Annotated in this window: 104 protein-coding genes and 1 pseudogene (2 of these 105 cut by a window edge); 70 read left to right on the top strand and 35 right to left on the bottom strand. The window is 50.4% G+C overall.

Annotated features, from left to right (window positions below):
* On the bottom strand, nt 1-416 hold the 5' portion of the coding sequence (locus RBH92_RS04660; protein ID WP_307933477.1) for a TRAP transporter TatT component family protein. Its footprint begins 409 nt before the window's first position; 416 of the gene's 825 nt are visible here — the first part of the coding sequence; its start codon is at nt 414-416; its stop codon lies off the left edge, out of view.
* A gap of 278 nt (nt 417-694) precedes the next feature.
* Between RBH92_RS04660 and mfd the strand changes: the two genes are divergently transcribed.
* The 7 genes from mfd to RBH92_RS04625 all read left to right on the top strand — a co-directional run bounded on the left by mfd (nt 695) and on the right by RBH92_RS04625 (nt 13,770).
* Nucleotides 695-4,153 (top strand): transcription-repair coupling factor, encoded by a 3,459-nt coding sequence (mfd, locus tag RBH92_RS04655; RefSeq protein WP_307933476.1) that lies wholly within the window; start codon nt 695-697, stop codon nt 4,151-4,153.
* Between the two features lie 134 nt (nt 4,154-4,287).
* Nucleotides 4,288-4,677 carry a hypothetical protein gene (locus RBH92_RS04650; protein WP_307933475.1) on the top strand — a complete coding sequence of 130 codons (390 nt, stop codon included), beginning with the start codon at nt 4,288-4,290 and terminating at the stop codon, nt 4,675-4,677.
* 114 nt (nt 4,678-4,791) lie between these two features.
* A complete protein-coding gene (locus RBH92_RS04645) occupies nt 4,792-5,037 on the top strand; it encodes a hypothetical protein (protein WP_307933474.1) in 246 nt (81 codons plus the stop codon).
* 71 nt (nt 5,038-5,108) lie between these two features.
* A complete protein-coding gene (locus RBH92_RS04640; RefSeq protein WP_307933473.1) occupies nt 5,109-5,378 on the top strand; it encodes a hypothetical protein in 270 nt (89 codons plus the stop codon).
* Nucleotides 5,365-7,326: an autotransporter assembly complex protein TamA gene (locus RBH92_RS04635; protein ID WP_307933472.1), complete on the top strand. Its 1,962-nt coding sequence runs from the start codon at nt 5,365-5,367 to the stop codon at nt 7,324-7,326. Before RBH92_RS04640 ends, RBH92_RS04635 begins: the two co-directional genes overlap by 14 nt.
* Nucleotides 7,327-7,342: 16 nt before the next feature.
* Nucleotides 7,343-11,185, top strand: a complete 3,843-nt coding sequence (locus RBH92_RS04630; protein ID WP_307933471.1) for a translocation/assembly module TamB domain-containing protein — start codon at nt 7,343-7,345, stop codon at nt 11,183-11,185.
* Between the two features lie 359 nt (nt 11,186-11,544).
* Nucleotides 11,545-13,770, top strand: coding sequence for a Tex family protein (locus tag RBH92_RS04625; protein ID WP_307933470.1), 2,226 nt, complete (start codon nt 11,545-11,547; stop codon nt 13,768-13,770).
* A 195-nt stretch (nt 13,771-13,965) separates the two neighbouring features.
* Here RBH92_RS04625 and RBH92_RS04620 read toward each other — a convergent pair whose 3' ends face one another.
* Entirely contained in the window at nt 13,966-16,872 is a 2,907-nt protein-coding gene (locus RBH92_RS04620; RefSeq protein ID WP_307933469.1) for a toll/interleukin-1 receptor domain-containing protein, read from the bottom strand.
* Between the two features lie 311 nt (nt 16,873-17,183).
* Between RBH92_RS04620 and RBH92_RS04615 the strand changes: the two genes are divergently transcribed.
* From RBH92_RS04615 to RBH92_RS04605, 3 genes are all read left to right on the top strand, one after another.
* Complete coding sequence (locus RBH92_RS04615) at nt 17,184-17,813, top strand: PEP-CTERM sorting domain-containing protein (RefSeq protein ID WP_307933468.1); 630 nt, start codon at nt 17,184-17,186, stop codon at nt 17,811-17,813.
* Between the two features lie 143 nt (nt 17,814-17,956).
* Entirely contained in the window at nt 17,957-18,535 is a 579-nt protein-coding gene (locus RBH92_RS04610) for a YiiX/YebB-like N1pC/P60 family cysteine hydrolase (protein WP_307933467.1), read from the top strand.
* A 252-nt stretch (nt 18,536-18,787) separates the two neighbouring features.
* Nucleotides 18,788-19,513, top strand: a complete 726-nt coding sequence (locus RBH92_RS04605; protein WP_307933466.1) for an FxDxF family PEP-CTERM protein — start codon at nt 18,788-18,790, stop codon at nt 19,511-19,513.
* Nucleotides 19,514-19,606: 93 nt separating this feature from the next.
* Here the strand turns inward: RBH92_RS04605 and RBH92_RS04600 are convergent, their stop codons facing one another.
* The 5 genes from RBH92_RS04600 to RBH92_RS04580 form a co-directional block, all read right to left on the bottom strand.
* Nucleotides 19,607-22,801: an efflux RND transporter permease subunit gene (locus RBH92_RS04600; protein WP_307933465.1), complete on the bottom strand. Its 3,195-nt coding sequence runs from the start codon at nt 22,799-22,801 to the stop codon at nt 19,607-19,609.
* A gap of 56 nt (nt 22,802-22,857) precedes the next feature.
* Nucleotides 22,858-24,360, bottom strand: a complete 1,503-nt coding sequence (locus RBH92_RS04595; protein ID WP_307933464.1) for an efflux RND transporter periplasmic adaptor subunit — start codon at nt 24,358-24,360, stop codon at nt 22,858-22,860.
* 14 nt (nt 24,361-24,374) lie between these two features.
* Entirely contained in the window at nt 24,375-25,802 is a 1,428-nt protein-coding gene (locus RBH92_RS04590) for a TolC family protein (protein WP_292924050.1), read from the bottom strand.
* Nucleotides 25,803-25,918: 116 nt separating this feature from the next.
* Entirely contained in the window at nt 25,919-26,293 is a 375-nt protein-coding gene (locus RBH92_RS04585) for a hypothetical protein (protein ID WP_307933463.1), read from the bottom strand.
* Between the two features lie 112 nt (nt 26,294-26,405).
* Nucleotides 26,406-27,002 (bottom strand): Maf family protein, encoded by a 597-nt coding sequence (locus tag RBH92_RS04580; RefSeq protein WP_307933462.1) that lies wholly within the window; start codon nt 27,000-27,002, stop codon nt 26,406-26,408.
* 56 nt (nt 27,003-27,058) lie between these two features.
* Between RBH92_RS04580 and RBH92_RS04575 the strand changes: the two genes are divergently transcribed.
* From RBH92_RS04575 to RBH92_RS04530, 10 genes are all read left to right on the top strand, one after another.
* Nucleotides 27,059-27,583: a YceD family protein gene (locus RBH92_RS04575; protein ID WP_307933461.1), complete on the top strand. Its 525-nt coding sequence runs from the start codon at nt 27,059-27,061 to the stop codon at nt 27,581-27,583.
* An 18-nt stretch (nt 27,584-27,601) separates the two neighbouring features.
* The gene (gene rpmF, locus RBH92_RS04570; RefSeq protein WP_292924044.1) at nt 27,602-27,781 is read left to right on the top strand and encodes a 50S ribosomal protein L32; all 180 of its coding nucleotides are present in this window, start codon (nt 27,602-27,604) and stop codon (nt 27,779-27,781) included.
* Between the two features lie 64 nt (nt 27,782-27,845).
* The gene (gene plsX / locus RBH92_RS04565) at nt 27,846-28,874 is read left to right on the top strand and encodes a phosphate acyltransferase PlsX (RefSeq protein ID WP_292924042.1); all 1,029 of its coding nucleotides are present in this window, start codon (nt 27,846-27,848) and stop codon (nt 28,872-28,874) included.
* A gap of 13 nt (nt 28,875-28,887) precedes the next feature.
* Complete coding sequence (locus RBH92_RS04560) at nt 28,888-29,844, top strand: beta-ketoacyl-ACP synthase III (RefSeq protein ID WP_292924040.1); 957 nt, start codon at nt 28,888-28,890, stop codon at nt 29,842-29,844.
* Between the two features lie 3 nt (nt 29,845-29,847).
* Nucleotides 29,848-30,792, top strand: coding sequence for an ACP S-malonyltransferase (gene fabD / locus RBH92_RS04555; RefSeq protein ID WP_307933460.1), 945 nt, complete (start codon nt 29,848-29,850; stop codon nt 30,790-30,792).
* A 55-nt stretch (nt 30,793-30,847) separates the two neighbouring features.
* Nucleotides 30,848-31,585, top strand: a complete 738-nt coding sequence (gene fabG, locus RBH92_RS04550) for a 3-oxoacyl-ACP reductase FabG (RefSeq protein WP_307933459.1) — start codon at nt 30,848-30,850, stop codon at nt 31,583-31,585.
* 111 nt (nt 31,586-31,696) lie between these two features.
* Entirely contained in the window at nt 31,697-31,936 is a 240-nt protein-coding gene (gene acpP / locus RBH92_RS04545) for an acyl carrier protein (protein ID WP_292917131.1), read from the top strand.
* Nucleotides 31,937-31,979: 43 nt separating this feature from the next.
* The gene (gene fabF, locus RBH92_RS04540; RefSeq protein WP_307933458.1) at nt 31,980-33,221 is read left to right on the top strand and encodes a beta-ketoacyl-ACP synthase II; all 1,242 of its coding nucleotides are present in this window, start codon (nt 31,980-31,982) and stop codon (nt 33,219-33,221) included.
* Between the two features lie 17 nt (nt 33,222-33,238).
* Nucleotides 33,239-34,234, top strand: a complete 996-nt coding sequence (mltG, locus tag RBH92_RS04535; protein WP_374049950.1) for an endolytic transglycosylase MltG — start codon at nt 33,239-33,241, stop codon at nt 34,232-34,234.
* 39 nt (nt 34,235-34,273) lie between these two features.
* Nucleotides 34,274-36,865: a glycosyltransferase family 39 protein gene (locus RBH92_RS04530; protein ID WP_307933456.1), complete on the top strand. Its 2,592-nt coding sequence runs from the start codon at nt 34,274-34,276 to the stop codon at nt 36,863-36,865.
* A gap of 6 nt (nt 36,866-36,871) precedes the next feature.
* Here the strand turns inward: RBH92_RS04530 and RBH92_RS04525 are convergent, their stop codons facing one another.
* The 3 genes from RBH92_RS04525 to pgeF all read right to left on the bottom strand — a co-directional run bounded on the left by RBH92_RS04525 (nt 36,872) and on the right by pgeF (nt 38,973).
* Nucleotides 36,872-37,285, bottom strand: a complete 414-nt coding sequence (locus tag RBH92_RS04525; protein WP_307933455.1) for a DUF4019 domain-containing protein — start codon at nt 37,283-37,285, stop codon at nt 36,872-36,874.
* Between the two features lie 54 nt (nt 37,286-37,339).
* Nucleotides 37,340-38,149, bottom strand: coding sequence for a ZIP family metal transporter (locus RBH92_RS04520; protein WP_307933454.1), 810 nt, complete (start codon nt 38,147-38,149; stop codon nt 37,340-37,342).
* Between the two features lie 71 nt (nt 38,150-38,220).
* The gene (gene pgeF / locus RBH92_RS04515; protein WP_374049962.1) at nt 38,221-38,973 is read right to left on the bottom strand and encodes a peptidoglycan editing factor PgeF; all 753 of its coding nucleotides are present in this window, start codon (nt 38,971-38,973) and stop codon (nt 38,221-38,223) included.
* Between the two features lie 223 nt (nt 38,974-39,196).
* Between pgeF and RBH92_RS04510 the strand changes: the two genes are divergently transcribed.
* From RBH92_RS04510 to RBH92_RS04475, 8 genes are all read left to right on the top strand, one after another.
* Nucleotides 39,197-40,357, top strand: coding sequence for an ankyrin repeat domain-containing protein (locus RBH92_RS04510; protein ID WP_307933452.1), 1,161 nt, complete (start codon nt 39,197-39,199; stop codon nt 40,355-40,357).
* 14 nt (nt 40,358-40,371) lie between these two features.
* The gene (locus RBH92_RS04505; protein ID WP_307933451.1) at nt 40,372-41,127 is read left to right on the top strand and encodes a glycerophosphodiester phosphodiesterase; all 756 of its coding nucleotides are present in this window, start codon (nt 40,372-40,374) and stop codon (nt 41,125-41,127) included.
* Entirely contained in the window at nt 41,124-42,713 is a 1,590-nt protein-coding gene (locus RBH92_RS04500; RefSeq protein WP_307933450.1) for a glycerol-3-phosphate dehydrogenase/oxidase, read from the top strand. The genes RBH92_RS04505 and RBH92_RS04500 overlap by 4 nt, the downstream gene beginning before the upstream one ends.
* On the top strand, nt 42,710-44,101 hold the full coding sequence (locus tag RBH92_RS04495; RefSeq protein ID WP_307933449.1) for an FGGY family carbohydrate kinase: 1,392 nt from the start codon (nt 42,710-42,712) through the stop codon (nt 44,099-44,101). The genes RBH92_RS04500 and RBH92_RS04495 overlap by 4 nt, the downstream gene beginning before the upstream one ends.
* A 182-nt stretch (nt 44,102-44,283) precedes the next feature.
* Nucleotides 44,284-44,871, top strand: a complete 588-nt coding sequence (locus RBH92_RS04490; protein WP_292924014.1) for a protoglobin domain-containing protein — start codon at nt 44,284-44,286, stop codon at nt 44,869-44,871.
* Nucleotides 44,872-44,946: 75 nt separating this feature from the next.
* Nucleotides 44,947-45,672 carry a glycosyltransferase gene (locus RBH92_RS04485; RefSeq protein ID WP_307933448.1) on the top strand — a complete coding sequence of 242 codons (726 nt, stop codon included), beginning with the start codon at nt 44,947-44,949 and terminating at the stop codon, nt 45,670-45,672.
* Nucleotides 45,673-45,698: 26 nt separating this feature from the next.
* Entirely contained in the window at nt 45,699-46,919 is a 1,221-nt protein-coding gene (locus RBH92_RS04480; protein ID WP_307933447.1) for a D-alanine--D-alanine ligase, read from the top strand.
* Nucleotides 46,916-48,073 carry a D-alanine--D-alanine ligase family protein gene (locus RBH92_RS04475; RefSeq protein ID WP_307933446.1) on the top strand — a complete coding sequence of 386 codons (1,158 nt, stop codon included), beginning with the start codon at nt 46,916-46,918 and terminating at the stop codon, nt 48,071-48,073. Before RBH92_RS04480 ends, RBH92_RS04475 begins: the two co-directional genes overlap by 4 nt.
* Here RBH92_RS04475 and RBH92_RS04470 read toward each other — a convergent pair.
* The gene (locus RBH92_RS04470) at nt 48,050-49,045 is read right to left on the bottom strand and encodes an IS30 family transposase (RefSeq protein WP_307931565.1); all 996 of its coding nucleotides are present in this window, start codon (nt 49,043-49,045) and stop codon (nt 48,050-48,052) included. The genes RBH92_RS04475 and RBH92_RS04470 overlap by 24 nt on opposite strands.
* Before the next feature lie 307 nt (nt 49,046-49,352).
* Between RBH92_RS04470 and RBH92_RS04465 the strand changes: the two genes are divergently transcribed.
* Genes RBH92_RS04465 through RBH92_RS04455 form a run of 3 tightly spaced genes read left to right on the top strand, consistent with a single transcriptional unit; the run spans nt 49,353 to nt 50,897 of the window.
* Nucleotides 49,353-49,727 (top strand): PAS domain-containing protein, encoded by a 375-nt coding sequence (locus tag RBH92_RS04465; RefSeq protein WP_307933445.1) that lies wholly within the window; start codon nt 49,353-49,355, stop codon nt 49,725-49,727.
* Nucleotides 49,703-50,479: a sensor histidine kinase gene (locus tag RBH92_RS04460; protein WP_307933444.1), complete on the top strand. Its 777-nt coding sequence runs from the start codon at nt 49,703-49,705 to the stop codon at nt 50,477-50,479. The genes RBH92_RS04465 and RBH92_RS04460 overlap by 25 nt, the downstream gene beginning before the upstream one ends.
* Before the next feature lie 52 nt (nt 50,480-50,531).
* Complete coding sequence (locus tag RBH92_RS04455) at nt 50,532-50,897, top strand: response regulator (RefSeq protein WP_307933443.1); 366 nt, start codon at nt 50,532-50,534, stop codon at nt 50,895-50,897.
* A 22-nt stretch (nt 50,898-50,919) separates the two neighbouring features.
* Here the strand turns inward: RBH92_RS04455 and RBH92_RS04450 are convergent, their stop codons facing one another.
* The 8 genes from RBH92_RS04450 to arfB all read right to left on the bottom strand — a co-directional run bounded on the left by RBH92_RS04450 (nt 50,920) and on the right by arfB (nt 56,707).
* Complete coding sequence (locus tag RBH92_RS04450; RefSeq protein WP_374049949.1) at nt 50,920-52,137, bottom strand: hypothetical protein; 1,218 nt, start codon at nt 52,135-52,137, stop codon at nt 50,920-50,922.
* A gap of 16 nt (nt 52,138-52,153) precedes the next feature.
* The gene (locus tag RBH92_RS04445) at nt 52,154-52,798 is read right to left on the bottom strand and encodes a CPBP family intramembrane glutamic endopeptidase (protein ID WP_307933442.1); all 645 of its coding nucleotides are present in this window, start codon (nt 52,796-52,798) and stop codon (nt 52,154-52,156) included.
* 328 nt (nt 52,799-53,126) lie between these two features.
* Nucleotides 53,127-54,515 (bottom strand): replicative DNA helicase, encoded by a 1,389-nt coding sequence (gene dnaB / locus RBH92_RS04440; protein ID WP_307933441.1) that lies wholly within the window; start codon nt 54,513-54,515, stop codon nt 53,127-53,129.
* A 114-nt stretch (nt 54,516-54,629) separates the two neighbouring features.
* Nucleotides 54,630-55,085, bottom strand: coding sequence for a 50S ribosomal protein L9 (gene rplI / locus RBH92_RS04435; protein WP_307933440.1), 456 nt, complete (start codon nt 55,083-55,085; stop codon nt 54,630-54,632).
* Nucleotides 55,086-55,097: 12 nt separating this feature from the next.
* A complete protein-coding gene (gene rpsR, locus RBH92_RS04430) occupies nt 55,098-55,379 on the bottom strand; it encodes a 30S ribosomal protein S18 (protein WP_292923998.1) in 282 nt (93 codons plus the stop codon).
* Nucleotides 55,380-55,402: 23 nt separating this feature from the next.
* The gene (priB, locus tag RBH92_RS04425) at nt 55,403-55,648 is read right to left on the bottom strand and encodes a primosomal replication protein N (protein WP_307933439.1); all 246 of its coding nucleotides are present in this window, start codon (nt 55,646-55,648) and stop codon (nt 55,403-55,405) included.
* A gap of 63 nt (nt 55,649-55,711) precedes the next feature.
* Nucleotides 55,712-56,125 (bottom strand): 30S ribosomal protein S6, encoded by a 414-nt coding sequence (gene rpsF / locus RBH92_RS04420; protein WP_307933438.1) that lies wholly within the window; start codon nt 56,123-56,125, stop codon nt 55,712-55,714.
* A 198-nt stretch (nt 56,126-56,323) separates the two neighbouring features.
* Nucleotides 56,324-56,707 (bottom strand): alternative ribosome rescue aminoacyl-tRNA hydrolase ArfB, encoded by a 384-nt coding sequence (arfB, locus tag RBH92_RS04415; RefSeq protein ID WP_307933437.1) that lies wholly within the window; start codon nt 56,705-56,707, stop codon nt 56,324-56,326.
* A 173-nt stretch (nt 56,708-56,880) separates the two neighbouring features.
* Between arfB and RBH92_RS04410 the strand changes: the two genes are divergently transcribed.
* The 3 genes from RBH92_RS04410 to RBH92_RS04400 all read left to right on the top strand — a co-directional run bounded on the left by RBH92_RS04410 (nt 56,881) and on the right by RBH92_RS04400 (nt 60,654).
* Entirely contained in the window at nt 56,881-58,152 is a 1,272-nt protein-coding gene (locus tag RBH92_RS04410) for a flavin-containing monooxygenase (RefSeq protein WP_307933436.1), read from the top strand.
* Nucleotides 58,153-58,355: 203 nt separating this feature from the next.
* On the top strand, nt 58,356-59,735 hold the full coding sequence (locus tag RBH92_RS04405) for an L-serine ammonia-lyase (RefSeq protein ID WP_307933435.1): 1,380 nt from the start codon (nt 58,356-58,358) through the stop codon (nt 59,733-59,735).
* Between the two features lie 460 nt (nt 59,736-60,195).
* Nucleotides 60,196-60,654, top strand: a complete 459-nt coding sequence (locus RBH92_RS04400; RefSeq protein ID WP_307933434.1) for a hypothetical protein — start codon at nt 60,196-60,198, stop codon at nt 60,652-60,654.
* 78 nt (nt 60,655-60,732) lie between these two features.
* Here the strand turns inward: RBH92_RS04400 and RBH92_RS04395 are convergent, their stop codons facing one another.
* Nucleotides 60,733-61,215 carry a hotdog fold thioesterase gene (locus tag RBH92_RS04395; RefSeq protein ID WP_292923984.1) on the bottom strand — a complete coding sequence of 161 codons (483 nt, stop codon included), beginning with the start codon at nt 61,213-61,215 and terminating at the stop codon, nt 60,733-60,735.
* A gap of 386 nt (nt 61,216-61,601) precedes the next feature.
* Here RBH92_RS04395 and cheY point away from each other — a divergent pair, with 386 nt between their 5' ends.
* Both cheY and cheZ read left to right on the top strand, forming a co-directional pair.
* Nucleotides 61,602-62,009: a chemotaxis response regulator CheY gene (gene cheY / locus RBH92_RS04390; protein WP_307933433.1), complete on the top strand. Its 408-nt coding sequence runs from the start codon at nt 61,602-61,604 to the stop codon at nt 62,007-62,009.
* A 33-nt stretch (nt 62,010-62,042) separates the two neighbouring features.
* Nucleotides 62,043-62,798: a protein phosphatase CheZ gene (gene cheZ, locus RBH92_RS04385; protein WP_307933432.1), complete on the top strand. Its 756-nt coding sequence runs from the start codon at nt 62,043-62,045 to the stop codon at nt 62,796-62,798.
* 176 nt (nt 62,799-62,974) lie between these two features.
* Here cheZ and RBH92_RS04380 read toward each other — a convergent pair.
* A pseudogene (locus tag RBH92_RS04380) lies at nt 62,975-63,106 on the bottom strand (IS3 family transposase); the annotation flags it as partial.
* Between the two features lie 176 nt (nt 63,107-63,282).
* Here RBH92_RS04380 and RBH92_RS04375 point away from each other — a divergent pair.
* From RBH92_RS04375 to RBH92_RS04335, 9 genes are all read left to right on the top strand, one after another.
* Nucleotides 63,283-64,593 carry an OprO/OprP family phosphate-selective porin gene (locus RBH92_RS04375; protein WP_307933431.1) on the top strand — a complete coding sequence of 437 codons (1,311 nt, stop codon included), beginning with the start codon at nt 63,283-63,285 and terminating at the stop codon, nt 64,591-64,593.
* A 110-nt stretch (nt 64,594-64,703) separates the two neighbouring features.
* The gene (locus tag RBH92_RS04370) at nt 64,704-65,903 is read left to right on the top strand and encodes an ABC transporter permease (RefSeq protein WP_307933430.1); all 1,200 of its coding nucleotides are present in this window, start codon (nt 64,704-64,706) and stop codon (nt 65,901-65,903) included.
* Between the two features lie 238 nt (nt 65,904-66,141).
* Nucleotides 66,142-67,389, top strand: coding sequence for a hypothetical protein (locus RBH92_RS04365; protein WP_307933429.1), 1,248 nt, complete (start codon nt 66,142-66,144; stop codon nt 67,387-67,389).
* Nucleotides 67,386-67,820 (top strand): type 2 periplasmic-binding domain-containing protein, encoded by a 435-nt coding sequence (locus tag RBH92_RS04360; protein WP_307933428.1) that lies wholly within the window; start codon nt 67,386-67,388, stop codon nt 67,818-67,820. Before RBH92_RS04365 ends, RBH92_RS04360 begins: the two co-directional genes overlap by 4 nt.
* Nucleotides 67,810-69,387, top strand: coding sequence for a sensor domain-containing diguanylate cyclase (locus RBH92_RS04355; protein ID WP_307933427.1), 1,578 nt, complete (start codon nt 67,810-67,812; stop codon nt 69,385-69,387). Before RBH92_RS04360 ends, RBH92_RS04355 begins: the two co-directional genes overlap by 11 nt.
* Before the next feature lie 117 nt (nt 69,388-69,504).
* The gene (locus RBH92_RS04350; RefSeq protein WP_307933426.1) at nt 69,505-69,714 is read left to right on the top strand and encodes a hypothetical protein; all 210 of its coding nucleotides are present in this window, start codon (nt 69,505-69,507) and stop codon (nt 69,712-69,714) included.
* Nucleotides 69,715-70,174: 460 nt separating this feature from the next.
* Entirely contained in the window at nt 70,175-71,521 is a 1,347-nt protein-coding gene (locus RBH92_RS04345) for a SulP family inorganic anion transporter (protein WP_307933425.1), read from the top strand.
* A 91-nt stretch (nt 71,522-71,612) separates the two neighbouring features.
* Entirely contained in the window at nt 71,613-72,017 is a 405-nt protein-coding gene (locus RBH92_RS04340) for a universal stress protein (RefSeq protein WP_307933424.1), read from the top strand.
* A 28-nt stretch (nt 72,018-72,045) separates the two neighbouring features.
* Nucleotides 72,046-72,270 (top strand): hypothetical protein, encoded by a 225-nt coding sequence (locus tag RBH92_RS04335; RefSeq protein ID WP_307933423.1) that lies wholly within the window; start codon nt 72,046-72,048, stop codon nt 72,268-72,270.
* A gap of 180 nt (nt 72,271-72,450) precedes the next feature.
* Here RBH92_RS04335 and RBH92_RS04330 read toward each other — a convergent pair whose 3' ends face one another.
* Together RBH92_RS04330 and RBH92_RS04325 are read right to left on the bottom strand one after the other, a co-directional pair.
* The gene (locus RBH92_RS04330) at nt 72,451-73,101 is read right to left on the bottom strand and encodes a response regulator (RefSeq protein WP_307933422.1); all 651 of its coding nucleotides are present in this window, start codon (nt 73,099-73,101) and stop codon (nt 72,451-72,453) included.
* Complete coding sequence (locus tag RBH92_RS04325; protein WP_307933421.1) at nt 73,094-75,205, bottom strand: sensor histidine kinase; 2,112 nt, start codon at nt 75,203-75,205, stop codon at nt 73,094-73,096. The genes RBH92_RS04330 and RBH92_RS04325 overlap by 8 nt, the downstream gene beginning before the upstream one ends.
* A 548-nt stretch (nt 75,206-75,753) precedes the next feature.
* Between RBH92_RS04325 and RBH92_RS04320 the strand changes: the two genes are divergently transcribed.
* From RBH92_RS04320 to RBH92_RS04300, 5 genes are all read left to right on the top strand, one after another.
* Nucleotides 75,754-76,296, top strand: a complete 543-nt coding sequence (locus tag RBH92_RS04320; protein ID WP_307933420.1) for a glutathione peroxidase — start codon at nt 75,754-75,756, stop codon at nt 76,294-76,296.
* Between the two features lie 4 nt (nt 76,297-76,300).
* Nucleotides 76,301-76,927: a hypothetical protein gene (locus RBH92_RS04315; protein ID WP_307933419.1), complete on the top strand. Its 627-nt coding sequence runs from the start codon at nt 76,301-76,303 to the stop codon at nt 76,925-76,927.
* 124 nt (nt 76,928-77,051) lie between these two features.
* On the top strand, nt 77,052-77,540 hold the full coding sequence (locus tag RBH92_RS04310) for a macro domain-containing protein (protein WP_307933418.1): 489 nt from the start codon (nt 77,052-77,054) through the stop codon (nt 77,538-77,540).
* A gap of 18 nt (nt 77,541-77,558) precedes the next feature.
* Entirely contained in the window at nt 77,559-78,983 is a 1,425-nt protein-coding gene (locus tag RBH92_RS04305; protein WP_307933417.1) for a glutamate-cysteine ligase family protein, read from the top strand.
* A gap of 2 nt (nt 78,984-78,985) precedes the next feature.
* Nucleotides 78,986-79,999 (top strand): M14 family metallopeptidase, encoded by a 1,014-nt coding sequence (locus tag RBH92_RS04300; protein WP_307933416.1) that lies wholly within the window; start codon nt 78,986-78,988, stop codon nt 79,997-79,999.
* A 179-nt stretch (nt 80,000-80,178) separates the two neighbouring features.
* Here the strand turns inward: RBH92_RS04300 and tnpA are convergent, their stop codons facing one another.
* On the bottom strand, nt 80,179-80,610 hold the full coding sequence (gene tnpA / locus RBH92_RS04295) for an IS200/IS605 family transposase (RefSeq protein WP_307931618.1): 432 nt from the start codon (nt 80,608-80,610) through the stop codon (nt 80,179-80,181).
* A 201-nt stretch (nt 80,611-80,811) separates the two neighbouring features.
* Between tnpA and hemP the strand changes: the two genes are divergently transcribed.
* The 3 genes from hemP to RBH92_RS04280 all read left to right on the top strand — a co-directional run bounded on the left by hemP (nt 80,812) and on the right by RBH92_RS04280 (nt 82,468).
* Complete coding sequence (hemP, locus tag RBH92_RS04290; protein WP_307933415.1) at nt 80,812-80,997, top strand: hemin uptake protein HemP; 186 nt, start codon at nt 80,812-80,814, stop codon at nt 80,995-80,997.
* A gap of 232 nt (nt 80,998-81,229) precedes the next feature.
* Entirely contained in the window at nt 81,230-81,694 is a 465-nt protein-coding gene (gene bfr, locus RBH92_RS04285) for a bacterioferritin (protein WP_307933414.1), read from the top strand.
* A gap of 123 nt (nt 81,695-81,817) precedes the next feature.
* Nucleotides 81,818-82,468, top strand: a complete 651-nt coding sequence (locus tag RBH92_RS04280; protein WP_307933413.1) for a DUF2325 domain-containing protein — start codon at nt 81,818-81,820, stop codon at nt 82,466-82,468.
* Between the two features lie 84 nt (nt 82,469-82,552).
* Here RBH92_RS04280 and RBH92_RS04275 read toward each other — a convergent pair whose 3' ends face one another.
* Nucleotides 82,553-83,722: a PEP-CTERM sorting domain-containing protein gene (locus RBH92_RS04275; RefSeq protein WP_307933412.1), complete on the bottom strand. Its 1,170-nt coding sequence runs from the start codon at nt 83,720-83,722 to the stop codon at nt 82,553-82,555.
* Between the two features lie 496 nt (nt 83,723-84,218).
* Between RBH92_RS04275 and RBH92_RS04270 the strand changes: the two genes are divergently transcribed.
* The 6 genes from RBH92_RS04270 (at nt 84,219) to RBH92_RS04245 (ending at nt 91,124) form a co-directional block, all read left to right on the top strand.
* The gene (locus tag RBH92_RS04270) at nt 84,219-85,484 is read left to right on the top strand and encodes a glutamate-5-semialdehyde dehydrogenase (protein WP_307933411.1); all 1,266 of its coding nucleotides are present in this window, start codon (nt 84,219-84,221) and stop codon (nt 85,482-85,484) included.
* Nucleotides 85,485-85,504: 20 nt separating this feature from the next.
* Nucleotides 85,505-87,259 (top strand): dihydrolipoyl dehydrogenase, encoded by a 1,755-nt coding sequence (lpdA, locus tag RBH92_RS04265; protein ID WP_307933410.1) that lies wholly within the window; start codon nt 85,505-85,507, stop codon nt 87,257-87,259.
* Between the two features lie 68 nt (nt 87,260-87,327).
* The gene (locus tag RBH92_RS04260) at nt 87,328-87,735 is read left to right on the top strand and encodes a hypothetical protein (protein ID WP_307933409.1); all 408 of its coding nucleotides are present in this window, start codon (nt 87,328-87,330) and stop codon (nt 87,733-87,735) included.
* A gap of 98 nt (nt 87,736-87,833) precedes the next feature.
* Nucleotides 87,834-88,595, top strand: coding sequence for an ATP-dependent zinc protease family protein (locus tag RBH92_RS04255; protein WP_307933408.1), 762 nt, complete (start codon nt 87,834-87,836; stop codon nt 88,593-88,595).
* Nucleotides 88,595-90,142 (top strand): inactive transglutaminase family protein, encoded by a 1,548-nt coding sequence (locus RBH92_RS04250; RefSeq protein ID WP_307933407.1) that lies wholly within the window; start codon nt 88,595-88,597, stop codon nt 90,140-90,142. Before RBH92_RS04255 ends, RBH92_RS04250 begins: the two co-directional genes overlap by 1 nt.
* Nucleotides 90,123-91,124 (top strand): alpha-L-glutamate ligase-like protein, encoded by a 1,002-nt coding sequence (locus RBH92_RS04245; RefSeq protein WP_307933406.1) that lies wholly within the window; start codon nt 90,123-90,125, stop codon nt 91,122-91,124. The genes RBH92_RS04250 and RBH92_RS04245 overlap by 20 nt, the downstream gene beginning before the upstream one ends.
* An 83-nt stretch (nt 91,125-91,207) precedes the next feature.
* Here the strand turns inward: RBH92_RS04245 and RBH92_RS04240 are convergent, their stop codons facing one another.
* The gene (locus tag RBH92_RS04240; RefSeq protein WP_307933405.1) at nt 91,208-92,869 is read right to left on the bottom strand and encodes a diguanylate cyclase; all 1,662 of its coding nucleotides are present in this window, start codon (nt 92,867-92,869) and stop codon (nt 91,208-91,210) included.
* 478 nt (nt 92,870-93,347) lie between these two features.
* Here RBH92_RS04240 and RBH92_RS04235 point away from each other — a divergent pair, with 478 nt between their 5' ends.
* Together RBH92_RS04235 and RBH92_RS04230 are read left to right on the top strand one after the other, a co-directional pair.
* Complete coding sequence (locus RBH92_RS04235; protein ID WP_307933404.1) at nt 93,348-94,253, top strand: alpha/beta hydrolase; 906 nt, start codon at nt 93,348-93,350, stop codon at nt 94,251-94,253.
* Between the two features lie 232 nt (nt 94,254-94,485).
* Nucleotides 94,486-94,932, top strand: a complete 447-nt coding sequence (locus RBH92_RS04230; RefSeq protein ID WP_307933403.1) for a universal stress protein — start codon at nt 94,486-94,488, stop codon at nt 94,930-94,932.
* Between the two features lie 9 nt (nt 94,933-94,941).
* Here the strand turns inward: RBH92_RS04230 and RBH92_RS04225 are convergent, their stop codons facing one another.
* Nucleotides 94,942-95,748: an outer membrane protein assembly factor BamD gene (locus RBH92_RS04225; protein WP_292925154.1), complete on the bottom strand. Its 807-nt coding sequence runs from the start codon at nt 95,746-95,748 to the stop codon at nt 94,942-94,944.
* Here RBH92_RS04225 and rluD point away from each other — a divergent pair.
* The gene (rluD, locus tag RBH92_RS04220; protein WP_307933402.1) at nt 95,747-96,769 is read left to right on the top strand and encodes a 23S rRNA pseudouridine(1911/1915/1917) synthase RluD; all 1,023 of its coding nucleotides are present in this window, start codon (nt 95,747-95,749) and stop codon (nt 96,767-96,769) included. The two genes, RBH92_RS04225 and rluD, sit on opposite strands and share 2 nt — an antisense overlap.
* A 68-nt stretch (nt 96,770-96,837) precedes the next feature.
* On the opposite strand, the gene RBH92_RS04215 is transcribed toward rluD, so the two are convergent.
* On the bottom strand, nt 96,838-98,235 hold the full coding sequence (locus tag RBH92_RS04215) for a porin (protein ID WP_307933401.1): 1,398 nt from the start codon (nt 98,233-98,235) through the stop codon (nt 96,838-96,840).
* 390 nt (nt 98,236-98,625) lie between these two features.
* Here RBH92_RS04215 and RBH92_RS04210 point away from each other — a divergent pair, with 390 nt between their 5' ends.
* Nucleotides 98,626-99,510, top strand: coding sequence for a flagellar brake protein (locus RBH92_RS04210; RefSeq protein ID WP_307933400.1), 885 nt, complete (start codon nt 98,626-98,628; stop codon nt 99,508-99,510).
* Nucleotides 99,511-99,541: 31 nt separating this feature from the next.
* Here RBH92_RS04210 and RBH92_RS04205 read toward each other — a convergent pair whose 3' ends face one another.
* Together RBH92_RS04205 and RBH92_RS04200 are read right to left on the bottom strand one after the other, a co-directional pair.
* Nucleotides 99,542-100,207 carry a CAAX prenyl protease-related protein gene (locus RBH92_RS04205; protein WP_307933399.1) on the bottom strand — a complete coding sequence of 222 codons (666 nt, stop codon included), beginning with the start codon at nt 100,205-100,207 and terminating at the stop codon, nt 99,542-99,544.
* A gap of 182 nt (nt 100,208-100,389) precedes the next feature.
* Entirely contained in the window at nt 100,390-101,571 is a 1,182-nt protein-coding gene (locus RBH92_RS04200) for a Y-family DNA polymerase (RefSeq protein WP_307933398.1), read from the bottom strand.
* 43 nt (nt 101,572-101,614) lie between these two features.
* Between RBH92_RS04200 and RBH92_RS04195 the strand changes: the two genes are divergently transcribed.
* On the top strand, nt 101,615-102,019 hold the full coding sequence (locus tag RBH92_RS04195) for a YchJ family protein (protein ID WP_307933924.1): 405 nt from the start codon (nt 101,615-101,617) through the stop codon (nt 102,017-102,019).
* 33 nt (nt 102,020-102,052) lie between these two features.
* Nucleotides 102,053-106,618 (top strand): AAA family ATPase, encoded by a 4,566-nt coding sequence (locus RBH92_RS04190; protein WP_307933397.1) that lies wholly within the window; start codon nt 102,053-102,055, stop codon nt 106,616-106,618.
* A gap of 30 nt (nt 106,619-106,648) precedes the next feature.
* Here RBH92_RS04190 and greB read toward each other — a convergent pair whose 3' ends face one another.
* Nucleotides 106,649-107,197 (bottom strand): transcription elongation factor GreB, encoded by a 549-nt coding sequence (greB, locus tag RBH92_RS04185; protein ID WP_307933396.1) that lies wholly within the window; start codon nt 107,195-107,197, stop codon nt 106,649-106,651.
* Complete coding sequence (locus RBH92_RS04180) at nt 107,194-107,319, bottom strand: hypothetical protein (RefSeq protein WP_307933395.1); 126 nt, start codon at nt 107,317-107,319, stop codon at nt 107,194-107,196. Before RBH92_RS04180 ends, greB begins: the two co-directional genes overlap by 4 nt.
* A 21-nt stretch (nt 107,320-107,340) precedes the next feature.
* Here RBH92_RS04180 and RBH92_RS04175 point away from each other — a divergent pair, with 21 nt between their 5' ends.
* Nucleotides 107,341-108,660: a pyridoxal-dependent decarboxylase gene (locus tag RBH92_RS04175; protein WP_307933394.1), complete on the top strand. Its 1,320-nt coding sequence runs from the start codon at nt 107,341-107,343 to the stop codon at nt 108,658-108,660.
* Between the two features lie 26 nt (nt 108,661-108,686).
* On the opposite strand, the gene RBH92_RS04170 is transcribed toward RBH92_RS04175, so the two are convergent.
* From RBH92_RS04170 to RBH92_RS04160, 3 genes are all read right to left on the bottom strand, one after another.
* Nucleotides 108,687-109,022 carry a DMT family transporter gene (locus RBH92_RS04170; protein WP_307933393.1) on the bottom strand — a complete coding sequence of 112 codons (336 nt, stop codon included), beginning with the start codon at nt 109,020-109,022 and terminating at the stop codon, nt 108,687-108,689.
* 233 nt (nt 109,023-109,255) lie between these two features.
* Nucleotides 109,256-109,894: a PEP-CTERM sorting domain-containing protein gene (locus tag RBH92_RS04165; protein WP_307933392.1), complete on the bottom strand. Its 639-nt coding sequence runs from the start codon at nt 109,892-109,894 to the stop codon at nt 109,256-109,258.
* A 230-nt stretch (nt 109,895-110,124) separates the two neighbouring features.
* Nucleotides 110,125-111,102, bottom strand: coding sequence for a 2-hydroxyacid dehydrogenase (locus RBH92_RS04160; RefSeq protein WP_307933391.1), 978 nt, complete (start codon nt 111,100-111,102; stop codon nt 110,125-110,127).
* A gap of 135 nt (nt 111,103-111,237) precedes the next feature.
* On the opposite strand from RBH92_RS04160, the gene RBH92_RS04155 reads away from it, so the two are divergent.
* The 4 genes in view from RBH92_RS04155 to RBH92_RS04140 are tightly spaced (at most 57 nt apart) and all read left to right on the top strand, a layout consistent with a single transcriptional unit that may run on beyond the window.
* Complete coding sequence (locus RBH92_RS04155) at nt 111,238-111,732, top strand: YbhB/YbcL family Raf kinase inhibitor-like protein (RefSeq protein WP_307933390.1); 495 nt, start codon at nt 111,238-111,240, stop codon at nt 111,730-111,732.
* A 34-nt stretch (nt 111,733-111,766) separates the two neighbouring features.
* Complete coding sequence (locus RBH92_RS04150; protein ID WP_307933389.1) at nt 111,767-114,568, top strand: DNA methyltransferase; 2,802 nt, start codon at nt 111,767-111,769, stop codon at nt 114,566-114,568.
* Nucleotides 114,552-115,187: a hypothetical protein gene (locus RBH92_RS04145; protein WP_307933388.1), complete on the top strand. Its 636-nt coding sequence runs from the start codon at nt 114,552-114,554 to the stop codon at nt 115,185-115,187. Before RBH92_RS04150 ends, RBH92_RS04145 begins: the two co-directional genes overlap by 17 nt.
* 57 nt (nt 115,188-115,244) lie before the next feature.
* Nucleotides 115,245-115,343 carry the 5' end (the start) of a nucleotidyltransferase domain-containing protein gene (locus RBH92_RS04140; RefSeq protein ID WP_307933387.1) on the top strand. The gene runs 717 nt beyond the window's last position, so the window shows 99 of its 816 coding nt (coding positions 1-99); the start codon lies at nt 115,245-115,247; its stop codon lies beyond the right edge, outside the window.

Here is a 115,343-nt window from a genome sequence, read left to right as displayed (position 1 = left end):
TCCGCCATTTTCCCCATGGCGGCGGCTTTCCAGAAAAGACCGCGGACATCATTGGGATTGATCGTCAATGCCCGGTCTGCCGTTATGATGCAGCGCTCAAACAATTGCATCCGGTGATCTTTATCGAGTTCCAGTTGCGCACGCATGAATTTCAGGCGTGAAAGCTCGGCGATCGCAGCCGATTCGCGGGTATTCCTCGTCAAATCGCGGAACCAGTCGATGGTTTGCACCAGCAAGGGCGTATCAACGGCGTATCGCCACACCGCCCATTCAATTTTTTGCTGATTCTGCTCGGTTAATACCGCAGCAGCCGCAAAGTTTTGTGCAAAAGCAGCCATCGTCATACAAACAACCGCAATCATCTTGTATGAAGAGAGCATCATCTTTTGTTCCAATTGCGATAGATTCATATCCATAAAAGCGCTCACGTCTATTTAGCCAGCACTGCGGTTTACATATTCTAAGTCAAATACAAGGATTTAAGCTACATACGATAAGAATAGCGCTATTTTGGGCAGTTTAAAACCATAAATAACACGGAAATTTACGCATTGTTTCTAGGGAAACGCTAATTAATTGACTACACGAGCGAATCACTTCGCTGCGCGGTACTCGCATATAATAGGCGGATTTTGATGATTACCCCATCTACCCGGCTATGACTTTTAGCACAACAAAAAGACAATTTTATTAAATGCAACAAAAACCGATTTTACCCGCGCCGGGAGCTGTTCTCCGCTATGCCGATTTTGACGGTTCCAGTGACGCTTTGTTTCTGGCGCAACTCGCGCAACCAGCAAAACCCGTGACGATCATCACCGCCAATGCACTCGATGCGCAGCGGCTGCTGGAAGAAATTCCTTTCTTCTCGCCCGGCTTACGGACGCATTTGCTGCCGGACTGGGAAACGCTGCCGTACGACACCTTCTCGCCGCATCATGATCTGGTGTCCGAACGGCTGGCAACGTTGTATCAAGTAATGACCGGCGCTTGCGACATATTGATCGCGCCGCTCACCACCGCGTTGTATCGCATGCTGCCGCGAGAATACCTGGCCGCGCATACGTTTTTCCTCAAGCAAGGCGAAACCCTGGACGTCGCCGCGTTGCGCAGCCAATTGACCTTGGCCGGTTATTCGCACGTCACGCAGGTATTCTCTCCGGGCGAGTACAGCGTGCGCGGCGGTTTGATCGACTTGTTCCCGATGGGTAGCCCGCTGCCGTACCGCATCGACCTGATGGACAACGACATCGACACCATCCGCACCTTCGATGTCGATACGCAGCGCAGTATTTATCCGGTCAAGGAAATCCGGCTGCTGCCGGCGCGCGAATTTCCGCTCGACGAAACCGGACGCACGTTTTTCCGCGGCAAGTTCCGCGAACAATTCGAAGGCGATCCGTCGAAAAAACAGATTTACAAAGACATCAGCAAAGGCGGCACGCCCGCCGGTATCGAATACTATTTGCCGCTGTTTTTCGAGCAAACCGCCACATTATTTGATTATTTGCCGGATAACACGCTGCTCTGCTTGCACCACGATGTCCGCCCGGTGATCGACGAATTCTGGCGCGACACCCAATCGCGTTATCAACTACTGCGCGGCGACACCGACCGGCCGCTATTGCCACCCACCGAACTGTTCCTGTCCGGCGACAGCTTTTTTGCTCAGATCAAACCGTACGCGCGTGTCGAACTGCTGGTCAAGCCCGAAGATGTCAAAGTCACCGGCGAAAAAACCAGCGCACCGCTGCCAGCGGTGCAAGTCAACCGGCATGTGGAAAACCCGCTGGAAAAACTGGCCGTGTTCACCGCGCAATTCAAGATGGGCGGCGGGCGCGTGCTGCTGTTGGCGGAAAGTTTAGGGCGGCGCGAACTGATCGCCGAGTATTTGCAGCAATACGATTTGCATCCGGTCGTTTGCCAGGATTTCACCGCATTTCTGGGCAGCAAGGAGCCTTTCATGCTCGGCGTCGCGCCGCTGTACACCGGCTTTATCGAGCAAGCTGCAAAAATCGCTTTTATCACCGAAAGCGAATTGTACGCCACGCACGTGCACGGCCGCCGCGAGCGCGAATCGCGCAAATCGTCGACATCGACCGACAACATCCTGCGCGACCTGTCCGAAATCAAACCGGGCGATCCGGTGGTGCACGAGCAGCACGGCATCGGCCGTTATCTTGGGCTGGTCAGCATGGACGTCGGCGAAGGCGAACCCGGCGAAATGAGTGAATTCCTGGCATTGGAATACGACGGTGGCGACAAACTGTACGTGCCGGTGTCGCAACTGTACCTGATCGGACGCTACAGCGGCGGCGCGCCGGAATCGGCGCCATTGCACAAGCTCGGCAGCAGCCAGTGGGACAAAGCCAAGCGCAAGGCGATGCAGCAAGTGCGCGACACCGCGGCGGAATTACTGAATCTGTACGCACAGCGCGCTGCGCGAGAAGGCCATAAATTCTCGCTGCAGCAGCACGATTACGATGCCTTTGCCGAAGGTTTCGGTTTCGAGGAAACGCCCGATCAAGCGGCGGCGATCAAAGCCGTAATCGAGGATTTGACTTCCGGCAAGCCGATGGACCGCCTGATTTGCGGCGACGTCGGTTTCGGCAAAACCGAAGTGGCGTTGCGCGCTGCTTTTATTGCAGTCGCCGACGGCAAGCAAGTCGCCGTGCTGGTTCCGACCACGCTGCTCGCTGAGCAACACTTCCAGAATTTCTCCGATCGTTTCGGTCTGATCGCCGATCAATGGCCGGTCAGAATCGCCGAGCTGTCGCGTTTCCGTTCCGCGAAGGAGCAAACGCAAGCGCTGGCCGGTCTCGGGAAAGGCGAAATCGACATCATCATCGGCACGCACAAACTGATTCAGAAAGACGTGCACTTCAAGAATCTAGGGCTGGTGATTATCGACGAGGAACACCGTTTCGGCGTGCGGCAAAAGGAACAGCTGAAAAAAATGCGCGCCGAAGTGGATGTGCTAACGCTGACCGCCACGCCGATCCCGCGCACGTTAGCGATGTCGCTGGAAGGGCTGCGCGATTTCTCCATCATCGCCACCGCGCCGCAACGCCGCTTGGCCATCCGCACTTTTGTCAGCAGTTTCTCGATGGGCATCATCCGCGAAGCCTGCCTGCGCGAACTGAAACGCGGCGGGCAGATTTATTTCCTGCACAACGAAGTCAGCAGCATCCAATTGATGTACGAGAAACTGTCCGGCCTGCTGCCGGAAGCGCGCATCAACGTCGCCCACGGACAAATGCCGGAACGCGAACTGGAACACGTGATGCGCGACTTTTACCAGCAGCGCTTCAACATTCTGCTGTGCACCACGATTATCGAAACCGGCATCGACATCCCCAGCGCCAACACCATCATCATCAACAACGCACACAAATTCGGCCTGGCGCAACTGCATCAATTGCGCGGCCGGGTCGGGCGCTCGCATCATCAGGCTTACGCGTATTTGCTCACGCCGCCGGAAGAAGCGCTCGGTGGACAAGCCAAGAAACGCCTGGAAGCGATCCAGGCGATGGAAGAACTCGGTTCCGGCTTTTATCTGGCGATGCACGACCTGGAAATCCGCGGCGCTGGGGCGGTGCTCTCCGAATCGCAAAGCGGGGAAATGCAGGAAATCGGTTTTAGCCTGTACAGCTCAATGCTGGATACCGCGATCCAGTCGCTCAAGCAAGGCAAGGAACCCGACATGCAGCACCCGCTGGGCGTCGCCACCGAAATCAACCTGCACGTGCCCGCGCTATTGCCGGAAGATTACTGCCACGACATCCACGAACGCCTGGTGCTGTACAAACGCATGGCCAATTGTACCGACAACGACCAGCTCGACGACATGCAACGCGAACTGATCGACCGCTTCGGCCTGCTGCCCAACCCGGCGCGCGCCTTGCTCGACTGCCACCGCGTGCGCATCATCGCCAAACCGCTCGGCATCACCCGCATCGACGCCAGCGCCGACAGCATCCAAGTGCAATTCATCCCCAACCCGCCGATCGACTCGCTCAAAATCATTCAACTGATCCAAAGCAGCCGCGAATACTCACTCTCCGGCCAGGATCGGTTGAAAATTCTGGTGAAGATCGAGGATGTGAATAAGCGGGTAATGCGGATTAAGGAGTTGATACAGAAGTTGGGGTGAATAGTTGAAGATATTTTTCCCACGGGTTTATGAATTTAGAAATGTTTGTTATATTAAAAACCGAAATGATGCATTCAATTGCATCATTTCGATACATCTAATTCTAGCTAGCTGTTTTACTTTGGAGGATCAACATGAAAAAAATCGCAGTTTCCTTACTGTTATCTGGCTTTCTTGCTCAAACTGCCATTGCTGATGTCTGTGACTATCGTCCAAGCCAATTGATCGGTGGTACTACTACTAGTGCTGTGGCGGGTAGTGCCGGTACAGTCGCTGCAACCGGAGTAGGAATGAAGGCGGCTGGAATATATACCCTTACGCACGCAACCACAGGCGCCGCTATGCTGGGTTCAACCGCAGCAGGTGCATCGGCAGCCGGAACAACCGGCATCATTGCCGGCAGTGCTGGTTTTCTCGGCACTGCCGGTGCTGTACTTATGTCACCCTTTGTGATTATCCCTACAGCCGTCGCAGCAGTTGGAATTGGTGCTTACGAAGGTGGTTGCTACCTCTCTGGCAAGTGATTTGCGCAACAGCCACACATAACGTTAGGCGTCAAGCGCAACTAGTTGAAGTAGTTTGCTGAGCATACGCCCTCAAGAGGATTGGAAAATCAATCAACACCTTGGAACCTGAGAATGAAGCACAAAATCTCTTTGACAGTCGGCGCTGTTCTATTCGGCGTTCTTATCTACTACGGAGAGCCATGGATCGCATTGGTTGCAATCGCAGGACCAATTATGGCTTTGGTCCTTACGGTCACGGGCGTTTCCGGTGCGGCCATATTCACTTGGCTTTCTGCCGGAAAGCAACTACCTATTGTGACTGTCGTTGGATTTTTGATCACGGCGGCTTTGGCGGCCTACTCTTTTCTAATCAAGTAACCTAAGCCCGGTAGGTTGGGGTGAGCCTGCGAACCCCAACATCAAATATTGGCATGAGGAAATGAACAACCATGCGATACCGGCGTGCTGATGTAAAAGGCGGAACCTACTTCTTCACGGTCAATCTTGCCCAACGTCACCTGCGCTTGTTATTGGATCATGTGGAAATTTTGCGCGAAGCTGTCAAAACGGTTAAGCCCGGTAGGATGCGCCGGCTGCAAGGAGGCGCATCAATCAGAAAAACGGTGCGATGCGCTGCGGTTATCGCACCTTACTCATTGGCAGCGACCGGCGCGTTGACGTCATTTCCGGTCGCGTTAGCGCGAATTGACTTCCGGTGACCGGTTCGGATTGCGGCAATCGAGCAATTTACAGATTACCAGGCAATTCGCTGAGTCATTCGCTTGCGTGATGGAACCCTTCGGCTGCTATCAACCTCAATACATACATCCATTTGCAAAACAGCGGCAGGTTTTCTCATCACCGGAAAGTCATCGCTCTAATTCTCAATTGCTGACTACTTTTCTGAAATACCGGTTTCATTGGATTGCGCTGCTAATGCTGGCCAGCGTTTTTCCCCTTCCTGCGATGGCCCAGGAAACATCGGGATCATCCGGCAATCCGGCGATCGTCACGTTGTCGGCGTCGGCTGCGGTCAAGGAAATGCTGCAAAAATACATTCAACTCCCCACGGAACCGTTTGCCAGCGACTATGATGAATTATTTTTTCTGCACCGCATGCAAAAGGAAATTCGCGACATCCTGGCGACCGAAGGTTACTTCGATCCTGTAGTGTCCATCGCGCAGCCCGCAACACAAACCTTAACCAAGACCGCTGAAATCACCGTCGATCCCGGAGAATTGACGCGCGTCGGTTCGGTCACGATTGAATTTTCCGGTGACATTGCCAATGGCGATGAAAACCACCGCAAGCGCATCGAACGGCTGCGCGCCGCTTGGCCGCTTACTACCGGACAGCCGTTCCGCTCCGCCATCTGGGAGCAAGCAAAATCGGCGTTGATCGATGACCTGACGCAACAGGCATTCGCCGCGGCGGCGATCACCGCCAGCCAGGCCAGCGTCGACCCCGGCGAGGCGCGCGCGGATCTGGTGATTACCGTCGATTCCGGGCCGGTGTTCTACTTCGGCGATATCCAGATCACCGGCTTGCAACGCTACGATGCAACACTGGTCACCCGGCTCGCGCCGTTCAAAGCGGGTGATGAGTATCAGCGCGATTTGCTGCATCAATATCAAATCCTGCTGCAGAAAGCGCCACAATTCAGTACTGTATCGGTCAGCATCTCGCCGGACATCGCGTTGCATCAAGCAGCGCCGGTTCAAGTCGTGCTGACGGAAGCGCAATCGCAGCGTTTCGCCTTCGGCGCCGGTTACAGCTCGAACAATGGCGCGCGCGGCGAAGTCAATTACCGTCATCATAATTTTCTCGATCAAGCCTGGAATCTCACCAGTTTGCTGCGCCTCGAGCAAAAGCGGCAAACGTTTCTAGCGGGAATCGACACTTTGCCCGATCAAAACAACGTCAATCATTCGCTCGGCGCCAGCCTGCAAATGACCGACATCGAGGGCCTGAAAACCGTCGAACAGAAAATCGGTGTTTCGCGCAATTACCAGACACCGTCGCTATTCATGCAACTCGGTCTGAATTGGCAGCGCGAGCATAAAAAACCCGACGGCGCAATCAATCAAATCAACGAAGCGTTGGTGCTGGATTGGCGCTGGCGGCGGCAAGTGGCCGACGATCCGGTCAATATCCGGCGCGGCGATATCACCGAGATGCGCATCGGCGGCGGCAGTCAGCAATTACTATCGGATCAGGATTTTATCCGCACCTATGCCCGGCATCAAAGCTGGTGGCCGGTGGGATCGCGCGATACATTTTTCCTGCGTGCTGAGGCCGGTTATACATTGGCCTCGTCACGCTTCGGCATTCCGCAAGAATATCTGTTCCGCGCCGGTGGTATTCAATCACTGCGCGGTTATGATTTCAAAGGCATCGGTGTCCACGAAGGCAATGCCGTCGTCGGTGGCCGGGTGATGGCGACCGGTACCGCCGAGTATACCCATTGGTTGACCCAGCAATGGGGCGCAGCGGCATTTGCCGACATCGGCAGCGCGGCCGACCGCTGGCAAGACATGCAAATGTTTCTCGCCTACGGCGCCGGTCTCCGCTGGCGCAGCCCGGTTGGGCCGCTCGCGCTCGATCTGGCGCGCGGGCACGAAACCGGTTCACTGCGCGTGCATTTCTCAATGGCTGTCGCTTTTTGATAAGGTAAAGCCGTTCATGATCGATCAACACACTAAAAACCCGCTTCCCCCTAAAACCGCGCGGCGCTATCGCAAGCTGGCGATCGGCTTATTGCTTTTGCTGGCACTGCCGTCCGTTGCCGGTTATTGGTTGCTGTACAGCGCATCCGGATTGCAATCGGCCGCCGCCGCTGCTAATCGTTGGAGCGGCGGCGCGATCCGGTTGACCGGCGTGCACGGCACGCTGCAAGACCTGCACGTTGAAACTATTCATTTCAGCAACGCTGAGCTGGCGCTGACACTGCAGAGTCTCCACATGCGCTGGAATCCGGTGCAATTGTTTCACCGGCAGATCAACATCCAGCGGCTGGCGCTGGCGGCGATCCGCATCGATCAGCACGCGGTTGATACCGCGCCTGCCACCCCGCAACCGCCGGATAGCTTACTGCTGCCGTTCGGATTATCGATTGCAATCATGACTGCCGATGCCATTCATCTCAATGCGGCATCCCAGAAAAATGCCACGCCGGTAATCACCGGTCTGACACTGGCACTGGAAAGCGACGGCCAGTATCACCGGCTCAAACAACTGAACTTCACCACACCGTGGGCAACCGTCGAATCGCAAGCGGAACTTGACGGCAACGCGCCGTTTGCACTGAATGCGCGTATCGGCGCCATCGCCGCCGGTTCATGGGGCGGCATCGACACCACCGTCACCGGCAATTTGGAGCAGCTCACGATTCAATCCGCCAGCCGCCCGCCCGCAGCCAATATGACACTGCAAGCGCAGTTACAACCGTTTGCCGCGAATCCGGTTACGCAACTGCACGCCATCCTGCAACAGTGGAATCCGGGTGATTTTGCGGCAACCGCGCCGCAAGCGAAGCTGTCGGTGTCGGCACAGTTGACGCAAAATGAGGCCGGGCAATTGACAGGTAATATCGACATCGAAAATTATGCACCCGCACCGCTCGATCAAGGCGGCATCCCGCTGTCGGCCATCCATGCCCGCGCACTGATCTCCTCACAATTGCTGGCGCTGCCGGAGATTCGCGCGTTATCCGGAAAGGGTGGCGTTGTGCGCGGACAACTGACTTGGGACTGGAATAAGCACGTCCTCACAGCGGATTTGGCGGTCGAGCGGATCGATCCGCAGCAATTGGACAGCCGCCTGCAAAGCGCTGCCATCTCGGGCAAGATCGAACTCACCGGCGATGCGGACAAGCAATCCGCCCGTGCCGATCTGCGCGACCGGTCGCTGCGCTTGACCGCCGGAATTACTCATACCGCCGGTGAACTCATACTCGAACAGTTCAATTTACAACGCAACCGCTCGCGCTTGACCGGTCAAGGCAAGCTACAACTGACCGGAGAACAAATGTTTGACGTGTCGGGAGCGTTGATCAACTTCAACAACGCGGATTTTATTCAGACCGCCGATTCCAACCTGAACGCCACCCTACAGGCATCCGGTCAATTGCTTCCGGCAGCTAGTGGCACTTTAACCTATGCCATCCACAACAGCCGCCTGGGGAAATCGCCGGTCAACGGTTCGGGTGAGATCGCATTCACCGGTACCGGCCGCTTCAGTGGCAAGGCTGAGTTGCTGGCAGGCTCAAACCGTTTGCTCGCGCACGGCCGCATGGACGGCGAACAGCACGATGCCCAACTGACAGTGAATGCCCCAGCGTTGGCGCAACTGGGTTTGGGTATATCCGGCGACTTGCAGACGCAGCTTATTTTCCGCGGCACGATGCAAGCGCCCGATCTCGATTGGAAACTGACCAGCAAACAGCTGGAATTACCCGGCAAACAAAAACTCTCGGGCATTTCCGCCAGCGCACGATGGCATCAAAAAGACACCATTGCGCTGAACCTTGCCGTGGAGACTTACCGCGCGCACGAACAAGCAACGCTCAAGCAGTTATCCGCCATCCTCGACGGTAAAACCGCCGGTCACCATCTAGCGATCAACGCCACTATCAATAAAGATACCGCCGTTCAATTGGCGGCAAGCGGCAGCTTGAGTCCTGCAAAGCCGGGGCTGCCGCTGCGCTGGCAGGGTCAGTTGACCGAGCTTTCCGCCACCGGGGACATGCCGGTTCGCCTGCTGGCACCGGCGGCACTCGCGGCCAGCGCCACGTTGTTTTCGCTGAACGATGCAGCGCTGTCGATTTCCAGCGGATCGGTCCGTATCGAGCAATTGCACTGGACACCCAGCAGCTGGAAAACCCGCGGCGATTTCACCGGCATTGCACTGTTGTTGCCCGACACACCGGCGCACGCAAAAGACGCTCCGCTGCAATTGGGCGGCCACTGGCAGTTCGATGCCGCCGCGCAACTGACAGGCGAATTGCATATTCAACGCGAACGCGGCGACTGGCATTTGCCCGGCGATGTGCCGCAGCCGCTGGGATTGCAACAATTGCAACTGCAAGCAACCGCACGGCACGGAAGCTTGTCCGGACAATTCGCGCTGAACAGCGAAGCGCTGGGGAGCGTTCGAGCGGAGGTGACGCTGCCGCTGCAGCCAAAGAAAACACAGTGGTCCATTGCCAAGGAATCGCCGCTACAGGGTAATATCCACGCCACCCTCGCCAGCTTGAAATGGCTCAACGCAGCCGGTAATAATCTGCGCGCCGATGGCGAATTGCGGATCCAGGCCGGTATCCACGGCACCTTGCAGCAACCCGATATCCACGGCACGGTTGCCGGTACGAATTTAAGCCTGGCTTTACTGGAACAAGGAATCCGCTTGCAGCAAGGTACTCTGGCCGCACGTTTTCAGCAAACGGATTTGCACATCGACCGGTTGCATTTTGCCAGTCCCCATGCAGCGCCGCCGGACAACCGCCTGTTCCGCGACCTGGCGCTGGAAGGTACGGCTGGTTCGTTGACTGTCAGCGGCAAAATCGGATTAACCGGCGCTTCTGGCCAGCTCGATTTCTCCCTCGACCGGTTGCCGCTTGCGCATAAAACCGATTACTGGATTGTCACTTCCGGTCAAGGCGCTATCCACTTGCAAAACAACCGTCTCAGCGTCACCGGCGGCTTACGAACCGATGCGGGATTAATCATGCAACCGCCGGAAAACCGCCCGGCGTTACCGGACGATATCGTGCTGGTGAATGTCCCGTCAGCGCAACAGCCGCAAAAACTAGCGCTGGATTTAGACATGAATCTTAATTTGGGCGAGAAGTTTTATATCCGTGCTTCCGGCCTGGAAGGCCGTCTGACCGGACAACTGCAAGCCCGCAGCAGCGGCAATCAGCCGCTCAAGCTCACCGGCGCCATCGCCGCCCAGGACGCCGCATTCAAGGCATACGGCCAGGACTTGACGGTCAGGCGCGGCATCGTCAGTTTCCAAGGTTCGCTCGACGATCCGAACCTGAATGTGCTAGCGGTGCGGGAGGGTCTGGCAGTCGAAGCCGGTGTCGAAATCGCCGGATCAGTACGTCACCCGCGCGTGAAACTGGTGTCGACGCCGGAAGTTCCCGATACCGAAAAGCTGTCCTGGATCGTATTGGGTAGAAAACCCGACACCAGCGGACTCGATACGTCGGTATTACTGTCGGCGGCCGGCTCGATACTCGGCGGCCAATCCGGCAGCGGTCTCACCGACCGGATTACCCAAGCACTCGGTGTCGACGAGATCACGTTCAAGCAAGCCGGGGTTGGCAGCTCTTTGAGCGGACAAATTGGCGTGATCGGCAAACGCATCTCATCGCGCGCATACTTGAGTTATGAACGCGGCCTAACCGCCACGACGATAGGTATCACCAAATTGACTTACAATCTGACGCCCAAAGTCACCGTTGTCACCCAAGCGGGTGAAGACAGCGCGGTGGATCTTTTCTATACGATTCAGTTTGATTGACAACACAGAATACCCATCGATGGACGGGATGTAGCAGTGCAATTTCTCGCGGTTGCTCAACGCAACAACTATTGGAGACCTTTGCACGGTGTCATGAGCGGTACGAGAATAAGGCAAAAATTTGCGAAAAAGCGGAGTTTACACGAGGTAAATGAGCATTTTTCGCGAATTTTTAACGCAATTATCGTGCCGCGCAGTAACCGTGCAAAGGTCTCTATTGGATTATCATTGAATAAAGCGGTATGAATTAACGCAACCGGGATCAAAATCGCACAATTCCGCTCGATAGTAAGATATTGCGACCCCACCGCCTCTTGGTTTACCATCTCTACCCACTTCAACGACCGAAACACATCTCCATGCTGCCTTCCATCGAACAACGCCTCGCCACCGAGCTGTCGGTAAAAACATCGCAAGTCCAGGCCACCGTGGAATTGCTCGACGATGGCGCGACGGTGCCGTTTATCGCGCGTTACCGCAAGGAGGCGACCGGTGGGTTGGACGATGCGCAGTTGCGCCAATTGGCGGAGCGGCTGCATAGTTTGCGCGAGCTGGAGAAGCGGCGCGCGGCGATCATTAGTACGATTGAGAAACTCGGCAAGATGACGCCGCCGTTGCTCGATGCGTTGACGCACGCAACGGACAAAGCGCATCTGGAGGATTTGTACCTGCCGTACCGCAAGAAGCGCCGCACCAAGGCGCAGATCGCGCATGAGGCCGGTTTGCAACCATTAGCGGATAGCCTGTTGAACGATCCGCGGCTCGATCCACTGGCGGAAGCGGCGAAATACCTGAAAGCGCCGTTCACCTCGGAAGAAGGCGACAATCCCGGCGTAGCGGATGCCGCTGCCGCGCTGGAAGGCGCGCAGCATATTTTGATTGAGCGTTTTGCCGAACATGCGCCACTATTGCAAACGTTGCGCGATTATTTGCGCACGCATGGCGTACTGACTGCGAAAGTGGCCAAGGACAAAAAGGACGGCGACACCAAATACACCGATTACCACGAGTACAGCGAAGCGATCGGCAAAATCCCGTCGCATCGCGCGTTGGCATTGTTGCGCGGCGAGCGCGAAGGGGTTTTGAAATTGAAGCTGTTACTGGATTCCGAATTGGAAGACAAATCCCGCAACCTGACGCTGAATCCGTGCGAACTGATGATCGCGCGGGCATTCAACATCCGCGACCAGAAACACGCGGCGGATGACTGGTTGATCGACACCGTGCGCCAGGCCTGGCGCACGAAAATCTTTGCGCATCTGGAAACGGAATTGATGGGCAACTTGCAAGAAAACGCCGAAACCGAGGCGATCCGCGTGTTCGCGCAGAACCTCAAAGCCCTGCTGCTCGCCCCGCCCGCCGGTGCGCGCGTCACCATCGGTTTGGATCCGGGCTTGCGCACCGGCGTGAAGGTGGCGGTTGTGGACGCGACTGGCAAAGTGCTCGACACCGCGACAATTTATCCGCACGCGCCGAGAAACGATTGGGATGGCGCATTGCACACGCTGAAGCAACTGGCTGAGCGCCATCAAGCCACGCTGATCGCCATCGGCAACGGCACCGCATCGCGCGAAACCGATCATCTGGCCAAGGAGCTGAGCAAAAAATATCCGCAACTCAAACTGACGTCGATCATGGTGTCGGAAGCCGGTGCTTCGGTGTACTCCGCATCCGAGCTGGCGTCTGAGGAATTGCCGGATTTGGACGTGTCGCTGCGCGGCGCGGTGTCGATTGCGCGGCGGCTGCAAGACCCGCTCGCCGAATTGGTCAAGATCGACCCGAAATCGATCGGCGTCGGGCAGTACCAGCATGACGTCAATCAAAGCCAGCTGGCGCAATCACTCGACGCCGTGGTGGAAGACAGCGTCAACGCCGTCGGTGTCGACGTCAACACCGCGTCCCCGGCGTTGTTGCGCTATGTGGCCGGGCTGAACAGCAAAATCGCGCACAACATCGTCGCGCACCGCAACAGCAAGGGCCGCTTCGCCAAACGCGCCGACTTGCTGAAAGTCCCCAGCCTGGGCGAAAAAACCTTCGAACAAGCGGCTGGATTCCTGCGCATTCCAGGCGGCAACAATCCACTCGACGCTTCCGCCGTGCACCCGGAATCGTATCCGCTGGTCGAGCGGATTCTCGCCGACATCAACCTGAAAGTCAGCGAACTGATCGGCAATCAATCCGCGCTGAAATCGATCCGTCCGGAAAAATACACCACGGCGCAATCCGGTCTGCTGACCGTCAAGGACATCCTGCACGAACTGGAAAAACCCGGCCGCGACCCGCGTTCATCGTTCAAAACCGCGACGTTCAAGGAAGGCGTCGAATCGATCAAGGACTTGCACCCCGGCATGGTGCTCGAAGGCGTGGTCACCAACGTCGCCGCGTTCGGCGCGTTCGTCGACATCGGCGTGCATCAGGACGGCCTGGTGCATATCTCCGCACTGGCGGATAAATTCATCAAGGATCCTCATGCGGTGGTGAAAGTCGGGCAAGTGGTCACGGTCAAGGTGCTGGAAGCCGATGAAAAGCGCAAACGGATTGCGCTGACCATGCGGTTGAGCGATAGCACAGCGGCAAAACGCTAAGGAAACGCTGATTAATTCGGCGAACGAGATGAAGCACGAGGCGCACGGAACACAGCAACCGAGACATATCTTACTAGATAGGCAAGGGAGCGAGTACCGCGCAACGAAGTGATTCGCTCGTGTAGTCAATTAATCAGCGTTTCCTTAATCGCTCGGTTTGATTGCGATACCATTACCGCCGGCAAGCAGCCATCGTCAATCGCCATCATCCGGTTCGCCGGATTCAAATAATCCAGCAAGATAGGCAGGAACCTGAACACCTTCGTCGCGCACGCGGCGCTTGATTTGGCGCAACCGCGTTCCAATATCACTTAACTGTTTGGCTTCCTCAGCAGTCGGCATTGCACTCTCCGTCAGGTAAATCGACCAGTTTTTAAGACTATTCGCCAGAGCCGCGCCGTATGCAGCAAAGTTGGTTTGCACCAATTGATCGTAAATATTCACCGCACGCCCAATCGCTGCCAGCGCTTCTGCGCGCTGCCCGTCCCCCGCCAGACGGATCGACCAGTTGTTAAGGCTCATTGCCAAAGCCGAGGCGTACGCGTCGGAGTCGCACTTTGCGAGTTGCTCACGGATCTCGACTGACCGCTTACTCGCTGCCAATGCTTTCACATGTTGCCCGTTCTCCGCTAGACGAACCGAACAGTTGTTGAGGCTCGCCGCCAGAGCCGGGCCGTACGCGGCGAAATTGGCTTGCGCCAGTTGATCGCTGATTGCTACCGCGCGTTCGATCACAGTCAATGCTTCTGCGCCTCCCTCATTTTCCGCCAGACAAGTCGACAAGCTATCGAGACTACTTGCCAGGTCTGTATCAAGCAATGTGGCAGGATTAGATTTCGCCAATTGTTCGTAGATTTCCACTGCACGCTTACTCACTTCCAGAGCTTTCTGGTACTGCCCATCTTCCACCAGACGAATCGACCAGTTGTTAAGACTATTCGCTAATACTAAACCGTATTCCTTAAAGTTCTCCTTCGCTAGTTGCTCAAGAATTACCACTGCACGTTCAATCGTCACCAACCCTTGCTTGAGTTGTCCATTTTCACCCAAAAGATTCGATAAATTATTCAGACTTAGTGCCAGATCCGATCCATATGTAGCAGAACCACCGTCAGACTCACACATCAATTGTTCATAAATATCCACCGCGCATTTTATCGCAGCTAACCCTTCCTCACGCCGTCCGCTCCGAACTAAACAAATCGATAAATTATTGAGGCTATCCGCCCAATACGAACCATACCTGCCAAAATCAGCTTGCGCCAATTGCTCGTGAGCTTGCACCGCTTTTTGCCCGGTTGCGATGGCCAGCGGCAGCAGGCTGCGCTCCAGTTTAATCCGGCGTAACGCAACAACGATTAAAGCACTGCGTTCGTCATCTTGAACCACCCAGCCGATCAACGCTTGCAATGGCCACGTTCGTTGCAAAATGAACTGCGCGTCGTGTATCAGCCGCCCCAGCATGGAGCTGGCTTCACGGCTATCCGCAGCGGCGGCCAGTGCGCAGTATTGCCATGCACCGGCCTGGTCACCGGTGATTTCGGTCAATGCGTGGTGCAGCAAATCGGCGGCGAGCAGATCAGGTTGCAACGCAGGAATGCCGCCATCGAGCCACAGGCTGGTTTGTTTGAGCTGATTCAGCGCGGGCAGACGGATATCGAGCGGCAGCGCTTCGCTCGCTTGGATCAACTGACGCAGCGCTTCACCCGGCAATTTACCGGCGATCGCGGCCAGCGCGCGCAGCATGACCAGGCAATGCGGATCGAGCTGCAGCAGCTTGGCTTCCTTGACCAGTCGATTGATTTCGTATTGCTGCACCAAGGCGCGCAGAATCTCCGGTGCGTTCAGCTCGTGCGCGCCGGGCTGCTGCATGCCATGTACGGCCAGCGCCAGCACGAACAGCGGACGCTGGTGCGTGGTGTGGCGCTTCTGCCAATGGTGAAAGTCGGCTTGTGTGAGCGGCAGCGGCGGCGCGGCGCATCGTTGCCGCTGGTGCAATTGTTTCCACGCCTCCTGAAACAATTGCCAGGCATTGGCATTGGTGTCTGCGCCATCGGCCAGGCCGGTCAATTCGAAGCCGGGTGCGATGATTTCTTGCGCGGTTTGCGTCAGTTGTTGCAGGAAATCGCCGTTGCGCCCGAGCAGCAACACACGCAGTTTGCACGTCAGCGGCTGGCACGCGAGCGCTTCCAGCAATGCGCGTACCTTGTCCGGGCGCTGTTCCGGGTAATCGATCACCAGCAACGTTCCCGCACCGCCGGTATACCAGCTGCCGCTCAGCCCTTGCGCTTCACCCGACTGCCAGCCTTTGTGTTCGCGCAATTGGCGGGCGAACTCGAACGCCAGCCGGGTTTTTCCGGTGCCGCCTTCGCCGGTGATCAGGCGGCAACTGATCTGTTGCGGCGCGTCCGCCCAAGCGTGCAAGGTTTGCAATTCGTGTTCGCGGCCGATCAGACCGGTCAAGCGGCTTTTCCAGCTCAGCAAGTATTCGATGCTGTTCGCGTTGAAGCTGGCGCTGAGATCGGGAATGTTGAGGCAACGTTGGCCTTGGCCTTCGCTGACGATGCATTCGCCGTCCTGCCAGCCGATAGACAAACCGCTCAGCCAGGACTGCAAGGTTTGCAGCAGATCGGCGGGCGCTTGCGCTTCGGCGCGGATCAATTGGCGCAAGCGCTCGGGATCTTCGCCGCGCAATAATCCAACGAGCAGACGATACGGCAATGGATCATCCAGGTCATGAAATTTCAAGGCGTTGACGCCTTGCAGAAACGACGAACATTGCGCGATGTGTTCGGGCGACGCGCCCGGCAGCAGCACCGGAATGACGCAATGCTGACGCTGCTGGATTTGCCGCCGCAGCGCTGCGTCGGCTTCCGCTTGCTGGTACGGGCCGATGCCGTGCGGTCCGAAGAAAATCACGATAAAGCGGCTGTTGCGCAATCCTTGCTCCAGATTGCGCAACCACTCATCGCCCGGCGCGATATCCCATTTATCGAGGAAACAGCTCAGCCCTTGCCGGTGCAGCGCGACGGCAATGCGCTCCACCGCCGGTTTGTCGGTGCCGTGATGCGACAGGAAAGCGTCAAACGGATTATCGGTCATCCATCATCCAGGGAGAGTTGTAGAAAGCGGCAAACTGCGCACCATCGCGCCGATGATAAATCGTCTTTGCAGCAGCGGGAAGATTTTTCAGCAATGGCTGCAGAGTGACATTTCAAAAAACAAATTGCTGGCGATTATTGTTCCAGTTCTTTTTTAGAAATGGCAAATCCTCAACAGACATAACACACTGTACTGATTGGAAGAATACCTCTTGCAATTGCCCGGCAGCGGGCATACCATGTAAACGAAACCGGTCATCAGCAACTGCCGGTTTTGGTTAGTTTTCTGCTTCTTAATCACAGGAGAATAGTATGAAAACAATGAATTCTTTAAAACGCACCATCGCAGCCGGTTTTATTTCGATCGGCGCTTCAATGGGCATGACTTCGATTGCAAGTGCGGCGCCGACTGTCATCGGCTTTGAGGAATGGGGCGATGTCGGCCTCAGCGGTCCCGTCATCACCAATCAATATGCGGGAGTGGTATTTTCATCCACCGGCTCTAACGTCAATATCGTCAGCAGCCAGCCCAATATCGGTGACGGACTGAATTTCTTATGCACCGGTAGCCCCGGTATCAATTGCGTGGGCGAAACGATTCTGAGTTTTGCTGACCCGGTATCCAGCCTGTCTTTTCTGGCAGTTGGCAGTAACAACTCAGGTGTTCAGGCGCTGGTCGACGTGTTTGTGAACGGCGCTTTTGCCGCAACCAACAACATCACCGTGGGCGGCATATTCAATACGCCGGATCTGGTTGATTTATCTGCGTTTAATGACGTGACCTCGATCCGCATTTACAATATCACCGACGGCGGCGGCTTAGGCTGGGATAATTTCACATTCACCTCCGCCGTGCCGGAACCTGAAACTTACGCCATGCTGTTGCTTGGTTTGGGTTTGTTGGGATTCGTGGCTTATCGCAGAAAAGCAATTGCAGCGTAACTCCGGATTCATCATCCGATCCAGGACGGGAGCTTAGGCTCCCGTTTTTGTTGGGTGGATTGCGCCGGTAATGTGACTGGGAGACAATGCGGGAACAAGACATCAATCCGCCGTGCGACATTTCATCCAAAGGGAGACAGATCATGGGAACGAAAAAATTCGAGGGACTGGAACGTAAAGCCTACCCGCAAATCCGCAACAACATTCAAACCGGCGATATCTTCTTCGCTTCCGGCAATTATCCGATGAGCCGGATCATCGAGCATTTTTCCGATTCGATGTTCAGCCACGTCGGTTTCGTATTCACCTGGAATGAGCGCGTGCTGTTGCTGGAGAGCGTCGAAGACGACGGCGTGCGCATGGTGCCGTTGAGCCAGTATCTGAGCGATTACGAAAATTCCGGCGAACCGTACAATGGCCGGATCTTTCTCGGCAGGCACAACACACCGTTCGATACCGCGAAAATCAACCAGATGCTCGGCAAAGCCGCCGACACGCTCAACAAGAAATACGACAAAGACGAAATCGCCAAAATCATCGCCCGCATCACCATCGGTCTCGGCAAGCACGGCGATAACGATGCGTATATCTGCTCCGAATTCGTCGACATCTGCTTCCGCGAAATCGGCATCGTCTTCCCGCGCGATTCCAGAGGATTCATTTTCCCCGAGCATATCGCAGCGGATGCCAATGTCGATGCGTTGTTCGAAATCGTGGCTTAATGCGCATGATATTAAAACCGGTGTGCCAAGCATCTTTGAAAGCAGAATCGCATGAAGGCATTTGCAATAAGAAACAGTAAAACTGTCCTATTGACAAAATAAATTACATCCCTACAAAAAAAGTGGATATAATCCCGCGCTCATAGGACTCTCAAACAATTGATAATTAAGATAAAATTATGCAATCCAAGAGTTTCTGTGAATAATTAAGAATCAATAACTAAACAATAACTCTTAAAGGAATTTATTAAAATGCGTATTTTATCGGCTTTAGCATTACTCGCTTTGACGAGCGCGCCGGTTGCTGCAATGCCAACCGTTGTGTTCGATTTTGCGAACCTCAAATACAGTGGCGGCGTCAATACCGGTTTCCTGCCAACCGACGGCATCGCTTGTAGCGGCGGCGACCTGTGCAGTTCGAACATCGCCTCGTCGCTCAGCGGCGATCTGACCTTCACCAACGGTGGCCTGACCGTACACGCCAAAGGCTCCTACGATGGTGGCGCTTTCGGTTCAGGCGCAGCAGTTGTCCAAGATCACGATAACGGCTACAACGGCAAGCTTTCAGGAAAAGATGCCATCGGTGCTGGCTTGGGCGTTTACCACCTGAAGACTGACACCAGCGACGATAACATTACATCAAAAGAAAAAATCTGGTTGCATTTCGATCAACCCGTTGACTTGTCATCCGTCGGTTTCCGCGCGGAAGGACACAACACCACCGGCTGGATTTCGAATGCAACTTTCCAATACAGCTTCGACAATTCCACCTGGACCACAGGTTTGTTGCCCAAAGATGTCGGTCAATTCGCTTTGAGTCACACCGGTCAAGATTTTTACTTTAAATTCGGCGGCGGTCATGCGGATCAATTTTATATCAGCTCACTAACGGTATCGGCTGTTCCAGAACCGGAAACCTATGCAATGCTGCTGGCGGGTTTAGGCTTGCTCGGATTCAGCGTACGCCGCAAAAAATAGTCTCAATCTTGCCTTATCGGCGTTGATTTTTTATCCTCGTTGTATTTCTCACAATGCAACGAGGAGCTTCGAGTTCCATACCCAGAAGCCTCTTTATTTCCCCTCACTTCCTCGATGCACCAGCAAATACAACACCGGCACAACCAATAGCGACAGCAACGATTGCGACAGCGTGCTGCCGATCATCACGGTTGCCAATGTGCGTTGCACTTCGGCGCCGGTGCTGGTGCTGAGCGCCATCGGCAGGAAGCCGAGCGATTCGACCCAGGTGGTGATCAACACCGGGCGCAGCCGCAGCAGCGAGCCGGTACGAATCGCTTGTTCCAGCGGCAATCCTTGCTGCCGCAGGTCGCGAATGAATGACAACAGTACCAAGCCATCCAGCACTGCCACTCCGGACATGGCGATGAAGCCGACACCGGCGGAAATCGACAGGGGGATATCGCGCAGCCACAAGGCAACGATACCGCCGACGATTGCCAGCGGCACCGCGCTGAATACCAGCAGGCTGTCGCGGAAACTGCCGAGCATGGTATACAGCAGGAAAAATACCAATCCGAGCGCCAGCGGAATCACAATTTTCAAACGGTCCGCCGCCATCAGCAATTGTTCGAACTGCCCGCCCCACGACAACCAGTAGCCTGCCGGAATCTTGACTTGCTGTTCGATCAATTTCTCCGCTTCCATCACAAAAGAGCCGATGTCGCGGCCGCGCACGTTCGCGGTAATCACCACGCGGCGCTTGCCGTTCTCGCGGCTGATTTGATTCGGGCCTTTGGCTATGTGCAAATCGGCCACTTCGCCAAGCGCGACATACACCGGCAGTGGCGCGGCTGGAATATTCTGGCCGCCGCCCGCCAGCGCCGGGTTCATCGGCATATTTTGCGCGCCAGGCGCGGCCGGCACCGGTAATTTGATCGGCAGCCGCTTGAGCGTTTCGATATCGCTGCGCAATTGCTCCGGCAGCCGCACTTGCAGTTCAAAGCGGCGATCGCCTTCAAAAATCAGACCGGTCACCCGTCCGCCGATGGCAATATTGATCGCATCCTGCACGTCGCTGCCGTTCAAGCCGTAGCGCGCCATTTTTTCGCGGTTCATTTGCACCGACAGCACCGGCAAACCGGTGATTTGCTCGACCCGCACATCCGCTGCGCCGGGCACCGATTTGACGATTTTTTCGATTTGCTCGGCCATGGTCAGCATGACATCGAGATCGTCACCAAACACTTTCACCGCGACGTCCGAACGCACGCCGGATATCAATTCGTTAAACCGCATTTCGATCGGCTGGGTGAATTCAAAGTTATTACCGGGAACTTTGCGTACCGCTTGATCCATTGCGGCGACCAATTCTTCTTTACTGCGGTATTTACCCGACCATTCGGATTGCGGTTTGATGATGATGAAAATATCGGCAACGCTCGGGGGCATCGGATCGGTGGCGATCTCCGCCGTGCCGATTTTGGAAAAGACGCGGCTGACTTCGGTAAATTGCTTGATGGTTTGCTCCAGCTCGTTTTGCATATCGATCGCGGTGCTCAAGCTGGTGCCGGGAATGCGCAGCGCATGCAATGCGATATCCTCCTCGTCCAGGCTCGGAATGAATTCACTGCCCATGCGCGTCGTCAGCAGCAGCGGCAGAATCACCACAACTACTGCGATAGTGACCGTCAATTCCTTATGTTTCAGCGCCGCATCCAACGCCGGCGCGTAGATATTTCTCGCCCACTGCACTGCCGCGCCTTCTTTTTCCATCATTTTGCCGGACAAAAACATCGCCACCGCTGCCGGCACGAACGTGACCGACAGAAACACCGCGCCGAGCAACGCCAGCAATACCGTAAACGCCATCGGATGGAACATTTTGCCTTCTACACCGGACAATGCAAACACCGGCAAGTACACCACCATGATGATCACTTGTCCGAACAACAACGCGCGCCGCACTTCCTTGGACGCGTCGAAGACGATCTCGAAACGCTCATCGGGTGTCAGTTGCCGGCCCAATCGTTGCTGTTCCAGCGACAAGCGGCGGATGCAGTTTTCAACGATGATGACGGCGCCGTCGACGATAATGCCGAAGTCGAGCGCGCCGAGACTCAGCAGGTTGGCGCTGACGTTGTTCGCCACCATGCCGCTGATGGTGAACAGCATCGACAGTGGAATAATCAATGCCGTGATCAATGCCGCACGCAAATTACCGAGTGAAATGAACAACACCACGATTACCAGCGCCGCACCTTCCAGCAAGTTATTGGAAACCGTGCTGATTGTCTTGTCGACCAGCGTAGTGCGGTCATAAACGGCCGCCGCCGTCACCCCGGCGGGCAAGCTGCGGTTGATCTCAGCCAGTTTTTCAGCAGCCGCTTGCGAAACGACGCGGCTGTTTTCCCCCATCAGCATGAACGCCGTGCCCAGCACCACTTCGTGTCCGTCCTGGGTCGCGGCGCCAGTGCGCAATTCCTTGCCGATCAGTACGTCGGCAACATTTTTGACGCGGATCGGCACCCCCTGGCTACTGCCGAGGATGATTTCGCCGATTTCGACCAGGTTTGCCACCTGCCCCGGCACCCTGACCAAATATTGTTCGCCGCTTTTTTCGATATAGCCCGCGCCAACGTTGAGATTGTTACGCTCCAGCGCCAATACCAAATCCTGCAACGTCAAGCCGACTGCGAGCAACTTCTCCGGATACGGCGAAACATGGTACTGCTTAACGTAACCACCGATCGAGTTGACTTCGGTAACACCCTTCACCATGCGCATGCGCGGCTTGATCACCCAGTCTTGCAATTCACGTAAATCCATCGGTGTGTACGCTGTGCCGTCCGGTTTGCGCGCATCCGGATCGGCATCGACGGTCCACATGAAAATCTCACCCAGCCCGGTGGAAATCGGTCCCATCGCCGGAACAATCCCAACAGGCAGACGGCTTTTGACATCCTGAATTCTCTGACTGACCAACTGCCGCGCCAGATAAATATCGGTGCCGTCTTTGAAGATCACCGTCACCTGCGACAAGCCGTAACGCGACAATGAGCGGGTGTATTCGAGATCGGGCAGGCCGGACATCGCCATTTCGATCGGGAAAGTAATCCGCTGCTCTGCTTCGAGGGGCGTATAACCCGGCGCGGTGGTATTGATTTGCACTTGCACGTTGGTAATGTCGGGCACCGCGTCGATCGGCAGCTTCAGATAGTTGTACATGCCGAACCCGGCCATTGCCGCGACCGCCACCAATATCAAGCCGCGCTGATAAATGGATAGTTTCAGTAAGCGCTCAAACATGGCGGCTCCTTGCAAGCGCTATCGATCGCTTGCGCGGGCAATTAATCAGCGTTTCCTTAATGGTCATGGCTGGCCCCCGCTTTGTCCATGTCCGCCTTGATCGCAAAACTGTTGCCGGAAGCGTATTGCTCCCCGGCGGTTATGCCGCGCAACACTTCCACCCAATGACCGTCGCTGCGACCCAATTCCAGCGGACGTGCTTCGAAATAATCGCCGTAACGGCCAAAAACCACGGTCCAATCGCGGTACGTTTGAATCGCTTGCGCCGAAACTGCCACCGGCACTTCGATTTCATCCGATACCAGTTCGACGCTGACGAACATACCCGGATGCCAGCGGCCATCGGGGTTATCGAGAATCACCCGCGCCGTGGCGGTACGCGTCTGGCCGCCAATCAGCGTGGTAATGTACGTGACGACACCCTCGCCCTCGACATCGTAAGCGGTCGCTGTCACGCGCGCTTTCTGGCCGGTTCTGACGATGCTCAAGTCCTTCGGATAAACCGTCACGGCGGTCCAGACATTGGACATATCAGCCACGGTAAAAATCGGCATATCATCTTTGAACACTGCGCCCAGGGCGACTGTTTTCGATAGAATGAGTCCTGAAATCGGCGCCCGCACTTCATAGCGTGTCAGGTCCTTGGCAGGCAATCCCGGTTCGGGCCGCACCCCCAGGGCGCGCAGCTTTTCCGCCGCCAGATCGGATGCAATCCGGGCTTCGCTAAATGCCAATTCCGCCGCCAGATAATCTTGCTTAGCGGAAATTTTTTCCTGCCACAATTGTTTCTCCCGCTCATACACGGTCTTGGCAAGAGCCAAGCGGCGTTGCGCAGCCAAATACTGGCTTTGCAGATCGGCCAGTAACTGACTTTCGATCACCGCCATCACGTCGCCCTTTTTCACCGATTGCCCGGCTTCGTAATTCACCGCCGCCACGACCCCCGGCAGACGCGGCACGACTTGCACGACGCTGTTCGGATTAACCACGATCTCGCCCGGCAATTTCAAGGTCGAATGAATCACCGCCGGACCTGCCGTCAATATTTCGACACCGATCGCACGCAGCATATCGCCGGTCATTTCCAATCGCGCTTCGACTTGACTGTGCCCCCAGCGATAAATTTGACCATTACGCTCGGCAACAATCGCCAGATCGAACGAATGCGGCTCTTCGATAACCTGATCGCCGAGCAGGTAATCCGCCTCGGGCGTAAATTTGATTAATTGGATCGGCGCGCCAAGACGTGACAGGTTGATGGAAACCTTCGCCGCCGCTGGCGCCAGCGGCTTGCCGCTGTCGTACAGATAAACCCGGAACTGCGGCGGCACGCCTTTTTCAAAAATCGTCAATTCGACACCGAAACCGTTATCGGTAAACAATTTACCGCCTCTTGGCCCGGTTTCTTGAAGAGACGCCGGCGACTTTCCATTGGCATCAGAACCATTCTCAGCCGATTTGATTGCCGACGGTTTCTCCAGTGTCAGAATCATTGCTGCCAATACAATTCCGATGACAATGACGATCAGTACCGGCATCCAGCGCGATTTATTCACCATGTTGTTTATCCTCATTACGGTAGCTCCGGTAATTGCTGCCCAGTTCTGGCTCCCGGCTTGACACTCTCAAGCGGCGCTGCGATCAGGCGTTCGATGTCATTGACCAAGCGCTGATAATTGGCCAGCGCACGCACATAGAGCACTTGGTTCTGAAACAGCACGCGTTGCGCATCGAGTAATTCCAGCAGTCCGAATTTGCCCAGTTCATAACCTCTACGCATGACGTTAAACGCGCTCTTAGCGCCCGGTAAAATTTCGTCTCGCAAAATATTGATTTCGTTCCAGGACGCCGACATTGCTTCATACGACAGCGCCAATTCGGTTCTCAGCCGCAATTCCGTTGCTTGCTGCTCATCTTCTGCTTTGCTGACCCGGTGGTACGCTTCTTTCAAATTTCCTTGATTGCGGTCGAACAGCGGCAACGGGATCATCACGCTTGCCACTGCCGTGGTGCCGCCCAATTGCGCGTGATGCACCGCACCGGCATTCAGCGTCAGATTAGGGATGCGGCGTGTTTCCTCGACTTTGAGCAAGGCCTTGCGGTGTTCGATATTCTTCATCGCGCGCAGTGCCATCGGATTGTCCAATACTCGCTGCTGCAACAGTTGAAAATCCGGCGGCGGAACGGCAACTTCCAGAACACCTTGCGCTTTTTCAAACTGCGGATTGGCACTATCCCACATCAGCGCTAGACGCTTACGCGCCGAAACCAAATCCCGGTAAGCTTGTTCGTATTCTATATTAGTCGCCGACAAACCAACCTTGGCACGGGTCTCTTCGATCGGCGGCACTTTGCCCGCTTGTACTCTGCGTACTACCGTATCAAACACCGTTTGCGCCAGCTGCCGGGTTTCTTCAGCGAGCCTGAGCCGCTCCTGCCCGGCCAGCACATCGGTGAACAAATTCGCTACTCGCGCCATGATTTCGACACGCCTTGACTCGTAATCCCTTGCGGCCAGCTCCTCGCCCAGCAATGCAGCATCGACCCGGGCTGCACGTTTACCACCCAATTCGATCAACTGGCCGATCCGGATGGTTGTCAGTTGTTGTACCACCTCTTGAGCCACGGCATCCGGCGAATTGACATCACCGCTTAATTTTTGGATATTGCCCGGATTTTCCACATTTGCTGTGAGTTCCGGGTTTCGCAACAACCCGGCCTGTAAGGTCGCGCCTTCCAGCGCCTTCATTTCTTTGGCGAATGCCGCCAATTCAGGATTAAGTGTCAAGGCCAAATTGATCGCATCGCGTAACGTCAAATCACCGGCATCACTCGCCGGTATGGCTGCCGATCTTTCATTGGATTGGTCCGATGCAATGCTGAAAGTGTCGGTACCGGCTTCAATCCGCAATGGGATAGCCAACATCAAGATAAGACATAGCTGAAAAACCCGCAGCCCGTATGCAACCCACCGTGTGGAATTCAGGTCGCTTAAATTCATGAAATTCTCCCGCAGAGTCATAACATGTATGAATCACGCTCTTGTTCAGAGCCATGCTGAACTGTTCCGTAGCTGACTAAAAATTTGCAGCCAGCATGTAAACAGCCGAAACGCCGTTAGCTTGGAAAGATTATGCGGGGTGGCCGGAGCGGCAAATCCGGGATTGTTTCAGGAACTGCTTCAGAAATGAAAACGGTCATGACTTCCGTTATATTCTGTGCAGCCACCGAAGGCAAGGAGTTGAAGAAAAACGGTTGATATTGCCCTGCGGAATGTAAACACAGATGCGTTGCCGCATCCAATTCAACACCGTCCCAGGAAACGTTGTTCCGATGCATTTCCAGATGTGTTGCGGGATCAGCGGAAAACGCATGGCGGGCATGATCCAGTTCATGCGCGAAAACTTCGCCGCGGAATGATAAGCTCAGTCCGTTCGTCAATATGCTGACAACCAGCATAACGATTAGCGGATAAGCTCTGTATTTCCTCATGAATGTCTCAGTTAAAGATAAGTGAAAATCTCACTCCGCTATAATCATTCCACATTATGCCTAGCTTTGCAATTGACGATTATCACGATAAAAACGCTTTTATTGATGCATATCAAATAATCTGCACCCCTTCCGCCTTCAGCATATCGACCAGGGCGATCAGCGGCAATCCGATCAATCCGGTTGGATCATCGCCTGTCATTTTTTCGATCAATGCAATCCCCAATCCTTCCGATTTCGCGCTGCCGGCGCACTGATAAGGTTGTTCCATTTGCAAATAATGTTCGATTTGCATATCGTTCAATGGCCGATACTTCACATAGTAAGGCGAGAGATGGCTTTGCAACCGGTTGGTAGCGCTGTTCAAAAGGCAAAGCGCTGTATAAAAAACCACTTCCCGGCCTTGAATCAAGCACAACTGCTCGGTTGCATTGCGGTGATTCAATGGCTTTCCCAGAGGCTTGTCACCCAATGCAGCGACTTGATCGGAACCGATAATCAATGCTTGCGGATAGATACCGGCAATTGCGCGCGCTTTCGCTTCAGCCAAACGGCAAGCGGTTTGTCCGGGCAATTCACCGTCCAGCGGCGCTTCTTCAATCTGCGGACTACAGGTATCAAAAGGAATTTGTAATCGTTGCAGCAATTCTTTGCGATAAATCGAACCGGAGCCCAGTATTATTGTTGAAGTAATCTGTTGTGTTTTCAAAATTTCCTTTTGTATTTTTTGACACTTACGATTAAAAACTATAACATGCGCGCCTTATGTCTGTACGGTTTGTTATCGATCCCCTCGAATTTGTAAAAAATGCGGGTAATCACCATGATAAAATCCCGTTGGATGAACTTGCGCGCTTGCATGACTTGCTGTTTGACCGGGAAGGAGAAATAATTTACTGCATCACCGGACGGTTTGATCAAAACGAAAAACCGGGTTTGCATTTGCAGATTAATGGCAAAATTCACCTGAATTGCCAGCGTTGTCTCGATAAATTAGTTCATACTGTTGATCTTGAAACATTCCTGTTGCTTGCAAAAGATGAATTTGAACTGTATCAAGCGGATGATGATGACAGTGTGGAAGCAATATTAGCAACGCCTGAATTGGATGTTGTCAGTTTAATCGAAGAAGAAGTCATACTGAGTCTTTCCATTTCATCGCGTCATGCCGAAGGTGAATGCAGCACACTTGAATTGGAAGCAACCGACGATCATCTGGACGACAACCCGCAACCGGCACATCCCGCGCATCCTTTTTCGGCATTGGCGGCACTAAAGAAAGCAAACTAAGTTTAAGGAGTAATTTACATGGCTGTTCAACAAAATAAGAAATCCCCTTCAAAACGCGGCATGCATCGCTCTCATGATTTCCTGACCGATCCTCCATTAGCCGTTGAGCCTAATACCGGCGAAATTCATTTACGCCACCATATCAGCCCTAATGGTTATTATCGCGGCAAGAAAGTAGTCAAAACCAAAAACGATTAAATCTTTCCCTATTGCTACAAACCGCATTGAAATATAGCTTTTCCGAGTCTCAAGAGCACCGAAATTGGATATCACTGTAGCAATAGATTGCATGGGCGGCGACCATGGCCCCCATGTTACTGTGCCGTCCGCTCTGGATTATTTGCGGCAGGATCCCGAGGCTAACATCATTCTGGTTGGAATTCCCGACGCGATTGAAGCTGAGTTGCACGCCGCCAAAGCGGATTTTGGTCCGAGAATCCGCCTACACCCCGCCAGTGAAGTTGTCGGCATGGACGAATCGCCTTCAGCGGCTTTACGCGGCAAAAAAGATTCGTCGATGCGCGTGGCTATCAATCTTGTCAAAACAGGGGAAGCCCAGGCTTGTATCAGTGCCGGCAATACCGGCGCGCTACTGGCAACGTCCCGGTTCGTCTTGAAAACAATTCCCGGCGTGGATCGCCCTGCGCTTGCAGTCGTTTTACCCACCAGCACTGGCCATACTTACGTTCTGGATTTGGGAGCCAATATCGATTGCACTGCCGAACATTTGTTTCAATTTGGTATCATGGGTGCTTCGCTGGTATCCTCAGTCGAAAATAAAGCGTTCCCCAGCGTAGGCTTACTCAATGTCGGAGAAGAAGAAATTAAAGGCAATGAAGTCGTAAAACAGGCTGCCGAGCTGTTGCGCCGTAGCGGTCTCAATTTTTATGGTAACGTTGAAGGTAACGATATTTATAAAGGAACGACCGATGTCGTGGTATGTGATGGGTTTGTTGGAAACATCACGTTAAAAACGTCTGAGGGCTTGGCTCAAATGCTGGCAACTTATTTACGGCAAGAATTCAAGCGGAATCTCTTGACTAAGTTGGCCGGCGTGATTGCAATGCCGGTAATCAAATCCTTCAAGCACCGGGTGGATCATCGCCGCTATAATGGCGCCAGTTTTTTAGGGTTGCGCGGTATCGTCATCAAAAGCCATGGATCTGCGGATAAATATGCCTTCAGTTTCGCAATCAAACGCGCCGCCGATGAAGTGCGAGGCGGCATGCTGCGGCATATCAGTGAGCGGGTCGCAGAGTTTTCCCGTCACGCTCAATCCACTTCTAATTAAATTGGCCAGATAAATGTATTCAAGAATCACAGGTACAGGTAGTTACTTACCGGAAAAAATTCTCACCAACGCCGATCTGGAACGTATGGTCGATACCAGTGATGAATGGATACGAACCCGCACCGGCATCACGCAGCGTCATATTGCACGCGATGATCAGGTTGCCAGCGACTTGGCGTTGTATGCCAGCCAGAATGCCATGCAGGCTGCCGGCGTCAGCAGTGACGATATCGACTTGATTATCGTCGCCACGACAACGCCGGACATGATATTTCCGAGCACTGCGTGCATCTTGCAAAATAAACTGGGCATTGAAAATTGCCCGGCATTCGATGTGCAGGCGGTTTGCAGCGGCTTTGTGTATGCACTGGCAACGGCCGACATGTTTGTCAGCTCCGGGAAATGCCGCAATGCCCTAGTGGTAGGCAGTGAAATTTATTCCAAAATACTCGACTGGAACGACCGCAACACCTGTGTTTTATTCGGCGATGGCGCCGGAGCTGTGGTTCTGTCACAGAGCGATCAGCCCGGCATTTTATCAAGCCATCTCCATGCCAGCGGCAGTCATAGCAATATTTTGTCGGCCCCCGGGTGTATCAGCGGTGGAAGGGTGCAAGGCAATCCCTACATCAATATGGAAGGGAATGCCGTTTTCAAATTTGCCGTCAAAGTGCTCGAAGAAGTCGTGCAAGAAGCGGTTGAGAAAAATAATCTGCAATCGACCGATATTGATTGGCTCATCCCGCACCAAGCGAATATCAGAATAATACAATCGACCGCCAAGAAATTGGGATTACCGATGGATAAAGTTGTCGTATCGGTCGACAAGCATGGCAATACATCCGCAGCTTCGATCCCGCTGGCGCTGGATATCGCGGTACGGGACGGCCGTATACAGCGAGATCAATTGCTATTACTTGAAGGAGTTGGCGGCGGTTTTACATGGGGGGCAGTGTTACTGCGCTGGTGATTTATGACATTTTCATTTGTATTTCCCGGGCAAGGCTCGCAATCGGTTGGCATGATGAACGGTTACGCCGGGTTACCCGTCATTCAGGAAACTTTTTCAGAAGCTTCCGATATTCTCAAGCAAGATTTATGGTCCTTGGTGAGTAATGGTACAGCCGACGATTTGAATCTTACCGTCAATACCCAACCAATCATGTTGACTGCGGGAATCGCGGTTTATCGGGCATGGATGGATCTTGGCGGAACAAAACCGGCGATCATCGCCGGGCATAGCCTGGGTGAATACACGGCTTTGGTCGCGGCTGGGGCTTTGAGTTTTGCCGATGCGCTGGCATTGGTTCGCTATCGGGCGCAAGCAATGCAGCAAGCGGTACCGGAAGGCACCGGCGGAATGGCGGCAATTCTGGGACTGGACGATGCAATCATCGAAACCATCTGCCGCGACATAACCGCTCAAAGTAACAGCGAATCACTGGAACCGGCTAATTTCAACGCTCCGGGCCAAGTTGTCATCGCCGGACACAAAAATGCCATTCAACAAGGAATCGAACTGGCAAAAACGAAAGGCACCAAAAGAGCGATCATGCTGCCGATGAGCATCCCTTCGCATTGTTCGCTGATGAAGCCGGCCGCGGAACAGATGAAACAACAACTGGAAAAAGTGCCGCTGCATGCGCCGGACTTACCAATTCTGCACAATGCCGATGTAAAATCTCACACCAATCCGGCAACCATCAAAGACCGATTAGTGCAACAACTCGTAAGTCCAGTACGCTGGGTCGACACGATCCGGGCTATTGCGGCTACAGGCGTCACGCACGTGGTCGAATGCGGACCGGGAAAAGTGTTGGCTGGATTAAACAAACGTATCGATCAAAATTTGCAACAGCTCTCGCTGACGGATAGTGAAACCATCAAGCAAGCTGTTAATCAATTAAAGGCAGGTTAAACAAATGAATATTAATTACAAGTTGTCATGGCTCTGGTAATGATGGGGAAATGATATGGAAAACAGAATAACGTTAGTTACCGGTGCCAGCCGCGGAATCGGGCAGGCGGTAGCGCTTAAGCTCGGTCAACACGGCGCAGTGGTAATTGGCACAGCCACTAGTGAAAATGGCGCCAACGCAATTAGCCAGTACTTGGAAAAAGCCGGCATCAAAGGACATGGCGTAGTCCTGAATGTCAATGATGCTGCGCAAATCGAAAGCACTATCGCGGATATCCGTGAGAAATTCGGTGATGTCGAAATATTAATCAATAACGCTGGAATTACCCGTGATAATTTGCTCGTTCGCATGAAAGATGAGGAATGGGATGACATTATGGAAACCGATTTGAAATCGGTATTCCGCTTAAGCCGCGCGGTGCTTCGCGCAATGATGAAAGCTCGTTACGGTCGTATCATCAATATTTCATCGGTTGTCGGTGCTATGGGGAACATGGGGCAAACGAATTATGCCGCGGCCAAAGCTGGCATTTTTGGATTCAGTAAATCGCTGGCGCGAGAAGTTGGCAGTCGCAATATCACTGTTAACTGTGTTGCTCCCGGCTTTATCGATACCGATATGACCCGCTCGCTGGCTGATGCCTTTCAACAAAACCTGATCCAACATGTCCCGCTGGGAAGATTAGGACGCCCTGAAGAAGTCGCCTCGGCCGTGGCTTTTCTAGCTTCTTCAGCAGCCGGCTACATTACAGGTGCAACGCTTCACGTAAACGGCGGAATGTATATGGATTAACCTCCAGATCGAGGTCTGCGAAGGAGGATTATTAGCTAAGTTGCAGTGTTGTTGAGATTGAAAATTTGTTAAAATAATCGAGTTTATCTTACCTGATAAGGAAATACCTAGATGGAAAATATTGAACAGCGTATTAAAAAAATTGTTGCTGAACAACTGGGCGTTAACGAGGCTGAAGTTAAAAATGAATCGTCCTTTGTTAATGATCTTGGAGCCGATTCACTCGATACGGTTGAACTGGTAATGGCGTTGGAAGAAGAATTCGAATGTGAAATTCCGGATGAGCAAGCTGAGAAAATCAATACCGTCCAGGAAGCGATAGACTACGTCACAGCACACACCACGAATTAGTATTAGTTTCTTCACAAGATAAGCACATTCACGCGGAGTCATTTTGTCCAAACGCAAGGTAGTAGTAACCGGACTGGGTATCGTCTCGCCTGTAGGAAGCACAATTTCCAGCGCATGGGATAACATTATTTCAGGAAAATCCGGAATCACCCGGATTACTCGTTTCGATGCATCCGCTTTTGCTTCACAGATCGCTGGCGAAGTAAAAGATTTTGATATTCACCAATACCTCTCGCCCAAAGAGGCTCGCCGGATGGATATTTTCATTCATTACGGCATGGCAGCGGCTATCCAAGCCGTAAAAAATGCTGGCATTGACGATATTTCTCATCTCGATCCGGAAAGAATTGGCGTGAATATCGGCTCAGGTATTGGGGGACTGCCGATGATAGAGAATACCGACACCGCTTATCATGCCGGCGGACCGCGTAAAATTTCACCTTTCTTTATCCCCAGCACGATTATCAACATGATCGCCGGTAATTTATCCATCATGTATGGATATAAAGGACCTAATTTTGCGATTGTAACCGCTTGTACAACGGCGACGCACAGCATTGGCAATTCCGCGCGCATGATTGAATACGGCGATGCCGATGTGATGGTTTGTGGCGGCGCGGAATCTTGTGTTACGCCATTGGCCATCGGCGGCTTCGCGGCCGCTAAAGCTTTATCAAGCCAAAATGACCATCCGGAATCCGCAAGCCGTCCTTGGGATATTGATCGTGATGGTTTTGTGTTAGGTGAAGGCGCAGGCGTTTTGGTACTGGAAGAAATGGAACATGCCAAAAAACGCGGAGCGAAAATTTATGCCGAACTTGCGGGTTTTGGAATGAGCGCCGACGCTTTTCATATGACCGCACCCTGCGACGACGGAGAAGGTGCCGCGCGCTGCATGTCCAATGCACTCAAAAATGCAGGTATTGATACGACTGCAGTTGATTACATTAATGCACACGGTACTTCGACCCCATTGGGAGATATTGCGGAAACAATCGCGGTTAAGCGCTGCTTTGGCGATCATGCCCGGAAATTGGCTGTTAACTCCACAAAATCCATGACAGGTCACTTACTGGGCGCTGCCGGAGGCGTAGAAGCAATTTTCTCGGTTCTGGCCATCCATCATAAAATTGCACCGCCCACGATCAATCTGATCAATCAAGACCCGCAATGTGATCTGGACTATATTCCCAATGCTGCCCGGGATATGGATATCAAAGTTGCTTTATCCAACTCCTTCGGATTTGGTGGAACCAACGGCACGCTTGTTTTCCGAAGTGTGTAATCTTATCCATCCGATGCATGCGCACGCTAAGACGCCTCCTCTATATTAGTGTGCTTATGGCCATGCTGCTTGTGGCATGGTTTTATCTTCATGTTCATTCGAGTATCACGCTTCCAACCCTACCCTATGAGTTTTCCGTCCGCGCAGGCAGTAATCTAAAACAGGTTGCACAGCAGTTGGAAGACGATGGGGTTATCCTCAATAAGTGGACCTTCATCCTACTTGCTCGTTACTTGGATCAAGAATCAGCAATCAAAGCAGGCGATTATCTGCTCAATGAAACAGTTACTCAGCTGGCGCTTCTAAATTACTTAACTTCTGGCGATGCCAAGCGCAATGCAGTAAGATTCATTGAAGGCTGGACATTCGCGCAATTACGGCAAGTGCTAAATGAACACCCGCTTATAAAAAATCTCACGGCTGATTTAGATGAATCAGAGATCTTACGCATGATCGGTGCAACCGAAACCGCCGCGGAAGGGATTTTTTTCCCCGATACCTACTATTTTTTGAAGGACAGCAGCGATATCGAGATTTTGCAGCGCGCTTATCGCACCATGCATAAGCACTTGCAATCAGAATGGGCATCGCGCACCCAGTCATTACCATTAACGACACCTTATGAAGCGCTGATTCTGGCGTCGATCGTCGAAAAAGAAACCGGTGTGGAAACCGACCGCGCCGAAATCGCCGGCGTGTTCATTAACCGGCTGCGGCAAGGAATGCGATTGCAAACGGATCCTACGGTCATTTATGGCTTGGGTGAACAGTTTGATGGAAATCTTCGCAAGAAAGATCTTTTAGCCGACCAAGCCTATAACACCTATACGCGTCACGGCTTGCCGCCCACGCCTATCGCCATGCCGGGTCTTGCCTCCATTCGTGCCGCACTGAACCCCGCTGAGACCGATTCTCTTTATTTTGTTGCAAAAGGCAATGGTGAATCGCATTTTTCCACAAACCTGGCGGATCACAATAAGGCCGTTAATAAGTACCAGAAACAACAAAAATAAAATGCCGCCATTACTCCCTGAACCCGCCTTTGGAATTGCATGACCGATTTTTCCATCGTAGTGCCCACACTCAATGAAGCTGAGAATATTGATGCACTCGTCACCCGCCTTCTAGCCCTGGATCTTACTCCGGGATCCTTTGAAGTTATTTTTGTGGATGACGGCTCCTCCGACGGCACACCGGATAAAGTGCGGAACTGGGCCAAACAAACCAGCGTCCGCCTGATCGAACGGCGCGAGAAACCCGATCTAACCGGTTCGATTCTAGCGGGTGTTGCAGCAGCCAAAAGTAACGTCATTGTCGTGATGGACGCGGATCTGAGTCATCCGCCCGAACGATTGCCGGCTATTGTCACGCCGGTATTGAACCATTCTTACGATGTTGCCATCGGCAGCCGCTATATCGCCGGCGGCAAAACCGAGAATTGGCCGTTGTACCGCCAACTGCTATCACGCATCGGCGGTTTGATTGCGCGCCCCATCTGCGATGTCAACGACGCCACCTCCGGCTTTTTTGCGTTCCGCCGCGAACTGGCAGATAACATTTCAGGTCATGCGCGCGGTTACAAGATCTTGCTGGAACTGTTGATGGCCAACCAAGGGAAAATCCGTGTCACGGAAATCCCGATCTGCTTTAGCGATCGCACGCACGGCGCATCGAAATTATCGTTTTCTCATCAGCAGGCATACCTGCAACGTTTGGTCACTTTAGCCGGCGGCACCGCTTCGCTCAATACCGCGGGCCGGTTTGCGGTTGTTGGATTGTTCGGCGTGATCATCGACGCTTTGGTTTTCCAATGGATGATCAGCCGTGACGCCGGACTTGCGATGTCACACTTTGTCAGTTTCTTCGTGGCCGCAACCACCAATTACGCGTTAAATTCCAAATGGTCTTTCCGGGATCATCATGAGGGTTATTTACACTGGCATCAATTCGGCCGCTTCCTGACCGTTGGTCTGCTGGCTTTATTGCTGCGTGGCGGCGTCTTAGCATTGCTGGTTTATGTCTTGCAGGTTCCACCCGCACTGGCAATTTTTCCGGCGATTGCCGCTACCGCTATCGTGAACTATCTCGGTTCCGCTTTTTATGTCTTTCCTGATCAAAAGAATCCGCCATCCCTCGATATCCAATGGCGTACGGCGGCTATCGGCATTGTTCTATTCGCGGTACTGCTACGTTTGGTTTATTTCGGCCTGGCCCAGCTCATTCCGGACGAAACCTACTATTGGCAATACGCGCAGCACATGGATCTGAGTTTTTACGACCACCCGCCCATGGTCGCTTGGTTGATTTGGTTAGGCACATCGATCTTAGGCCACAACGAATTTGGCGTTCGAATCGGCGCGTTGCTCAGCGGGTTGATCGCAATGGGATATTTGTATGCCATGGCGCTGAATTTGTATGACAAATCGACCGCGATGCGCACCATGTTGTTGCTGGTCATCTTACCGCTGGGATTCGGTTCGGGTTTTTTGATGATTCCGGATGCGCCGTTAGTCGCCGCATGGGCTGCCACCCTCTATTACATGGAACGCGCGCTGGTTGCAGAACAACGTTCCGCCTGGCTCGGAATGGGCATTGCTTTCGGTCTCGGACTGCTATCCAAGTATACCCTCGGGCTATTAGGAATTGCCGCACTGGTGTTCGTCATCATCGATCCCGCCGCGCGCCGCTGGATGTTGCGTCCTTATCCTTATCTGGCCGCACTGCTGGCATTGCTGCTGTTTTCACCGGTGATACTGTGGAACTATGAAAATGATTGGGCGTCGTTTGCTTTCCAATCCAATCGCGTGCTGACGGATCGCTATCAGTTTGCGGTTCATCAATTATTGCTTCACATCATCGTATTATTAACACCCGTCGGCTTTGCCGCAGCGGCACTCGCTTTATTCTCAATCAAGAAACCGGACGATCAACCACTGGAACGCAGACAGCATTTGTTTGTGCAAATTTTCACCGGCGTCCCCTTGATCATCTTCTTCATTGCAAGCCTATCGGATGCACCGCGATTTCACTGGACCGCCCCCATCTGGCTGGCAATTTTACCCACCATCGCCTGGATGATTGGCCATAGCAGCCAACTCGGAGCGTTTGGCAGGCGCATCCAAAAGGGCTGGCGGCTCATGGCCGTCAGCTGTATTCTGGCCTATGCGTTTGTATTGCACTACGTCGTATTGGGAATACCCGGCATTCCCTATCATCTGTTTACCGAACATTATTTCTGGCGGGAAACGGCCGATGAAATCAAACAAATTGTTGAAGATGTCAGGAATCAAACCGGCAAGGAACCGGTTATCGTAGGCATGAGCAAATGGTCGGTTGCCAGCGCCCTGGCGTTTTACACTCATGGCAGCGCAGCATTGGATATCCGCTCACGCAATATGTTTGGCGATAGCGGCGCCATGTATGAATACTGGCAACCTTCACAAGCACCTGTGGATCGCCCGGTCATTCAGGTTGGCATGAAACGCCGTCACCTGGAAAAAACCCGGCAGGGTATCGATCTCAAACCGATGCTAGTGCAACCCGGATCGATTGAGTATCGCGTGATAGAACGTTACGGCACGCCGGTAAGACGCGTCTATTACCGGATTTCGGAAGGATTCAGAGGCGCGACATCAGGAAATTAGGCCACTTCACTTAATCGCATAATCCGCGATCTGCCAAGCATTCTCGCCGGTTTTAGCCAGTGTAACCGTTTCCATTGCCAGCCCTTTCTCAGCGAAAGTCGTATAAAACTGCAGCACGATATATTCGCCGTCCGGAAATCCGGAGATTGATTTGGTCGCACCTGCGGTAGCCAAATACCGGGCGGTCATTGCACCACGAGGGGTTCTGATTCCAGCTATCGATTTTAGCCATTCTGCTTCCGGAGTTTTGGTTTTAAATAAAGTCGACGACATTTCCCAGCTTTCTTTGTATTTTCCATCATCCACTAACTCAAACCATGATCGCGCAACACTTTCCACTGCTTTCAAGACTACGCTGTCATCCGCTTGTGCAAAGCTGCTGCAAACAAGTAACAGCATAAGTATGAACCATTGTTTCATTGTTTAAGTCCTTATCATATAAAAACATTATTCACATCAACCACTTACTTCCAATCATCCGGCATGGGGAAATATATCCCCAATGATCCAGATTGATGCGATTCCCAACAAAATCAAAGTCACTTGCTGGATAGTCGCATGAATTTCCGGGCGTTTATGCAATCCGGGGATTAAGTCTGACATGGCCACATAAATCATACTTGCAGTGGCAATTGCCAATAGCGGTTGTATCAGATAATTCATGTTATGCAGCGCGAAATAAGCCAGAACGCCGCCAACCAGTGTTGCAAAACTGGAAAATAAGTTCATCAGAAACGCCTGGCGGCGAGTGTAGCCGGAATTCAGCAAGATAATAAAGTCGCCGGCTTCTTGCGGAATCTCATGCGCAATGATGGCAATCGAAGTGACGATGCCCAATTGCACATCGACCATAAATGCAGCCGCAATCAATATTCCATCAACAAAATTGTGAAACGTATCACCGACAATCACCATCATCCCGCTACGGCCGTGATCGTGCTGGTGATAATGCGATGGTGGCGCTTCTAATGCGTGGCCTTGCGAAGGATCATGCGCTTCGCAATTCTCCAAATGACAATGCCGCCACAACACGAGTTTCTCTAGGATAAAAAAAGCCAGGATGCCAAATAATACCGTCATTGACACTTGCACGGGATTGTCGGAAAGCTCAAGCGCTTCCGGCAAGGTATTCAAGAAAGCGGCTCCCAGCAATGCGCCAATCGCATAGGAAATCAGCGAGGATAACCAGGATATCCTGGCATTGAGCGCCAGCACGGCGGCAAGCAAGATACTCAACACCCCGCCCAGCAAACTGGCGGCGATGATCCAGGTAAGCGTCGACATAAAACTAATCGAAAAGGAAAGGCGGGATTATACGCTGTTGCAGCTGACTAAATTCACCCGATCAACAAATTTTACTCAAACCAGATCAGCGCCGCCATCCGCCCGGTTTCACCATCGCGGCGGTACGAAAAGAAACGTGACGAATCGCTATAAGTACAGATTCCACCGCCATAAATTTCTGAAATACCGCAACCGTTGAGCCGTTGCCGGGCCAACAAAAAAATGTCTGCGAACCACTTCGCCTCGCCGCCAGACTGCTTGGGTTGAAAAGCTTGCCCCGCCCGTTCCTCATGCCGCACAAACGCCGCATAAACCTCCGCGCCGACTTCAAAATGATCCGGCCCAATGGCGGGTCCCAGCCACGCGATTAATTGACGGGGATTCACTCCCATCGCTTCAACGGTATTTTCGATGACGCCATTGGCCAAACCGCGCCAGCCGGCATGCACAATCCCCACGGCTGTGCCCGCTTGATCACACAGCAATACCGGTAAGCAATCGGCCACCATTACCGCACACACGGTACGGTGCTGGCGACTGAATGCGGCATCCGCTTCGGGAATCCCGCCCGCAACATGTTCAATCTGAACCGGCAGCGTACCGTGCACTTGTTTTAGCCATTTCGGTTCCTGCGGCAAGTGACGCCGCAATAAAGCCCGGTTCTGCGCCACATTCTCCAATTCATCATTCACATGAGCGCCGAGATTCAATGACGCATACATCCCGCGGGAACCGTTACTGACACCGCCGTTACGCGTAGTAAACAGCGCCTTGACATTATCCGGCGCCGGCCAATCCGGAACGATCCAGTCTTTGGTTGTAATCACTTGCCTATTCCTTGAAAATATCTAAAATTCTTTTGCCCGGCTCACAAAATCTCTGCAATCCCTGAGAAAACTTCAATCCCAATTCAATCTTTAACCGGATATTTCTGAGTTAAAATATCAAAGATAAGAAGTAACAATCAAATTCAATGCATATGCACTGATCCGTTATCTCCTTAATAACCCGAAATTGACAATAACAAGCCCGTAATAGGTGTAATCAATGAATTATATAAAGAACTACCTTTTGATAATACTGAAATCTTTAGCTCGCATCATCGTAATTTTCGTACTATTAACCCCTTCAACTCATGCCGCAACCGAAGATGAAACCGAATTCCTCAGGGCTGCATTCTCGGGAAAAACCGAGACCATCACGCAATTTCTGGAGAAAGGCGTCAATGTCAATTTTCAAAACGAAATGGGATTTACCGCATTGATCATAGCTTCGCAATTCGGTCATAGCGAGATCGTCAAAAAACTCCTGGAAAGCAATGCTGATGTCAATCACAAGAATGCTGGCGGGGTCACGGCATTGATCATCGCTACCAAAAACGGCCATGCGGATATTGTCGATATGCTCTTAGCCAAAGGCGCTGACATTAATGTCCAAACCACCGATGGCATTACCCCGCTGATGCTGGCCATCCAGAAAGGACGAGATGCCATCGTCGATACCTTGCTGGACAAAGGCGCGGACATTCATCTGCAAACCCAGGAAAAACTCACGGCATTGATCATCGCCGCCATGGAAGGCAAAGGTCCGGTGGTCGATAAACTGCTGGAAAAAGGCGCCAAAGTTGACGATCTAGCGTCGGACAATACTACCGCGCTGTACATGGCCGCCCGGAATGGTCATGTCGCGATCGTTGAAACCTTGTTAGCAAAAAATGCCGCCGCCGATTTAGTGGCTGCCAACAACACCACGCCATTATTTATCGCAGCGCAAAATGGCCATAGCGATATCGTTAACGCGCTACTGGCAAAGAACGCCAAAGTCGATGTGCAAGATCAAAATAGCGCCACACCGTTGACTCTGGCGGCTTTGATGGGGCACAGCGAAATCGTGAAAGCGCTGATCAAGCACGGCGCTGCAATCGATCACAAAGCCACGAATGGATTCACTCCGTTGATTCTGGCCGCGCAAAACGGCCATACGCCGGTCATCGAAGTTTTATTGGAAAACGGCGCAAAAATTGACTTGCAAAACGACGACGGCGTCACCGCGCTGATGTGGGCCAGCCTCCATGATCATGCCGATGCCGTCAAAGTATTGCTGGCAAAAGGCGCGAGCACTTCGATCAAAAGTAAAACCGGAAAAACCGCAGCAGAAATTGCGAAAGATCCGGCAATTATCGAGCTGCTGCAAGCCGCCAAAAAATAATTACGGATACCTGTATGAATTCGATGCTTGAACACTCGCAACCGGAAAAATGCCAAGTGTTCGCGCATCGCGGCGCCAATCGTGAAGCCATAGAAAACACCCGCAACGCTTTTGATAAAGCGTTGCGTTACGCCATCGACGGTATCGAGACCGACGTGCAGCTAAGCCGCGATGGGGTAACAGTGCTTTGGCACGACCGTTTTCTCGATAAGATCGGAATGAGTGGTAAACACATCGACGACTTCGATTACCAGCAATTACGCGCACTGATCAATCCGGATTCGGATAATGAAGGTATCATGACGCTGGACGATTTTCTGCGCAGTTACCGGCAACGCTGCCGGCTACTGATCGAAGTCAAGAACCGCGATTGGGAGCCGGTCTCACGTCATCATGCCAAAATGCGGCAAACGCTCGACTTGATCGGTAGCGATCCCGGTCAGCGCATACTGGTCTCGTCGTTTAATCTCGCAAGCCTGGAATACGCGCACCGGTATCGCGTCGAATCTCCGTTGATTTATAACTTTGAAACCGGTCAAACCATCGGCGATGCACGCAAGCTGCTGGCAACACATGCTTTCTTACACGGCTTCTGCCTGTCGATCGACAGTATCGATCAAGCCATCGTCGATTTATTGCACGATTACGATAAATGTGCCGGTGTCTATACTTGCAACAGTGATGACGAGATCACGAAAGCATTACAGCTTGGCGTGGATATCCTGATTAGCGACTTGCCGCAGCGAGCGCTGATGCTGCGCGATCGATGAACCGCGATTTCGCCGCGCTGCAACATCCAACACTCGATCTTTTGATTTGCGGCGGCGGTATTTACGGCGCCTGGACGGCGTATGACGCCGCGTTGCGCGGCCTGAAAGTCGCCATCGTCGAACAAAACGACTGGGCCAGCGCAACTTCATCCGCTTCGACCAAATTGATTCACGGCGGTTTGCGTTATCTGGAAACGTACGATTTCAAACTGGTCAGCAAATCGCTCCAGGAACGCACCCGGCTGCTGCGTCTCGCACCCCACCGCGTCTGGCCGCTGCGCTTCGGCGTACCCGTCTTTGCCCGGCAGCGGTTCAACCGGTTGCAACTGAAATTGGGACTGTCGCTATACGATTATCTGGCTCACGATACCGATCCGTCCATGCGGCATCGATATTTCAATCCCGGGCAATTCAGCGCGCATTTTCCGGCAATCAAGCAAAATCAACTGAAAGGCGGTTTCACCTACGCCGACGCGCAAACCGACGACGCCCGCCTGGTTTTGGAATTGATCGCCGGCGCGCAAATGGCCGGTGCTTATTGCATCAACTACTGCCAGTTGGCGCAAATTCTGGAAACAGAAGGCAAGGCCGGCGGCGCGATCGTTCGCGACCAGCTAACTGGTAATGAACTTACCATCCATGCCCGTCAAATCGTGTTCACCACCGGTCAATGGTTAGCCAGAGAACCACCCAGCCGGGATTGGTGCCGCCTCGCCAAAGGGGTGCATCTGGTCATGCCTGCCGTACTGGATGCGGATGCACTGTTACTGACGGCTCCCGCCGATGACCGGGTTTTCTTTATGATTCCGTGGTACGGCATGACGTTGCTCGGCACAACCGATACCAACTTCGACATTGATACCGGGCCGATAGCGGTTGAAGCCAGCGATATCGACTACTTACTCGCCGCTGCCAATCACTATCTGGAAGTACCTTGGACTCGCAGCGACATCATCGGCAGTTTTGCCGGTGTGCGGGTGTTTAAGCAATCTTTGCAATCCGCCACGAGCGGATCGCCATCCGCATTGAGCCGCGACTGGGAATTGAAAACCGCTGCCAACGATGTGCATTACGCCATTGGTGGAAAAATCACTTCCTCCCGGCAAGACGCGGCGCGTATCGTCGATACTATCTGCGAGAAACTCGGCAGTGCCGCAAAATGCACCACGCAGGAAAAATTATTACCGTGGGCGCCCCCGGGTAATTTTGCAACCTGGTTCTCGCAGGTGACGGCGCAAGCGGCACAACTTGGGATCGATGCCATCAGCGCTCACTGGCTGCTGCGTCGTCACGGCATGAAAGCACCAGAAATCCTTCGACAAATCGAAACCAATGCGCAACTGGCGCAACGCATTGTGCCGGAAGTACCGCTCATTCTCGCCGATTTGCTGCACTGCGCTACCAACGAAATGGTCGTTCATTTGGACGACCTGCTGCGCCGGCGCTTGCCGCTGCTCATTTTAGCCAAGCTTAGCGATGAACAACTTTATGAAATTGCACGATTGGTTGCTGATCCTTTGCATTGGGACAGCGCGCGCGTCGCGCAAGAGATTTCCCGTTGCAGCGTCTTCCGGAACCAGGAATGATTGCAGCAGCCTCTTTGGATTTAGGCTCCACCTCCATCAAAGCGGCTTTGATGGATGCCTCCGGCAATCTTTCCTGCATCGTTTCCCGCCCGGCGCCGGCTATCAATGGACAGCGGGGCCGCTATGAAAGCGATGCCCTGCAATACGTTGAAACAGCCGATCAAGTGCTCGCGCAATGCCTTGCGGATACCAATCCGAAACCGCCGTTAGGCTTGTGCAGTCAGCGTTCGTCTTTTTTGATTTGGGATAATGCCAGCGGCCAACCGGTCACGCCGCTGATCTCGTGGCAAGACGATCGCGGCGCCAGTTGTTGCGACCAACTGCACGCATCGGCCGGCATCATTCAATCAAAGACCGGCTTACGGCTAACGCCCTATTACCTCGCTCCCAAACTCAGTGTGTTATTGCAGCAAAACCCGTTATGGCCCCAGAAACTGATCACGGGTGAATGGCTGGCCGGTACCTTGGATACCTTCTTGATTTGGCGCTGGACGGATAAGCAGTATTTCATCACCGATGCCTCGATGGCTGCACGCACGCTCTTAATGGATATTCACCAACTGCAATGGATGGAGGATTTGTGCAAGCTGTTCGATATTCCGCGGTCGATTCTCCCGGCGATTCAGCCTTCAACCGGGTTCAATCTTCTTTTGAAGAATGGATTGACGTTGCAAGCCAGCGTTGGCGACCAATCCGCCGCACTGATCGCCAGCTTGACCCATTCATGCAACGAAGCATTGGTCAATCTCGGCACCGGCGGCTTTGTCATCCGCTCGCTTAAAAGCGGCGAACCGGCATTCGGCGGCTACCTGCAAACGCTGGTATTCCAAAACCGCAACCAGCCGGCGCAGTTTGCCATCGAAGGTACGCTCAATTCCATTGCCGCCGCGCTCGCCCCCTATCCGGTGAATGCTTGTTCCCTGCAAGATCTGGCCACAAACGATATTTTTTGTTTAGCCGAACCCAGCGGCCTGGGTGCGCCCTATTTCCGCAGCGACTGGGGGCTTTATTTTTCTCAGCCGGTCACTCATTTAAGCCGGCAACAAGCCGCTTCGCTGTTACTCGAAGCGATCATTTTCAGAGTGACGCGCATCCTCGAAGAATTTCACCGGCACACGCCATTGACAGGCGTTTTATTATCCGGCGGCTTATCCGCCTTGCCCTGTTTGCAACAGGGAATCGCTCAGTGCATTGCCGTGCCGGTATTTCATTTACAGCAACAGGAAGCCAGCTTGCAAGGTGCTGCCATGCTGGCCGCCGGACTAACAGTTACCAGCCGGACAGACAGGCAAAGAATCGTTATTGAACAAACCAATGACAAACTCGGCAAAAAATACCGGCAGTGGCAGTTTTGGCTGGATGCTTTGCTGAAAAGCCCGGTCAAGTGACATGAAAAAATCTAGCCTTGCGAATTATCAATCCTGTAAAATTCGCACCGCGAATATCGGTTCATTGGAATGATTCTCGAACTATGATTGAATGCATCATCGCATGATATTGACTGATTGGGTAACGACCCACGTTGTTACCGCTGACGATCGACATCTTAAATTACAAAAAAGGAAATTTTATGGCAAATATACCCGGTTATACTTACGGCACCGCTGCCGTTGCAAAATCTCCCGTTTCCATGGACGATTTTGCCAAACTCAAACAAGCCTCATTATTTGGCGACGACGATGTGCGTTACTTGAAAATGTCGCATGACGTGTTGAAAGATCAAGTCGAGCAAATTCTGGATGTATGGTATGGATTCGTCGGCTCAACTCCCTTTCTGCTGCACTACTTTACCAATGCATCCGACGGCCAACCGAATATGGATTACCTCGGCGGCGTGCGCAAACGTTTCGGCCAATGGATTCTGGATACCGCCAACGCCGATTACAATCAAGATTGGCTGAATTATCAACACGAAATCGGCTTGCGTCATCACAGCACGAAGAAAAACACCACCGACAATGTGAAAGCAGTACCGATCATTCACGTGCACTACATTTTTGCATTGCTGATCCCGATCACCACCACGCTGCGCCCATTCCTGGAAAAAGGCGGCCATTCGCGCGACGATGTCGACCGCATGCAAGACGCATGGCGTAAATCGGTATTGATGCAAGTGATTCTGTGGTCACAACCTTACATTAAATCCGGCGAGTTTTAATGGATACCGGAGAGCGGCAGCATCGCTCTCCGTTGATCCGTACCGCAACTATCCATTTTTTCTCCGTCACTATTAATGCACCTTTCGATTGTTATCCCGGCGTTCAATGAAGAGCAATTGATTCTTGATTGCTTGCAATCGATCCAACAATCAGTCGGCGCCAATCAGCGCCCCGGTTTTACCCACGAAGTCATAGTCGTAGACAACAATTCCACCGATAAAACCGCCGAGCTCGCCAAGCAAGCAGGCGCGCAAGTGGTGTTCGAACCGGTCAATCAAATCGGGCGCGCGCGCAATACTGGCGCTGCAGCCGCAACCGGTGATTGGTTACTGTTTGTCGATGCCGACAGCTTGCTTAATCCGGGGATGGTGGCCGATATCCTGAAATTGATCGACAGCGGCCGCTATGTCGGATGCGGCAGTGTCCTGCACATGCCCGGTTTGCCCTGGTGGGGCAATGCCGCGATGCGGCTTTGGACGGCATTATCGGTAACTTTCCATTGGGCAGCAGGCGCATTGGTGGTTTGCCGTACCGATGCCTTCCGCGATGTGGGCGGTTTCAATCAGGAATTGTTCGCCGCCGACGAAATCGATTTAAGTGAACTTCTGAAAAAATGGGGACGGCAACGTGGCTTGAAATTCACGATACTGTCCCGTCATCCATTGGAAACTTCTCCACGAAAAATCCAGCTATATACCGGCCGTGAAATTGCCGGACAATTATTGCGTGTCATCTTTAGCCCCCGTAAAACGTTACTCGACAAAAAGAAATTACCGATCTGGTACGACGGTAGACGATAAACGTTTTAAGTTGGGGTTTAAAATACGTGACAACTCAATTGCCTTCGCTGAAGCTGGCGCTGGTTTGCGGCGGTACCGGCGCTGAGCATATCGGCAGCATCGAAAGTGCGCTGTGGATACTCAGCCAATTCCGTCCGGATCACCGGCCTAGCTTTTTCTACCAGCACCCTGACGGCCGCTTGGCGGAAGCCGCGGAATTACCGGGTTTATTCGAAACGTGGGCGGCTCATCCCTACATCAAAGCCTGGAGCGATCCGGCAGGCGCCGAGCAATGCCGAGCTATCTTCCGGCAAGCAGCGGCTTGGCGAGGAGTCCCATGGACCACCTTGACCAGCGGCGATTGGGACTTGGTCTGGCCGGCTTTTCATGGCCGCGGCGGCGAAGACGGCAGTTTCCAAGGTTTTTGCGAAAGCTTGGATCTGCCCTACGCCGGTTGCGGTATCGCAGCGTCCGTCATCAGCGTCGATAAAATCAAAACCAAGGCGATCCTGCGGGTTTCCGGTTTGCCGGTGCTGCCGCAAGCCACCATCGACGATTGGGAATTAGGCACCGATAGCGCGTTTTCAGCATTGATTGGACTGCCGAAGGATCATCAATACCAATCCGGATCAAGTTTCGATGCAATCAAAGCCATCAGCCCGGCACTGGCCGAGCGCATAATCGAAATAGAGCAACGCTTGCAGTACCCGGTTTTCGTCAAACCGGCCAGCCTGGGATCGTCGCTCGGCGTCACCAAAGCCATCAACCGCCAGGAACTGATTACTGCGCTGATTCAATCATTGACGCTAGACCGGCGTGTGCTGATTGAACCGCAATGCAATTGGCCGGAGTACGGCATCGGATTGTGCGGTCTCGACGATCCGAGGGTTTCTTTAGTGGTTGGGTATGCACTGAATCCGGATTTTTTCGATTACGAAGCCAAATTCGGCAATCAGGCGCAAGACGATGCCATTCCAGCCCGCCTCGATGCTAACCAAACCCGCCAACTTCAGGAACTTGCCGTAGCCGCCTGGCATGCGCTGGATCTGGAAAGTTGCGCTCGAGTCGATTGTTTCTATGAGAATGGCCAATTCGCAATCAACGAAGTCAATACCATGCCGGGTTTCGGCGCGCACAGCGTCTATGCCGAAGCATTCACCAAAGCCGGTTTGCCGCCAACCGCTTTACTCGATCAGATCATGGCTGCCGGATTGAATCGCCACCGGCGGCGCAATCAACTTAATACCGGATTTAAGGATCGGCTATGAACAAAACCCGTCAAACCGTAACTGTCCTATTCGGCGGCAAAAGCCCGGAACACTGGGTGAGCGTTAAATCCGGGCTGTTTGTCCTGTTACACCTCGATCCTTCGCGCTATCAGGCTCGCGGCGTTTATTTCGACCAGCAAGGTAAACCGGCGCCTGCTGCTACTTGCCGCGATGCAATCGCGACTTTCTTTGCCCGCAACGACGTCACTTTCTTCGGCCCTGGCGAGACGCCACCGACGGGTGATCTCTGCGCATGGCTGCAGGAACGCGCGCATCCGTCCGGCGACACTTGCCTTCGCGATGGCGGCCAAGGCGACTGGGGACTTTTCCTGCCGGTTTTTCATGGTCAAGGCGGCGAAGACGGCAGCATTCAAGGCTTCCTCGAATTTTTGCGCTTGCCCTACGGCGGCTGCAATATGGAAGGTTCGGCGCTGGGAATCGATAAAATTCTGACCAAGCAATTCTGCGAAGCAGCCGGACTGACCGTCGCACCTTGGGCTATGGTCACCAACGTTACCTGGGCTCATGATGCGCAGGCCTGCCTGGAACGCTGCCGCCCCTTGGGTTTACCATTGTTCATCAAACCCGCCCGCTTGGGCTCGTCGATCGGCTTGCACCGTGTTACCCGCTTCGAAGAGCTAGCATCCGCCATCGAAAACGCACTGAAATGGGATAGCCGAATCCTGGTGGAAGCGCAGGTACCAGGCATCGAATACGGCATCGGCGTTGCCGGCAATCAAGCGCATCCGAGAATCTCCGCCATCGCCGAATCCACCTTGCGTGCTGACAGTTTCGACTACGACGCCAAATACAGCGCCGGCGCGCTCGACGATATCGTTCCCGCCCGGCTGGACGAAACCGATACCGCCAAACTACAGGACTTTGCTGTAAAAGTCTGGCGCGCATTGGACATGCGCGGAATCGCCCGCATCGATTGTTTCCTGGGTCCCCAAGGCCCGGTGCTCAACGAAGTCAATACTATGCCGGGACTCTCCGCCTGGGCGCCGTTCGTCATGGCATGGCGGCATGCCGGTGTCCGCGCGCCGGATTTAATGGATTTGGTGGTTCGGGAGGCTCTGGAACGATATCACGCTTCTCCCGGAAAAAGCGCATTCAATCAATGCGCGGATTCAACTTCGAAGTGCAACACCTAGCGGTGGCTTGGTATAGCGCACCGTCTTTCCGAAGAACACCTCAAACGGGGTTCTGAATCCAAGCACCTTGCGCGGTCGATGGTTGAGTCTATCCACCGCCCATTGTACTTGTTCCTGGGTCACCTTAATCAATTCCATTCCCTTGGGGAAATACTGCCGCAGCAGCCCATTGCTGTTCTCGTTCAAGCCGCGCTCCCATGAATGATAAGGATGAGCGAAGTAGATATCCACATTGAGTTTCGCAGCAATGGTTTCATGCTCCGCAAATTCTTTCCCGTTGTCGAATGTCATGGTGTGGCACTTGCGTTTATGGGGGCGCAGCAATCGCGTTACCGCCGCCGTTACGCCCGATGCATGTTTGCCGGGCACTTGGGCTGCCAGAATGTAGCGCGACTTCCTCTCGGCCAGCGTAACCAATGCGCCTTGATGGTTCTTGCCGATTACGGTGTCGCCCTCCCAGTCGCCTATGCGGTTCTTCTGATCCACGATCCCCGGACGCTCATCAATGCCGATCCGGTTCTTGATCGTGCCCCGGCGCTCTTGACCGCTCGCATAACGCTTCCTGCGGGGCTTCTGGCAACGCAAATGCCGCCACAGGTCGCCACCTCGACGCTTGTCTGCATATATGTGCAAGTAGATCGTCTCGTGACTGATCTGCAACACACTTTCCAAAGCAAGTCGACGGGCCGCTTGCTCCGGACTCATGTCCAGCCGAACCAATCGCTCAACTTCCGTCCAGTCCGACATTGATAAACGCTGGGCGTTGGCGCATTGTTTTCGGCGCTCGTTCCGTAATTCCTGCGCCTGCTTGGGATACCAGTCACGCCGACCCTTGTTCCGCCTGAATTCCCGCGAAATCGTCGACTTGCTCACGCCCACTGCATCCGCTATTCGCGATTGGTTCAAACCCGCCTTCTTCAAGCCGGAAATCTGGTATCGTTGCTCGCTGGTGAGCTGCTTGTAGTGCTTCATCTGTGCTCCTTCTACTTGGTCGTTTAAGAAGCTCCGATACTACCGCAGCTTGCTTCCTAAACTTCCTTACAAAAGTTGCACTTCAATTTTGAATCCACCATGGTAGAAATTCCCAGGAAAAAACAGCCGGAAACTCATCATTGAATATGGGGCGGTCTCCAAATATATTTCACTCTTTCCTGGTTTATCTCCTTTAAAAACATTATTATCAGTCATCAAATTGATTCCCTTCCGATGACTTTATGACAGCTATTTTGGTGGCATTCTCGCTGGCTTGTATTGGCTATATTGCATATCTCCATCACCGGTGCGGTACAACAATACTAGAACATCGATGCGTGTGCGGGCGATTGAGGTCATCATTCAGACGACTCGCTACGGCGTTATCGAAACCGATTTGAACGGAACCATTCTGATCTTTAACCCTGCTGCCAAAAAAATGCTGGGCTACCGCGCAGAAGAAGTGATTGGCCAAGTAACACCCGCCATTATTCATGTACCTGAAGAAATTGCAGATCGTGCAACAGAACTAGGCATCGAGCCGGGATTTGACGTTTTCGTCAAAAAACCTCGGGAAAAGCGCGAAGTTGAAACCAGGGAGTGGACCTATATCCGCAAAGATCAATCGACATTTGTGACTTTTTTATCGATCAGTCATTGCGAGATGCGAACGATCATTTAATCGGCTATGTCGGTGTTTTCGAGGATATTACCGCATTCAAGGAGTGGCAAAAAGCGCAGCAAATGAAAGATGAATTCTTGGCGAATGTCAGTCACGAACTGCGTACCCCTCTCAACGCCGTGATGGGTTTGTCTGCGCTAATTGCAGTGGAATCCGATCATGAAAAGATTAAAAATTATGCGCGCAACATCCATCTATCCGGCGGGCATTTGCTCGATATCGTAAACGAATTGCTCGATTTCTCGAAAATTCAAGCGGGTAAATTCCATATCGAAAAAACACGGCTGCCACTCATCAAAGTATTCAAGGATTGTCATGCGATATTACTCGCTCTGGCAAAGGAAAAGCGCGTTAACCTCCGGTTCGATTATCAGGACATCGCTGAAGATCTCCATGTAGAAGACGATGAAATCCGGTTAAAACAAGTCATCAACAATATCGCGTCCAATGCGATCAAATTTGCAGAAGGCGGTATCGTTGAGATTATTGCCAATTATTGCGATGGTCAGCTCTCTATCATCTTTAAAGATAACGGTATCGGCATGGATGCAAGTGTCCTCAGAAATCTCTTCAACCCGTTTTATCAAGCGGATGGTTCGATAACCCGGAAATTTGACGGCACCGGTTTGGGATTGGCGATTTCCAAAAACATCGTCGATAAAATGGGCGGATCAATCACGGTAGAATCATCAGCCGGTAAAGGGTCGGCTTTTAATTTGTCAATTCCTTTATATCACGCACTTCAAGAATAAGAACAATCCGCAGACATCGTTATCATGTATTAATCGCGGAAGAGATAGTCCGTTGAATCAGCTGATTCTGGAGCACATATTACACCGGTTTGAATTAAACGTGACGAAGGCTCGCGATGGTAAGGAAGCACTTGATTTAGCGCTCAGAAATACATTTGATCTTATCCTGATGGATATGCAAATGCCTGAAATGGATGGCATCCAATCAACCAAAATACTAAGAGAAAATGGAATTCTGGTGCCGGTAATTGCTTGCACGGCGAATGCTTATCAAGAAGATAGAACAGCTTGCATCGCGTCCGGCATGAACGATTTCATTACCAAACCAATCGATGTTTCAGCGCTTAATGCGTTACTCATTAAATATCTCACAACACCAGCGCAATCCGCCGCCGGGCACTTAACTTCGAAAGATTAAAAAAGGATATTGCCGTGAAACACTATTTGGCAATCGTGATACTCGGCACGCCAATTCGCGGCAAATCGGTAACGGTCATCTGGAACAACAGGAATAATAACTGAAAAGCATCGCGATTCCAGCGTGCATAAGGACCGGAAGTATTAACGGCGTAATAGCGGTTGTCCCAACGAATAGAGAAATCCGCACCGGGCGGCGGTGTGCCGGAAACCGAAAATGCCAGAGTTAAATCAGGGTTCTCATTGCCGAGTATGGGTGGTGTTCTGGAATCTTTCTCGACATGATAACCAGCTTCCGTTCCCAGTGACTTACCCAGAAAACCGAGAATCGCATGAAAACTTCTTAGCCGGAAAAACCCGCTCATCGGCCATTCACCTCCGGAATAGCCGTCACGGATATCGAACGCAATATCGCTTACATCCCATTCACGAGCGCGTTCGTTCAATTTCTCACGCTCTGCTTCGGTCAGTGAATCAGGATCGTAATTGGTGATCAGAATCGGTCCGGGAATTTGTTTGCGTAGCGAAAAAGTATCATCGCCGGTGTTATAGTGCACGACAAATTCCTTTTGCAACGACTGGAAACTATCAGGCGCAATCGTAGCGGCGGGAACCGTCCAACTATGCGTCAGTAATAGTGGTTCTGCATACAGTTGGTTGTGATCTTGAATCGCTGAAAGATGCAGTACGACGCGGCGAAACATTTCATAGCCGGACTTGTCCGACGGGCTGTTGCGGTAAACACCATACTGGCCGGAATCTTCCATACGCACTTCCTGAGCCATCATGCGCAGCAACATATCGACATCGTAGTGCTGACGTAGCAACAATGTCAGCTTGCTTTGCGGAAAGGGTGTCAGCAGCCGTTTGGTAAATTCTTCGCCTTCAATCGGCACGATACTGATCGTCGGGCTTTCGGCCAGACTACCGCCGAAAATCGGCATCAAGGTTGCCCCGGCAAGTCCTCCCAATGCCGGCGTCGCGCCGGCATTGGCAGCAAAAGTGAAAGTAGCGGCAATGTTGGATACGCCGGTGAAATGAATCGGCTGCCGGTAATGCGCACGAACGATATTCACCAGTAATTGCTGTGAGATGGCGTCGGTAACCGCTTCATCATAAGCGATAACAGCACGGTTCAACGCAATTGGAGATAAACAACCGGTTAGCAAAATCAGGGTGAGAAAATACGAAAAATACTTCCCTAAGGTACGCGGCTTCAGTTTCGTTTTTCTATACTTCACCCATCATCTCACTATTTTAAAATCCGCCTTTTCTAAAAAGCGCAGACAAATCCATCGTCAGTGCGACACTGCAGTGAATCATAACACCCAACCAAATACTCTTGCTTTTTAAGCTGAAAAATCCCAGTACAGTTCCGGCTATGATTGCAGCAATGGTTTCTGCCATCGGTTTACCAAAATGAATCATACAATACGGAATCACCATAACAAAAATGGCATAAAATCCAAAACGCTGCTTTGTTCCATGCAGAATAAATCCTCGAAAGAAAAACTCCAACGCAACGAACTGAATAAAGTAAATGATTTCCCAAATGAAAAACTTAGGAAATAAATTTTCACCCTGGGCGACTTCATAGAAAGGATAGCGTTCCAAAAAGCTAGCAGAACCGGAAAAATAGATCACCAGCGGAATCATGAAAACCAGCATGCCCAGGTACAGTGGATAATCTTGCAGCGCTCCCTTTGAACTCAGGCCATAATCGGACAGTTTTTCCTTAAAAACAAACAGAATAATGCCTACGGGTACAATCAAGTAGAAGAAAATAGCCACTGCGGCCCAATACGTCAGCATGTAGAGTTGACCATTGACAGGATCGTCAATGATGCTTTGCATGATCTCGGCAAGTTGATTTAGACGCAGATCATGCAAGATGGAAATCAAGAACCAGGGATTTCCAAGATAACGTGTACACGTCAAGGATAATGCAACGATCAAACAAATCGACACAACTTTAAGATCGATGCGATTGATATTCTCCTGTAAAAACTTTAAGGAATTAGCCTCCGATTTTAGAAAAATCAATGAAAGAAGTTTGTTGTTTATCATAATGCTTGTTGCTATTTTTCACACAATCAGCAATTAATTGATTATAAACATAAGTTTCTCAATCAATTTGCAAAAAGATTATGACAAGCTCCTTGTAAATTTTTTGTGAGCACTCCCGGAAAAATTAAATCCGATCAAACCACAGTATTACTCCAGCAGAAGACTAGTAATATTCCGGTCTAGCATGATTTTCAAAACGCGTATACTCGCCCAGGAAAGTTAAATCCACTGTACCGATCGGCCCGTTCCGTTGTTTCCCGATGATGATCTCTGCAATACCTTTATCCGGAGAATCGGGGTTATAAACTTCATCCCGGTAGATAAAAAGGATCACATCGGCGTCCTGCTCGATGGCGCCGGACTCACGTAAATCAGACATAACCGGACGCTTGTTGGGGCGCTGCTCGAGGCTGCGATTCAATTGCGACAGCGCGATTACCGGCACTTTCAACTCCTTGGCCAATCCTTTCAATGCCCGTGAAATCTCAGAAATCTCAGTAGCCCGGTTTTCTCCTTGACTGGTGGAAGACATCAGTTGCAAATAATCGACCACAATCAATCCCAATTCGCCGTATTGCCGGTATAACCGCCTGGCCCGCGCCCGCAGTTCCAATGCATTGAGTGCAGCGGTCTCATCAATATAAAGCGGAGCTTCATTTAATTTTCCTAAAGCATGCGTCAATTTGGGCCAATCTTCATCGGCCAGCCGCCCCGTTCGCACTTTATGCTGATCAAGCTTGCCGACGGACCCCAACAACCGCATGGCCAGCTGAGTCCCGCCCATTTCCATACTGAACACCGCAACCGGTTTGTTTAATTCCAATGCGACATGCTCGGCAATGTTTAACGAAAAAGCGGTTTTACCCATCGAAGGACGGCCGGCGACAATAACCAGATCACCCGGCTGAAAACCGGATGTCTTTTGGTCAAGATCATGAAATCCGGATGCCACGCCGGTCACATTGCTTGGATTATCCTGGCTATATAACAACTCTATCCGTTCCACCACTTGTTTCAGCAGCGGTTGAATCCCGACAAACCCTTCTTTTCCGCGCGCACCTTCTTCGGCGATTTCAAACACCTTGGCTTCCGCTTCATCCAATAAATCGGCGGCAGTCCGCCCGGCCGGGCTGTACGCCGAATCGGTTATTTGCACGCCGATTTGCGCCAGATTACGCATAATGGAACGCTCACGGACAATTTCTGCATAGCGTTTGATATTCGCGGCGGATGGTGTGTTCTGCACCATTGTACCGATATAAGCGAGTCCGCCGACAGTCTGCAGCTCCGCGGATGTTTCCAGCGATTCCGCTACCGTTATCACATCCGCCGGTTTACTTTGCTCAATTAATTTACAAATGTGTTGATAAATCAACCGGTGATCGTAGCGGTAAAAATCTGCCTCGGTGATGATGTCAGCAACCTTTTCCCAAGCATCGTTATCCAGCATCAAGCCGCCGAGAACCGACTGTTCACTCTCTATCGAATGGGGAGGTGTTTTATAAGGATCCGTGAATTGATCCTGCAAGAAGCTGACCGGTGATTGCGCCATGGAAATTGACTATGCGATTGGTTGTTGTTCCATTCTATCATTAAGCTGCATCACAAATAAAAAAGGACTATAAAATAGCCCTTTTTTATTTAAATGTTATTTAAAAATAGATGCTTATATCGAAGCTTCTCCAAGTACAGAAACCGTAATAGTTGCGGTTACATCACTTTGCAACACAACGGTCAGTGGAAAGTCCCCAACTTGTTTTAATTGGCCATGCGGCATACGGATCATCGATCTTTCAATGGTAAAACCTAACCCAATCAGCGCTTCGGCAATATTCGCGTTGGATACGGAACCGAATAACTTTCCATCGCTTCCGGCTTTCTGGGTAATTTGTACCAATAATCCATCCAGTTTTGTAGCAATGGCTTTGGCAGCTTCAAGAGCGGCTGCTTGTTTTTTCTCCAGCTCCGCTCGTTTCAATTGAAACTCCGCAATCGCCTGCTCGGTCGCACGCTTCGCTTTTCCTTGTGGAATCAGATAATTACGGGCAAAACCGCTCTTAACATTAACAATGTCACCCAGTTGTCCCAGGTTCACGATCTTTTCCATCAAAATAATTTGCATTGTTATGACTCCTTAGTGGCGATCTGTGTAAGGCAATAATGCGAGAAAACGCGCCCGTTCAATCGCCGTGCTCAATTGGCGCTGATAAAAAGCTCGGGTTCCGGTAATACGTGCTGGAATAATTTTGCCATTCTCACTGATAAAATCTTTTAAAAGCTCAATGTCCTTATAGTCCACATGCTTAATACCCTCCGCAGTAAATCTGCAAAATTTCTTGCGCTTGAATAACGGACGATTTGCTTTTTTCTCTTTTTCTTTATCTTTACTATCTTTACGTCTGGTAAAACGCGTCATAATTGGTGATCCTTAGTATCTGATTAAATAAGTTCGATCTGGTTAGCATGCAAAACGAGCTGTTGGTTCATATGGCTTTTTCTATTCAAAAAACCGGTCAATTTCACCATACTATCTACCTGAAACTCGGCTACTCCCAGAGCCAGTTGATCCATTGCAATCGCGAAAATATCAAAAATTATTTGCCTCACTACCCCCGCTTCTGTTTGCCGAGATACATGACTAATGGTGAATTCGATTACGGCAATACCGGCTGGCGTATAACGCAAAACACCCAGCTTTATGAGTTTCCCACAAATAACTGTTTGATTACATTCCAATTGCAATTAAATCTATGCAGATGCGCTGGTTTCGTCAGGTATATCTTCAGTCTCCAACTCATCAATCGTTGATTCTGGAGCATCCACGCCAGCCGGGCTTGACCTTTCTTCCTGTCGCATCATTGGAGACGGTTCCGTAACCGGTCCGTCGGTACGAATGGTTAAATGTCTGAGAATGGCATCACTGAATTTGAACGCATGATCCAAGTCATCCAGTGTCTCTTGATCACATTCTATATTCATTAAAACATAATGTGCTTTGTGAACCTTCTGGATCAGGTAAGCAAGCTGACGGCGCCCCCAATCTTCAACGCGATGAATTTTACCATCTCTTGCGGTAACAATACCGCGATAGCGTTCGATCATAGCGGGTACTTGTTCACTCTGATCAGGATGAACAATAAAAACGATTTCGTAATGTCGCATATTTTCCTTATGGGTAAAGTCTCCCGCTCATGGCAGTAAGACAAGGTTAGAAAAGGCGATTTTACTAAACCAGCGGTACAATTTCAATTAAAAATCAATTCATCAGCTCGAACGATTGTTTTTCCTCAAAAGAACCAGACCGCAAGGCAAGTTTCCATACCGGAATATCACACCAATAATAAATTTCAACTGCGGATATCATTCGTCCGAAATTTTTGCACGCAACGATTTTTTTCGGCCATGCAATACTTTTTCTTCCAGCCGCTTGACCTTTGAAGCGGAAGTGGGCCGAGTGGGTTTTCGCGGCTTGATTTCCGTGATAACACAATTGATCAGCATTTGCAGCCGCGCCAGCGCATCGGCTTTATTTTTGATCTGACTGCGAAAACGTTGTGCCTTGATAATTACAATACCATCACTGGAAATTCTACGATCCTTTAAACCCAATAACCTTTCTTTATACTGCTCTGGCAATGAAGAAGCTTTGATATCGAAACGCAAATGAATTGCGGTCGATACTTTGTTGACATTCTGTCCGCCGGAACCTTGTGAACGCACTGCCTGTATTCCGATTTCAGTCAACGGGATGACTATGCCTTTAGCTAAGATGAGTTCCGTTCCGCACATACACAATATTATTAGTCACCTAACCTAACCGGTAATAAATGGGTTAAGGCCGCAGTTGATTGATAGCGGCCATGGTAGGATAAAATAGCGCTTTCGTGATAACCCGATACCCCTGTATCCCAAACAAAATGCGCATTGCAATCATTGGCGCCGGTTGCTCCGGACTCACCGCCATCAAACATCTCATAGAAGCGGGAATAGAAGATGTTATTTGTTATGAAAAAACCGATCAGATCGGCGGGAATTGGGTATACACAGCAACACCCAGTCATAGCAGTATCTCCATTACTACCCATACGATTTCCAGTAAGCCGATGTCGCAGTTTAGCGATTTCCCAATGCCGCCGGATTACCCCGATTACCCCAGCCACCAACAAATACTCGCCTACTTTCAGGCTTACGCACAACATTTTCAATTGGAGCAGTATATCCGCTTCCAAATTGCTGTTTTGCAAGTGCACAAAATCCAAAACGAACGATGGCGTTTGACCTTAAGCGATGGCACACAACCCGAGTTCGATTTTCTCTTGGTTGCAAATGGGCATCTATCGAATCCTCGCCACCCTGACTGGAAAAAAAATTTCTCAGGAAAATACCTGCATTCGCATGATTTCAAGAGCAATCATGGATTCGAAAATCAGCGTGTACTCGTTGTCGGAGCCGGAAACTCCGGTTGTGATTGCGCGATCGAAGCAAGCCGGAATGCAGCTTCTGTTGATATGAGCCTGCGTTCACCGCAGTATGTTATACCTAAACTTATCATGGGAAAACCCACCGACACTTTTGCTGCCGCTATGCGCTGGCTCCCGCGGCACATGCAAAGCTGGTTGCAAAGGCTCACTTTGCGCATTCAAATTGGACGATACCGTGATTATGGGCTACCCGAACCTGATTTTTCACCGACCCAAGCGCATCCAACCGTGAATTCGGAAATATTCGACAGAATACGGCATGGCAAGATCCATCCGCGCCCCGGGATTGAAAGTGTTACCGGAAAAACAATCCGCTTTACCGATGGATCGATTGCAGAATACGATGCCGTCATAGCCGCTACCGGTTATATCACCAGTTTTCCCTTTTTTGATCGCGATTTCTTAAATTGGGAAAACACCGCCCACATCCCGCTCTATTTGCGTATTTTTCACCCGGATCATCCCAGTCTGTTTTTTATCGGTTTAATACAACCGCAAGGCTGTATCTGGACATTGGCGGAAGCGCAATCACGCCTCGTATCGCAATTTCTGACCGGCAGAGTCTGTCTGCCTGACAATTGGCAAAAACTTGCGGTTACAGAAGGAAAATACTGGGCACAACAATTCCTGGCCCGCCCCCGCCATTCGCTCGAAGTTCATTACTATCCTTATCTCATGCAAATTCAGCGATTGCGTACACAAAAATGAAGCGCATGACTGAAAAAACCCATAACTACCCAATTTTGCAAATTAGAATAAACAATCCAGGAGCCCATATGACAAACCAAATAAATGTTGAGTCGGCCTAAGACATATTGCATACTAGCTGCGCTTCAATTTTCAAAAAATACACTCGACATCGCATACATTCTGATCTTTTCACTTGAATTCATTTTTTCACAGGCAATACAATGTTCATTAGCGTTCTTGATCTTTTCAAAATCGGTATTGGTCCGTCCAGCTCACATACCATGGGACCAATGGTTGCAGCCAATGATTTTCGTAACCGGGTTTCGGCATTCATCACCAGCAATCCTGTCCCGTCTTTTTTACAGGTACGTTGCACGTTGCGCGGTTCATTGGCTTTCACCGGAAAAGGCCATGCCACCGATCGTGCCGTAACATTGGGGATGAACGGACATACACCGCGAGGGCTGGCTACGGAAAACGTTAATGAACTGTTTGAAAAATTGTGGCGGCAAACTTCGTTTCAAGTTGATCATTCGGTTACCGTCCATTTTTCACCGCCCGAAGACATAATTTTTGATAAAGGCGAACCGTTGCCGGAGCATCCCAATGGGATGATCTTCCAGTTACTGGATGACACTGGACGAACGCTTCTAACCGAAACTTATTTTTCGATTGGCGGCGGCTTTATCACAACGATCGCGGAAATCGGACAAATTGTCGCGCCGATCAAAATGGAAGTAACCCGCTCTTGTGGCTTTCCATTTGATTCAGCTAACCAGATGATGAAAATGTCAGCCGACAGCGGCTTGACGATTGCGGCAATGAAACGCAGCAACGAGCTTGAGCGTATCAGCGAACAAGCGCTGAATGCCGGACTTGATGCGATTTGGAACGCCATGCGCACTTGCCTGGAAAAAGGCTTGACGGCGGAAGGCCAGCTTCCGGGCGGCTTGAAAATCAAGCGGCGTGCGCATGCCTTATACCAGCAACTGCAAGATAATCCGCAGAAAGCTACGCTCAATGATTGGTTGTGCGCTTACGCAATGGCCGTCAACGAGGAAAACGCCGCCGGTCACTTGGTTGTCACCGCACCAACCAACGGCGCTGCCGGGGTGATACCGGCAGTCATCTATTACGCGGTTAAGCACGAAGGTGCAACACTGGAACAAGTCCGTGACTTTCTGCTGGTTGCCGGTGCAATCGGTGGTTTAATCAAGCACAACAGCTCGATTTCCGGCGCCGAAGTCGGCTGTCAAGGTGAAGTCGGTTCGGCGTCATCAATGGCTGCAGCAGGCTTATGCGCCATACAAGGCGGCTCCACCACTCAAATTGAGAATGCCGCCGAAATCGCATTGGAACATCATTTAGGCATGACCTGCGATCCGGTTGGCGGCTTGGTACAAGTCCCATGCATCGAGCGCAACGGCTTCGGCGCTATCAAGGCTTATACTGCGGCATCACTGGCAATTCGCGGCGATGGACAGCATTTTATGTCGCTGGATAATTGTATCGCGGCGATGAAACAAACCGGACTGGAAATGTCGGTAAAATACAAAGAAACATCGTTGGGCGGTCTCGCGGTCAGCATTACCGAATGCTAACAATTTTCATCAATGGATAGCCGCATTGTCAACACAAGATCAATCTGAATTCCTGCATACGTCATCCCCGATATCACACTACGTATCAATCCCGCCCGACCATGACTCACATACCCTCATAGCGTTTCAAATGACAAGCTTTGCCATACCAAACTTGAGCTAGGGAGAGTTAAAAAAACGCCCGTAAGGGCGTTGATCGATTAACATAGGAAGATACGACGTCAGTCTAACACGATAATTGTGAAGGATTTGTGATTGCAAATGGACAATTTCGATTAACAATCGGCCGACATTCAAGCTATTCAAAGGTCAGAAGGACTCGATTAATATCCGATCGACTACAATCTGCTGCCTAATTTTACTCAGTACATTTTTATTGATCTGTGTATCATAGATCAGTGTTTGCAGGTGTCGATAAAATCGTTTACTTGAAAATCTTATCAAACAAAAAGGAATACTTATGGGCGCTATTTTCTTTTACATTTTTATTTATTTTCTTGGGTACTATGGTTCGAATGTATTGAACATGCTGACGGTGCGTCCGATCGTAACCAATCGGTTCATAGCTGCATTGCTGCCGGTTTACGGGGTTGCTTTTATGCATGCCTATATGATCGTCACCAAACCGCTGCCGCCAGGCAGAGATGTTACGGTCGAATTCGCGCTTTTTGAATTTGTCGCATTACCCGTCGTGCTTGTGACTGTAGGCTCGATTTACTTCATGTGGAACAACAAAGGAAATCAGGATGATCGTGCAGCCACAACTCCGGCACATGCTGATATTGAACGCGTAACAACTGAATCTTCCACGACTAACGATCAACAAACGGATGCTCATGCTGAAGTCGTCGCGAATTCCGAAGAAAAACAACACAACGGTAAAGTAGATCGCGATATAAGCAGTAGCGGCAAAAGCTAATGATTCGATTGATTGATCAATCAATTCCCACAAGCCCGTTTTTACACGGGCTTTTTTCTAAAAGAACTTTACAGCTTTTTACTTGTGCGCCGCCCTATCAACGATCACATGCTCTTTTTGAGCGCTTAACGTTCCTTGATCAATGATCGCCAATGTCAACCGCGAAATCGCCACGCGCTTCCCGGTAGCTTCTTCCAGTATATCTGTCTGCCAGACTTGAGTACGCCGGCCGGTATGTAGCGGCGTGCAAATACCTATGACATGACCCTGAGTTACTGCACGAATATGATTGATATTCAATTCCAAACCAACCGCTCGATATTTTTCAGGATCAATCGTCATCCAACCCGAGACACTGCCCAATGTTTCAGATAAAACACAGCTTGCACCACCATGCAAAATACCAAAAGGCTGCGTTGTCCGCTTATCTACCGGCATTCTTCCTTTCAAGAAATCGGAGCCAAGCTCAATAAAACGGATACCGATATGCTCACCCATATTAGCATTCCGCAAACCTTCCAAATAATCAACGGAATATTCTTTAAACCAAATACTGCCCATAGTGTTTTTTCCTTAAATATCCACTTATTTCGAAAGAAATTTTTAATTTTATAACTATTTCACAACACTATGGAATATCAAAACGAGTCGAACGCAAATAAACCCAGATTACTGACCAATTTCGCAAATTATAGAATCGCACACAACGAAGCTACTCAAGATTAAATTCTTGAAAAAATAATACGATAGTTTCAATTAACCCGTAAACAGCAATCATCAAACTCAGATAATTAATTTTGAGATTATTTCTAAACTTTCAAAGCTGATTGTCGTAAAAACAGCGGTAAAGTTAACAGCATACGATTACATCTAAACAGTTAAACGATTGTGCGTGGAAGAGATTGCACTAAAACAAAGATAATTTAGTTAAATTACGGAGAAATAGAATGCCTGACAAAAATTTAAAATTCTTAGTTGTGGATGATTTTTCTACAATGCGTAGAATTGTTCGCAACCTTCTAAAAGAACTTGGTTTTGTCAATGTTGATGAGGCTGAAGATGGCGCAGTCGCATTACGGAAATTACAAGATGGCAATTTTGATTTTATTGTCTCTGATTGGAATATGCCAAACATGGATGGTTTAACAATGCTCCAAAATGTACGCGCCAACGAAGCGCTAAAGAAGATCCCTGTACTCATGGTCACTGCTGAGGCCAAAAAAGAAAATATCATCGCTGCTGCGCAAGCAGGGGCAAGTGGTTATATCGTAAAACCTTTTACAGCTGCAGTTCTCGAAGAGAAGCTGAATAAAATATTCCAGAATATGGAAGCCAAAGTTTCTGCAAAAGCTTAATTTTTACGTTCAAAACAAACTACCGAGCCAAAAATGAATACAAAATCCCAAATTGAAGAAAAAATCGATGATGTTGCTAAAGCAACCGCCAAACCAAAATCAAGAAAAACTATCCGGCTAGCGGATCTGCCGCCTTCACAAACTGATAAAGATCATGAAGAAAACCAAACGGCAACAACTGATAAAAAGGTCATTGATCAGATTGGGCAAATGACCAGGAATCTGCATGACAGTTTACGTGAATTGGGTTATGACAAGCGTCTCGAGGCGATCGCCAATGAAGTTCCCGAAGCCCAGGACAAATTAACGTATATTGCAAGCAAAACCGAGCAAGCAGCCGAACGCACACTCGGTGCTACTGAAATAGCAATGCCGATACAAGAAAAACTTTCAGCCAATGCGATTCATTTATCTACACAGTGGAAACAAGCGTTAGAAACACAACAAAATAACCCTGATACGGAGAAATTTAAAACTCTTCTAATCGACACACTCCAGTTCCTGGATAACATTCCGGAACAAACCAATGCAACTAATGCTCAATTGCTTGAAATTATGATGGCGCAAGACTTTCAAGACTTGACTGGCCAAGTCATTAAAAAAGTTACCCATATGGTACAAAGCTTAGAAAAAGATCTGATCGATCTGTTGCTTGCAAATGTTCCAAACAAAATTTCACCAACTGATGAAGGCCTTCTGAATGGTCCTGTAACAAATCCTGAGAAAAGAAATGATATTGTTTCTAGTCAGGATCAAGTTGATGACTTGCTTGCGAGCCTTGGCTTTTAGTCGAGGTCTCGATTTTAAAAATGATCAACTTCTACGATCCCAGGCTGGCACACCTTAACCGTCAGCCTAGGATCAACTCCGAATAAAACTAAATGGTTCGAACAACTGAACCTTCATCTCTCAAGAAACAAATTCATTGAATCGCCCCGGTTTTACCGGAGACTATTTGCCTTGAGTCAAACCGCATCGGCTGACTCCCTTAATTGGCGATAATATGCCATTTCAAATTCTGCCGATGGGATATTTCCGATCGGCTCCAATAATCGGCGATTGTTGAACCAATCCACCCATTCCAAGGTAGCAAATTCCCCGATCCGCCTCCGCTCTTCTTACCCGTGTCCGCAACGTTTCCGCTGTGCAGCCAATCTTCGACGCAATTGATTCTTCATCTTCTCTTATCTCCGGAAAGTCCAGGGTGATTCAAAACGCAGTTTTTGCCCATTGATATATAATCATTCGCATTTCACTTACGTGCAGGTACCGCGTGCCAGTATCCCGAAGCCTGAAAATATCACTCAAATTTTTAAGCCTGATGGCATTGACCCATATCGGCATTGCCAATAGTCAAGCGGTTAATTTCAGCTATAAAAACGGCCCCCGGATCAAATCCGGTGACGGTAATTTTGAACTGGGGCTAAATGGCCGAGGTCACTTTGATGCGCATTGGTTGTATCCGGATCAGGAGAATCCCGATTACCCGGCGTTTGGCAGCCAGTTGCTGCACGGCGATGCCCGCGAAGGTTTCAATTGGCGGAGAACCTATGCCACGGTCACCGGAAAAATTCATCGCGTCAATTTCAAGTTCGAGAACGATTTCGCTATCAATGCCACGACCGCATTTCCGCATAGCCTGCGAGAGGCATGGGTGGCCACTCAATTAGGCCCGGGGCAGCTCACCATCGGTCAATTCAAACCATACCGGGGATTGGAGGAAATCACCAGCTCCAACGATATCACTTTGATGGAACGTCCGTCGACATCATCGACCGGCATATATGGCGGCCGCCAGTTCCTGACCGGTATCGGTTACCGCGCATTGATCCGGGACAATCTGGGATTCGGATTCTATGTCATGAGCTTGTCGCATTTCGGTTTGCCGGTAGAAGGCGCCAGCTATGGCGGACGGATGGTTTGGCTGCCGCTTGATCGAGAAGGACAGCTTTTTCACTTGGGACTTTCGATCAGCCGCGACACCGCCAACCGGGATTCGCTATCGGCCAGAGTCACCGATGTTTACGGCGGACGGCAAGGCATCAGCCAATCCTTGGGCATGGCCGGCGCCAGTTCCGGCGCGCCGGACCATAACAGTCAATCGACATTCGCCGCCGAAGCTGCGTATGCGGCCGGCCCATGGACATTACAAGGTGAATACGCCATTGCCCGACTCGACAATACTCACTTGGCAAACGGTCATCCGCATGATTCTACGATTCAGGCATTCTATGCGCAGGCCAGTTGGTTTCTCACTGGCGAAACCGCGGTCTATCGAAAAGACCGCGGCGCTTTCGGCAAGCCGCAACCGATTAGCAAATGGGGAGCATTGGAGTTAGCGGGACGCTATGACCTCGCGGAAAATTTTTCACAAAACCTCAACAATAATCCTTGCAGAACCGGAACTTCCAGATGCCAGGTGCAAATTATTACGCTGGGAGTCAATTGGTATCCGTATTCCAATGTCCGCCTGATGCTGAATTATTACGTCACCGAGGCAATGCTCGGTCATACGGGTCATGGCACACCGGCGCGCGCTGATCATTTTTCGGTGTTATCTTTCCGCACCCAAATCAGTTTTTAATTCCTGCTGCAGGTTAGAATGCAAAATTCAGTTTCGCCTGTTTTTGCCGAGTACAATAAACCAGCGCTGAATAAGCCATAATAATTTTTAAGCGCTATGCTAATCAAGCAATGAACATCCCCGATACCTTTCAGTTTGCTTTCCGTTCACTGACGGCACACCGCTTACGCACCGTCTTATCGGCTTCCGGAATCGCCATCGGTATCGCTGCAGTTATTCTGTTAACGGCTATCGGCGACGGCATCCAGCGTTTTGTACTGGCGGAATTTACCCAATTCGGCACCAACATCGTCACCATCACGCCTGGAAAAATCAATACTCACGGCGGCTCCCTCGGCGCTATCGGCAGCGCACGGTTACTGACCATCGAAGATGCCATGACGCTGAAACAAAGCCGTTACGCGCAATTTACCAATGCCAGCGTGGTCGGTAATGCCGAAATCCGCGCACAGGGCCGTAGCCGCCGGGTCACCGCATACGGTCAAGGTCCGGATTTCGCCAAGGCGTTCAACATGCAAGTCGAAATCGGCCAATTCCTGCCGGACGACGATCCGCGCAATCCGCGTGCTTATGTGGTGCTTGGCGCGAAAGTCCGCACCGAATTGTTCGGTGGCGCGAATCCACTGGGCGCTTTGCTGCAAGTCGGGGGATCACGCTTCCGCGTCATCGGCGTGATGGCTTCCAAAGGGCAAGTGCTCAGTTTCGATCTGGACGACACGGTTTTCATACCGACCACCCGGGCGTTGGAAGTTTTTAACCGGCAGGGCGTCATGGAAATCCAGTTTTCTTATCTGCCCGATGCGCCGGTACAAGCGGTGGCCGATGACATCCGCCGCATTTTGATTGCCCGCCATGGCCGCGAAGACTTCACCGTCAAACCGCAACAGCAAATGCTGAATACATTATCGACCGTCCTGAGCGTTTTAAAATTCGCGGTCGCAGCCTTGGGCGGCATCTCCCTGATCGTGGGCGGTGTCGGCATGGTGACGCTGATGCATATCGCAGTTTCCGAAAGGATTTCCGAAATCGGCTTGCTCACGGCAATGGGCGCCACCCGTGCGCACATCCGCTGGCTGTTTCTGCTGGAATCGACCGCACTGTCGACACTGGGCGGAACAACGGGATTACTCATCGGTGCAGGTATTGCGTGGTTGCTTAAATTCCTGGTTAGCGGATTACCGGTGAACATTCCATGGAGTTTTGTATTGGGCGCGCTGGGTTTGTCGATGCTGATCGGATTGGCCGCTGGCGTGGTACCGGCGATGCGGGCAGCCAAATTAAATCCGGTCGATGCCTTGCGGACTGAGTGATTGTCTCACCTTCGGCAAGCGCTGAAATATCCGCTTTTGCAAATCCGCACGCTTCACAGATGAGTGATTATGAATTCGGTCGATCTGGAATCATTACTCCATAATAGATTTTTCCTCTAGCAAATAAGCGCCTGTTTTACCGTCTATTTCTATAAAACATTGATTATCATTTGTATTACTATCAGCACATACTCTCAAGCAGTTTTTTCCTAATGCTCATTCAGGTCTTGCAGGTGCGATGCAAAGGTTTATTTCCAATTCATTGATCGGCTTCACTTTGCTGTGCATTACCGGTGAACTGACCGCACAGGAATCAAAGGAACTCCGCTTCCGTTTAAGCGGGTTCGGCACCTTGGATGTAACGGCTGCCGGTACCAAACAAATCGGCTACCACAATGAATTCAGCCATGCTCCTCAATATGGCGGTGTTTCAATCTTTTCCGGCTCGGTCGGCGGCTTGCAACTGGATGCGGATCTGCTGCCCAAATTAAGCGCCACGGTTCAAGGCGTTGTCAAAGAAAGAAGCAAGCAAGACTTGTTCAATTTCCTCGATTGGGCTTTCTTGCGCTATCAAGTAACGCCGAATACCACCATCCGCGCCGGTCGCATGGGAATCGATCTGTTTATGCTTTCCGAGTACCGGAATGTCGGTTTCGCCTATCTTTGGGCGCGGCCGGTCCTGGAATTCTATATGCCGATTTCATTAAGCCATTTTGATGGATTCGACATTAAATATTCCCGCCGTATCGCACCCGGTTTTTTTGAAATCAAGGCCTACGGCGGTCAAACCGGCTCGGATATCACCGTCAGCAGAGGCGATTTGAGTTTAAGGGAGCGGCCTTTCTTCGGCGCTAACGCCTCTCTGGAAACCGATCACTGGAAGTTCCGCCTGACATTTGCATCCGCGGAAGTGCATGCCATTCGCAACCAGCCTTATCACCAGCTGCAAAACGCGCTCAACAATGTTCCTCCCGCATTTTGGCCGCAAGCGGCGGAAGTCGCTGATCATATATCCGCGGAAGGTAAGCAAAGCAGTTATTACTCGGCGGGCATCGCATATGACAAAAATGCTTGGGTGGTTCAATCCGAGTTTGCCTGGTTCGACTCGAAGTGGCCGAGCGTTAATTTAACCAATGGCTATCTGAGCGTTGGCCGCCGGTTTGGCCCGGTTACTTGGTACAGCATCGGTTCCTATGCCAAATCGCTGAATTCTCCGCTGAATATCCTCACCGATCCCGCTGCGCCGGCCAATATCGCAAGACTCCAGGACATAACCGAGACCGCATTTAACCGGACTCTGATTGATCAGAATACTTTCTCGTTGGGCGCGCGCTGGGATTTGAATCACCAGACCGCCCTGAAAGCGCAGTGGGACCATACCTGGATCAGAAAGAACGGCGGCGGTTTTTTGATTACCCAGGAGCCGCTGACGCAGGATACTTCCTTGGATACGTTCAGCGTCAATCTCAATTTCATTTTTAAATGATGAAATATTGGATTGCCATTTTCGTACTGCTGTTGCTGATATCCACTCAGGCCCAAGCGGATATCGTGGTTGTGGTGCATCCATCAAGCCGGCTGAAACATTTAACGCAACAGCAAGTCATTGATATCTATATGGGCCGTATTCATTCCGTCGACGATATCGATCCGGTCATTCCTTACGATCAACCGCAAGACTCGGAAATCCGGGAAAATTTTTACCAATTCTTGATGGGAAGACCGATTGCGTTCATTAATGCGTATTGGGCAAGGCTATTGTTCACCGGACGCGCTTCCCCGCCTAGGCAAGTTACTGATAATATGAGCATCATAGACATTGTTGAGAAAAATCCAAATGTCATTGGTTACATCGATGAAAGGAATCTGGATGATCGCGTCAGTGTTGTCTTTAGAGTCGTAACCCATGCGCAATAAACTCCATTTTCGTGTCTCCCGCATCGTGACATTGGGCGCCATTGCGTTCGCCCTCGTGGCTTCCGTTATCTCCTACGTCCGCACGCAATCTGATGAATTCGAATTGATGAGGAAAGCGCTTGAGCAGTTGTTTTCCACAGTTCAACGCAATGCGGAAATCGCTGCTTATCTGGACAGCAAGGACCTTGCCGAAGAAGTTGTCGATAGCCTATCCGGAAACGATATCGTTTCCGGTGTCATGCTATCCAGTATTAACGGCATGGTAATCACATCGTCGTGGGAAGATTCTGATGCGGGAGCATTACGCTTTCCGCTCTATACGCCTTTCCCCGCTTTTGAACAAATCGGTGAAGTGAAAATACAGATGAATGAAGCATTGCTGGATTCACGAGTGCTGAAATCGGCGTTTGAACAGATGCTCATTTTAATTATTCTGATCGCGGTCATTTCAATTTTAATTCTGGTATTGGTTTTACGGGTATTAACTTACCCCGTTCAATCAATCGCAGCGAATCTGCACCGCATCGCTCCCGGCGACGATAATAGCTTGCACTGTCCCAAAGGGCACGAGGAAGATGAAATCGGTAATCTGGTCAATGATATTAACAAGCTGCTTCAATCCGCGCGATATACAATCAAGCAAGAGCAATTTTTGCGAAACCGGGTGGAAAATCTGGAAAAACATTTTCGCTTGATTTTCGAACGCGCCAGCGCCGGCATCTTTCTGCTGGACCGGCATTTCCATCTCAATTCCATCAATCAAGCGTTTAAGGATATTGCCGGTATCGCAATGAAAGAACGGCGCGCGGATAAACTGAAAATTTATTTTCCGGATTTATTTTATGACGTAGCCGTCGTACGAAATTTATTGGAGGAAGTATTAAAAACCGGTAAGCAAGCAGCTTGCGATTTGCGCTTGGCCACATTAACAACCGGCGGAGAGCGTTGGTTGCACTGTTTATTTTCAATTGTCAAAAACGATGACGGCGATAGTCTGATCGAGGGTTTGGTGATTGATGTCACTGAGCGGACCTTCGAAATGGAGCGGATTCTGTTCGAATCGCAGCACGACGCGTTAACGCAGTTATTGAACCGGCGAGCCGGCGAGCAACGGTTGGATGAGATGATACGTAACGCCAACCGCTCCGGCAGTCAAATCTTGTTAATGCTAATCGATCTGGATGGCTTTAAAATCATTAACGACAGCTATGGTCACGAAGCCGGAGACAAAGTATTGGTTGAAGTATCACGACGCATGCAATCGATTATCCGTAAGGAAGATATCTTGATCCGTTTAGGAGGAGATGAATTTGTGATCGGATTTCCAATTAAAGACGGTGGTATTGATGAAAGTGAGCAAGTGGTCAATAAATTGCAGCAACAATTGACGACCGAGATTGTATTGGGCGACGGCCTGCCAGTTGCGATCGGCGCAAGCATCGGTATTGCCTTATTTCCTAGAGACGGCACCGATTTGGGTTCCTTGATGGCGCATGCGGATAACGCAATGTATCAAATGAAAAAGCAAAGAGAAAAACCTGTCAAAAAATTGCTATTATTACCTTAGAAATATAGATTGGAAACACAAATGTGATTTTTCTGTGAATTAAATGTGATTTTTCTGTGAAGAATATGCTATTATGCAACCTGCATTGTGATTCTTTATGAATATTAAAGAAACTATATGGCATCCAGCGATATGTATCTATTGATCATATTAGTTGCCAGTTTTGTTCTGGTTGCCAGTGTTGCGATGCCCAATACAAGCGTTGCTTTATCGGATCTGATCGTTATTCTCTACTTGAGCTACCTGATCAAAACTTTGTTTTTGGGACCGGTAAACTCGAAGGAGAAAAAAGCTTCCAAACAAGAAGAAGAATCTTCCGAGAAATGAGCATTACAGGATTTTGGAATGCTGCTTCAAAGAGCCATTATTCGGAATAATAGTAATCGAACAAATTTAATTTATAACCACTCAATCCAATCTGAGTTTTCAAGAATAAATAGTAAAACATTGTTTCTATAATACAATCTCATCTGCATCATGATTTACCCTTCGCTCAATCTAATACAATCACTTAGATAGTCTAAGCGAAAGTTGCGTATCGCCTAAGCAATAACCCTACCTAAATTAATACTTTCCCCAATATACAGCGGCTAACACGCAGCGCTACTATTTCATCGTCTTGCAATAGCATGATTCTCAAACTTCAAGGTTTTATTTACCGATTGATTTCATTAAATAAAATGAAATTAATTGATAAATAAAACTCCTGAAAAAGAAAGCGTACAAGGGTTAAATTTGTTCGGATTTAACGTGACTCCTAGCAGAATACTTTATAGGAAATGAAACTATGGCAACGCATATAGAAAATGAATTAACAGATAAAAAACAGAATCTTAAAGAAATAAATATGAAGCAGTACGGATCGGCGGCTTTCCAGGCGCAATATTTTTTCCGTGATACTGCGGCAGGATTAATAACCGGCGCAATGGCTATCCCGCTATCTATCGGAATTGCCATTATGTCCGACTACCCAATCAAGGTAGGTCTCGCGACCGTGGCTTTCGCATCATTGATTGGCTGGTTATTCGCCTGGTTCAGACCCGGCAATTTCATCGGATCACCGGGAATTGCTGCAGGACTAGCCCCAGTTCTGGCATTGGGTGTCGCTTCTTTCGGCTGGGAAAACATGGCGTTTTGCATTTTCATGACCGCAGTCATGCAGGCGATCATCTGGAAATTTAATTGGCAGCGCTATTTGCTGGTGGCGGTGCCGGTGTATCTGGTGGAAGGTTTACTCGCGGGTGTAGGCTTAAAGATTTTCATGAAATTCTTTGAATTTACCTACGAAATTCCGGAAACCATGGTAACCGAAACTTTCTGGAATGAAGCGCGCATACAAATGGTGGCTATCTCAGCGGCTGGGCTTGCCTTCTTCCTTTATCTGTTCTCAAAATTTAAAGACAAGCAACCCGCAATTCCTTACTTTGCGCTCATCATTGGGGGTGTAATTCTGGCGCAATTCGTCAGTGTTCCGATGATCCATGTTGAGGATGTCGATCTTCATTTCAAATTACCTTTACCGTCAGAAGATGTCACGGTCATGATGCTCGTTTACATGATCCTCTTTTGCGCCATGCTGGCGATTGTCGACGTGATTGAACAAGTCATGAGCAATGCTGCAATTGAAAAAATCGATCCACTAAAACGCAAAACTAGCAGCAACAATAGCTTGCTGGCCATCTGGGTTGCCAATCTCGGGTCCAGTTTCTTCCATGGCATGACCAACCTGGATGGACTCGCAAAAAGCACGACCAACAAACTGGCGGGTGCAATGACGAAATTCTCGGTATTAGTCATTGGCGCAGTGGTGTGCTTCTTTATGTTTAATGTGCAGTATCTTGATTTTCTGCCGAAATTCGCATTAGCCGCAATCATGCTCTTCACCGGATACAAAATGATTGCCGGACTGGTGCACGTTACCCACTATGGAACCTATGCATTGATTCTGGCAGTGGTAACAGCGGGGCTAGTATTCAAGGTAGGCATTTTCGAGGGGCTGCTGGTTGCAATGGTTATTCACGGTGCAATCCATTATCTGGTTTACACCAATCATGATCAAATGCCCGGAAAAGATGTAGTCAAGCGATATATCAACAATCTTAAAAACAGCGACAACAACTCTAATCTGAATTAAGCGGTAAAAATTTAAGTAATGAGCCTGCAGCAGTAACTTCACTGGTTGCTGCTGCTAAGAAGATAAATGCCAATTAATAGATACATTAATCATGTACAAAAAAATTTATATCGCAGTCGATGAAAGCGAATTCTCCAAGCAAGCACTGGCAGTCGCCACCAAGATGGCCCAGATTTTTAATAGCACTTTATGCATTGCACATTGCATTAGCGACGATGACTCATCCAGCCAGGAAGCGGGCCGTGGCGTATTGGAGAATGCAAAAGCCAATATCAACGGCATAACCGTTGAAACAAAACTTCTTATCGCGGATGAGCAATACGGTTTGAATGGAATCAGCTTAGCCATCGCCGAATCAGCCACGGAGTGGAAAGCCGATCTGCTCGTCGTCGGCACTTCAAACCGTAAGGGACTTGATCGATTCTTCTCCGGCTCCGTAGCAGAGGAACTGGTAAAGAAAGTCGATTGCTCCATCATGTTGGTAAGAATCAATTGATCAGATAATTTTTACAGGAGGTAATAATATGACAACAACCAAAGTTTTTATTTTTTCTATGATGTCAATGCTAATAACCTTCCTAGCGTTGTATATCAATACAAAGAGTCCGCAATTTAGCGGCAGTATTGCATTGAGTGACGATGTGTGGGTAGGGATCGCTTTGTTTATTATTTACTTGCTTTTGTCTCTTGTCTATCCATCCAAATCCCCTCATCGTCTCTTGCCGTTCAAATTAAAATCCGGCAAGTAGAATGTGACAAATAAGTCATAAAAAAACCGGCCAGTAGCGGGTAACCGCATACTAGCCGGTTTTCAACACAAGAGCGCCGACTCTTGGATTGTTTTTTTCTTTACTAGCTCCTTTATGGCTAACGCCCCTAACTAGCAGAATTCTCCATTCCGTGAACCCCTTCCTGCTAGTTAGGTTTTTTTATTTCTGATCAGTAAACCACTTGGTAGCGTAGCGTATCAGCTCCCCTGTATCTTTCAGTTTGAGTTTTGTGCGGATATTAAAACGATGGGTTTCTATGGTTTTGATACTGCGAGATAGCAGGTTTGATATTTCATGGGTATTATAGCCCAACCCGATCAAATGAAAGATCTCAAATTCGCTGGGAGTCAGTGCACTTACAGTTGCTTCTTGATCGTAACCTCTCGTTGCGATGCGTTTCAATACCTGCTCCTGAATACTCTTACTAATAAAAATATTGCCCTTCAGTACTTCACGAATTGCAGTTATCAATATATTTCGCGGTTCTTGTTTCATCACATACCCGCGTGCGCCTGACCTTAAGGCTCGTTCCGCATAAACCGACTCATCGTGCATGGAGATAAATAAAACGGGCAAAAGCGGGTACATTGAACGGATCGTTTTGATTATTTCAAGCCCGGAAACCGTCTTGAGCGAAACATCCAGTATCAAAATATCAACCGGCGCATTCTTTTGAAGAACTTCGATAGCTTCCGGGCCATCTCCGGCTTCACAAGCAACCTCCATATCCGCTTCCATATTAATCAACATCGCCATGCCGTGCCGGATCATGGCGTGATCGTCAACGATCATCACTTTTGATTTAGGCATTTTCACCTTGATCCAGCGGGACGATAAAATGCACTTCGATGCCGCTTTCGTTACGCTTGAGGATTGTCAATTTCCCATTCAATTGTTTTGCGCGGTAATGCATGATTTTTATTCCCATGCCGGAGAAAAAATTGTTCTTTATATGGGATTCATCAAACCCGTGACCATCATCACGAATCATGAGATGGATCAATTTCTTTTCCGCTTCATTGACCATTAAAGAAATCAGAATATGCTCCGCTTTGCCATGCGTCATCGCATTGTTAACTGCTTCCTGAGCCACCCTATACAGATTAAGCGCAATAACGCTGCCCAGATCTTCCTCGCCAAGATTACTTTCAAACCGGCACTCGACATTATAAGTTGCACTGACGCCGGTTGCGAGTGTCTCAAGCGCAGTCACCAATCCATTAGCCTCCAGTTCGAACGGTAATAGTACTTTTGAAAGCTGTTTAATATTTATCACGAGGCTTTGTGTTTGCTCTACGATCGAAGCCGCTAATTCGGTCAATTGAGCGCGCGGAACTTGGGCATCGCTGACTTGCAATTCCAATGCGCCAGCCTGAAATGCAACTGCTGCGATCTGCTGGCCGATATTGTCATGTAACTCTTGTCCGATTTTATGCACCTGCCCCTCGGCCACCGACACTAGAGCCTCTTCCAATTTCCTGAATTCAATCCAGCTTTCCAAATCGCTTGCGATTGCATCGATGAGCTTCTGTTCTTCAACACGGGAATCCGGCACATCCCGTTCATAGTAAATTCGTATATAGCCTTTATTTTCATGATCGATGAATATGTCGGATTGAATAAAAGCATTGAATATCGCTCTCCTTTCGGATTGCCTGGCAGGTTTAAAAATTTCAATAATATTGGAAGAATCCGCTTCGATCAGCCGCTTTTTATCATGATCTTCGGAAACATAACGTTTGTCATTAACGACAATCTCGCTTGCGCTGGTATCGGGAGATTGCAAAGCCGCATTCAAATACTTCAGGATTTTCTGGCATACCCCATCAATCGACACCTCCAGCTCCATGGTTCGCCGTATCTCATAAAGACACGTCATTTCCTTTAATCTTTCGCGCAGCTCTTTTTCCTTTTTGGTTAATTCAGTGGAATATTCTTCAGCTTTAATTTTCGCCTGCCTTGCTGCTTTCTCGGAGTTGATCAGCTTCCTGATAAACCAATTCAACAGCAAGATTTCAGCGGAAATCATGGCCACCAAATACAGGATAATATCTTTCAGTTTGTCATTAACCGGCAAAAACAATTCTTCTTGATTCAGCTTCAAAGTCATCAATAATCCCAATGTCGGTAACGACGTAAACGCTTCGATCACGGGAACATTGCGATAATCCAGCGCCGACGCGACACCGCTTTTACCGGAAAGCGCCATTTCTTTTGGAGAAATATGATCTCTGTCTATATTCGTGCTGATGTGGGTAAAACGGACCGTACTCGAATCCCTGATGAGGCAGGCAAGCGTCCGGTAATTCTGCGGTAATTTAGCGCAAATCAATAATTCCGCGCTGCTGCCAGCCGACTTAATTTCCATGAAACTCCTGGTCAGATTCGGCAATTTCATCTCGGATGTAATTTTCCCGATCTTATGGCCCTGATTAAAAACATCCACCGTTGTTTGCAAAACAAAGGAATTATCCCAAATAAGCTTCACATTGCCTTCCGCATCCAGAGGAATTACAGGGTTTTCATAAGAACTGAAAGTCCCGACTTGAGATAGCACATTATTATTTCGATCATAAATTACTGCAGCGCTAAAACCTATCTGGGTAAGGGAATTGACATTACGGGTTAGATTATTGCGCGCAGTTTCATTCTCAAGATTCTCATTTAACTCCACCATAAATTGAACGATAAATGGCCGCAAAGATAATGCCCGGGTATCTTCAATGCCTTTTTCTATTCTCGTTTCAAATAACAGCGCCTTACCATCCAATGCTCCGGTCAATCCTCTGCCTAAAACCGTTTCAATTTGCTGCCGCATTGCGTTATAAACAGTAATCCCGGTGGTCAGCGTCAATCCCAATAATAACAAAGCACCAATAATGCTGATTTTGCGGTCATCCTTCGTCAAAAACACATGCATCTCCCTTGAATATAATTAAACACAATCGCAACGAGCCGGTCATCGTGGATTTCCAAGATTTAACAGTCCCAGACTGGCTAAATACTAGACAAGTTTTAAATCGTACGCCGCACAGTTTTACACGCTCTAATAGAGCAGAGCCTTTATTATGTCTGTTGTTAACCGCTCTATGAGCAGCAAATTTTTTCCCGGTACTGACAAACAACCACCTCAAATGATTGTCGAACTTGCAGAATAAATGTATTTCCATAGCTCTTTCAACATCTCGCATCAAAACGTCAAATAGCTTATGAACTATACAGCATCCAACAATCGGATTTTGCATGCTTTTGACTTTATCAGGCGTTTGAAAGACATAAACTTACTAACCAAGAAATTTCATGCCGGTTATGCAAGGAACCTAACCCAATCTCTTTCCCGGTGCTGAGATCAATCCGGTAATACGCTAAAATAAGCGCGAAGAACATTCTCGGATTGGTATGTTCGATGCTCTATCGTTTGTCATGAAAACTTTCATTTCCGGAAAAATTAAGGAGACCATAATGCGTATTTTTTTGTTTCTGATCATGATATTTATCATGAACCCCGCTTTTTCGGCATGCAATAGCTCGCTGCTCGATCAAAACTTCCGTAAACTTGCAGGAACCGAAACGGTAAATTTATGCGAAACCTATACCGGCAAGGTGTTGCTGGTGGTCAATACCGCCAGTAAATGCGGCTATACCCCGCAGTACGAAGGACTGGAGCAGCTTTATGAAAAATACCGGCAACAAGGGCTGGTTGTGCTTGGTTTTCCATCCAACGATTTCCTGGGCCAGGAACCTGGTACGGAAGAGGAAATTCGCGACTTCTGTCACCTCACCTACGATGTCAAATTTCCGATGTTTGAGAAAACCTCGGTGAAAAAAGCGCATGCGCATCCTTTTTATGTGCAACTGGCTGAATTGTCGGGCACTTACCCAACCTGGAACTTTCAGAAATATCTGATTGGCCGCGATGGCAAGCTGATTACCCATTTCAGCCCGCACACCCAGCCTCTCGATCCGGGTGTTGTAACCGCTATTGAAAAAGCGCTGCAGCAATAAACGGATGACCAATCGGCCGCCTTCGGATGATAATCGCAACGGAGCGAAAAAACCGGAAATCAGTATCCTGTCGCTCCTGGTCTTATCCTTGTTCATCGGATTGATCGTTGGCGCCGGAATCGACAAGTCCTTCATCCTTCCTGTCGCGCTGATTACCGCGATCATTTTCTATATTAAGCGTGACAAAATTGCCGCTGCCGATATTCAAACGCCGTCTAGCGCAAAACCAGCAGAACCTAACCGCTCGATTGAGAACAGCTATCATTGGCCGGATTTAGGGCAATTCAGCTGCGCTGTCCATGCAGAACCGTATCAAAAAACGATTCAGCAACTCGTTCAGGAAAATATCGCCGCACCTGATCAGTCTTCCCCCGCACAACCACTGATTTATACAGCGCAACTGATTCCGGATCTCAGCAATCCCTTTGACACGGATATTATCCGGGTGGAAATTCACCAGCAAACGATCGGTCATCTGTACGGCGAATCAGCACACAATTTTCGTGATCAATTGAAGGAAAAACAACTGGCGGACCAGATTACATTTTGTAAGGCATTAATCATCATCGTCAACCCTGCTGGCGGCAAATCTTTGTACTACTGTGTCATGCTGGATTTAACACTGTCTTAAACCATTTAAGCTCCGTCCGCGCCAATTCCTTTAATCAGCATCTCCTTTCGATTGACGCTTTCTGTATCTTTCTGTACAGTCAATAGCGTTCCACAAGTTTTTTTCAACCGATACTTAAAATCAAATGATCCATCACGTTAGCGGCGACATTCTTCTTTCCAAGGCGCAGGTCATAGCGCACGGCGTTGCACCCAATGATCCGTTTTCCTCCGGCTTGGCATTGAGTTTGCGGGAACAATGGCCGGCGATGTATAAGGATTTCCGGCATTTCTGCCAAACCACCCACCCGAAAGCGGGAAGCGCTTGGGTATGGGGCGGTGCTGAAGGAGCACGTATTATCAATTTGTTTACGCAGGATGCCGCACCTGATCACGCCTCCAAACCGGGAAAAGCAACGGTCGAGCATGTAAATCACGCTTTGCGGGAATTGCGCCGGTTAATGGACACGGAAAAATTTCACAGCCTCGCATTGCCTCGTCTCGCGACCGGGGTCGGCGGATTAAGCTGGGATGAAGTCACCCCCCTGATCGCCAAACATTTAAGTGACCTGCAAGTTCCGGTTTACGTTTACGTCACCTTCCACAAGGGCATCGCTGCCAGCGAGCCTGCATGATGGGTTCGAGCAATTGCGATGGGGCAGGAAATCAACCAGACGCAATTCGATGATCAAGTTTTCAGTGAATATCGGTGTCGCTTATCCCGGGAAATTGCGTTATTAGAAGAACAGCTCTCGCACGGTATTTTTTCTGCGATTGGTGAAATCGGCGGTTATGAACTCGAATCCTGGCTGGTCGACCATAATTATTTTCCATCACCGATCAATCAAGCATTCCTGACGCGCTTGAACAATCCCTTGGTGGTTCACGAACTCTCGCGCTTTAATGTCGAACTCAATGGCGCCCCCATGCCGCTCAAAGGCAATGCATTGTCAGCCATGGCTTTTGAGCTCAATCAGAATTGGCTTGAATGCCAGGAAGTTGCGCACCAAATGGATAGCGTGCTGATGATGATCGGCATCTTGCCAACCGTGCGGCAATCCGATTTATGCTTGGCAAATATGTCCGAACTCAAACGTTACCGTGCGCTGAACGAACAAGTGTTCAAACGTCGTTGCGGACGTCCATTGCGCATTTGCATTCATGGGCGGGAACATTTGGACATCGTTCATCCGGACGTGATGCTGGAGGCCGCCGCCACATCGTTCCAAGTGCATTTGCAGAGCGCGCAACGCGATGCGGTACGCTATTTCAATGCATCGATCATCGCGGCCGGGCCGCTGATGGCGGCTTCGGGTAATTCGCCGTTGCTGTTTGATACAGATTTATGGGATGAAACGCGTATTCCGCTATTTGAACAATCGGTTGAAATTGGCGACCAGCCGCAACCGGAAAACCGCCGTGTCAGTTTTGGCTGCGGTTATGTCCGCGATTCCCTGTTCGAATGTTTTGCGGAAAATATCGCGCATCACGATGTGTTGTTACCTATCTTAATAGACAGTCCACCGCAACAGTTCGCGCACCTCCGGTTGCATAATGGCACGATCTGGCGCTGGATCCGGCCGTTGATCGGCTTCGATCCGGACGGTACACCGCATTTTCGTATTGAGCAACGCGTCCTGCCGGCCGGCCCCACGATCGCCGATATGATTAGCAATGCCGCTCTGTTTTTTGGTTTGACGCGTTATCTTGCCACCCTGCGCGAGCCGCCGGAAGCGCTATTCGGTTTCGCTCAAGCGCGCGATAATTTTTATGCCGCCGCACGTAATGGACTTCAAGCAAAACTGACTTGGCTGGATAACAGCACTATCGAAGCACGCGTTTTATTGCTCGAAGAAATTCTGCCGATGGCCCGCCAGGGTCTGGAAACACTGGGAATCGGCAAGACCGATATCGATCGCAATCTCGGCATTCTGGAATCCCGCATCAAAAGCGGTCAAACCGGTTCGACATGGCAGCGGGCATATTGCGAGAAATACCGGGCGGACAGCTTGCATCTGGTTGCCGCCTATCTGGAACAGCAACGAAGCGGTTCGCCAGTGCACGAATGGGCGTTGTAAGCATGCTGACGGAACTCGATTATTTGCCGGATGGTTTTTTGCAGGTGGAAGCCACTGAATTGCATACGGTACTGCCCGGCCCCACCCTGATTCACTTGTCCGGCAGACGTGAAGCGCCGTTGTTTGTATCGATCCTGTTGCACGGCAATGAAGACACCGGCTTGAAAGCCATTCAGGCAGTTTTGCAGAAATATCAAAATCAGAAATTACCGCGCGCCCTATCACTGTATGTCGGCAACGTTTCCGCCGCGCGCGCGAGGGTTCGCCGCTTGGAAAATCAGTTAGACTACAATCGCGTTTGGTCGCTCGACACAAATCCGGTGATTACCGATGAGCACCGCATGATGCAGCAAGTGATCGACATCATGACGCAACGCAACGTATTTGCCAGCATCGACATTCATAACAATACCGGCTTGAATCCGCATTACGCCTGCGTCAACCGTCTGGGCGATGCCTTTTTGCATCTGGCCACGATGTTTTCGCGTATCGTGGTGTATTTCACCCATCCCAAAGGTGTTCAATCCGAAGCATTTGCCAGGCTCTGTCCAGCGGTTACGGTGGAATGCGGCAAGCCGGGCGGAGCTGGCGGCATCGAACACGCCGCAGGTTTTGTCGAAGGCGCGTTGCATCTATCCGCATTTCCAGCGCATCCTGTAGCCAGCCAGGATCTGGAATTGTATCAATCGGTCGCTGTGGTCACGGTCCCGGAAGCAGTAAGCCTGAGCATTGGCGATCCGGCGACGGATTTATGCTTGATCGAAAATATTGATTATTACAATTTCCGCTTGCTCGATCCCGGCACGCATCTGGCAGTGGTGGCGCCGGATTGCACCGAGCCTTTGCGAGTGCGCAATGGCTTGGGTTGTGACATGAGCGCACACTACTTCGAAAACCGCGACGGTAATTTATTGACCAGACAGCAGGTGATGCCCGCGATGCTGACGCGCGATATCCGCATCATCCGCCAGGATTGTTTATGCTATTTGATGGAACGCTTGAATCGGAAACCTTGATAGGTGATCGGGTTGGAGCCGTTTGATCAAAGTAAATCGTTCCAAACGCCCCATTCTTTTAACGACCATCAACTCCAATCTGATGATTTACAGCAATAAACTAAACAACCACCGGCTAAAGCCGGTGGGTTTGAGTTACGGACTGAAAGTCCGGATACGCGTCGACTAAACGACGCGTCTTATTCCGGCTCCATTTTAAAATTGTCGTTTGGATTTGGCTCAAAATGATGCTCCAAGTATTGTTTGATCATCTCTTCTGTCATCTGACCTACTGTCACGCAGAAATACCCTCGCGCCCAAAAATGCCTTCCCCAGTACCGCTTCTTCAAGTGAGGAAATTCTTCAAACAGATAGCTCGATGTTCGTCCTTTTAGCCGCCTCATGATCTCACTCGGAGCCATCTCCGGCGGACAACTCACCAGAATATGCACATGATCCTTACTTACTACACCCTGTACAATTCTCATTTCAAATGCTTCACACGTCTGACGAACCAACTCTCGTACTCGTTCTGCTACTTCTCCCTTCAGAATCTTATATCTATACTTCGTTACCCATACAAAATGATATTCAATCTGATAAACCGTATGACTTCCATATCTATAATCCATGCCACACCTCCTGTGTGGCATATTCTCGCAGCTAAAGCTGACCGGCTGAAGCCGGTGGTTTTAACCTTATGATGGACAATAAAGATTCAGTATTGTTGAGATAAAAATAATAGCAATCCGGCATCAGCGTAAGAAAAGCTTGCACTTTATTCAAAAATGAATATAATGAGAATCATTCTCATTTATTATTAGAAATACATCATGAATATTTTAAGCCCTCAGCAAACCAGCGCAAGAAACCTGCCGCAATCCGGAATAGTGAAAATTAACAAACTCATCGATAGCGATGCTTTATTCAGACATGGTGATGTCGTGATCATATTACACAAGGGTGAACAGTACGCATTGCGCCGCACGCGAAACGGCAAGCTGATTCTGAACAAATAGTGGATAAAAACCGCATATCATGTATATTTATACGGGTAAGTTATGAGTGGTATCGCTCTTCGTAAAAACAACCGGAGCTGGATTTACGAATGCATGGTTAAAACGCATGCGAGGTATGCTGATCGGCACAATGCAAGCCATTGAATTAGATAATGCGGAGAATACAGTACCTGTGCGATATCTCTCCGATGCAGCCGCTAAATATGCAACAGACTTGTCTGAGGAGATAAAAATGAAAGGTAACGTAGAAATTATCCGCTGGTTGAATCTGCAACTGCAACATGAATTAACTGCCATTAATCAATATTTCCTCCATGCCCGGATGTATAAAAATTGGGGGTTTAACAGTCTTGGAGACCATGAATTTAAAGAATCCTGCGAGGAAATGAAACATGCGGACAGCTTGATCGAAAGGATTCTTCTACTGGAAGGCCTTCCCAATCTACAGGATTTAGGCAAATTAATGATCGGGGAAACCGCGGAGGAATGTGTCGCATGTGATTTGAAGCTTGAGTATACCTCGCGGGATACATTGCTCGCCGCAATAGCCGCTTGTGAATCCGCGCAGGATTTTGTGTCGCGGGAGATTTTTGAACGGATTTTAGAGGACACCGAAGAACATATCGATTGGCTGGAAACCCAATTGGATGTCATGGAAAAAGTCGGAATCCACAATTGGCTGCAAAGCCAGATGTAATTTGTTTTGCCATCGCCGCTGGAGTTTCTCTTCCTTATCCAGCGGCATATTTAGCCAGCCAGCCCTTCTCCCGGGTCAGCCAGCCGTTTTTTTTGATGCTGATGACTTGCAGGAGACTCGAAAATGAAATTCATAAAGAAACCCGCTGTTGCCGCTTCAATGGGCGCTATTCCTCATTATCATGTTTCGCCTTCAACGGATGTCGATGGTTTCATAACCCAGCACAACAGAAATTTCATTCAACTATTTAAGATACTTAACCGCTGGCGCGATGGATTAGGACGGATATTTGCAAATCACATTAATGCCGGCTCAACTGCAAATAAAACTTCGGTTATTACCGGCTGGGCACCCTTGGTCAAAGCTTCATCACAGATTGAAACAACGGACACTGCTGATCCGAACGATACGCAGCATTCACATCGCCACACTGCATACTTAAAAAACCGCTCCGTATTATGTATCGGCGGCCGCATCAAACTGTACTCGCAATATGAGCGGATAATTGCTAAACACGGAGGGTTTTTCTTGGCGTTTCATGGTGGCGCCGGTGATTCACTGGATCGTTTGCCGTTATTGCTGGAAATGACCGATATGATCATCTGCCCGGTGGATTGCGTCAATCACGAAGCATTCCTGATGGTCAAGCGCTTTTTCAGATACACACAAAAACCTTGCGTACTGCTGGATCGCTCCGAAGTCAGAACTTTCAGTGCCGGTATTCAGGCGTTAGCAAAAGCCGATTATGAAATGAGCAACGATCAGAATCCGTAAATTTTCTGTAACCATCAAGCAACCCTAATGAGCTTAGCCGCTCTTGACAACCTGAGCTCATTGAGTCCAAATGCGCTGCGGTCATCACTGCAAGGATAATTGTTTCTCCCCGCGCCGCCAGGCAATACCCAGCAACCCTAATCCCGCCAGCAACATCAGGTAAGTTTCAGGTTCCGGCACGGCAACAACCGGTGAAAGCAAAAATGCCCTGGAACCGCCTCCGGGCGATCCGGCCAATTGTCCCCAGCCGATGATTTGCCCGTGATTATTAATGCCAACGGCGGTCAATTCGCTCCATCCAGCCGCGACAACCGGTTCCAGCAATGAAAGATCGGTCACAGTCCCATCGCTGTGGAGAAATGAGCTGCGGGTACAATCGCTGCAGTAATTGTTAATACCGCCGACTATTTGTCCCAGATCGTTGATGGCATCCGCACGGCTATCCAGAGAAATCGCCAAACCCTCCATGCCGGTAGTACCGGCATCCGCAATGAAAGCTTCCATCGAATAGAAACCGAAAAAGTCATCGTAAAGCCCGGAGAATCCGACAATCTGTCCGGAGCTGTTGATATCCCGGGCAGCGCTGTCAGATGTTCCATTGAGCGTATTCAAATCGGCCATCCCGGTACCGCCGGCACCGGTGACAAATGCATGTTGTGTAGTGCTACCGGCAATGGACGAAGCACCCACCACCTCTCCTGCGTTATTGATGCCGTAAGCCACGCTGTAGTCTCCGCCGAGAGTCCCCAGATCGATCATCCCCACGCCGCCAGGGCCGGTCATGAAGGCATGGTAAGCGGCGTTACCCTCGATGGAAGATACGCCGACTACTTGCCCCCAATCATTCATGCCGTATGCGATGCTGAAATCCCCTCCGAGGGTTCCCAAGTCCGTCATTCCTAACCCGTTGGCACCGGTAATATAGGCATGAATTTCACCCGATCCAGTCAAGGAATAACCCGCCACTTGCCCGGAATTATTGATGTCGAGAGCAAAGCTTTTGGCTCCGCCCAGCGTATCCAAATAGCTCATTCCAACACCGTTAGGACCGGTAATGAAGGCGCGATCGGTGCCATTACCGTTCCCAACCACCTGCCCGGCATCGTTAATCGCTTGCGCAACACTGTAGGTGCCGCCGTGCGTTCCTAAACCTACAATCGACCAGCCGGCATTGACTGTTGACGGCGCAGAAACTGCAAAGACTCCGCCAAGAAAGATTGCAACACGATTAAGTTTGAAAAGCGGATAACTCATTTTTTCCTCACTGAGATAGAGTGGATTAAACTTCCCGGGATTGAGCGGAAATTATAATCAATTGACTAACATAGACTCCCAATAGATGACAGGAATTGGCTATCAAATCTCTCAAGATTTGAACAACCGGATTAGATTTCCGTCCTGCCGAATAGTAATGCCGGTATTAATTTTAATTATTCAGAATAAGCCCATTTTTACCCGCCATTTCCGGATTTACCCGTAACAATTCCTATTCATTTCCATGAATTAATGGGAATTTCCGGTGTTATTCCTGAATAATAAAAATGATACTTTAAACCGGATACTGATTGGTGACTCTCAAATGATTCATGATCACTGTCCGATCAATGCCAGGTTGACGCCACCGGCTTTGATCATCAGTTTTCCCTTATCCAGACACATCGCAGTATGCAATAGAATCCGTAACTTGTACTATAATCCCGGTTTAACACGCATTTAACGAACTGCAATCGACCTCTTGTTAAGTAAATCCATGAACACCTCTGATATCAAAAGTTACATGCAAGCCCTCGGCCAGCAAGCACGCGCGGCCTCGCGACAAGTCGCCAAAGCCGAAACAGCAGCGAAGAACCAAGCCTTGACAGCCATGGCGAACGCCATCCGGCGCGATGAATCCGTGCTAATCGCCGCAAATGCCAAGGACCTGGATAACGCACGCGCCAAAGGTTTGGAGGCTTCAATGATCGACCGCTTAACCTTGTCACCCAAGAGCGTTGCGACAATGGCCGAAGGATTGCTGCAAATCGCCGCTCTGGCCGATCCGGTGGGTGAGATCAGCGGATTGAATTACCGCCCTTCCGGAATTCAAGTCGGAAAAATGCGCGTTCCGCTGGGCGTCATCGGCATTATTTACGAAGCGCGCCCGAATGTAACCGCCGATGCGGCGGGCTTATGCTTGAAAGCGGGCAATGCGGCGATCTTGCGCGGCGGATCGGAGGCCATCCATAGCAATCAAGCCATCGCGGCATGCGTGCAAGAAGGCTTACGGCTCGCCGGATTGCCGGAAACCGCCGTGCAAGTGATTGAAACCACCGATCGCGCGGCCGTCGGCGAATTGATTACGATGAAAGAATTTGTCGATGTGATCGTGCCGCGTGGCGGCAAGGGTTTGATCGAACGCATCGCCAATGAAGCGCGGATTCCGGTCATCAAGCATCTTGACGGCGTTTGCCATGTTTATATTGACGATCAGGCAGATTTCGACAAAGCGATCAAAATCGCCGATCACGCAAAAACTCAACGCTACGGCACCTGCAATACCATGGAAACGTTGCTGATCCATGCCAATATGGCATCGAACATTCTGCCGCCGCTCAGCAAAATTTATTTTGACAAGGGTGTTGAACTACGCGGTGATGAAACGGCTTGCCGCATCATTCCGCAAATGAAAGCAGCCACCGAATCCGATTGGCACGAGGAATACCTGGGGCCGGTTCTGAGTATCCGCATCGTTGAAAACCTGGATCAAGCGATTGATCACATCACCCGCTATGGTTCGCAACATACCGATGCCATCGTCACCGAAAACTATACGCGAGCCCGGCGTTTTCTCCGGGAAGTGGATTCCAGTTCGGTGATGGTCAATACCACCACCCGCTTCGCGGATGGTTTTGAATACGGTTTGGGCGCCGAAATCGGCATCTCCACCGACAAACTTCATGCGCGGGGACCAGTGGGTCTCGAAGGCTTGACCAGTCAGAAGTTTATCGTGCTGGGTGACGGTCAGTTAAGAAATTAAACACCCCGTTAAAGGTTTCCATGGCACCCATTATTGAAGTAAAAATTCCCGACATCGGTGATTTCAAGGATGTACCGGTCATTGAAGTGCTGGTATCGCCTGGCGATGCCGTCGAGAAAGAAACTTCGCTGATCACATTGGAAACCGATAAAGCCTCGATGGAAATACCGTCGCCACAAGCCGGAACCGTACAGGATATCCGTGTCAGCGTGGGCGATAAAGTTTCGGAAGGATCGGTGATTTTGACATTAGCAGTCATTCAACCGGCGGAATCCATTCAAACCGGATCGTCTCACGACGTGTCTCAAGCCCCTCCAGTTTCGCCGTCAGCAACACTATCGCGATCTGAACAAGCAAGCATGCAAGGCGACATCCATGCCGATGTCGTAGTGCTCGGCGCCGGCCCCGGCGGTTACACCGCAGCCTTCCGCACCGCCGATCTGGGCAAGAAAGTGGTGTTAGTCGAGCGTTATCCAACACTCGGCGGAGTATGCTTGAATGTCGGTTGCATCCCTTCGAAGGCACTGTTGCATGCAGCCAAGGTCATTACCGAAACCGAGGAACTGTCGTCTCGCGGCATCGCATTCGGCAAGCCTCAGGTCGATCTGGACAAGCTGCGCACCTGGAAAGAGTCGGTCATAGCCAAGCTGACCAAAGGTCTGAAGGCACTGGCAAAGCAGCGCAAAGTCGAAATTGTCCACGGCGTTGGGAAATTTGCCTCAGCCCATTTGCTGGAAGTGGCTACCGCCGATGGCCGCAAAACAATTTCTTTCGACCACTGCATCATTGCCGCCGGCTCCAGCGTTGCCCGCATTCCTGGTTTTCCATACCACGATCCGCGCTTGATGGATTCCACCGATGCTTTGAATCCGCAAGACATCCCGCAACGATTGCTGATCATTGGCGGCGGCATCATCGGTCTGGAAATGGCAACCGTCTATGACGCGCTGGGAAGTAAAATCAGCGTGGTTGAAACGATGGAACAGTTGATTCCCGGCGCCGATGCAGATCTGATCAAACCGTTATTCCGCCGTATCAAGAAACGTTATGAAGCAATCTATCTTAAAACAAAAGTAAGCCGGATTGAACCGTCAGCGGACGGATTAGTTGTCACCTTCGAAGGTGAGAATGCACCATCGCAGCAAACCTACGACCGGATTCTGGTGGCAGCCGGACGGCGTCCGAATGGAAATACTATCGGTGCCGGTGAAATCGGTATTCATGTCAATGAGCGAGGCTTCATTCCGGTGGATCCGCAAATGCGCACCAATCTGCCGCATATTTTCGCGATCGGCGATATCGCGGGCGAACCGATGCTGGCGCACAAAGCGGCCTACGAGGGAAAGCTCGCCGCTGAAGTAATTGCCGGTCATAAAGCGCAGTTCGATGCCCGCACAATCCCCTCGGTGGCTTACACCGACCCTGAAGTGGCTTGGATGGGCTTGACTGAAAAAGAAGCCATCCAGCAAGGCATCGACTATGAGAAAAGCAGCTTTCCCTGGGCTGCCAGCGGACGCGCCATCTCGATGGCACGCGACGAGGGATACACACAATTATTATTCGATAAAAAGACACGGCGGATACTCGGCGCCGGTATCACCGGTATCAATGCCGGTGAACTCATCGCCGAAACCGTGCTGGCGCTGGAAATGGGCGCTGATATGGAAGATATCGGTTTAACCATCCACCCGCACCCGACGCTGTCGGAAACAATTCTGTTTGCAGCGGAAACCGCAACCGGAACTATCACCGATCTCTATTTACCAAAGAAATGACCCCCTTAAAAATTCTTCATCGCGACCAATTGATTATTAAACGATTCTTTTACTGATTTACAACGATTATGATGGCCTCAAAGAAAACATTAATTTTTGCATTGTTGGCTTTGCTTTTTTTAGCCAGTGGCATACCCAGTTCATGGGCGACCCATATATCACAACCGATTCTTATCGATCCTAAAACACAATTCACCATCGGTGAACCCGTCATTCTGCACGGCTGGGTGAATTACAATGATCAAGCGGCAGCCGATGTTTTGCTGAATTTCAAAGTTACCCGGCCCGACGGTTCCATCTTGGCGGATCAATCCTATCCCAGTAACGCGGAAGGGCAATTTGAATTCAAGTTCGACACCCAAAGCGAAACACCTGGCAGTTATCAGATCACCATCACGTCGCATTGCCTGGAGATTCACCGCTATGCGTGTACCTATAAAAACCAATCATTGACCATCCATCTTAAGAGCCCATGACAGCGAACCAATAACCGTTTGAACCGGGTTGTCATTGCAAACACAGCAGAATTCGATCCCATTTACTTACTATTACCATTTACAGTGCAATTCCACTCATGAGTATTCCTCATTTATCCACTGGCAAAACTTGCTTAAACCGTCTGCTTATCGTTCTTATTGTTGCAATGCTGGGTGCATGCAATGCACGGGAAGATCAACTATCGGAAAGGGAAGCGATGATCCAGGCCCGGGAATCGGAGCTGGTTAACCTTTTTGCGGAACTGGTTGAAACCAGGAAATTTCTGGAAAGGAATCAGCCTGATAGCTTAGCAAGCACCAAAGAAATCACCACCTCCGCTAAAACTGATCAGTGCTCCTGTAATGATGTCAATGCTGCTCCATCCACACCGGAATCACCCGGAAAAATGGATGGCAAGACACTGCTCGGCGGCATTGAGAACGTCTACCTCGATCCACCCGGCCTGGAATTCAGCGCCCGGATTGATACCGGTGCGCGGACCTCGTCGCTAAATGCAATGGATATCGTGGAATTTGAGAGAGATGGAAAACCGTTCGTAAAATTCAAATTGACACACCCGGAAACCGGCGAGATCCTCGAACTAACCCGGCGCTTGCGCCGGCATGTACGCGTCAAGGAACGCGGCGATAGGGAAGCGCAGCGTCGCCCTGTGGTCAGAATGCGGGTTATTCTTGCTGATATTAATGAACAAATCGATTTCACGCTGGAAAATCGCAGCAAGTTTAAATATCAAGTTCTGATCGGCAGGAATTTACTCAATGACTTAGCGATTGTAGATGTCAGCAAAAATTTCACCGCCGGAAAAACTGAAGCGCTCGAAGCAGGTAATGTGAACTAATGCACACGAATCTAAGATTATATTTTATCGTCATACTCCTGCTGGGCATGGGAATCGGATTGATTCTCTATAAACACTTCGCGTTAGGGTTTCCATTATCACCGGATGATAAAAAGCCGGTCTGGACCATCGAAGCCAAAATCGATTTCGTCGCGCGCGGCGATCCCATTATCGTCTCGTTTGCTTTGCCGCCCAAAACTTCGGATATCGCAATTGTCGAAGAAGATTTCGCATCCCCCGATTACGGGTTTAGCGAATTAGTTTCGCCGACCGGACGCCGGGCGCAATGGAGTAAAAGGACTGTTTCCGGCCCCCAAACCGCTTATTACCGGCTCAGTATGTATGAAACTGACCCGGCTGCCGCGACTGATACTGCGGATCTTCCGTCCGAACCGGAGAAACCGGAATTTGACGAAGTGCTTAAAACGGCAGCGACGACGCTTTTGGATCAGGTCCGCAGCCGGTCGGCCAATACCGAAACTTTCACCCGCGAACTGATCACCACGCTCAATTCGAACGCGCCCAGTCAGAATCAGAGCTTGTTGCTGAATGAACATTCCAACGAAGAGTACAAAACACACCTGATTATCAACTTACTGGCGCTGGAAGGTATCAGTGCGCGCATTGTTCGCGGGCTTTATTTGAAAGACGGGCGCCGCCGGCAAACATTGACCAATTTTGTCGAGGTATACATCGGCGGGCAATGGTTGTTATTCAATCAAAACTCCGGAGAAATCGGTAAACCGAAGAATTTTCTGATATGGCAACGAGGCGATCAGTCACTCCTGGATGTCGTCGGCGGCAAAAATTCGCAGATATCCTTTTCAATTATCAAGAATGTTCACTCAACCCGTAACCTTGTAGTCCGCGACAGCATGAACAAACAGGCGGGCATCATTGACTTTTCGATCTACAGTTTACCGATCGAACAGCAAAATGCCTTCAAAATGATCCTGCTGCTGCCGATCGGCGCATTAATTGTCGTCATTATGCGGCTATTGATCGGTATCCGCACTTCCGGGACTTTTATGCCGATATTGATTGCACTCGCATTGATACAAACCACTTTGCTGACCGGAATTCTTATCTTTTTGACCGTAGTCGGTACCGGGCTGCTGATACGCTCCTATCTATCACGACTCAATCTGTTATTTGTCGCGCGTATCTCGGCAGTGATCATCGTCGTTATTGCAATAATCGCCAGTATCAGCATTATCAGCAACAAACTCGGGCTCGATCAAGCGCTGACCGTTACTTTCTTCCCGATGATCATTCTGTCGTGGACCATCGAACGGATGTCGGTACTATGGGAAGAGGACGGTCCTCGCGAAGTATTTATCCAAGGCGGCGGCAGCTTACTGACGGCGGTGATTGCATATCTGTTCATGACAAACCGGACGATCGAGTACCTAACCTTCAATTTCCCCGAATTGATGCTGGTCAATCTGGCGCTTATTTTGATTCTCGGACAATATACCGGGTACCGGCTATCCGAGCTTTACCGTTTTCACGCACTGGAGCGGCGCAATGTTTCTGGCAAGCGCTAAGAAGCTCAGAAGCTTTGGCATCATCGGCATGAACCAGAGAAATTTCGGGTTGATATCCCGTTACAATCCGCGCCGTCTGTATCCGCTGGTCGACGACAAGCTCAAAACCAAATTGCTGGCGCAGCAAGCTGGAATCACCGTACCGGAGTTATTGGGAACCGTGCAATACCAGCATGATGTCAGGTTGTTGAAAGAGATATTGGATCCGCATGCCCAGTTTGTCATCAAACCGGTCAAAGGCAGCGGCGGCAAAGGCATCCTGGTGATTACCGAGCATGAACATAATCTCTATTTCAAGCCGAGCGGCGATGCTTTACAACTGCGCGACATCGAACGGCATGTTTCGAATATTCTGAGCGGCTTGCATAGCCTCGGCGGGAAACCCGATATGGTGATGATCGAGTCACTGATCCAATTGGATCCGGTTTTTGCGGATTATAGTTATGAAGGCATCCCGGATTTACGCATCATCGTTTTTCGCGGATATCCCATCATGGCAATGCTCCGGCTTACCACCCATGCCTCCGATGGCAAAGCCAATTTGCATCAAGGCGCCGTGGGTGTCGGGATCGATATGGGAAGCGGCAGCGCATTACATGCCGTTCAGTACGGCGAGCCGGTATTATTTCATCCGGATACGCGCAAGACTTTCTCGGAACTGGTGATTCCGCATTGGGATAAATTGCTGCAACTGGCTGCGGCTTGTTATGAAATGACCGGCCTGGGCTATTTGGGTGCCGATATCGTGCTCGATCGCGATCACGGTCCGATGATTATCGAACTCAATGCACGGCCAGGGCTTTCCATCCAGGTTGCCAATGCTGCAGGATTGGCACCGCGGGTAACCGTCATCGAGTCCATTCAGGAAATTGATCCGGATCCGCAATCACGCGCGGCTTTCAGCAAACAGCAATTCGCAATCGATTCGGTTAACGAGCCACCGCGCGAATTGCGAACCCGGCGCGATGATCGCGCTATGTGACGTCCTACGCTTGAAAGGATACCTCAGGAAACGCTGATTAATTCGACGAACGAGCCGTCCGTGCAGTCAATCAGTCAGTATTTTCAATCCCCGCTATTGACCACTACTTTGTTACGTCCGCGCTGTTTGGCATGAAACAGCGCTTTTTCAGCCGCTTCGCTCAATTTTGCGGCGTCCGGGAAATGTTCGAGATCCGCGATCCCGCAACTGAAACTGACTGAAAACTCCTCATCCTGGCTTAAATGCAATAACCGCGAAAAAACATGCCGGATTTCGTCGATGACTTTGGCAGCCGAGGTTGCATCGGTATCATTCATAATCACCGCAAATTCTTCTCCGCCATAGCGGCCGACGGTATCGGTGCCACGTAGCCGCTGCTTTAACAACCTTGCCAAGCTTTTAATGACGCGATCTCCTGCAGCATGTCCATGAAGATCATTGATTTTCTTGATAAAGTCGATATCCACCATGGCATACGACAGCGGCGTATTCAACCGGTCAGAGCGAACCACCTCACGCACCAGTTCTTCTTTGATCGCCGTATGGTTCAGCAAACCGGTCAAGCCATCATGCACCATCAACGCACGCAAAGACCTCGCGCGCATTACCCGTAGCGTCACCGCCGAAATCAACTGCCGGGAGAAAACCGGTTTAACCAGAAAATCGTCCCCTCCCAGGCTCATGGCTTCACGTTGCGTGTTGAAATCATTCTCCGACGACAGATAAACGATCGGAATCGCGATAAAACCTTCCATTTGCCGGATTACTTTTGCCAGCTCGATACCGTTACAACCGGGCATATAGAGATCCATCAGGATCAAATCCGGGTTGAAGCCATTCAGGGTTTCGAGGAGTTGTGCGGGTCCGGTTACGGCTTTGACCGTCATGCCGGCTCGTTCCAGTACTGCGGCATTATAGGCCAGGATGGTCGGATTATCGTCGACCAGCAATATGCGAAAGGAATCCTGGATTTGCGAGGCTGTGATCAAATCAAGCTGACCGATCAATTCAACCGGATTAAACGGCTTGGTAAAATACGCCAAGCCGCCCGCCCGCACCGCGCCAAGCCGGTAATCCAAACCGTCGTGAACCGATATAAAAATGACCTGCGCCGGTTGCGTCAATTCCCGCTGAATTTCTTCCATAACCCGGATTCCCGCCATTTCATCGTCCGGAAACTCGATTTCCATCAACACGATGGCATTGGGTATCTGCAAGATAGCAGCGCGGAATTTATCCAAATGATTGAATACTTCGACTTCATAACCATAATACCGTAGTTGCAGCGCCAATTCCTCAGCAGCTTCCGCATCGGCATTGACCACGAAAATCAAATCCGAAGGTTGTGGAATCGTTAAGAAAGCTTCTTTATTAGCAATCGTTTGCCGGATAAAAATCGGATTGGATTCGTTATCTTCCGATATCTTTTTCAACTCCAGGATTTGCTGGGAAATCCGGTTGGCTTGAAATGCATCGGCGGAAACTTGCTGCAACAGCAAGTTCTTAAAAATCTGTTCCAAGACTCTCGCCTCGATGCTCAGTTCCGAAAATCCGAATGTTTTGCTGCTGCCCGCCAGATTATTGACGGCGCGATGAATTTCCTGGAGCATGCCCGGTTCCCACTCACTCAGCAGCTTGCTCCACAATGTTTCGATTTCAGTAATTTTGTCCGGCAGCTCTTCTATAAACATCGTAGCCAGCGAGCACAATCTTTCCTGAAATTCATCGTGTAATTTATTTTCCATAGTCATGCACCCAAAAAATATTCGACCCCAATAACAACATGCTTGAAATCAAACGGTTTTTCGATAACAGCCGCCATCCCAATTCCCATCCAAGCTTTCATTTGCCCGGTTGCACTTTAAAACCAACCAATATAGCATTTTTATCAATGGGTTGTAACATATATCAACACTCTCCGGGATATTCTGTTGCATCAATTGATGCATTATCCCGGTGTACACCTTCCCAAATTTTTGCCTATTGTAAGTAACTATACAAATTTCAAATGTTGGAACTAACACTGAAAGACCTGCCAGTTATCTTTTTTATAATCAGGTTTCCGCCACCCATTTCCGGGATCAAAATGACAGCAAAAACAATATCTGACTATTCCGTTGTTAAAATATATCCCCATTCCACCCTGCTCCGGCGGTAAAATTTAATGAAAAGACGGAATAGGAATTTTTCCCAGCGGCAGGCGGGAATCAATCAATTAATATCATGCAGTTTCTAAATCACGCGGTACTCGTTATGCGCCCTTCTATCATTATCAAGCTACTCCTTGTTATCCTTGTAGCACTTGTTCTTTTTTTTGCGATTGGCACGATTCTGACATCACCAGCCCCCACTTCAGTCTCCGCGCTTTCCGCAGATTTCCCGGTCGAGCCGGTACAGATCCCGGGCCGGGATCACGTCGTTGTTCATGGCTGGCTAGCTCAAGGAAAACCCGGCGGCGGTGTCGTGCTGCTGGCGCATTCGATGCGCAGCAATCGCGTAGAGATGTTGAGCCGGGCGCGATTTCTGCAAGACAAAGGATACGGTGTTCTGCTCATTGACTTGCAAGGACATGGGGAAACCATTGGCGATAAAATTACTTTCGGCTTGAAAGAAGCCGAAAATATTGAGGCATCCGTCGACTTTCTGAAACAGCGTTTCCCGCGCGAACGCATTGGTGCAATCGGTACTTCGCTGGGAGCCGCGGCAATTGTTCTTGCGAAGAAAAATCTAAAATTAGACGCGGTGATTCTGGAATCACTTCATCCAACCCTGGAAGAAGCGGTTGAGAACCGCTTGAAACTCCATTTTGGAGATTACGGCAGCGTGTTACTGCCGCTGATGCTCTGGCAATTATCACTGAATCTGGATATTGCCATTGCTGAACTCAATCCGATTGCGCGAATTGATCGGCTGAATGCTCCCGTCCTGTTCATTTCAGGAACTCATGACGCACATACCACCCAATCGGAAACCGAGCGCTTATATGCTTCGGCCAGAATTCCCAAAGAACTGTGGATTGTCCCGGGCGCCAAACATTTTAATATGCATACCTATGCCGGCAGAGAATATGAACATCGCGTCGATGATTTTTTATCACATTATCTCAAGCGATACGAGGAGGATGACTAGGGAAGCGCCGATTAATTGACTGCACGAGCGAATTGCTTCGTTGCGCGGTACTCACTCCCTCGCCTATCAGATTGATATGTCCCGGTTGCTGCGTTCCGTGCGCCTCGCACTTCATCTCATTCGTTGAATTAATCAGCGCTTCCCTAGCTAGCGGGCTTCAAAGTCCGGCGCAATCGCTTGCAGGATATGCTAAAGTGCGCCTCAAATATTTCTCACGCGTTATAGAACCGACATGCTGAATTATCAAAATATCTTACTCACCATCGATTTTTCCGGGCACGACCTGTTCGTCGCTCAAAAAGCGCAAGCACTGGCTGAACAATTTCATGCGACACTGCATATTCTTCATGTCCTGGACAACATTCCAATGCCTGATACGCCTTATGGAACAGTGATTCCGTTATCGGAAGATTCAGCTTATGAATTATTGGAAAATGAGAAAAACAAATTAGTGCAGATAAGCGATCAGCTAAATATTGCGCCGTCCCGGCGTTGGTTAATCTGGGGCGAACCGCAGCAAGAAATCACGCAACTGGCGATACAGCAGCAGATAGACTTGATTATTGTCGGTTCGCATGACCGTCATGGTCTCGCCGTGTTAATGGGATCCACGGCTAAGGATGTGTTATATCACGCAGAATGTGATGTTCTGGCCGTGCATATCAAAAAACCAGGGTAGCCAGCTTTTTTAATTTTTCCAGAACTGCCACCAGGCTTTGCCGCCCACTTCGGGTAATTCCGCAAGAAAAATACTGTCAGGAAAGTTGATGCGCATGACGCGTTCCGCATCGTCGCGCAAATCGTACATTTCCAGAGCTTCATAAGCCCGGATCATGATGTACAGAGCTTCCTCGGTCGCCGGAGTACGCGGGTACTCTTTAACCGCGTTTTGCGCCCGGTTGGCCGCCGCGACATAGGCTTTACGCTTCATATAATAACGCGCCACATGAATCTCACTCATCGCCAAGGCATTTAGCAAATAGGCCATCCGCTGCCTGGCATCCACGGCGTATTTGCTATCCGGAAACCGGGTCACCAGTTCCTTGAAAACTTCAAATGACTCATACGTTGCCTTGGGATCACGTTCGCTCATATCCTGCTTGAGCGGCCCTTTCATCAGAAAACTGATCATTCCCCAGCTATCGTTAAAATTTGCCAATCCTTTGATATAATAGGCGTAATCTACATGCTGATGATTAGGATGTAACTTAATAAACCGATCCGCTGCTGCAATCGCAGATGCCGGTTCTTCATTTTTATAATGCGCATAGGCAATTTCCAGTTGCGCTTGTTGCGCAATCCGGCCATAAGGATAGCGGGATTCCAGCGATTCATAGAGCTTGATAGCCGCAGGATAACTGCCATCATTCAATTTCGCTTTGGCTTCTGAATAAAACTTATTGGCGGACCAGTCTTGCTGATCTTCCGTGCGATCCGGCAATAAACCGCAACCCGATAGCCCCATAACCAGAAATAAAGCTAAACTACGTAACATGACAAGTTCCATTAATAGCAATGATCAATCCGCGGATTATAGCGCAAAGCCGGGGCCGCTCACACACAGCGATCCGGATTGTGCCGCGCTTGATCTCATCATTCCTGCCGACTACGCCGGTTTGCGGTTGGATCTTGCATTAGCAAAATTATTACCGCAATGGTCGCGCAGCCGTATACAAACCTGGATTGCCGGAAGTCGCGTGACGCTCGATGAACAAGCTACCACACCGAAACACAAAGTCTGGGGAAATGAGCGTGTAAGGATCTTGCCGCACGAGATCACCCATGAAACGGCATTCAAACCCGAGAACATCGATCTGGATGTGATTTATGAAGACGACACATTGATCGTCATCGACAAACCGGCCGGATTGGTCACACATCCGGGAAATGGCAACTGGCACGGAACCATGCTCAATGCCTTACTGCACCATGCGCCGCAATTGGAGCATGTTCCTCGGGCCGGGATTGTGCATCGCCTGGATAAAAATACCACCGGCCTATTGGTTGTTGCGAAAACCTTGGAAGCGCAAACAAGCCTCGTGCGGCAGTTACAACAAAGAACTGTGAAACGTGATTATCTGGCATTGGTAGTTGGACAAGTCCAGCAAGCCGGTCATGTCGATGCACCCATCGGCCGTCATCCGACACAGCGCACCAAAATGGCGGTCACGGCGACGGGCAAACCGGCGCGAACGCATTACCAAGTGATCGAAACTTTCGAGGCATGCACGCTGTTGCAATGCAGCCTTGAAACCGGACGGACGCATCAAATCCGGGTTCATATGAATACCATCGGACACGCATTAGTGGGTGATCCGGTTTATGGCGGAAACCTGATCAAAAAGACCGGATCGGCAGTAGGTCAGTTACTCGCGAATTTTCCACGGCAAGCGCTGCATGCGCAAAGATTGACGCTGACGCACCCGTGTACCGGACAAATCTGTCACTGGGAAGCGTCTGTTCCGCTGGACATCGTTGCGTTGCTGCAAGCCTTACGCCAAATTACAGAAATTTAAATTTGTCCATAAAAAATGCGCCTTAGGGCGCATTTTTTATATTCCATAACAACTCAAATCTTCAATGCTTAGAAAGGTAAAACAGCATCCAATGAGAAGAGTATCTGATCCTTATTACCGCCGAATGGACGGTAAGCGGAAGTCTGCAATGATTCGTGCAATGCATCTACGCGGTCATAGCGGATATTCGGGCGCAGATTGAAGTTCTTCAGGCCTTTCCAAGGCACATTCAAGGTTTTTGCCGCTTTCCAGTTTGCACCGATGGTTACGGCATAATAATCGGCGGGCGTGCTGGTACCGAGCAAACCGATGTTACTGGCGTAACTGGTTCCCAAATGATTGGTCGCCGCCGTCACCCGGCCTGGCGCGAATACCCGGAAGCCATCGCGATCACGAAACCACTCGGCACGGACACCGACTGAAACATTGGGTGTCACATCATAGTAAAAATGCGAGTTAACGCCATACCATTCGGCGTCTTTGACAACACCGGAATAGACGTTATTAAATAACATTACGTTATCCGCGAAACCATGATCATGTTGCAGGACTAAATGGGTTCTATCGGTGAATTTGTGTTGCAAAACGATACTGTACATCCCCCAGAAACTACTGTTACGGGTGGAAGTCGTGCTGCCGGTACCGCTGACATTAAATGAGGTTTTATTGTCATTACTGTTCCAGGTAACGCCACCGATACCGCCCCAGTTTTCCATTTGCTTGTCGAAATTTCCATCCCATCCGCCGGTTCCGCTGCCGCCGATGGTACCGAACATTGCTACGATATTTTTATTGACATTGTAATTACCCAATACACCGGTATGCGTGAAGGGTTCGCCATACTGCATGGTATAAGCATGGGAATAGAAGAAGTTATTCGGAGCAGGAACGGATTCATAACCGATCGGTGTATAGAAATGGCCCACTTTAACATTTAAACCATTTCCTACCGGCGCGTATATTTCCGCAAAGGCTTGAGGAATTGCAATGCCGTAGGTACGGCTGGAATTACAACAGATTTCCAAGTCCCAGTTGCCGCGATCCGCCAACGGTCTACCGTTGTTAACATCAAAGGCCGGATTACCATAAGCCTGTGTAAAGATAGCATCAGTGCCAAACAAGAAGTCGGCGCGAAAACCAATATCCCAGCCCTTGCCTTCAGTTTTTACACCCCGCTCTATGAAGAAATTCAACTGATTCAATTGAAACCGGTTCGCCTGATCCGAAAAAGTAACAGGTCCATTGAAACCATGGGTCTGGCTCGGGTTATACGTTGCGCCGCCTTGTACCCAGCCGCCGAATTCAATACCGCTGTTCTTGATTGCTCTCACAAAAGGATTGCTGCTTAGCTCGTTGCTGCTCATCGCGCTATTCGCATAGACACCAGACGAACTCATACCGAGCAGCAGCAATCCTCCAGCCACGGTATGGATCATCTGGCACTTATATTTTGTTTTATATTCCATTACTCCCCCCAGAAAGATTGTGAAAAAAGATGCAGATACGTTGAAAACAAAGACCCTGATAACTGCATGGTAAGAACTCTAACATTGAATTATGTTAAGGGTCAACGCAAATACGCGAAATGAAATAACTGGTTGATATAAATTACAACACACCATCATCTCGCTCGAAACAATCACCGCAGCCGGATTTTTCTCAACTTTTAAATCACCCGGAGATTTTTAAATCACCACCAGCAAGCAATGCTTCAAACGCATATCACTAAAGTTTCCGCGAACTGGCACCGTAAAAAACGGAGCAGTGCTTGTAAGAAGATGGAAAAGCACTTTTATAATAAATGAGAACTCAATATTAAGTTGATTAATTCTTTGATAATTAATAATAATTAAGCCATGAACATGATACCGATCCAAACTTCCGATTTAACTGTAGGACAACCGTTACCGTGGGATTTGTTCGATGAGTCGCAAAAACCGATACAAAAACGCGGCTATGTCATCAAAACTGCGGATGAGCTTAAAGAATTGGAAGAATTATCGGTTTTCCGCATGCAAGCGACAGCATCGCAGCAAGCCGAAGCCGACAAGAAAGTACTGGATCAGATCGGCTTTGAAGATATGCAAATCAAAGTGGGACAAAAAATGTATCTCACCTTGGCGGCTTATTCAAAATTAAGAAAATCGTGCGAACTCTCGGAGAACTCATACTCGGTATCAATGATCGGTTATGTACCGAACAACACTTTGATCGTCACCATGCCGGTCACCGATCAGATCGTCGGAGATCCGTTAATCGAAGGGGATCAACTGAATATTCGCTTGGTTACGGGTCAGTATGCTTATAAGTTCTCGGCCTTTGTCGACAAAGTGATCAAAACCCCGTTCAAATATCTACACCTGTCGTTTCCTAAGGTCGTCCAAGGCCAGAGCATCCGGAAATCGCGAAGAATTAAATGTCATATGAATGCAACAGTTGCCGAAAAAGCCATTCCGATCGCCATTACCGATCTGAGCATTTGCGGCGCCGGAATCAGCTCGAAACTGCCTTTAGGGACGCTCGGTTCAACCGTCACTTTATCGTTTAACGTCACCATTCTCGATAGAGAGTTGCATTTATCGATCAAAGCGGTTATCCGTTCCGCCAAGCAAATAACCAAAAACAATCAGAAAACCATCAGCACCGGCGTCGAATTCTCCGACATCAAGCCGGATCAGGTGTTTACATTACATCACATGATCTATCAAGAGATTGTCGAACACCCTGAGAACGTTATCTGATCGATGGTGAGTTTCTCACCTTCGATCGCTTTTACCAAAATCCCCAATTCCCGGTAGCAACGATCCAGACTCCCAGTATGCCGTTGGTCACGGCATGCGCCAAGATCGGCGACCATAGCGTCCCGCTCCGCATATACAGCAAACTGTAGACAAATCCGGCGAACAGGCCGGCAAACCACAAACTGTGCGCAAGTGCAAACAATACTGCGGCGATGGTCAACGCTTTGATACCAACTTGAGCAGGATTCACGCTCAAAAAATTGGGATGATGAATCCACCGCATCAGAAACGAGCGCCAAAAAAGCTCCTCCATCACCGGCACTACCAGAGCCGCACCGGCAATCCGCACGGCGACAAAAATCCAATCGATTTCATCCTCATTGCGCGGATCAAAACCGACCGATTCCCCCATCACCATCCAATCCGCCGTCATGTTGATCCAAGCAACAAACACCACGATACCGGCAATAATCGCAGCAACCCAAGTGCGGAAACCAGCGGCGCTGGGCCAGCGCAATTCACTGTACGCGCTACGCATGGCCCACAACAATGCAACCACGGCGGTTATTTTCACCGCATAAAGCCAGCGCAAGTCGTTGGCTTCCCAGCCAAACTTCAAGAGCACATCCTCCAGGATCATGAAAAAAACATACGCAGCGAAAGGTGCTATCCGGTAAAGATTTGTCCGATCAACCATTCATCATTTCCTTCTGAAATTTTTCTTGTTTTACACGATTGCAGACAATCCGCGAACGTTGCACCCACGTTTGTCATTGTCGCAAGTGTATAAGAAGCTGTAGGAATTTTTAACGTGTAATAACCGGGTTTATCGGGTTCTGATTGAAGTTTAGGGATATACCCGCGGACACCGTGCAGCATTCAGGGTGTCAACGGCAATTCCCTTTGGCGGCATGCACCGGCGGCGGAAGTTGAAGAAGCCGCGCATAACGTGCTGACTTTTACACCCAGTAACCGGATTTTCCTAACCAGTTGCACCCGCCGCAAACATTCCCCTGCGGCGCGGCGGATACGCACCGCGTCGGCGGTAGGCTCGGCTAAGGAAAGATCGCGCGTCACCGTCTGAAAATTCTCAAACCGTAATTTAATGCTGATGGTGCGCCCGGCGTAGCCTTTGCGCTGCAAATCACCAGCCACTTGCTCGCACAGCGCGGTAAACGCCGCCGACAAGACTTGCCGGTCCAGCCGCGCGTCCAGATCGCGCTCAAATGTCGTCTCGCGGCTCATCGACTTAGGCTCCGCATCCACAATCACCGGACGATGGTCGATGCCGCGCGATACTTCGTACAACCAGACCGAATAACTGCGTCCGAAATGGTGGCGCAGCAAACCTAAACCAGTTTGCGCCAACCCGGCAATCGTGGTGATACCCAGCGATGCCAGTTTTTCCGCAGCCTTCGGGCCGATACCATTGATTTTTCTAACGGAAAGCGGCCAGATCCGTCCCGGAACATCCGCCATCGTGAGTATAGTCAAACCATCCGGTTTTTCCAGATCCGAGCAAATTTTTGCCAGCAATTTGTTCGGCGCGATACCGATCGAACAAGAAAGCCCGGTTGCATCCTTGACCGCTTGCTTGAGCCGCGTGGCCAACGCACGCGTTTCATCCGGCAGATCGCTAAGATCCAGATAGATTTCATCGATGCCGGAATCCTCAATTTTCGTGACAATGCCGGCAACCGCTGCCTTGAATAACCGCGAATAATGCCGGTAAGCGGCAAAATCGACCGGCAGCAGAATCGCATCCGGCGCCAGTTTTGCGGCTTTCATCACGCCCATCGCGGAATGCACGCCCAGTGCCCGCGCTTCATACGTTGCAGTGGTAATAACGCCGCGCCCGGCATAATCGCGCAAACGGAAAAAATGCCGCCGGCCATCGGCCTGAACCACCGGCTGATGCTCATCCCGCCCGGCAATCACCACCGGCAAGCCGCGCAATTCCGGATAGCGCAGCAATTCGACTGACGCGTAAAAAGCATCCATGTCGAGGTGCGCAATACGGCGCGGCGGAGCATTGGCAGATCCGGTCGGAGCGATGATCATGCGGGCTGTGTTACATTACGCGGACAAACAAACGGCATTGTATATGAATACCCCGACTACCCATTTGAAAACATCGCCCTGCCCGTGCGGCAGTGCGAAGCCGTACGAAAACTGCTGCGGCCGTTATCTGGATCAAGGCGAAACCGCACCTACGGCGGAAAACCTGATGCGCTCTCGCTACACCGCGTACACGCTGAAGCGCGAAGACTATCTGCTGGCCACCTGGCACCCGGACACACGCCCGGCAACGCTGGAACTGACCGGACAACCGGCGCAGCAATGGCTCGGACTGACTGTCAAGCGGCATGAGCAAACCGCTTCAGATCAAGCCATCGTGGAATTCTTCGCGCGTTACAAAATCAACGGCCGCGCGCATCGCTTGCACGAAATCAGCCGGTTTGTGCGGGAAGATGGGTTGTGGTTATATATCGATGGCGAGATTCTTTAAAACCATTCACTTTTTTTACTGTAAGGAAACAATTTGAGTCTCGCAGGTGTTCGGTCAAATCGTGGTGATGCTTACCAAACCTTGGTCGCGTTTGATTGGGCTTTAAGTATCCTTTCAAACGACAAATACCAATGGCTTGAAGTTGACTCGACGTCTTTAGATGCCAAGGGAAAACCGATAGCTGTAGACGATGTAGTGATTGGCCTCTCAGATGAAAGCACGATTTGTTGTCAGTGCAAAAAGAACCAACCGGATTTTAAACCATGGTCTGTTGCTGATCTTGGAGATGAATTGGCCAAAGCCGCACAATTCGTGGCTAACAACCCAAAATCGCAGGTCATCTTCTACACACGCGGAAGCTTTGGAGCTCTAGCAAAACTACGTGAACACTCAACTACTCAGCCGAATAAAACTGCATATCAAAAAAGTCTGACCAAAGATCATCAGAAAATCGACACAGATTTAGCCAAGCTTATAGCTGACTATGGAATCAGCACCTACGATCTGCTCCAGCAAATAACCTTCGAAACGTCCCCTAAGTTCGAACGTATGCGAGAGCTTTTAAAGGAACGTCTGGCATATCTTGTTTCAAATGCAGAAGATGCATTCAATGCGTTATGGACGAGACTCGATTCGCTCGGAGCTCGAGTCACAAACAATGGAAATTCTTCAACACTGCTTACGCACCGACTTACCAAAACCGATCTTCACGATATTCTGGTTAAATCAGGCGCAACGTTTGTTCTACCCTTATCGCAACAAGAAATCCAAAAATCGTTTGCTAATGCCTCCGCAGTCGGTCGTGACTGGCGTCGTGATATCGCTGGAAACCAGCTATATGCCTCTGCTATCAGCGAGCTCCTCAATGCAATTGAAACGAGAAAACATTCGGTTCTGCTTACTGGAACGCCCGGCTCTGGAAAGACATGCGTGCTTCTGAGTTTGCAGGAAGAGCTTGAGAAGCGCTCGGACTTGGCTACCTTATTCATCCAAGCCCGTGAATATGCTAATTGCACAACACCGGAAGCAAGGAGTTCGCTTGGCCTGCCGAGTAACTTGATTGGTCAAGTTGGACGGATGTCTGATTACAGACATACCATTGTCATCATTGATTCGCTTGATGTATTGTCGCTATCTCGAGAGCATACTGTATTATCTTTTTTCCTCGCACAGATAGATCAGCTGCTGCTCATCCCAAACGTAACGGTAATTGCTGCTTGCCGAGAATTTGACCGGAAGTACGACCGCCGCCTTTCCGAGCGAGAATGGGATCAAACAGTCAACAATGCACCGCTGGATTGGGAAACCGTAGTCTCTCCACTGGTTAGTAAAATTGGAGTCGATCCAGCATCACTCGACACAATCACGCGGAACCTACTTCAAAATCCTCGGGAACTTGCGATATTCGCAGATATTGCGCAACAAGCCGGAGGTTTCAATATTGCAACAAGCCAAGCACTGAGCCGGAAATATCTGGAAACGATAGTACAGAGTGATGCAGCTCTGGGCGAAACTGCCATGATAGCTATTGAACAGATGGCAAACCGAATGTTGAAATCACGGCGGCTCGATATTCCGCATATGCAGATCCAAGTATCGGATGAGATTTTCAAACGGCTTTTAAGCACTGGCGTGCTGCATCAAAATCAGTCCGGCAATATCGAATATGGACATCAAACTCTACTCGATGTTCTCGTCGTCAGCGGAGCTGAGCGAGATCAGCTTACTTTGAAATCCTTTATAGAAAAACTTCCGGCTGTACCTTTCGTTCGCCCGACGATCCGCGCTTATGTCGCGTATCTGGCGGCTGGAGATCGTTTAAGTTTTCGCCGGCAACTTCGCGCCGTATTTGATAGCAACGCAGCATTTCATATCCGGCGTCTTGTGGCGGAATCATTAGCCGAACAAATTCCGCAAGATGAAGATTGGTCACTGATTCAGCACCTCCGTCGTCAGCACCGCGAACTCTTCAATTCGTTATATGAACACGGCCATGCGATCGAATGGCATCATTTCTGGCTTAAATTCCTAGTCCCTCTTATAACGCAAGAACACGACTCACAAAGTTTAATCGCGCATGTAAATCGGATAGCTTCCTGGAAGAAAGCTGATCCTAAAGGCGTGCTTTCCTTTTGGTTGAATGCTTTGAAATATGACTGGGTAGAGCATAACCGGATTGCGCAGAATATTGCTTTTGAACTACGCGATATTGATTCAGACGCCGGAATTAATACAGGTCAGCTTCTCGAAAAACTTTTAACTCTACCGCATCAAGAAATCGATTTTTTGGGTGATGCAATTGTTCGTCACATCGATACTGGCGGAGCTAATGATGCATTGCTGTGGCGTTATATCGCAGGCGATATCAAAGAAGAAGATCTATTAAAGTACCATTTCGGCCATAAACTCAAGTGCGGCCTTAACGAATTCGCAAGCAAAGATTTTCTTTGCCAACGTATGCTGCAATCGGAGTATCTGCTGGATTTAGCAATTGCATCCATCGAGCAGTGGAGCTGCATTCTTAACAAGCGGTACCATAACAATCGAGATTGGTACGATAACTTTCTTAGGCATACCTCATACGGCTCTATACATAGCCGCCATGACACCAGTCACGCCTTCGAAGAAACTATGTTATTCCAGGCAATTGAAAACGCAATCATCCATCATGCCAATGAACATACCGGCTGGTGGATCAACCATCGTGCACAACTTTGTCGCAGCCATGAAGGTGCTTTGCGCTACTTCGCTATTTTGGCACTTACCCATTCACCCGAACGCAATGTCGCTGAAATCGGAACATTGATACTCGACAAAAAAATGCTGGAATCAAACCTGAGATACGAGCTTGGAAATTTGCTCAATGCTTCGTTTGTGTACTTGAATGAATGCACTCAGGATTCTGTACTATCGTTAATCCTGACTCTAGGAGGCGATGAAAACATTGAAGAAAACCTGTGGATACTCAGAACTCGTGTTGAGTTGATATCAGCAATTCCCGCTTATCTGCGATCCCCGGAGGCTCAGATGACATTGATTGATTGGGAGAGAAAATCCAGCCCTTTCACCCGGCAACCATATGTTGATTCACGGAGCGGCCGGATCGCAGCACCTTTTTCGTATGAGCGATTTCTTTGTAGCACGGATGAAGCTGTGCTAAAAATTCTATCGCACTATACCAAAGAAGGCCGGAATGATTGGGAGCGCGATTTCTTGATTGGAGGAGCGAAGCAGGTTGAATGGCAACTAAGCGAGGCTTCGTCGAGGAGTCCGACTCGTTTCATACATTTGCTAATCGATCACTGGATCGATATCCCTGATCGTTTTAAAGACGATATTTTAAATGGGGTAGCGACTTATCTTGCCCAACGATATGGAAATCCGCACTTTGATACCAGTCAATGGATACCAATTGAAATTCCTGATCCATCAGTCTTGGCAAGACTTATTCTCGATGAGATCGAACGGCATCCATCGTATTGGCATCATTGTCGAGCAGCAGCCAAAGCCCTAGAAGCCAGTGCAAATGTAATTGAGAATGAACACGACGCGACACGATTGCTTTTTATTGCCATAGGCTTTGCTAACTGCCAAGAGTCCGGCTTCGATAACGATGAAAAGAATCTCATACATATCGGAATCAACATGATTCGTGGTGATATAGCTGCGGCAGTCATGATTATCGCCACACGATGGGCTGAAAAACACCGGCTATTTCCCGATCTACTTGAACCAACACTGAAACGTTTCGCTCGTGATCCTCACCCGGCGGTTCGTGCGCTTATTTTGCAACGGCTACCCTACTTTCAAAGTCTTCTACCTGAATTGGGTTGGGAAATTTTCCATCTGATTCTGGAAAATAGTAACGAGCATTTATGGAAAATCGCCGAACCCTGTCTTTACTATGCATATCACAATCGCTTCAACGAAGTATCGCGAATTCTGGAACGCATTGTTTCTGTTTCGACAGGAGAAACACTTGAAACTTGGGGGCGAATCTCCGCTCTCGCGGCACTATCAGAACATATTAATTTACATGAATTCGTTACCCAATTGCGACGGCTAGGCAGCACAGATGCATGGAAAGGAGCAGCATCGGTATGGTCGAATAACGAAAACGTTACTCAACACCCCGAGCAGTGCTTTTTTGGTATCCAAGCCGGCTTGAAAGAAGCGGGGAATATTGCATCAACCGTAGCCGAGAAAGTGTCAACACTGTTTGGCAAACACCAGCCACTCGTTCCTATTTCCCCTGACATCTTTGATAAATACTTATCCATCATCGAGCGAGATCAAAGCAATGGTCACTTTCATTTTAATAATATCGAAAGCTGGCTCAATGCCGCATCACAGCTTAGGCCCGACGATACACTCGATTCTGCAGAAAAATTAGCTGCTTTTATTCGAAGTACCAAGCACCCCATATACAGCTTCGGAGCGCTATCTCAATTACTGACGCGCTTGTTTCGCGAAGCCGAGGAAAGAGAAGAATCCGATACAGGAACCATGTTACGCAGGGTAATCTCATTACAAGACTCATTCCTTGTTATCGGAATCAATGGATTACAAGAATGGCTGCGCGATGCGGAAAGACCGTAAAAATAACTTTAAGGCAACATCACTCCTGGTTTACAACGCCTCGTAACGAATCTCCACCACTTCCAGCTCTTCGAGTCCACCCGGCGTATGCAGCTTCACCACGTCGCCTTCGCGTGCTTTGAGCAGCGCCTTGGCCAGCGGCGAGATCCAGCTGATACGGCCGCGGCCTGGTTCGGCTTCGTCCATGCCGACGATGCTGTAGGTGTGTTCCTCGCCTTGGCTATTGCAAACGGTCACGGTGGCGCCGAAAAACACTTGATCGCAGTCGCCGCGTTGCGCGGGGTCGACCACTTCGGCGTTATCCAGCCGTTTCGATAAAAAACGTAAGCGCCGGTCGATTTCGCGCAAACGGCGCTTGCCATAGATGTAATCGCCGTTTTCCGAGCGGTCGCCGTTCGACGCCGCCCAGGTGATGGTCTTGACCAGTTCCGGGCGTTCCACCTTCCATAGCTGATCGAATTCATCCTTGAGCCGCTGATGGCCGCAAGGCGTGATATAGTTCTTCACGCCTTGCGGTAATTGCGGCGTGCTGTCCGGATCTTCGTCGTCTTCGCTTTCCTTGGTAAATGCCTTGCTCATAACCGCACAACATTAAAAATGATCAGTCCGCTAAGATAGCGGTCTTCGCCCGTCAATTCAAGACGGTCCCGGTTTTCAACACGGCAAGAAACCTTGCGGGCGGCGTAAAATCTAATAAACATATTGTTCAGGAGGCCATTACTATGACAATCAACCGGCGCCATTTTCTGAGCATGACCGGCGCAACGGCTTTAGTAGCCGTATGCTCACCGCAAGCCTTGGCAACGTCGGCTCGCGCACAGCAGCCACCGAAAAAAGCACCATCCGCATTAAAAAATCTCCAGAAATTCGCGCGCCATAAAGAGCGCTTTCTCGGTTATCCGATCAACATGAACACGCCGCCGGAAGAATTCTTTGCCTGGCGCAACGAACTCGCCGCTGCGGGGCTTAACCAATTTGCTTTCAATAACGTCGGCAATCCCTATACGCACAGCCATATCCCATTCAATTGCCATCCGTTCGAACGCGAATTGATCGACCGATTCGGCGCGCTTTACGGCTTTCCCGCCGACAACATCTGGGGCTTTCTCAGCAACAGCGGTACCGACAGCAACCTGCACGGGCTGTACATGGGGCGGACGATTCTGCATAACCGCACCGGCGTGCTGCCAAAAATTTATTTCACCAAGGAAGCGCATTATTCGATACAGATTCTTCGCGATGTCCTCCAGCTCGAACCGGTCATCGTCGGTACTAAACCCGGCGGCGCCATGGATACCGACGATCTGGAACGGCAATTGAACACCCATCGCAACCATCCCGCACTGGTAGTTGCAACGATCGGCACCACTTTCAAAGGCGCGATCGATCCGGTCGATGCGATCCAGGAAAAGCTGAGAAACCGCGATGCTTATCTGCATCTCGATGCGGCGCTGTTCGGCGGCTTTCTGCCGCACACGCCGTTTGCCGGCGAACTCCAGCAGCAAGCGCGAGATCCGCTAAGCGGCAGGATGTTGAATCGTTACGATTCCATCGCGGTATCGTGCCATAAATTCTTCGGCTTTCCGTCGCCGGCGGGGTTGTTCATTACCACGGAAGCCAACTTTGATCTGTTCCGCGAACCGTTCAGCCGCATACACGACCCGGAATATATCAAGCAAGTACCCGGCACGATCACTTGCTCGCGCGATGCCGTCAAGCCCGCTGAATTCTATTTCTTCAGCTCGGACAAAGCGTTGGCGCGGCAAGCCGCCGATGCCAAGGCGATTCTGGATAACACCGCTTACCTGCTGAAAGAAATGAACAATCACTACAGCTTTTTGCGGCCGGTGCGCGCCAGCGATCATTCAAATATCGTGTATTTCATCACGCCGCTTAAAATGGTCGTCAACCGCTATTCACTCGCGACCATGCGGCTTGACATCGACGGCGTTCCAACGCCGTGCGCGCATATCGTCGTCATGCCGCACGCCAAAAAGGAAACATTGGACCGGTTTTTGACCGATCTGCGCACGACCGGATAATTTGCGCGCCGTTCAAGAACGTTGATCTAACCGTGCGTAACCGTCCGGGAAAACACATTGATCACCATCACACCCGCCACGATCAAAGACAAACCGATCAGCGCTGGCGTATCTAGGGTTTGCCCGAGGAATAACCAGCCGCTCAGCGCGATCAATACGATGCCGACGCCGGACCAGATCGCGTACGCAACGCCGACCGGAATCGTTCTCAGCGTCAATGACAATAAATAAAACGCCAGCAGATAGCCCAGCACGACGATTAGCGACGGCCAGAAGCGGGTAAAACCTTCGGCTGCTTTGAGAAAAGACGTCGCGATCACTTCGCTGACAATCGCGATAGCCAGATAAATCCATGATTGCATGGGCATCACTCCCTGTATCTTGATGGTCCTATGCACCGGTTTCGACCGGAGGCATTGGAATAACCTCGCTATCTTACCAAAACAGGATGAAATTAAATCGAATCGCAGCAAGAACGCTGCATCATGGTGATGAACGTGACGGCTGAATGCTATCAGTCCGATTAAATAAAAAACCGGCGCTGCGTGTTATCGCCGCGCCGGTTCCTTTAAACCGGTCAATAATTATCTTGCGATCAGGCAGCCGCTGCTTGCTTGCGGCGATAGCCGGCAAAACCGAGCACACCGAGACCTGCCAGCAACATCGCGTAGGTTTCTGGTTCCGGAACCGGAACCAGGTTAGCAGCAACGTCACGCCCGACGATATCCATCGTTCCTGAGTAGGTAAGAACCGAGTTATCATCAAAACGAACCGATGCCGTGATTACGGTACCAGCCAGTTCGGCAACGACTGCACCGTAACCGCCGTTACTGGCGACATCCGGATCCCAGGAAAATGCGAATACATTCAGTGGATCGAAACCGGTGAAATCAAAACCGAATACGGTTGAGCCCACTGCGCCAAATAATGACGATGTGCCATTGGCTTCCGGATCATAGATAAAGTTTCCGCCGCCCGAACCGCCGAACACCAACGACTCGCCCAGTATGCAACTTCCACCATCCAAACAATGCGTACCGGACAAATCGAACGTGAGTTTCTCGATTTGACCGCTGGTGCCGTCAAAAGCGGCGGTATTGATGCTGAAAGAACCCAGCGGGCCTGGGTTCGTCACTGTGATCGATCCGGATGGCGATGCGTGACTGACGCCGCTCAACAGTACCGAAAGTCCAAGTGCGGCAGCAACTTGCGTGGCGCTTTTCAAAGTTTTCATTATTTTTCTCCTTAAATTAAATGACTGAATGAAACCTTTTAAACAACATCACCTGTTAATCGCGCCGTTTACTTCTTTATCGTTTGCGACTGTTAACAAGGTTAATGGCATTAAGGGTTTCCCTCATAAAAAAATCCCGCTCCCATGCGTAGGATTTTTCCATGCCGATTTTACTGGTTTTATTTATGGCTTTAGTGCGGATTCTGTACTAATTTAATACTAACTTTGTACTAATCCAGAGCACTGTTCAGCGCATCGGTAATTTGATTGAAAGGTTCATTCTGGAAAAAGTTGCGGATGTTACCGGCCAATTGATCGAGCAAACGCTGGCGCGATTCGCGGCTGGCCCAGGCGATATGCGGCGTAATGATCAAATTGGCCGGTTGCTGCCGCAACAACGGCTGGTCATGGCTGGGCGGCTCGCCCTGGACGACGTCGGTGGCCGCGCCGGCAATCCCTCCACTGGATAAACAGGCCAGCAAATCGGCTTCGTTCACCAGCCCGCCGCGCGCAGTGTTGATCAAATAGGCCGACGGCTTCATCAATTCCAGTTCGCGGCGGCTGATCAAGTGCTGGGTATCGGGCGATAGCGGACAGTGCAGCGTAATAAAATCCGCCTGCCGCAGCACGTCGTCGAACCCCAACCGTCCTGGGCGCGGCGCTTGCCCTTTATGGTCTGCAATCAATACCTGCATACCAAATGCCTGCGCCACTTGCGCCACGGCGTGGCCGAGTTCGCCGTAACCGATGATACCGAACGCCTTGCCGGACAATTCGATGACCGGAAAATCCAGCGGGCAGAAAAACCGGCTCTCCTGCCAGCCGCCGCGCGCGACCAATGCTTGATAATCCGGGAAATGCCGCGCCAGATTCAGCATCAGCGTAAACACATGCTCCACCACCGACGGCGTGGCGTAGCCGCGCACGTTGCACACCGGCACGTTGTTTTCCGCCGCCGCGATCAGGTCGACATTGTTATAACCGGTCGCCGCCACGCAAATCAGCTTGAGCCGCTTGGCCGCCGCAATCGCTTCACGCCCGATAAACACTTTGTTGCTGACCACCACCTCGGCGTCGCGAATCCGTTCCAGCACCTCCGCCTCGGTGGAATCGTGATGATACTGCCACGGCGAAACCGCCCGTTCCAGCGCGGTGCAATCCATGTCGCCGCGAGTGACTGAACCGAAATCAAAAAATACCGCCCGCATCGGTTACTCCCCTTATGATTTGATGTAATAATTGAATCCGCATAAAAATGCGCGCAAAAGAAAGGCGAGAGAGCGAGTACCGCGCAACGAAGTGATTCGTTCGTGCAATCAATCAGTATTTCCAAAGGAGCAATTATGTCTGCTTTAATGATGACCATGTTCACCCTCATCTCAACCGCATTTTCGCATAACGCCGAGATTCCGTCGCGCCACACCTGCGACGGCGCGGATACTTCACCGGCGCTGTCGTGGAGTGGATTGCCGGAAGGCACGCAAAGCCTGGTGCTGATTGTCGACGATCCGGATGCGCCCGACCCCGCCGCGCCCAAAATGACTTGGGTGCATTGGGTTCTTTACAATATTCCGCCCAGCGCGAGCGGATTGACCGAGGGTATTCACGAAAAAGATCTGCCGCCCGGCACTCTGCAAGGACTCAACGATTGGAAACGCACCGGCTACGGCGGGCCGTGCCCGCCCATCGGTACGCACCGTTATTTTCACAAACTTTACGCTTTAGACACGGTGCTGCCGGATCTGCATCACCCCACCAAAGCGAAACTCGAACAAGCGATGCACGGCCATATCCTGGCGCAAACGGAATTGATCGGCCGATATCAGCGGCAACACTGAAGAATTTAACTCGCAACAAAGCCCCGGAGACTGCATGGCGCTAGCCTGGAACGAAATCAAAGACCGCGCGCTGGCGTTTTCCCGCGACTGGGCCAAAGCGGAATCGGAAGACGCCGATGCCAAGCCGTTCTGGATCGAGTTTTTCAATGTGTTCGGCATCACCTCGCGGCGCATCGGCAGTTTCGAGCAGAAGGTCAAAAAACTCGGTGATCGCGACGGCTACATCGACTGGCTGTGGAAAGGCAACTTATTGATCGAGCACAAATCGCGCGGTAAAGATTTGGATCGCGCTTATCAGCAAGCCATCGACTATTTCCCCGGCCTGAAGGAACACGAGCTGCCGCGTTTCGTGCTGGTCAGCGATTTCGCCCGCTTCCGCCTGTACGACATGGTGGAAGGCACGCAGACCGAGTTTCTGCTCAAGGAACTGTACAAAAACGTCAAGCTGTTCTGGTTCATCGCCGGTTACCAGCCGCAAAAAATCTCACCGGAAAGCCCGGTCAACGCCAAGGCGGTGCAGCGCATGGCGAAGCTGCACGACCAATTGAAACAGATCGGTTATGGCCAAGCCAAACCGCGCGACTTGGAAGTGTATCTGGTGCGGCTGCTGTTTTGCCTGTTCGCCGAGGACACCGGCATTTTCGAGCGCACGCAATTCACTGAATTCATCAGCCAGCAAACGCGCGAAGACGGCAGCGATCTAGCGTCGCAACTGGCGCAACTGTTCGACATTCTGAACACACCGGAACACGCGCGGCTGAAAAACCTCGACGACACGCTGGCCCGGTTTCCGTACGTCAACGGGAAACTGTTTGAAGAGCGCTTGCCGTTCGCCAGCTTCGACCGCGACATGCGGGCTGCGCTGCTGGTGTGCTGCGCGCTCGACTGGAGCGGCATCTCCCCGGCGATTTTCGGCTCGCTGTTCCAGAACATCATGGACGAAACGCCGAACGCGCGGCGCAACCTCGGCGCGCACTACACCACCGAGGAAAACATCCTCAAGCTGATCCGCCCGCTGTTTCTCGACGAACTGCACGCCGAATTTGAAAAAATCCGCCAGACCGTCAAAGGCCGGACGCAAAACCTGCAAGCGTTTCACAGCAAACTCGCCAGCCTCAAATTTTTAGACCCGGCGTGCGGCTGCGGCAATTTCCTGGTGATCGCGTACCGCGAACTGCGCCGCCTCGAATTGGAGGTATTGCGCACACTCCATGGTGGCGGGCAGTTAGTGCTCGATATATCCAATATCGTCCGGGTTAATGTCGATCAATTCCACGGCATCGAAATCGAAGAATTCCCGGTGCAAATCGCGCAAGTCGCGCTGTGGCTCACCGACCACCAGATGAACGCACAAGTGTCAGAAGAGTTCGGCCAAAACTACATCCGCCTGCCGCTGACCAAATCCGCGCATATCGTGCACGGCAACGCGCTGCGGCTGGATTGGAATGAAGTGATTCCTGCGGAGCAATGCCATTATGTGATGGGCAACCCGCCGTTCATTGGCGCAAAATTCATGAACGACGCGCAACGCGCTGACGTTGCCGCCATCTTCCACGATACCAAAAATGCCGGATTGCTCGATTACGTCAGTTGCTGGTACCGCAAAGCCACCGATTACATCGCCGCCCATCCGGCGATCCGGGTGGCATTCGTTTCAACCAACTCGATCACGCAAGGCGAACAAACCGGCGTGCTGTGGCCGGATCTGCTGCGGCGCAGCGTGCACATTCATTTTGCCCATCGCACCTTCCAATGGAGCAGCGAAGCCAGCGGCAAAGCAGCGGTGCATTGCGTCATCATCGGTTTTGGTTTGCAAGAAGCAGCGCAGAAAACTATTTTTGAGTATGAAAATATTCAGGGCGAAGCACATGCAGTGTCTGCCAAGAATATCAATCCCTATTTAGTGGATGCGTCGAACGTCATCGCAGAAGGTCGAATGCAACCACTTTCAGCACCATATCCATTGGCTAATGGCAGTATTCCTGCTGATGGTGGTCATTTGATTCTTGAACTTGCTGATAAAGATGCATTATTAGCTTCAGATCCCGTTGCAGAAAAATGGCTACGCCCGTATTTAGGTGCGGAAGGTTTTATTCACAATCAATATCGTTACTGCTTGTGGTTACTGAATTGTCCACCTAATGAATTACGCCTTATGCCATTAGTATTGCAGCGTGTAGAGGGGGTGCGCTTATTCCGCTTGAAAAGCTCTAAAATAGCCACTCGCGAGAAAGCTACGATCCCAACCCGTTTTACTGAAAACCGGCAACCGGTGAATGGTACTTATCTGGCTTTGCCACGTACATCATCAGAAAATCGCTTTTACATACCCATTGGTTTCTTATCGTCGGATGTAATAGCTGCGAACGATTTACAAATTGTACCCAATGCAGGTTTGTATGAATTCGGTATCCTAACCAGCATAATGCACATGGCATGGATGAAAATCACATCTGGGCGTTTGGAAAGTCGGTATCGATACTCTGCAAAATACACTTACAACACTTTCCCGTGGCCGGAACCCACCGAAACGCAACGCAAAGCCATCGAAACCGCCGCGCAGGCCGTGCTCGACGCCCGTGCGTTGTTCCCCGATGCCACGTTGGCTGACTTGTACGACCCGCTGACCATGCCGCCGGAACTGGTGCGCGCGCATCAGTCACTAGATCGCGCCGTCGACGCCGCGTACGGCAAAAAATCGTTCGCTTCCGAAGCCGAGCGCGTGGCGTTTTTGTTCGAGCGCTATCAAGCGATCACCAGCCTGCTGCCTACCGCCGCAATCCGTAAACCTCGCAAGAAAATAGCGCAGCAACCCGACCATGATCCGCTTCCCTGACGATGAGCCCCGCCCCGCGCTCACACTGCCGAGCCGCATCGGCTGGCAGATTTATTACAGCGAAATCATTTTTTGCGATCCGCCGTGTTTGGTACTGCAAGCGGTTCCCGAGTTTGCGGGCGGCAGTCATGATTTGGCCCAACGTGGCATCGTTTGGGACGTGTTTGCATTGATCGAGTCGATCAAGCATCCCGGCGCGCACCAAGTACTGACCGCCGATTGCGGCTATGCGCCCGATGTGTACATTGAAGAACGCGTGCTGATCAGCCATCCGGATCACAACACCGTGATTTGGGATCTGGACATTACCGGCCTGCGCCCGGCGCTGGGCAAAACATTGATCGGAGATCATGAAGGTTTCGTGCGGCTGGTGTTTGTGCGAGAGCAATACGAAACAGACATCCGGGCGCTGGTGCGGGCTTTGCAGCAAGCGGGGCGCGGCCCGGTGCCGGTCACTGCGCTGGATTCCTGCACGCATGGTTTGCAACGTCTACTCGCCGGTTACCCGGCGTGCGATTCATTGCCTGTTGACGAACTGGAACCCAACATTAAAGGAATGGCACTGGAGCGTCTGCTCGAACTCGACGCCAGCGAACCTTGGCCGCGCACGCCGCTATGACCCGCCGGAACGCTAACCAAATCGGGCTTTTTGACGGAGCACTACCGGCAGGAGACGATGCCGCTCATTGAAGACGATCACCCGGTCGCCCCCGGCGTCCGCGCCGCAATCGAATCCCGCCTCGCGGCGATTGAGGCGGATTATGGCGTGCGCATC

Source organism: Nitrosomonas sp. sh817 (genome assembly GCF_030908545.1).
GTDB lineage: Bacteria > Pseudomonadota > Gammaproteobacteria > Burkholderiales > Nitrosomonadaceae > Nitrosomonas.
This window is presented reverse-complemented; position numbering and strand designations above follow the sequence as displayed.

What these genes read in the sequence shown, in the direction of transcription:
- rluD (WP_307933402.1), top strand. Translation starts at nt 95,747, where the DNA reads ATGACAAGTTCCATTAATAGCAATGATCAATCCGCGGATTATAGCGCA.
- RBH92_RS04520 (WP_307933454.1), bottom strand. Translation starts at nt 38,149, where the DNA reads ATGTCGACGCTTACCTGGATCATCGCCGCCAGTTTGCTGGGCGGGGTG.
- RBH92_RS04355 (WP_307933427.1), top strand. Translation starts at nt 67,810, where the DNA reads ATGCGCAATAAACTCCATTTTCGTGTCTCCCGCATCGTGACATTGGGC.
- RBH92_RS04180 (WP_307933395.1), bottom strand. Translation starts at nt 107,319, where the DNA reads ATGTTTATTAGATTTTACGCCGCCCGCAAGGTTTCTTGCCGTGTTGAA.
- RBH92_RS04600 (WP_307933465.1), bottom strand. Translation starts at nt 22,801, where the DNA reads ATGTTTGAGCGCTTACTGAAACTATCCATTTATCAGCGCGGCTTGATA.
- RBH92_RS04210 (WP_307933400.1), top strand. Translation starts at nt 98,626, where the DNA reads ATGAACATGATACCGATCCAAACTTCCGATTTAACTGTAGGACAACCG.
- RBH92_RS04195 (WP_307933924.1), top strand. Translation starts at nt 101,615, where the DNA reads ATGAATACCCCGACTACCCATTTGAAAACATCGCCCTGCCCGTGCGGC.
- RBH92_RS04560 (WP_292924040.1), top strand. Translation starts at nt 28,888, where the DNA reads ATGTATTCAAGAATCACAGGTACAGGTAGTTACTTACCGGAAAAAATT.
- lpdA (WP_307933410.1), top strand. Translation starts at nt 85,505, where the DNA reads ATGGCACCCATTATTGAAGTAAAAATTCCCGACATCGGTGATTTCAAG.
- RBH92_RS04150 (WP_307933389.1), top strand. Translation starts at nt 111,767, where the DNA reads ATGGCGCTAGCCTGGAACGAAATCAAAGACCGCGCGCTGGCGTTTTCC.
- rpsF (WP_307933438.1), bottom strand. Translation starts at nt 56,125, where the DNA reads ATGCGACATTACGAAATCGTTTTTATTGTTCATCCTGATCAGAGTGAA.
- cheY (WP_307933433.1), top strand. Translation starts at nt 61,602, where the DNA reads ATGCCTGACAAAAATTTAAAATTCTTAGTTGTGGATGATTTTTCTACA.
- RBH92_RS04315 (WP_307933419.1), top strand. Translation starts at nt 76,301, where the DNA reads ATGACCAATCGGCCGCCTTCGGATGATAATCGCAACGGAGCGAAAAAA.
- RBH92_RS04510 (WP_307933452.1), top strand. Translation starts at nt 39,197, where the DNA reads ATGAATTATATAAAGAACTACCTTTTGATAATACTGAAATCTTTAGCT.
- RBH92_RS04335 (WP_307933423.1), top strand. Translation starts at nt 72,046, where the DNA reads ATGACAACAACCAAAGTTTTTATTTTTTCTATGATGTCAATGCTAATA.
- RBH92_RS04620 (WP_307933469.1), bottom strand. Translation starts at nt 16,872, where the DNA reads ATGACCGATAATCCGTTTGACGCTTTCCTGTCGCATCACGGCACCGAC.
- RBH92_RS04225 (WP_292925154.1), bottom strand. Translation starts at nt 95,748, where the DNA reads ATGTTACGTAGTTTAGCTTTATTTCTGGTTATGGGGCTATCGGGTTGC.
- RBH92_RS04320 (WP_307933420.1), top strand. Translation starts at nt 75,754, where the DNA reads ATGCGTATTTTTTTGTTTCTGATCATGATATTTATCATGAACCCCGCT.
- RBH92_RS04280 (WP_307933413.1), top strand. Translation starts at nt 81,818, where the DNA reads ATGAAATTCATAAAGAAACCCGCTGTTGCCGCTTCAATGGGCGCTATT.
- RBH92_RS04310 (WP_307933418.1), top strand. Translation starts at nt 77,052, where the DNA reads ATGATCCATCACGTTAGCGGCGACATTCTTCTTTCCAAGGCGCAGGTC.
- RBH92_RS04615 (WP_307933468.1), top strand. Translation starts at nt 17,184, where the DNA reads ATGAAAACAATGAATTCTTTAAAACGCACCATCGCAGCCGGTTTTATT.
- RBH92_RS04595 (WP_307933464.1), bottom strand. Translation starts at nt 24,360, where the DNA reads ATGGTGAATAAATCGCGCTGGATGCCGGTACTGATCGTCATTGTCATC.
- RBH92_RS04360 (WP_307933428.1), top strand. Translation starts at nt 67,386, where the DNA reads ATGATGAAATATTGGATTGCCATTTTCGTACTGCTGTTGCTGATATCC.
- rpsR (WP_292923998.1), bottom strand. Translation starts at nt 55,379, where the DNA reads ATGACGCGTTTTACCAGACGTAAAGATAGTAAAGATAAAGAAAAAGAG.
- RBH92_RS04155 (WP_307933390.1), top strand. Translation starts at nt 111,238, where the DNA reads ATGTCTGCTTTAATGATGACCATGTTCACCCTCATCTCAACCGCATTT.
- RBH92_RS04340 (WP_307933424.1), top strand. Translation starts at nt 71,613, where the DNA reads ATGTACAAAAAAATTTATATCGCAGTCGATGAAAGCGAATTCTCCAAG.
- RBH92_RS04530 (WP_307933456.1), top strand. Translation starts at nt 34,274, where the DNA reads ATGACCGATTTTTCCATCGTAGTGCCCACACTCAATGAAGCTGAGAAT.
- greB (WP_307933396.1), bottom strand. Translation starts at nt 107,197, where the DNA reads ATGAGCAAGGCATTTACCAAGGAAAGCGAAGACGACGAAGATCCGGAC.
- RBH92_RS04305 (WP_307933417.1), top strand. Translation starts at nt 77,559, where the DNA reads ATGGGGCAGGAAATCAACCAGACGCAATTCGATGATCAAGTTTTCAGT.
- RBH92_RS04165 (WP_307933392.1), bottom strand. Translation starts at nt 109,894, where the DNA reads ATGAAAACTTTGAAAAGCGCCACGCAAGTTGCTGCCGCACTTGGACTT.
- RBH92_RS04245 (WP_307933406.1), top strand. Translation starts at nt 90,123, where the DNA reads ATGTTTCTGGCAAGCGCTAAGAAGCTCAGAAGCTTTGGCATCATCGGC.
- rplI (WP_307933440.1), bottom strand. Translation starts at nt 55,085, where the DNA reads ATGCAAATTATTTTGATGGAAAAGATCGTGAACCTGGGACAACTGGGT.
- RBH92_RS04590 (WP_292924050.1), bottom strand. Translation starts at nt 25,802, where the DNA reads ATGAATTTAAGCGACCTGAATTCCACACGGTGGGTTGCATACGGGCTG.
- RBH92_RS04275 (WP_307933412.1), bottom strand. Translation starts at nt 83,722, where the DNA reads ATGAGTTATCCGCTTTTCAAACTTAATCGTGTTGCAATCTTTCTTGGC.
- RBH92_RS04350 (WP_307933426.1), top strand. Translation starts at nt 69,505, where the DNA reads ATGGCATCCAGCGATATGTATCTATTGATCATATTAGTTGCCAGTTTT.
- cheZ (WP_307933432.1), top strand. Translation starts at nt 62,043, where the DNA reads ATGAATACAAAATCCCAAATTGAAGAAAAAATCGATGATGTTGCTAAA.
- fabG (WP_307933459.1), top strand. Translation starts at nt 30,848, where the DNA reads ATGGAAAACAGAATAACGTTAGTTACCGGTGCCAGCCGCGGAATCGGG.
- RBH92_RS04230 (WP_307933403.1), top strand. Translation starts at nt 94,486, where the DNA reads ATGCTGAATTATCAAAATATCTTACTCACCATCGATTTTTCCGGGCAC.
- RBH92_RS04205 (WP_307933399.1), bottom strand. Translation starts at nt 100,207, where the DNA reads ATGGTTGATCGGACAAATCTTTACCGGATAGCACCTTTCGCTGCGTAT.
- mfd (WP_307933476.1), top strand. Translation starts at nt 695, where the DNA reads ATGCAACAAAAACCGATTTTACCCGCGCCGGGAGCTGTTCTCCGCTAT.
- RBH92_RS04300 (WP_307933416.1), top strand. Translation starts at nt 78,986, where the DNA reads ATGCTGACGGAACTCGATTATTTGCCGGATGGTTTTTTGCAGGTGGAA.
- acpP (WP_292917131.1), top strand. Translation starts at nt 31,697, where the DNA reads ATGGAAAATATTGAACAGCGTATTAAAAAAATTGTTGCTGAACAACTG.
- RBH92_RS04485 (WP_307933448.1), top strand. Translation starts at nt 44,947, where the DNA reads ATGCACCTTTCGATTGTTATCCCGGCGTTCAATGAAGAGCAATTGATT.
- RBH92_RS04490 (WP_292924014.1), top strand. Translation starts at nt 44,284, where the DNA reads ATGGCAAATATACCCGGTTATACTTACGGCACCGCTGCCGTTGCAAAA.
- bfr (WP_307933414.1), top strand. Translation starts at nt 81,230, where the DNA reads ATGAAAGGTAACGTAGAAATTATCCGCTGGTTGAATCTGCAACTGCAA.
- RBH92_RS04170 (WP_307933393.1), bottom strand. Translation starts at nt 109,022, where the DNA reads ATGCAATCATGGATTTATCTGGCTATCGCGATTGTCAGCGAAGTGATC.
- RBH92_RS04255 (WP_307933408.1), top strand. Translation starts at nt 87,834, where the DNA reads ATGAGTATTCCTCATTTATCCACTGGCAAAACTTGCTTAAACCGTCTG.
- RBH92_RS04640 (WP_307933473.1), top strand. Translation starts at nt 5,109, where the DNA reads ATGCGATACCGGCGTGCTGATGTAAAAGGCGGAACCTACTTCTTCACG.
- RBH92_RS04625 (WP_307933470.1), top strand. Translation starts at nt 11,545, where the DNA reads ATGCTGCCTTCCATCGAACAACGCCTCGCCACCGAGCTGTCGGTAAAA.
- RBH92_RS04410 (WP_307933436.1), top strand. Translation starts at nt 56,881, where the DNA reads ATGCGCATTGCAATCATTGGCGCCGGTTGCTCCGGACTCACCGCCATC.
- RBH92_RS04405 (WP_307933435.1), top strand. Translation starts at nt 58,356, where the DNA reads ATGTTCATTAGCGTTCTTGATCTTTTCAAAATCGGTATTGGTCCGTCC.
- RBH92_RS04160 (WP_307933391.1), bottom strand. Translation starts at nt 111,102, where the DNA reads ATGCGGGCGGTATTTTTTGATTTCGGTTCAGTCACTCGCGGCGACATG.
- RBH92_RS04175 (WP_307933394.1), top strand. Translation starts at nt 107,341, where the DNA reads ATGACAATCAACCGGCGCCATTTTCTGAGCATGACCGGCGCAACGGCT.
- RBH92_RS04505 (WP_307933451.1), top strand. Translation starts at nt 40,372, where the DNA reads ATGAATTCGATGCTTGAACACTCGCAACCGGAAAAATGCCAAGTGTTC.
- RBH92_RS04330 (WP_307933422.1), bottom strand. Translation starts at nt 73,101, where the DNA reads ATGCCTAAATCAAAAGTGATGATCGTTGACGATCACGCCATGATCCGG.
- RBH92_RS04645 (WP_307933474.1), top strand. Translation starts at nt 4,792, where the DNA reads ATGAAGCACAAAATCTCTTTGACAGTCGGCGCTGTTCTATTCGGCGTT.
- RBH92_RS04345 (WP_307933425.1), top strand. Translation starts at nt 70,175, where the DNA reads ATGGCAACGCATATAGAAAATGAATTAACAGATAAAAAACAGAATCTT.
- RBH92_RS04475 (WP_307933446.1), top strand. Translation starts at nt 46,916, where the DNA reads ATGAACAAAACCCGTCAAACCGTAACTGTCCTATTCGGCGGCAAAAGC.
- hemP (WP_307933415.1), top strand. Translation starts at nt 80,812, where the DNA reads ATGAATATTTTAAGCCCTCAGCAAACCAGCGCAAGAAACCTGCCGCAA.
- fabD (WP_307933460.1), top strand. Translation starts at nt 29,848, where the DNA reads ATGACATTTTCATTTGTATTTCCCGGGCAAGGCTCGCAATCGGTTGGC.
- RBH92_RS04630 (WP_307933471.1), top strand. Translation starts at nt 7,343, where the DNA reads ATGATCGATCAACACACTAAAAACCCGCTTCCCCCTAAAACCGCGCGG.
- RBH92_RS04395 (WP_292923984.1), bottom strand. Translation starts at nt 61,215, where the DNA reads ATGGGCAGTATTTGGTTTAAAGAATATTCCGTTGATTATTTGGAAGGT.
- RBH92_RS04400 (WP_307933434.1), top strand. Translation starts at nt 60,196, where the DNA reads ATGGGCGCTATTTTCTTTTACATTTTTATTTATTTTCTTGGGTACTAT.
- RBH92_RS04200 (WP_307933398.1), bottom strand. Translation starts at nt 101,571, where the DNA reads ATGATCATCGCTCCGACCGGATCTGCCAATGCTCCGCCGCGCCGTATT.
- RBH92_RS04610 (WP_307933467.1), top strand. Translation starts at nt 17,957, where the DNA reads ATGGGAACGAAAAAATTCGAGGGACTGGAACGTAAAGCCTACCCGCAA.
- tnpA (WP_307931618.1), bottom strand. Translation starts at nt 80,610, where the DNA reads ATGGATTATAGATATGGAAGTCATACGGTTTATCAGATTGAATATCAT.
- RBH92_RS04470 (WP_307931565.1), bottom strand. Translation starts at nt 49,045, where the DNA reads ATGAAGCACTACAAGCAGCTCACCAGCGAGCAACGATACCAGATTTCC.
- RBH92_RS04500 (WP_307933450.1), top strand. Translation starts at nt 41,124, where the DNA reads ATGAACCGCGATTTCGCCGCGCTGCAACATCCAACACTCGATCTTTTG.
- mltG (WP_374049950.1), top strand. Translation starts at nt 33,239, where the DNA reads ATGCGCACGCTAAGACGCCTCCTCTATATTAGTGTGCTTATGGCCATG.
- RBH92_RS04525 (WP_307933455.1), bottom strand. Translation starts at nt 37,285, where the DNA reads ATGAAACAATGGTTCATACTTATGCTGTTACTTGTTTGCAGCAGCTTT.
- RBH92_RS04145 (WP_307933388.1), top strand. Translation starts at nt 114,552, where the DNA reads ATGATCCGCTTCCCTGACGATGAGCCCCGCCCCGCGCTCACACTGCCG.
- RBH92_RS04650 (WP_307933475.1), top strand. Translation starts at nt 4,288, where the DNA reads ATGAAAAAAATCGCAGTTTCCTTACTGTTATCTGGCTTTCTTGCTCAA.
- dnaB (WP_307933441.1), bottom strand. Translation starts at nt 54,515, where the DNA reads ATGGCGCAATCACCGGTCAGCTTCTTGCAGGATCAATTCACGGATCCT.
- RBH92_RS04585 (WP_307933463.1), bottom strand. Translation starts at nt 26,293, where the DNA reads ATGAGGAAATACAGAGCTTATCCGCTAATCGTTATGCTGGTTGTCAGC.
- RBH92_RS04215 (WP_307933401.1), bottom strand. Translation starts at nt 98,235, where the DNA reads ATGGAATATAAAACAAAATATAAGTGCCAGATGATCCATACCGTGGCT.
- RBH92_RS04240 (WP_307933405.1), bottom strand. Translation starts at nt 92,869, where the DNA reads ATGGAAAATAAATTACACGATGAATTTCAGGAAAGATTGTGCTCGCTG.
- RBH92_RS04605 (WP_307933466.1), top strand. Translation starts at nt 18,788, where the DNA reads ATGCGTATTTTATCGGCTTTAGCATTACTCGCTTTGACGAGCGCGCCG.
- RBH92_RS04495 (WP_307933449.1), top strand. Translation starts at nt 42,710, where the DNA reads ATGATTGCAGCAGCCTCTTTGGATTTAGGCTCCACCTCCATCAAAGCG.
- RBH92_RS04370 (WP_307933430.1), top strand. Translation starts at nt 64,704, where the DNA reads ATGAACATCCCCGATACCTTTCAGTTTGCTTTCCGTTCACTGACGGCA.
- RBH92_RS04250 (WP_307933407.1), top strand. Translation starts at nt 88,595, where the DNA reads ATGCACACGAATCTAAGATTATATTTTATCGTCATACTCCTGCTGGGC.
- RBH92_RS04235 (WP_307933404.1), top strand. Translation starts at nt 93,348, where the DNA reads ATGCAGTTTCTAAATCACGCGGTACTCGTTATGCGCCCTTCTATCATT.
- RBH92_RS04270 (WP_307933411.1), top strand. Translation starts at nt 84,219, where the DNA reads ATGAACACCTCTGATATCAAAAGTTACATGCAAGCCCTCGGCCAGCAA.
- rpmF (WP_292924044.1), top strand. Translation starts at nt 27,602, where the DNA reads ATGGCTGTTCAACAAAATAAGAAATCCCCTTCAAAACGCGGCATGCAT.
- RBH92_RS04575 (WP_307933461.1), top strand. Translation starts at nt 27,059, where the DNA reads ATGTCTGTACGGTTTGTTATCGATCCCCTCGAATTTGTAAAAAATGCG.
- RBH92_RS04260 (WP_307933409.1), top strand. Translation starts at nt 87,328, where the DNA reads ATGATGGCCTCAAAGAAAACATTAATTTTTGCATTGTTGGCTTTGCTT.
- RBH92_RS04365 (WP_307933429.1), top strand. Translation starts at nt 66,142, where the DNA reads ATGCAAAGGTTTATTTCCAATTCATTGATCGGCTTCACTTTGCTGTGC.